Source organism: Pseudomonas sp. DW-iso3 (assembly GCF_058725305.1).
The window spans coordinates 115,344-230,388 of the sequence record NZ_JBZXDZ010000006.1; the positions used below are offsets into that span (position 1 = coordinate 115,344).

Sequence of the window (115,045 nt, forward strand, 5' to 3'; positions counted from 1 at the left end):
AGGGCCTTGTTCACGGCGTCGAGCAGTTCTGGCTCGCCTTTGCGCAGGGCAATACCGGCTTCCTGACGGGAGAAGGCGTCGCCGGTCACCGAGGTGTCCTTGGCTTTCTTGGCGTATTCCAGGGCGGCCAGGCGGTCGATCAGGATGGTGTCGATACGGCCGATACGCAGGTCCTGGAACTTGGTCGGGTCGTCGTTGTAAGTCTTGATGATGGCTTTAGGCTGATTGTCCTTGAGCCATTGCTCGTAGTTGGTACCCAGGCCCACACCGACTTTCTTGCCAGCCAGGTCGTCAGCGGTCTTGATGGTGCCGACGTTCTTGGTCAGGACCAGCGCCTGAATACCGGAGACGGTGTAAGGCTTGGAGAAATCGTACTTTTTCTTGCGCTCTTCAGAGATGGTCACTTGGTTGACGACCGCATCCAGACGCTTGGATTCCAGGGCGGCGAGGATGCCATCCCATGGGGTGGCCTGCAGCTTGACCTTCACGCCCAGCTCCTTGGCCAGCGCTTCGGACAGCTCCACTTCGAAACCGCTGAGTTTGCCGCTTTCATCGACGAAGCTGAACGGTGGGTAGGTGCCTTCCAGGCCGATCTTGATCTCGCCCGCTTTCTTGATGTTATCCAACTGCTCGCCAGCCACTGCCTGGCCCAGCAGGCCAGCCCCGAGTGCCAGGCCCAAAGTGCCAACCAACAACGTGCGACGGAATACAGAAATAGTCATGAAGAGCCCCTGTGTTTTTTATGTTGAGCGAAGCAGGTGACGCAGTGGTCGTATCCTGCCTTAAAGCGCGTAGCGCGTCTTCGCCTACGGCGCGACTATAAGGCCGGTTTTTAAGACTTGAAAATAATATAAAATAAATCAGTTATTCGCTTTAAGAATAACTGGGTCCGTTTTTTTTAGAATGCCGAGTCATAAGCGAACAACGCTGGCGCGCCACCGGTATGCAGGAAAATGATCGGCCCGTCTTCAAATCGCTGACGCCCGATGCCATCCAGCAAGCCGGCCATGGCCTTGCCAGTGTAGACCGGGTCCAGGAGCAGGCCTTCCTGGCTCGCCAGCAGCTTGATCGCTGCCAAGGTGCCGGCGTTCGGTTCACCGTAGCGCGGGCCGAAGTACTCGTCCCACAGAATCACCTTGAACGCCTCGGGAATCTCCACCCCCAGCAACTCGGCGGTGCGTTCGGCCAGGCCTGCTACTTTCGGGCGCTGGGCTTCGTCGGTGCGCGAGACGGTCACACCGATCACGGGCAGGTTCGGCAGCACTTCGCTCAAGGCCAACGCCAAGCCACTGTGCGTCCCCGCGCTGCCGGAGGCCAGGACGACCGCGGCGAACTCGATGCCGCTGTCTTCGATTTGCCCGGCCAGTTCCAGCCCGGCGCGTACATAACCCAATGCACCGAGGGCATTGGAGCCGCCGATCGGCACCAGGTATGGCTTCTTGCCGTTGTTGCGCAGGCGGTCGGCGAGGGCGTTGAGTTGGTCGTCGACGTTGTCGAGGTTCTCCACCAGTTCCACTTTGGCGTCGAACAGCTCCAGCAGCAGACGGTTGCCGTTGCCCAGGTAATTGGGGTCTTCGGTGCCGGTGGGGTTTTCCAGCAGGGCCACGCAGCCCAGGCCGAGTTTGGCGGCCAGCGCGGCGGTCTGGCGCACGTGGTTGGATTGGATAGCGCCAGCGGTTACAAGGGTGTCGGCGCCTTGGGCGAGGGCATCTGCGGCGAGGTATTCAAGTTTGCGCAGCTTGTTGCCGCCCATGGCCAGCGGTGTGGTGTCGTCGCGCTTGACGTAGATGTCCCTGCCCAACCAGGCCGACAGCCGCTCCAGTTTTTCCAGGGCAGTGGCGCCGCCCAGCAGTTCCAGGCGGTTAAAACGGTCGAGCTGTTGTTTGATCATGGCTACGCACGGTTGATAAGTATGGGGCGACTATAGGCAGGCACTTTTCATCGGGCAACCGTCAATCGCTTATTCCTGATGGTTCTTGATACCACACCATTGGTTCTTAAGGGCGGCCAGGGTGCATACCGTAAAGTGATGGCCATTTCCTCAGGAGTGAGTACCGTGAGTGAGCGTTCCAGTCATTGGCAATTACAGACCATCGTCAGCCAACTGCGCAGCGCCCGGGACCAGTGGCGAACGCGCAATGGGCGTTTGAGTGGCGAGCATGGCGGCCGCGAGTTGCCGTCCCGCGAGGCGGTCGCGCAGATTCTCGAGTCGTTGTGCGGTGCACTGTTTCCCATGCGCCTGGGGCCGGTGGACCTGCGTGAAGAGAGTGAAGATTTCTACGTCGGCCATACCCTCGATGTGGCGTTGAATGCCTTGCTCGGCCAGGCCCGTCTGGAACTGCGCTACGCCGCACGGCAGGGCGCCAAGGATGACAGCGAAGTCGATGTGCTCGCCATTCGCCTGATCCAGGATTTCGCCCTGGCCTTGCCGTCCCTGCGGAGCTTGTTGGACACCGACGTGCTAGCTGCCTACCACGGCGACCCGGCCGCGCGCAGTGTGGATGAAGTGCTGTTGTGCTACCCCGGCGTCCTGGCGGTGATTCACCACCGCCTGGCTCACCACCTGTACCGCGCCGGCTTGCCGCTGTTGGCGCGGATCAGCGCCGAGATCGCCCATTCGGCCACGGGGATCGATATCCATCCCGGCGCACAGATCGGCCCGAGCTTCTTTATCGACCACGGGACCGGCGTGGTGATCGGCGAGACCGCGATCATCGGCGAGCGTGTGCGCATCTACCAGGCCGTGACTTTGGGCGCCAAGCGCTTCCCGGCGGATGAGGACGGACAGCTGCAGAAAGGCCACCCACGTCACCCGATTGTCGAGGATGACGTGGTGATCTACGCCGGCGCGACGATTCTGGGGCGCATCACCATCGGCAAGGGGTCGACCATTGGCGGCAACGTGTGGCTGACCCGCAGCGTGCCGGCGGGGGCGAATATCACCCAGGCGAACCTGCAGCATGAGGATGGCGCGCAAAAGTAACGAACCCGCACAATCCTCTGTGGGAGCGCGTATTTGTGCCAGTAATCGCTGAACGATTTGCCTCCCGCACCCGTCATACCAGTCCTTGAGCTAGTGTAGGAATTATCTACCACTCGGCCCTGCGATTAGTCCCAGACCGCCTTCCTATGTTTAACTTGAATGCTCGTTCAAGTTAAACCCGGTGGTTCGCTGCCCGCTCACAACAGGAGGCTTACCTTTGCTGAGTCCGTTATTTACAGCCACATCTCATACCCTCGGGGTGCATCGTTCATGAGTGCATCGTCCACCCCTACCAGCGGCCAAGTGCGCATGAATGCGCCGGTTTTCTACTTTGCCGCGACGTTTATCCTGCTGTTCGGTATCACTGTCATCGCTATCCCGCAACAGGCCGGTGCCTGGCTGCTGGCGGCGCAAAACTGGGCGGCCAATACGGTCGGCTGGTACTACATGCTGGCGATGACCCTGTATCTGGTCTTCGTGGTGGTCACCGCGCTATCGGGCTACGGCAAGATAAAACTCGGTGCCGACCACGACGAGCCCGAATTCAGTTACCTGTCCTGGGCCGGCATGTTGTTCGCCGCCGGGATCAGCATCACGCTGTTTTTCTTCTGCGTGTCCGAGCCGCTGACACACCTGGTGCAACCGCCGCAAGGCGCACCGATGAACGCCGATGCCGCCCGCCAGGCCATGCAGATCCTGTTTCTGCACTGGGGCCTGCACGGTTGGGGGGTGTTCGCGTTTGTCGGCATGGCCCTGGCGTATTTCGCCTACCGGCATAACTTGCCGCTGGCGCTGCGTTCGGCGCTGTACCCGCTGATCGGCAAGCGCATCAACGGTCCGATCGGTTACGCGGTGGATGGCTTTGGCATCATCGCTACGGTGTTCGGGCTTGGCGCCGACATGGGCTTCGGCGTGTTGCACCTCAACTCCGGCCTCGACTACCTGTTTGGCATCGCCCATACCCAGTGGATCCAGGTCGGTTTGATCACGCTGATGATGGGCGCCGCGATCATCGTCGCCGTGGCCGGCGTCGACAAAGGCGTGCGGGTGATGTCCGACATCAACATGCTGCTGGCCTGTGCGCTGCTGCTGTTCGTGTTGTTCGCCGGGCCCACCCAGCATTTGCTCAACACCCTGATCCAGAACATCGGTGACTACCTGGGCGCCTTGCCGACCAAGAGTTTCGACGTGTACGCCTATGACAAGCCCAGCGACTGGCTCGGCGGTTGGACGGTGTTCTACTGGGCCTGGTGGATCGCATGGTCGCCGTTTGTGGGCCTGTTTATCGCGCGTATTTCCCGGGGGCGTACCATCCGCGAGTTCGTGTTCGGCGTGCTGCTGATCCCGCTGGGTTTCACCCTGGCGTGGATGTCGATTTTCGGCAACAGCGCCATCGACCAGGTGCTCAACCACGGGCTGGTCGCACTCGGCCAGTCGGCCATTGATGACCCGTCGATGAGTCTGTACCTGCTGCTGGAAACCTACCCGTGGAGCAAGACGGTTATCGCGGTCACGGTGTTCATCAGCTTCGTGTTCTTCGTAACCTCCGCCGACTCGGGCACCGTGGTGCTGTCTACCTTGTCGTCCAAAGGAGGCAACGCCGATGAAGACGGGCCGAAATGGCTGCGGGTGTTCTGGGGTGCGATGACCGCGCTGGTCACCAGTGCCTTGCTGTTTGCGGGCAGTATTGATTCGCTCAAGTCAGCGGTGGTGCTGACCTCGTTACCGTTTTCGATGATCCTGCTGCTGATGATGTGGGGGCTGCACAAGGCGTTCTACCTGGAGTCGCAGAAGCAGATCGCCCAGCTGCATTCGCTGGCACCGGTCTCTGCTGCACGCAAGGGACGTGGTGGCTGGCGTCAGCGCTTGAGCCAGGCGGTGCACTTCCCTTCGCGGGATGAGGTGTATCGCTTCCTTGAATCGACGGTTCGCCCGGCGATTGAAGAGGTGACGGCGGTGTTCGTCGAGAAAGGCCTGAACGTGGTCACTCAGCCTGACCCGTCCAACGACAGCGTCAGCCTGGAAATCGGCCATGGCGAGGAGCGTCCATTCGTCTACCAGGTGCAGATGCGCGGCTACTTCACGCCGTCATTTGCCCGTGGTGGCATGGGCTCCAAAGAGATCAACAACCGCCGCTACTACCGTGCGGAAGTGCACTTGGCCGAGGGCAGCCAGGACTATGACTTGGTGGGCTACACCAAGGAACAGATCATCAACGACATCCTCGACCAGTACGAGCGGCACCTGCAGTTCCTGCACTTGGTGCGCTGACGCTCAACTCCCCGCAAAGCCCCGTTCTACGGGGCTTTTTTAAACTTAATTTCATCCGTCAAGGCGCTGTTTTGACGCGGAACTGTCATCTGGCCACTGCGTAATTGTGTGAAGCGTTTGACGCTTTCATTTCAGCACAGTGACGGAGACCGGTAACAATGAAGACGTTGATAAGCCCTATGGTGGGTGCCGCCATGGCGAGCTTTATGCTGTCCGCCCACGCCGACTTTATCGATGACAGCCACGCTGATGTGACCTTGCTCAATCGCTACCTGAACCAGCAGGGGCGTGATGTGGTGAACAGCAACGCCAAGGCCCACAGCATTCGTGATTGGGGCCAGGGGTTCGAGTTCAACTTCAAGTCCGGCTACACCGATGGCCCGGTGGGTTTTGGCCTGGACCTGCAGGCGTTCTATGGATTGAAGCTGGACTCCGGTGGCGACCTCAACGACAAGGATCACCAGGGCCGCTACCCCGGCAGCATGTTTCCGCTGGACAACGGCAAGTCCGCTGACCAGTTCGGTGTGTTGAGCCCGACGTTCAAGATGCGTTTCGCCCAGGATGAACTGCGTGTCGGCACGCTCTACGGCAACAATCCGATACTCGCCAACACGGACGGGCGCCTGTACCAGCAGACCAACACCGGTGTGCAACTGGTGTCCAAGGACCTCAGCGACTTCACTTTCACCGGCGGCGATATCTTCAAGACCAAGATCCGCAACGAAACCGGCGACCAAGGCATGATCACCGCCGGGGGCACCCAACAGAGCGATCGCTTCCTGTTTGGCGGTGCGGATTACACCGGCATCCAGAACACCACGGTCAGCCTGTGGTACTCCAACCTTGAGGATTACTACCAGCAGTTCTTCCTGGGCGCCAAGCGGCATGACGCCTTGTCCGTGGGCGCGATCGACACCGATCTGCGTGTGTTCCGCAGTTTGAGTGTGGGCGGCAACGCGGCTGGCGACAATGACTACGCAGCCTCTGGCCTCTACGGGGACGGCGCGAGCAAGGGACGCATCAACCAGACCACCGCCAGCTTGCTTGAGAGCTACAGCCTGGACGGCCATACCGTCGGTCTGGGTATCCAGAAGAACAGCGGTGACAGCGACTTCCCGTACCTGGATTCCGGCCTGAACAGTGGCGACAACCGCCAGGGTCCAGGCTCAGGCGCCGACACCCCGGCACTCACCAACCTGCAATTGAACAAGTTCCAGCACGCCGGCGAGCGCACTTGGCTGGCGCAGTACAAATATGACTTCGGCAAACTCGGCCTCACCGGCCTGACGTTCTCAGCCGCCTACGCCCACGGCGATGACATCCGAACGGCGCAAGGCACCACCAGCGAATGGGAACGCAACGTCGCCGTGGCGTATCAAGTGCCCACCGGCTCCCTCAAGGGCCTGGGCGTTACCTGGAAAAACGCCCACGCCAGCCCGGACATCAGCGGCGCGACCGTGCAAGATGAAAACCGCTTCTATGTCAGCTATGTCGTTCCACTCTGGTAGGAAATTGCTGTAAAAAGGACGGGCAGACTTAAGCGATTCAGCTGGTTGAAAGGCCCGGGAATAGCCTTATTCCCAGGCCTTATTTGCCGACGTCCAAGAGAGGATTCGATGACTTACATTGCTGCCGAAAACCGCTATGAATCTATCCCGTACCGCCGCGTAGGTCGCAGTGGATTAGTGCTGCCGGCGCTGTCCCTGGGCCTGTGGCACAACTTTGGCGACAGCACCCCGATCGACACCCAGCGCGCCCTGCTGCGCACCGCGTTTGACCTGGGCATCAACCACTTCGACCTGGCCAACAACTACGGCCCGCCCTACGGCAGCGCCGAGATCAACTTCGGCCGTTTGCTGCGCGAAGACTTCAAGCATTACCGCGATGAACTGATCATCTCCAGCAAAGCCGGCTGGGACATGTGGCCCGGCCCCTACGGCCAGGGCGGTGGTTCGCGCAAATACGTGCTGGCCAGCCTCGACCAGAGCCTGCAACGCCTGGGTGTCGACTACGTGGATATTTTCTACTCCCACCGTTTTGACGCCGACACCCCTCTGGAAGAAACCGCCAGCGCCCTCGCCACCGCCGTGCAACAAGGCAAGGCGTTGTACATCGGCATCTCGTCCTACTCGGGTGTCAAAACCCGCGAAATCGCCGCGCTGCTGAAAGAGTGGAAAGTGCCGCTGTTGATTCACCAGCCAGCCTACAACTTGCTCAACCGCTGGGTGGAAAAAGACCTGCTGGACACCACCGAAGAACTCGGCGCTGGCGTGATCGCGTTCACGCCGTTGGCCCAGGGGCTGCTGACCGATAAGTACCTCAACGGCGTACCGGCGGATGCGCGGGTGAACCGTCCCGGCGGTGGTTCGCTGCAGGCCAAGCACCTGTCCGAAGCCAACATCGCCCACGTGCGGGCGCTGAATGAAATCGCCCAGCGTCGTGGCCAGAGCCTGGCGCAACTGGCGTTGGCCTGGACCCTGCGTGATCCACGGGTCACCAGTGCGCTGATTGGTGCGAGCCGGCCGGAGCAGATTATCGAGAACGTCGGTGCGTTGAAGAACCTGAGCTTCAGCGCGGAAGAACTGGCGGAGATTGATCGGTTTGCGCAGGAAGGTGGGATCAACTTGTGGGAAAAGCCATCTACTGCTGAATAACCTGGCGTAACACGGTCAATGTGGGAGCGGGCTTGCTCGCGAATGCAGTGGATCAGTCGCTGAATCTGTTGACTGACACTCTGCCTTCGCGAGCAAGCCCGCTCCTACCTTTTGATCGCTGGTTGTCTCTAGAAAGGTACATCCCCAAGAATGGTCGCGCGATGCATCACCCGCCGCTGCGGCCGGTAGTCGTCCACCGCGTAATGCTGCGTCACGCGGTTATCCCAGAACGCCACGTCATTTTCCTGCCAGCGCCAGCGGATGGTGAACTCCGGGCGTGTTGCGTGGGCAAACAACAGCTTCAGGATCGCCTCGCTTTCCGCCGGCTCCAGCTCATTGATCCTGGTGGTAAACCCATCACTCACAAACAGCGACTTGCGGCCGCTCACCGGATGCGTGCGCACCACCGGGTGTGACAGCGGCGGGTTCTTCTTGCGGGTTTCTTCCCAGCGCGCCAGGTCTTCGGCGGTGTTGCCAAAGCGCTCCAGTGGGAAGGACTTGGTAAAGTCATGGGTCGCCGTCAGCCCATCGAGCAACCGCTGCAACGGCTTGGACAACGCCTCATACGCCGCAATCCCGCTGGCCCACAGCGTATCGCCGCCAAATGCTGGCAGCTGCTTGGCGCTGAGGACCGCACCGAGTGCCGGAGTGGGCAGGAAGGTCACGTCGGTGTGCCATACGGCGTTGTCGCGCACGTCGGTGACGGCGGTATCGAGGATCAGTACTTCAGGCTGTTCCGGCACGTTGGGGTAGATCGGGTGGATGTGCAGGTCACCGAAATTCGCCGCGAACCGTGCCTGTTGTTGCGGGTTGATTTCCTGGCCGCGGAAGAACAGCACCGAGTGGGTGAGCAACGCCTGCTCGATGGCGTCGCGCTGTTCGAGGCTCAGCGGTCGGGTGATATCGACGCCACTGATCTGGGCGCCCAAGGCGGTGCTCAAGGGGGTAATGGTGAGGCTGCTCATACTGTTCTCATCACTCAATGTGCCTGGCCATGCCAGGGCACTAATTTACGCTGCAGGGCACGCAGGCCCATTTCCATGGCGAAGGCGATCAGGGCGATGACCAGGATGCCCAGCACCACCACATCGGTCACCAGGAACTGCGCCGCCGATTGCACCATGAAGCCCAGGCCGCTGGTGGCGGCGATCAACTCGGCGGCGACCAATGTCGACCAGCCCACCCCCAGGCCGATGCGGACGCCGGTGAGGATGTCGGGCAGGGCACTCGGCAGGATCACATGGCGAATCAACTGGGCACGGGTGGCGCCCAACGACTGCGCCGCGCGCAGCTTGGCCGGGTCGACAGTGCGCACACCGGTGGCGGTGGCGATGGCAATCGGCGCGAAGATCGCCAGGTAAATCAGCAACACCTTGGACAGCTCGCCAATGCCGCACCAGATCACGATCAGCGGCAGATAGGCCAGCGGCGGGATCGGTCGATAGAACTCGATCAGCGGGTCGAGGATGCCACGGGCGATACGGTTGGAGCCGATGGCGATCCCCACCGGCACGGCGGTCAGCACCGCAAACCCCAGGCCCAGGCCGATGCGGCTGAGGCTTGCATTCAAGTGTTGCCACAAGGTGGAGTCCATGTAGCCCGTGGTCGCCAGCAGCCAGCCTTTTTGCAGTACGGCGGACGGCGGCGGCAGGAACAGCGGTTCGATCACACCGGTAGCGGTCACGGCCCACCAAATGATCAGCAAGGCGACCAGGGTCAACAGGCTGATCCAGCGCGTGCTCAAGCTGCGACGCACTGGGATAGGCGCGTGCGCCGCCGGCTTGGCGGTCGTGACGGGAAGTTCGTAGCTGCTCATGCGGACACCTGCCGTTGGGAGAACACTTTGCCCAACACGTGTTCGCGGGTTTCGATAAAACGCGGGTCGGACTTGATCGCCCGTGCCGACTCTCCGGCAGCGTAGCGTTGGCCGAAGTCCAGGCTCAAACGCTCGACGATCTGGCCAGGATTGGGCGCCAGCAGGATCAGGTCAGTGGCGAGGAATACCGCCTCTTCGATGTCGTGGGTAATCAGGAACACCGGCTTGGCCGTGCGCCGCCAGACTTGCAGCAGCAGCTCCTGCATCTGTTCGCGAGTGAAGGCATCGAGGGCGCCGAAGGGTTCGTCCATCAGCAGTACGCGAGGATCGGCAGCCAGCGCGCGGGCCAGGCCGACGCGTTGCTTCTGCCCACCGGAGAGCTGCCAGATACGACGACTGTCGAAGCCGGCCAGGTCCACCAGGGCCAGCATTTCCCGAGCGCGCACTTCACGTTGTGCCTTGGACACGCCGGCCAGCTCCAGGCCGAAACCCACGTTGGCCAGCACGTCTTGCCAAGGCAGCAGGGCGTCATCCTGAAACACCACGCCGCGCTCGGCGCTCGGGCCTTTGACCGGCACGCCATCGAGGGTGATGCGCCCGGCAGACGGTTCGACAAAGCCGGCAATCAGGTTCAACAGCGAAGTCTTGCCACTGCCAGACGGGCCGAGGGCCACCAGCAATTGCTGGGGCCCCAGGTCGAGTGAGATGTCGGACAGTACCGGTTCTGTGGCGCCTGGGTACTGTGCGCTGATGCGCTCCAGTTGTAGCAAGGCCATCGCAATTAACTCCTGATCAGTGGGTAATGAACTTGGCGCTGATGTAAGGGGCGTAGTCCGGCAGCACGGCGTCGACTTTGCCTTGTTCCTTGAGGAACGCAGCGGTGTCGGTCACGGCCTGGGTAGTCGGTGCGCCCAGCAGGGTCACCTGGTCGGCGGCCAGCGGGTAGACGTTGCCTTGCAGCAGCAGCGGGATGTCGCTGGCCTTGGCGCCGGAGAGTTTCACCAGTTTGTCGACGTTGCCTTTGTCGGCGAGCCAGGCTTGCGGGTCTTTGCGGTAGGCGGCGTAGGTATCCAGGGTGACTTTGGCAAAAGCCGTGACGATTTGCGGGTGCTTCTCGGCAAAATCCTTACGCACGATCCAGGCATCGAAGGTCGGTGCGCCGAACTTGGCCAGTTCGCCGGAGGTGATCAGCACCTTGCCGTTTTCCTTGGCCACGCCCAGGGCGGGGTCCCACACGTAAGTCGCGTCGATATCACCGCGCTTCCAGGCGGCGATGATCGCCGGTGGTGCGAGGTTGAGGATGGTCACTTTGGACGGGTCGATGTTCCAGTGCTTCAGCGCGGCCAACAAGCTGTAGTGCCCGGTGGACACGAAGGGCACCGCGACCTTTTTACCGATCAGGTCCTGCGGGCCGTTGATCCCCGAGCCGTCGCGCGCCACCAAGGCTTCGGCACCACCGATCTGGGTGGCGACGAGGAAGGTTTCCACCGGCACTTTGCGGGTGATCGCCGCGGTCAGCGGGCTGGAACCGAGGTAGCCGATCTGCACGTCGCCGGACGCAATGGCGGCGATGATGTCGGCGCCGTTGTCGAATTTGCGCCAGTTGATCTTGGCATTGGTGGCTTTTTCGTAGGCGCCGTCGGCCTGGGCGACTTTGGCCGGGTCTACGGTGGTCTGGTAAGCAATGGTCACATCCGCCGCCTGGGCAAACAGGCTGGCACCGGCCAGGGACAATGCGGCCAAGAGGCGCAAAGGGGTAAGCAGTTTCAAGGGGAAGCTCCTCAATCAGGCGGCCGAGGGTCGGCATGCGAGGAGACTAAATGATCTAAGAATCCGAAAATAAATAACGTTTTCGAATTAGCTTATGAGCAGAAAAGTGGGACCCGGTCTTCAGGCTGAGGGGCAAATGTGGGCGCTGGCTTGCCTGCGATGCAGACAACTCGGTATTCCAGATAGACCGAGTTGATGCTATCGCAGGCAAGCCAGCTCCCACAGCGGACCGCGAAAGGATTTAGTTGCTGATCGCCAGAATGCTCGCTTGGTATGACCCGACAAACACATCAAAATCGCCCACTTCGTTCTGTTCCAGCTCCGCCTGCTGCACCAGCGACTGACGCGCCAGCTCTTCAAAGCGTGCCTGCTCTTCAGCCGGCAAGGGCTCCTTGCGGAAGTGCTCGGCATGCAGTTGGCTCTGGTGCAGGGAGAACTGCGCAAAACTCTCTTTGCGCTCGGCCATGGCCGCCAGCACCTGTGCCGATGGCGTCAGGGACGGGTCCTCGACCTTGGCCAACTGAGCGTCCAGCGCCTGGCTGTGTTCGGTGATGCCGTGGGCTTCATCGAGCAAAGCAGCCAACGGAGCAATCTGCTCCAGCAGCTCGGCGGCCCATTCCTTCATGTCCACTGCCTGGCCCTGACGCTGCAATTGCAGGCCGGGGCGGCGACCTTCCTTGACCACACTGAGGAAGTTGGAGGTCGCATTGCCGCACTCGTTGTTGGCGAACAGCGGGCTGTCGTTCAACGCGCAGTACAGCAGGAACGCGTCAAGGAAGCGCGATTCCGGCAGGTCGATGCCCATCGGCAGGAACGGGTTGATGTCCAGGCAACGCACTTCGATGTACTGAATGCCACGGGCCATCAGCGCCTGGATCGGCCGTTCGCCGGTGTAGGTCACGCGTTTGGGGCGAATGTTGGAGTAGTACTCGTTCTCGATCTGCAGGATGTTGGTGTTGAGCTGAACCCACTCACCGTCCTTATGCGTGCCGACTTCGACGTAAGGCGCGTAGGGCGTTGCCACCGCTTCACGCAGGCTGTCGGTGTAGCTGCTCAGATCGTTGTAGCACGGCGTCAGGCCCGCTTGGGCGTTGCTCTGGTAACCCAGGTCGCTCATGCGCAGGCTGGTGGCGTAGGGCAGGTACAGCGTATCGGCGTCCAACACCTCCAACTGGTGCGAGCGACCGCGCAGAAAACCGGCGTCCAGCGCAGGCGAAGCACCGAACAGGTACATCAGCAACCAGCTGTAGCGACGGAAATTGCGGATCAGCGCGATATAGGCATTGGACTGGTAATCGCGGTCAGTGCCGACAAATCCTTCAGTTTCCTTCAACAGCGGCCACAACTGTTCCGGCAGGGAAAAGTTGTAGTGGATGCCGGCGATGCACTGCATGGTCTTACCGTAACGCAGCGCCAGGCCCTTGCGGTACACGTACTTGAGCTGCCCGATGTTGGACGTGCCGTAGTAGGCAATCGGAATGTCTTCCTCGGCCGGCAACGGGCACGGCATCGAAGGGCTCCACAGGTATTCGCTGCCGAGCTTGGTGTAGGCAAAACGATGGATCTTGTCCAGGCTGCTCAGGGTATCGGCCGGGTTGGGCAGGGCAGGAGTGATGAACTCCAGCAGCGATTCCGAGTAGTCGGTGGTGATCTGTTCGTGGGTCAACGCGGCGCCCAGGGCTTCAGGGTGCGGCGTTTGCGCCAGTCGACCCTCACCGGTGACACGCAGGCATTCGCGCTCGATGCCGTGCAAGCACTGCTCTAGCAGGGAGAGGTGTTCGCGCTTGCCGAGCAGGGCCAGGCGGCGGTTGAGAAGTTCGCTCAAGTTGGATTCCTTCACGCGTCAGTCGCCCCAATATGGGGGTGGGCAGGACGGTCTACAAGGGTGAAGTTAAAACTGGCGTGATCGCCTGGTTTAGAGTCGATTTAACCCGCTCTGAAAATGCCGACTTCACTCCATGAATTTGGCTACAGCGCGGCGAGAAAATTCCGACGCCGTGATTGCAGCGCCGAAATTAACTCAAATCGGGGGTGGGGAGCTATAGGACAGCGAAGGTGCCCTGTGCTTTTGCGACAAGTCTTTCGTCCTGGTACACGTCCGCCTCGACCACCAATGTGCGACGACCGGCATGGATCACCCGACTGGTGCACAGCACGTCACCGTCAGACACGGCTCGGATATAGTTGATCTTGCACTCGATGGTCGCGCTTTGTTGGTCGAAACCATGGGCGCTGGAGCAGGCCAGCCCCATCGTAATGTCCACCAGGCTGAAAATCGCCCCGCCATGGAGCTTGCCCGCGCGGTTGCGCAGGTGCGGCTCCAGGGTCAGGGCCACCTCGGCAACGCCTTCCTCAAGGCGTTGCAGGCGGCAGCCGATCAGTTCGCTGAACGCGCTCTGGGTCAAACCGGCCGGGATTTCCATCAGCGTTTCTTCAACTGTTTAGCGTTGGCAAACAGCGAGGCCATGGCGTTGTTGCTTGGCGCGGTGGTGGCCGTTTCCTTGCGCGGCGCGTTGTTTTGCGACTGGCGCGGCGCCGAACCAGGACGTGCGCCGCGGGCACCGTCGATTTTCTCGCCAGGGGTGTCGCTCATGCGCATCGACAGGCCAACGCGTTTGCGCGGGATGTCGACTTCCATGACCTTGACCTTGACCACGTCACCGGCTTTTACCGCTTCACGCGGATCCTTGATGAACTTCTCCGAAAGCGCGGAGATATGCACCAAACCGTCCTGATGAACACCGATGTCCACAAAGGCGCCGAAGTTGGTCACGTTGGTGACCACGCCTTCGAGGATCATGCCCAGCTCCAGGTCCTTGAGGTCTTCGACGCCGTCCTGGAACTCGGCGGTCTTGAACTCGGGACGGGGGTCGCGGCCCGGCTTTTCCAGCTCTTGCAGGATGTCGGTGATGGTCGGTACACCGAAGGTTTCGTCGGTGTACTTCTTCGGATCCAGGCGCTTGAGAAACGCGGCGTCGCCGATCAGCGAACGGATATCGCGGTCGGTCTCGGCGGCGATGCGTTGCACCAGTGGGTACGCTTCCGGGTGAACCGCGGAGGAATCCAGCGGGTTGTCGCCGTTCATTACGCGTAGGAAACCGGCGGCCTGTTCGAAGGTTTTTTCACCCAGGCGTGCGACTTTTTTCAACGCTGCACGGGTTTTGAACGCGCCGTTTTCGTCGCGGTGGTTCACGATATTTTGCGCCAGGGTGGCGTTGAGACCGGAAATACGCGCCAACAAGGCGACAGAGGCGGTGTTCACATCCACGCCGACGGCGTTTACGCAGTCTTCCACCACTGCGTCCAGGCCACGTGCCAGTTTCAGCTGCGACACGTCGTGCTGGTACTGGCCGACGCCGATGGATTTAGGGTCGATCTTGACCAGTTCGGCCAGTGGATCTTGCAGGCGACGGGCGATGGACACCGCGCCACGGATCGACACGTCGAGGTCCGGGAATTCCTTGGAGGCCAGTTCCGACGCCGAGTACACCGAAGCGCCGGCCTCGGAGACCATGACTTTGGTCATCTTCATGGCGGGGTATTTCTTGATCAGTTCGGCGGCCAGTTTGTCGGTTTCACGGCTGGCGGTGCCGTTGCCGATGGCGATCAAGTCCACCGCGTGCTTGGCGCACAGGGCGGCCAGGATCGCGAGGGTCTGGTCCCATTTGTTGTGCGGTACATGCGGATACACCGTGGCGTGGTCCAGCAACTTGCCGGTGGAGTCGACCACGGCGACCTTGCAGCCGGTACGCAGGCCCGGGTCGAGGCCCAGGGTGGCGCGCGGGCCGGCCGGGGCGGCCAGCAGCAGGTCGTGCAGGTTGTGGGCGAACACGTTGATCGCCTCTGTCTCGGCGCCGTCGCGCAGCTCACCGAGCAGGTCGGTTTCCAGGTGGGTGTAGAGCTTGACCTTCCAGGTCCAGCGCACCACTTCACCGAGCCACTTGTCCGCAGGACGGTTCTGATTCTGGATGCCGAATTGTTGACCGATCATGCCTTCGCACGGGTGCATGGTGCCCGGCAATTCGTCGCCGACCTTCAGCGCGGAGCTGAGAATACCTTCGTTGCGGCCACGGAAAATGGCGAGCGCACGGTGGGACGGCATGCTTTTCAGCGGTTCGTCGTGTTCGAAGTAATCGCGGAACTTGGCGCCTTCCTCCTCTTTACCAGCGATGACGCGGGCGCTGAGGATGGCTTCTTGCTTCAAATAGTTACGCAGTTTTTCCAGCAAACTGGCGTCTTCGGCGAAGCGCTCCATGAGGATGTACTTGGCGCCTTCGAGGGCGGCCTTGACGTCGGCAACGCCTTTTTCGGCATCGATAAAGCGCGCGGCTTCGGTTTCCGGGGTCAGCGACGGGTCGTTGAACAGGCCGTCGGCGAGGTCGCCCAGGCCGGCTTCCAGGGCGATCTGGCCCTTGGTGCGACGCTTCTGCTTGTACGGCAGGTAGAGGTCTTCGAGGCGGGTCTTGGTGTCGGCGAGTTTGATATCGCGTTCCAACTGCGGGGTCAGCTTGCCTTGTTCCTCGATGCTGGCGAGGATGCTGATGCGCCGTTCGTCGAGTTCTCGCAGGTAGCGCAGGCGCTCTTCCAGGTGACGCAGTTGGGTGTCGTCGAGGCTGCCGGTCACTTCTTTACGGTAACGGGCGATGAAGGGCACGGTGGAGCCTTCATCCAGTAGAGCGACGGCCGCTTCGACCTGTTGTGGGCGTACACCGAGTTCCTCGGCGATGCGGCTGTTGATGCTGTCCATAAAACCACCTGAAATTCTGAAAAGCAGCTCGCAGGCCCGGAAAACAAGGCCCTGGGAGGCTGGTTGAGCGGCCCGACTGGCGCCGCTGCCTGGGTCAAGAGGCAGCCTATTGACCCTCGAAATCGAAAAAATCACACAAGCGGGGTGAAAAAAGCCTCGGCATCAAACGGTAACGATCGGACGTTGCCCTGCGCGACGGCGCCGCATTATAACCAGCGTTCTGCCCTTGGGGGGGATTGCGCCAACGGTTGTAGGGCGCGGGTTCGCTGGCAGTTGAGGAAAAATCTGCTAACAATGCACACGGTGCGTATAACGGCAGCTAGGCCATAATGCGCGCCGAGATAAGAGGAGCATCTAATGAGCAGCACTGCACAAACTGCTGAAGGCGAAAAAATTCTCATCGTTGACGACGATCCGGGGCTGAGCAGCCTGCTGGAGCGTTTCTTCAACTCCAAGGGCTATCGCGCCCGTGCGGTGCCGAACACCGAGCAGATGGACCGCCTGTTGGGGCGTGAAGTCTTCAACCTGGTCGTACTCGACCTGATGCTGCCCGGCGAAGACGGCCTGACCGCCTGCAAACGCCTGCGCGGCGCAAACAACCAGATTCCAATCATCATGCTCACCGCCAAGGGTGATGAGCTGAGTCGCATCAAGGGCCTCGAACTGGGCGCCGATGACTACCTGGCCAAGCCTTTCAACCCTGACGAGCTGATGGCGCGGGTGAAGGCCGTGTTGCGTCGCCAGGCAGCCCCGGTACCGGGCGCACCAGGCAGCGAAGACGAAAGCGTCACCTTTGGCGACTACGAACTGTCGCTGGCGACCCGTGAGCTAAAGCGTGGCGATGAAGTGCACATGCTGACCACCGGCGAATTCGCCGTGCTCAAGGCCCTGGTGATGAACGCTCGCCAGCCGCTGACTCGCGACAAGCTGATGAACCTCGCCCGTGGCCGGGAATGGGATGCGCTGGAGCGGTCCATCGACGTACAGATCTCCCGTCTGCGTCGGATGATCGAGCCGGACCCGTCCAAGCCGCGGTATATCCAGACGGTGTGGGGCGTCGGTTATGTGTTTGTTCCGGACGGCAATAAAACCAGTTGACCGGTGATTTGCAGGGACGGGCATCCTGGCGTTTGACTCCATGAGGGTCGACGGGATGCCCGGCGTCTGCAATTCTGCGAGCGCCGCTCGTTTCTGCAAGGTATCTAGCAGTCTTCTATGAAAACCCCGCTGTGGTTCCCCCAAAGTTTCTTCTCCCGCACCCTCTGGCTGGTGCTGATCGTCGTTCTGTTTTCCAAGGCACTCACACTGGTTTATCTGTTGATGAACGAGGACGTGCTGGTGGATCGACAATACAGCCACGGTGTCGCCCTGACGCTGCGCGCCTATTGGGCGGCAGACCCTGAGAACCGCGAGAAGATCGCCAAGGCCGCGACCCTGGTACGTGTCGCCGGTGCGGGAGTGCCGGAGGGCGAGCAGCATTGGCCCTACAGTGAAATCTACCAACGCCAGATGCAGGCCGAACTGGGTGAAGACACCGAGGTACGGCTGCGCATGCATGTGTCGCCGGCATTGTGGGTGCGTGCGCCAAGCCTGGGCGAGGACTGGCTGAAAGTGCCGCTGTACCCGCATCCGCTTCGGGGGCAGAAGATTTGGAACGTGTTGGGTTGGTTCCTGGCGATCGGCTTGCTGTCAACGGCGTCGGCGTGGATTTTCGTGCGCCAGCTCAACCAGCCGCTTAAACGCCTTGTGTTCGCCGCCCGTCAATTGGGCCAGGGGCGCAGCGTGCGCTTGCCGGTCAGCGACACGCCCAGCGAGATGACCGAGGTGTACGGCGCGTTCAACCAGATGGCGGAAGACGTCGAACAGGCCGGGCGCGAGCGCGAGTTGATGCTGGCGGGGGTGTCCCATGACTTGCGCACACCGTTGACGCGACTGCGCTTGTCTCTGGAGTTGATGGGCAACCATACGGACCTCACCGATGACATGGTCCGCGACATCGAGGACATGGATGCGATTCTCGACCAGTTCCTGGCGTTTATCCGGGATGGCCGTGATGAAGTGGTGGAAGAAGTCGACCTGACGGACTTGGTGCGTGAGGTGGTCGCGCCCTACAACCAGAATGGTGAGCAGGTGCGCATGCGCCTGGAGCCGATCCAGCCGTTTGCCTTGCGTCGGGTATCGATGAAGCGCCTGTTGAACAACCTGATCGGCAACGCCTTGCATCACGCCGGTTCCGATGTAGAAGTGGCGGCGTATGTGTCCGGCGACAGTGCTGCACCTTATGTGGTGCTGAGCGTGATGGACCGGGGCGCAGGCATCGACCCGGACGAGTTGGAAGGTATCTTCAACCCCTTCACCCGCGGCGACCGTGCACGAGGTGGCAAGGGAACCGGATTGGGGCTGGCGATTGTGCGGCGGATTGCATCGATGCATGGCGGCAATGTTGAGCTGCGCAATCGAGAAGAGGGTGGCCTGGAAGCGCGGGTACGCTTGCCGCTTGGCCTGATGCTACCCCGAGACGCGGTCTAAGCAACAACGCAGGCCATAGGTGGGAGCGGGGTTGTTCGCGAAAGCGGTGTATCAGTCACAGGTGGTCTGACTGACACTACGCCTTCGCGAGCAACCCCGCTTCCACATTGGTTTTGCGTTGTTTCAAACGCCGTTTCTTATCAGCCCTTGCCCTTGGTCCTGGTCATATTCGGCCCGCCATTCTTCTCCAGATGCTGAATGATGATCCCTGCCACGTCCTTGCCGGTGGTGGTTTCAATGCCTTCCAAGCCCGGTGACGAATTCACCTCCATCACCAATGGCCCGTGATTGGAGCGCAGGATATCCACGCCTGCCACGCTCAACCCCATCACCTTGGCTGCCCGCAGCGCGGTCATGCGTTCTTCCGGGGTGATCTTGATCAGGCTGGCGCTGCCGCCACGGTGCAGGTTGGAGCGGAACTCCCCCGGCTTGGCCTGGCGTTTCATCGCCGCAATCACCTTGTCGCCCACCACAAAGCAGCGGATATCCGCACCGCCGGCTTCCTTGATGTACTCCTGAACCATGATGTTCTGCTTGAGACCCATGAACGCCTCGATCACGGATTCGGCCGCCGTCGCGGTTTCACAGAGCACCACGCCGATACCCTGGGTGCCTTCCAGCACCTTGATCACCAGGGGGGCTCCGTTGACCATGTCGATCAGGTCGGGGATGTCATCGGGGGAGTGGGCAAAGCCAGTCACCGGCAGGCCGATACCTCGGCGCGACAACAACTGTAGCGAACGCAACTTGTCCCGTGAACGGGCTATGGCGACCGATTCATTAAGGGGAAACACCCCCATCATTTCAAACTGACGCAAGACCGCGCAGCCATAAAACGTTACTGAGGCACCAATGCGAGGGATCACGGCATCAAACCCCTCCAGCGGCTTGCCCCGGTAGTGGATCTGCGGCTTGTGGCTGGCAATGTTCATATAGGCACGCAACGTGTCGATCACCACCATTTCGTGGCCACGTTCGGTGCCGGCCTCAACCAGGCGGCGGGTGGAATACAGACGCGGGTTTCGCGACAGCACAGCAATCTTCATGCAGCACCTGGGACAGAAAGAGTAGAGACCGGGAACACCGGCTTGTCTTGAACGTACTTGATGCCGGGGTTGACCACCAGTTGGCCGTCAATCAAGGCTTTGGAGCCCAGCAACAGCCGGTAACGCATGGCTTTGCGGCAGGCCAGGGTGAACTCCACCCGCCACACCCGGTCACCCAGCGCCAGCGTGGTGCTGATGACATAACGCACCTGGGCGTGGCCGTTGGAGCTTTTGATGGTTTTCATCGTCACCAAGGGTGCTTCGCAGCGGCGGTGACGCAGTTGCACAACGCTGCCCAGGTGCGCGGTAAAACGCACCCACTTTTCACCGTCGCGCTCAAACGGCTCGATATCGGTAGCGTGCAGGCTTGAGGTGCTGGCGCCGGTGTCGATCTTCGCGCGCAGGCCTGCCACTCCCAAGTCGGGAAGTGCCACCCACTCACGCAGACCCACAACGGTCAAATGGTCAAATGTCTTCAATATGGGTAACCGGTTAATTCGCCCAGGCCTGAGGAGAAACCTCGGCCAACGCTTTGAATGCGGGCCTGGCGAACCAGTAGCCCTGCATCAGAAATATTCCGCAATCGAACAGGAAGTCGCGCTCGCCGGCACTTTCGATGCCTTCGGCGATGACAGTAACCCCCAACTGCTCACAGATTGTGACAATCCCCTGGACGATCACCTGGCGGACACGGTCCTGGTCGACATCGCGGATCAGCGCCATGTCGAGTTTGATCAAGTCAGGTTGGAAATCGGCCAGCAGATTCAGCCCCGAATAGCCCGCGCCGAAATCGTCGATGGCGGTCATGAAGCCGAATTCGCGGTATTCACGCAGAATATTCGTCAAATGGCGATAGTTATCTATGTGCTCGTGTTCCAGAGTCTCGAAAATCAAGCGGTCCAGCGGAAAGTTATGTGCCTGCGCCGCTTCCAGGGTGCTGCGAATACAGAGCTCAGGCCGATATACGGCATTGGGCATGAAGTTGATGGATAAGCGGGTTTGCATCCCCAATGCAGCAGCCCCGGCAATGGCCTGTGTACGGCAACGCTGGTCGAAGCGGTAACGGTTGTGTTCATTGACCTGTTCAAGTACCGACAACGCGCCTTCACCTTGCGTACCCCGCACCAAGGCTTCGTGGGCGAAAATAGAATGATCCCGAAGGTCTACGATAGGCTGGTAAGCGAAAGCGAAATCAAAGCCCAAGGGCTCGCTTTGCTGGCAGCCCACGCACCGCTGGTCGGGCGAGGTGAGTGAAATGGGAAAGTCGGTCACGGCGTATCCTCGCGAAAACAGGGTGTACCTGGCGTATCTTAGGTGAGCCTTGGGGTTTATGCGTCGAAGGGTTTCAACGGTAAAGTTGCGACATTTTTCAGAGCGAGGAATTCAAGTGGCTCAAAAGCAGGAAGAGGAAGAAAAGGTCCGATTGGACAAGTGGTTATGGGCGGCACGGTTCTATAAAACCCGCGCCCTGGCCAAAGCTGCTATCGAGAGTGGCAAGGTGCACCATCGCGGCGAGCGCTGCAAGCCAGGCAAGGAACCGCGCATCGGCGATGAATTCCAGATTCGTGTCGGGTTTGATGAAAAGACAGTCGTGGTTCAGGCGCTTTCCATCGTGCGCCGTGGCGCGCCTGAAGCGCAGGCGTTGTACACCGAGACCGAAGCCAGCATTGCCAAGCGTGAAAATGCGGCGGCAATGCGCAAGGCGGGCGCCACAGGCATGACCACGGATGGCAAGCCGAGCAAGAAGCAGCGTCGTGATCTGTTCAAGTTTCGCGGCAGTGGCAATGATGACTGACTGCGACAGTGAGGGAGCAAGCTCCCTCACCCTTGGCCATCATGCTGGGCGAACCACACTCAATCGACCAATCAGCGGCAGGTGTTGAAGCAGCCCAAACACCGGCGCCGTCACCCGCAACAACCCACTCGATACCTTCGCCGCAAACGGCGTGTAGTACCCCCACCCCAACGCCAACAGCGCCAGCAATACACCGCCAATGTAGTCATCCTGGCCCCAATGCGCGCCCGCCACCAGGCGCGGCATCATGAACAACAGTGCCAGGCCCCAGATCACCAGCACCTGGCCGATGCGCTTGGCGAACACCGTCATGAACATCCCCCAGATCAACAGCACCGAAGCGTGATCGCCTGGAAAACTCTGGCTCGAACGGTCCTTCAACTCCCAGGTTTTCTCCAGCCCCGGGAAGAAGTCGCTCATCTGGATCGCTCCGCTGATCACCATTGACGGGCTACTGTGTTGCCAGCCCATATGCGCAGCGAATTTGGAAAACAGCATGCGGATAAACAGCAAGAGCAGCAGAATGCCAATAAAACCTAGCAGTGCCTGGCGCACCTGCACGGCCTTGAATACCCAGTCGCCGCGAATCAACAGCGACAGCAGAATCACTCCAACCACCGCGTCGAACGGTCGCAAACTGGCGACAGCCCATACGTGCAGCCAGGTCGAGTTGCTTGCCAGCGGGTCATTGAGCAGATGAAACAGCCACTCGTCGAAAAGCACACACAGCATCTGCCCCGTGGGCCACAGCCAAAAACACAGCAGTCCGATAGCGAGTAGATTGCAAAAGGCCCATCGCCCGAGGTTCCACTTGGCTTGGAACAAACCCGGATTGTTCATAAACTGTCCCCCACGGCTCTAGAAAATCGCACCAAAATGGTGCTAAAGCGTTTAATTCTATAAACCTTGTAATCAATTTGTCATCAATTCAGATACCCAGACCTATGACTGATCTACCGGATACCGACTTCACCCAACGCTTCATCTTCGACGAGAACGACGCCCGCGGCGAACTGGTCTCGCTGGAGCGCAGCTACGCCGAAGTCCTCGCCAAGCACCCCTATCCGGAGCCGGTCGCGCAATTGCTCGGTGAGCTGATGGCGGCGGCGGCGCTGCTGGTGGGCACCATGAAATTCGATGGGTTGCTGATCCTGCAGGCGCGTTCCGAGGGTCCGGTGCCGATGCTGATGATCGAATGCTCAAGCGAGCGTGAAATCCGTGGTTTGGCCCGTTACGAAGCCGACCAGATTGCCCCGGACGCCACCTTGTCTGACCTGATGGCCAACGGCGTGTTGGCCATCACCGTCGATCCGACCGAGGGCCAGCGCTATCAAGGCATCGTCGACCTGGACGGCGAAACCCTGTCGGATTGCTTCACCAACTATTTCGTAATGTCCCAGCAAGTCGGCACCAAGTTCTGGCTTAACGCTGACGGCAAGCGTGCCCGTGGCCTGTTGCTGCAGCAGTTGCCGGCTGACCGCATCAAGGACGACGATGATCGTGCTGAAAGCTGGCGCCACATCATCGCACTGGCCGACACCCTGAAAGCTGAAGAACTGCTGGGCCTGGATAACGAAACCATTCTCCATCGCCTGTACCACGAAGAGGCCGTGCGGCTGTTCGACGAACAGGGCCTGCGTTTCCATTGCAGCTGCTCGCGCGAGCGCTCGGCCAACGCCTTGGTCAGCCTGGGCCTGGAAGATGCGCAGGATTTGGTAGTGGAGCACGGCGGGCATATCGAGATTGACTGCCAGTTCTGCAACCAGCGCTACCTGTTCGATGCCGCCGACGTCGCCCAATTGTTCGCCGGTGCAGGCATCGACACCCCTTCCGACACCCGCCACTAAAACGTTTAAGCACAGGTAAATCACCTGACAAACGCCGGATTAGCGCAGTTCTGACGGGAGGGCCCTACTCTTTTTGGGCTTTTCTGGCATAATCCGGCCCACTTTTTTCGCGGTAGTAGTGCGCAACTTTCTACTACAAAACGTTTGGAGCACTCGGCCATAGGCCGACGGGGAACCTCATGACGCAAGCCAACAACGCCGTATACACCGATCTGAGTGTTGACGATCTGGTTAAAGAAGCCCTGCAGCGTGGTGAAGGCGTGCTCGCCGATACTGGCGCGCTGGTCGTCGAAACCGGTCACCGTACTGGCCGTTCGCCGGTCGACCGTTTCATCGTTGAAGAGCCTACTACCCAGGACGCTATCGCCTGGGGCCCGATCAACCGCAAGTTCCCGGCCGACAAGTTCGATGCCCTGTGGGCTCGCGTCGAGGCGTTCAACAACGCGCAAGAGCACTTCGTTTCCCACGTTCACGTAGGGGCTTCCGAAGACCACTACCTGGCTGTGAAAATGACCACCCAGACTGCCTGGCAGAACCTGTTCGGTCGTTGCCTGTTCATCAATCCGGCCCAGTACAACCCGGCCGGTCGTGAAGAGTGGCAAGTGCTTAACGTGGCCAACTTCGAGTGCGTGCCTGAGCGTGACGGCACCAACTCCGACGGTTGCGTGATCCTCAACTTCGCCCAGAAGAAAGTGCTGATCGCCGGCATGCGTTACGCCGGTGAAATGAAAAAAGCCATGTTCTCGGTGCAGAACTTCCTGCTGCCGGCTTCCGACGTGCTGCCGATGCACTGCGCTGCCAACATTGGCGAAGCAGGCGACGTGACCCTGTTCTTCGGTCTGTCGGGCACCGGTAAAACCACCCTGTCCGCCGACGAAAGCCGTTACCTGATCGGTGACGACGAACACGGCTGGGGCGAAGGCGTGGTGTTCAACATCGAAGGCGGTTGCTATGCCAAGTGCATCGACCTGTCCGAGAAGAACGAGCCCGTCATCTGGAAAGCCATCAAGCACGGCGCCGTGCTGGAAAACGTGGTGATCGACGATGCCAAGCACGCCGACTACACCAACGTCAGCCTGACGCAGAACAGCCGTGCCGCCTACCCGCTGGAGCACGTTGCCAAGCGTTCCGAGAAGAACCTGGGCGGCGAGCCAAACGCAGTGATCTTCCTGACCTGCGACCTGACCGGCGTATTGCCACCTGTGTCCATCCTCAGCGAAGAACAAGCGGCCTACCATTTCCTCTCCGGCTACACCGCACTGGTGGGGTCGACCGAAATGGGTTCCGGCGGCGGCATCAAGTCGACCTTCTCCACCTGCTTCGGCGCACCGTTCTTCCCGCGCCCGGCTGGCGAATACGCTGAACTGCTGATCAAGCGCATCCGTGGCTTCGGCTCCAAGGTCTACCTGGTCAACACCGGCTGGACCGGCGGCGGCTACGGCGTCGGCAAGCGCTTCAACATCCCGACTACTCGCGGCGTCATCGCAGCGATCCAGAGCGGTGCGTTGATCGGTGCACAAACCGAACACCTCGACACCATCAACCTCGACGTGCCACTGGCTGTGCCAGGCGTTGAGACCAGCCTGTTGAACCCACGTAATACCTGGGCTGACAAGGCTGCGTATGACGAAGCGGCGAAGGCGCTGGCGGGTCTGTTCATCGAAAACTTCAAGAAGTTTGAAGTGAGCGATGCGATCAAGGCTGCGGGTCCTAAGTTGTAAGATTCGAGCGTTGTGAAAAAGCCGCCTCTTGAGGCGGCTTTTTTGTGCGCGAACACTTAGTCGACGATATGCAAAACCACCGCGCCGACCAGCACCAGCACAACGCCCAAGACCTGCACCGGCGACAACCGCTCCTTGAAAAACACAAACCCCAGAATCGCCGCGATCCCGCCCGACAATGTACTGATCACCGTCACCACCGACACCGAACCTGCCATCGCTCCCCACGAAAACGCCGAGAACCCACCCAGGTTCATCAAGCTCGCCCCGGTCAGCGTCGCGCAGTTTTTCAGCGGTGGAATTTTCAGGCCGTCTTTGATCTTCAGCACCATCATCACCAGCACGCACAGCCCCACCAGGTAGCCGAGCCAGAGCATGGTGATCGGCCCAAGCGCTGGCAGGGTGTAGCGGCCTTGCAGCCAGAAGCTGGTGCCATACAGCAAAGCGGCGAGCATGGCGTAGGCGATGGACAGGCGTGGGTTGTTGTGGGGAACACCGTTGTCCTTGTGCAGGCTGGAGAGGATCACGCCGATCACGCACAAGGCGATGCAACCCAGTTGCGTCAGGCTGATGTCCTCACCGCTGGCCCAGGACAGCAAGGTAGTCACCACGCCGTAGGACGTCACGAGCGGCGCGACAATGGCTGCTTTGCCGAGGGCGAAGGCCTTGGACAGCGCCAGGGCGCCGGAGACAGTGAGCAGGGCGGCGGCGATGCCCAGGAGCCAGACGCTCAGCGCAGCTTCCAGGGATTTGAACAGGAGGCTTGGGAGAATGACCAGTAACAGGGTCATGATCAGGAAACCCAGGGCTTGGCCGAAATACACCGCGCGTTTAACGCCCACGGCTCGGGCATTGAGACCCACGAGAAAATCGGTGCCGCCCCAGAGCAGGGCGGCCAGCAGGCCCATCGTGACGTCCATGTAAGGTCCTTGTGTTTCAGCTCAGGTTTTCCAGCGTCTGCGTGTCCCATCTGTGGGTCTGGATGGCCAGGTAGAGCATGCCGATGGTCAGCGGCACTTTTTCGCCGCGCCCCTTGGCGCGACGCTTGAGAAACACGTCGAACCCCGGCGGGTTGAAGTAACGATAAGTGTCGAAGTCGCCCAGGTCGAGCGCAAATTCCTGCTCCAGTGCATCCATCAGTTGCTTGGCCTCACTGCCGTCGCAGCCGAGGTCGAAGTTGATTGAGGTTTGCAGGCGGATCGTCTTGTGTTTCGGCAGGCCGATTTCTTCGTGCAGCAGCTGCAGGAGTTGTTGCATGACGGAGTCTTCGGGGAAGTTGGGGGCGAGGTTCATGGTGGGTGCGCGCAGGAGTGGATGAAGGGGCTGGTTGCGTTGGCGTCGGTATTTGTTTCGAGTGATGAAGAGAGCCAAGCCTATCAGGAATACAAAGACAGGCAGGAGGGGCATTCTGAGGATCACCGCTACATAGGGTAGTAGGAACGTCAAAATAAGGCCTGTTGTAAGACATGTGACTGCGAAGTGCTTTCTGAGTATTGGGTCTGTGATTTGGTGGTGCAGCACCAAATAGATAATGAGAAAGGAAGCGGATTGAAGGTAAAGGGCCATGTCACTAAGACTCGTCCGAGTAGACATGCATTGAGAGTGTTGACCGCCGAGGCCCTATGCCTCCTCTCACACTGGCATCCAGATCGATGATGATGTCTCCAGCGTGATATCTACGAAGCTTGCCGGGCCGATGTGTTGAGTCCTTTCGATGTTCACAGGTTTCTGCCGAGAAAGTTGAAACCGCGCTATTTTCATTCAGCTACGGGTAACTTCTGTAGAGGGGCAAGCGGGCGTTTGGAGCAGTTTGGGAAGGGGATGTCGCTTTTTTTGGAGGTTTCCTACAGGCGTTTCCGGCGTTTGTGGCTTGGCAGTGATTTAACAGGCAAGCGGGTCAGTTTTAGGCGCGAGCTTGCTCGCGAAAAACGTCAATGACGTCGCGTTTCTTTTGGCTTACCGCGTCATCGTTGGTGATGTGGGAGATGTCTTTGAGGTCCGAGTGTTCGAAGGTCAGGCAGGAGAAGGTTTCCAGTAAGTCAGTGGCAGCGCGGATGCGTTGGTGGGCGGCGGACTGTGCGCTCGGGCAATAAACAGATGGTTTAATCGTTCGTGGTTCGATCAGGCGCTGGCAGGCCTGCTGATACACCGCTCAAAAATCGCCTCCAAGCCCCGATAATCACACCCCACCGCGTCAATATTCGCCGGTATCCACGCGGCGTGTTTCACCAGCCACCAATTCACCGAAAACCCTGCATTCACGATGATCTGCTCGAACAAGATCCGCTGCGCCCGGCCGTTGCCTTCGCGGAAGGGGTGGATGACGTTGAGGTCGCCGTAGGCTTCGGCAATGCGCGTTACCAGCTCAGCCTGACTCACACCGACATACCAGTGCGCGTCTTGCATGCGCCGGATGACCTTCGCCGCTTCCGGTGGGATGCGTTCCGGGGTGCAGAACAGCGTGTCGCCCTTCTGGATGTTGACGCTGCGCAGTTCGCCGGCCCAGTCGTAGAGGTCGCCGAACAGGGTGCGGTGGATATGTTGCAGACGGTCGAGGTCGTAAGGTGGCGGGAAGAGAGGGAGGTTGCCTACGGCAATTTCGGATAATTCCCGCTCGGCTTGATGCAAGCGGGCTTCGTCGAGCAAATCGAGGCGGTTGCGCAGGACGCTGCTACCGGAATAGCAGTACGGATCCTGGCCCACCCCGTATTTGTCGAGCATCAGCGTGGGCTGTTGCGGTACTTGGCAAGAACGGCTTCGCGGGTCGGCAAGGGTTTGTCGACGTCGGCCGGTTGGGTGTCGAACCCTTCCAGGCGCAGGCTGGCCAGGTAATTGGAACGGCGGATCTTGTGATAGTGATCCTGTTTTTGCTCAAACGTCGGTTCGCTCATGGCAGCGTACTCCTGGTTAGCAAGGCTTGATTGTAGCGCAATGCTTCAGTGGGCAGGCGGGATAAAAACCACGTCACATTCTGTACAAAAAGTCTGCCAGTCGCCTGATTTCAGCGTATGTTTCACCGCAAAATCTTGTAGGGCGATTCCGCCCACTACTTAAAGGGAGTTAAGCATGGGTTTGCTGCGTGTCGCCTCGGCGATGTCATTGTGTGCGGTGGCGTTTTCGGTCCAGGCCGAGCAATTGCCGATTGAAGTACTCAGTGCGGTGGTCAAGGACCAGAAAATTGCCGACGCCGAAGTGTTGCTGCAACGTAACGGCGCGCAGAACGTGGTGGGCCGCACCAACGGCCAGGGTCAGGTCACGCTGAACAGCGAAGCCGCTGACGACGCCTCAAGCCTGCTGATCATCAAGAAGCCCGGCTATTCCAACCTCGTGGTGAAATGCCCGTGCAAAGGCATGACCTACGCTATCAGCCCGGTGATGGAGAACCTCGACGGCCTGCGTGTGGTGCTGACGTGGGGCAAGACGCCGAGTGACCTCGACTCCCACATGATCTTCCCCGGCAATAACATCTATTTCGAGAACCAGAAGGGTACCGACGCCGAGTTGGATGTGGATGACACCGACAGCTACGGACCGGAAACCATCACCCTGCAGAAAAAACACTACGGCGAAAGCTACGTCTATGCCGTGCACGACTACAGCAATGGCGGCAACCCAGGCTCGCGCCAGTTGTCCGACAGCGAAGCCAAGGTGTTCGTGTACATGGGGCAATCGCTGGTGCGTACCTACTACGTGCCTAAAAACCGCAGCGGCAACCTGTGGACGGTGTTCCGCATGACCGGCAGCGGCGACTTCCAGGACATCAACACCTTCAGTGGCGTGACAGTGAATGCCGCGAATGTTCTGAACGAAGTCAAACCGCTGCTGGATGACAGCGTGGCGGTCACCGCGGTCACCGTCAGCTCTTCCGTACAAACCGATGCGAAGCGCCTGAACCTGCAGGGTGAAGCGGCCTACCAGGCGGGCAAGTTGGACGAGGCGATCGACCTGTTCCGCCAGGCCATCGAACTGGACAATGGCTTTGGCAAAGCCTACGGCAACCTCGGCCTGGCGTATCAGAAAGCCGGCAACACTGCCGAGTCGATCTGGGCTAACCGCAAGGCTATCGCCCTCGCCACCGGCGCCAATGCTGCCACCGTGCGTGCAGGTGCTTATTACAACATTGCGCGGATCTACGAAGCGGCGGGGCAGTTCCCGGATGCGTTGCGTCACTACCAGTTGGCCAAGGAACAGAAGGCCAACCCGGTGTATGACACGGCGATTGAGCGGGTGCAGAATCGCTGATTCAGCTGTAGTGCAGTTCTGAAATGTGGGAGGGGGGTTGCTCCCGATAGCGTTGGATCAGTCAGATATGTGTGTCTGATCCATCGCAATCGGGGGCAAGCCCCCTCCCACATTTGGTTTGTGGTGTTCCTACAGCCACAGTCGAACTTGTCGAATTTGGCCCAAGGCCATTGCTGCACCCTGTGTATCATCCTGTCTCTTTTTTCCTTGCGACCTTTCTCGATTCGCTGAGATTCCCAGGCTATGTTTTTGAGCCTACTCAGCGGTCAATGGAGTGACAGCTTATGCACGACACCCTCCAGCAGGTCTTCGGTTTTTCACAGTTTCGTCTGGGCCAGGAAGAAACGGTCAGCGCCGTACTGGCCGGCCGTTCGGCTGCGGCCATTTTTCCTACGGGGTCAGGCAAGTCCCTGTGCTATCAGCTGTCGGCGGTGTTGCTGCCGCACCTGACGCTGGTGGTGTCGCCGCTGCTGGCGCTGATGCAGGACCAACTGGGTTTCTTGCAGCGCCACGGTATCTCGGCGGGCAGTATCGATTCGGCGCAAAGCCGCGAGGACGCCAATGATGTGATGGCCCGCGCGCGTTCGGGCGAGTTGAAGATCCTGATGATTTCCGTGGAGCGTTTGAAGAACGAGCGATTTCGTAACTTCCTGCAAAGCGTGCAGATCTCGCTGTTGGTGGTGGACGAGGCGCACTGTATTTCCGAGTGGGGCCACAACTTCCGTCCGGATTATTTGAAACTGCCGGACTACCAGCGTCAGTTCAATATCCCACAAGCGCTGTTGTTGACGGCTACAGCGACGCCCAAGGTGATTGCCGACATGCAGGCTAAGTTCGCCATTGCTCCGGGCGATGTGGTTACCACGGGCTTCTACCGGCCCAATCTCAACCTGTTGGTGGAGCCGGTCAGTGGTGCGGACAAGCGTCGTCGGCTGGTGCAGTGGATGAGCGAGCGTGCCGGCCAGCCGAGCATCGTCTACGTCACGTTGCAGAAAACCGCCGAGCAGATTGCCGAGCACCTGAACCGCAACGGCATCCAGGCCGAGGCCTATCACGCGGGTTTGCCTCACGATAAACGCGAGGGTATCCAGCAGCGCTTCATGAGTGGGCGCTCCCATTGCATCGTCGCCACCATCGCGTTCGGCATGGGCATCGACAAGAGTGACATCCGCAATGTGTTGCACTTCGACCTGCCCAAATCCATCGAGAACTACAGCCAGGAAATCGGCCGCGCGGGGCGTGATGGGCAACCTTCCGATTGCCTGGTGCTGGCCAACCGCGACAGCCTCAACGTGCTGGAAAACTTTGTGTATGGCGATACGCCGGAGCAGGAGGGCATTCGGCGGGTGCTGGAAGAGTTGCAGGCTGCTCGGGCCGATGGGCAGTGGGAGTTTTTGCTCCGATCCCTGTCGGACCACAGCAACATCCGCGAGCTGCCGTTGAAGACGCTGCTGGTGCAATTGGAACTCAAGGGCGTCATTGCGCCGCGCTACGCTTTTTATGCCGAGTACCGCTTCAAGTACTTGGTTGAACCTGAGGCTTTGCTCGCGCGCTTCTCCGGTGAGCGGCAGCAGTTTGTCGCGGCGATCATCGACGTGTGCAAGCGGGCGAAAACCTGGGCGACGGTGGATTTCGACGCGCTTTATCAACAGCACAATGCCGAGCGCGGTCGAGTGGTGAAGGCGCTGGATTACTTCCAGGAGCAAGGCCTGATCGAGCTTGAGAGCAAGCAGATGACTGAGGTTTACAGTCTGCTTGATGCCGATTTTGACGCTGATGTATTGAGCAAACAGTTATACACAGGCTTCAAGCAGCATGAGGTGGGCGAAGTCGCGCGGATTCACGCCATGCTGGATCTGTTCGCCACCGAACGCTGCCTGGGCCAACGCCTGGCACAGTATTTTGGCGATGAAAACGCGCCCCAACGTTGTGGGCATTGCTCGGTGTGCCACGGCCATGTTGCGCACCTTGCGCCACCACCCGGTTTGCCAGCGCTTGTGGATAAAAACTTCATGGGGCTGTGCGGTGATTTTATCCACAGGCATCATGAACACACCGGCCATTTGCCTGGGGCGGAACGCCTGACACGTTTCCTCGGCGGCATCAGTGTGCCGTTGTTTACCAAGTTGAAGGCGCGAGGCATTCCGGGTTTTGCTGCGCTGGAAGATTATCCGTATGCCGAGGTGCGCGAGTGGGCCCAGGCCCATTTGAATGACCTGTAACTCACTTTAGCGAGATGAACCGATGCCCGACTCAGTGCCTCAACGCGCCGATTACCTGCACTTCCAGCCGATCATTACGCGCTGGCACGACAACGATGTGTATGGTCATGTGAACAACGTGACCTACTACAGTTTCTTCGACACGGCGGTGAATACCTACCTGATCGAGCAAGGTGGTCTGGATATTCATGACGGTGAGGTGGTGGGATTCGTGGTGAGTTCGGCGTGTGATTATTTCGCGTCGATCGCCTTTCCCGAACGCATTGAAATCGGCTTGCGGGTGGGCAAACTGGGTAATAGTTCAGTGCAGTACGAATTGGCAGTGTTCAAGGCTGGCGAAGACGAGGCCTGTGCGGCGGGGCGCTTCGTGCATGTGTTTGTGGATCGGGGTTCGAACCAGCCGGTGACGATTCCGGGGATGTTGCGCGAGGCGTTGCAGCGGTTAGTGGTGTAGGCGCGAACGCCTACACCCTCAGCCCTTACCGGTGACGGTAGTGATGCTTGTTCTTGCGATGACCATAGGCATGGCCGCGGCCCGGATGGTCATCACGGTCGTAACGACGACCATCACGGCCACGCGAACGACGATCATCGTCATCGCTCTTGTTGCCCATGTAGTTACCCAGCGCGCCACCTGCACCACCGCCGGCCGCTGAACCGATCAGTGCACCGGTGCTGCCGCCGACACTGCGGCCTACCACGTTGCCGCCCGCCGCGCCCAGAGCGCCGCCAATGGCTGCTTCACCACGGCTGCGTTTGTCCGCACCCACCGCGCTGCCGCCTGCGCCGCCCAGGGCGGCGCCGATGGTCGAGCCGGTGTTGCCGCCGATCTGCTGGCCGACAACCGAGCCTAGAACCCCGCCCAATGCGCCGCCCACACCGGCTTCGGTGGTGCCACCGGCCATGGCTGCGCCACTGACCAGGCCAAGGGACAACAAGAGAATCGAGGAGAACTTCATTAGGGGAGACCTCAAGAGGATGACGGCGCGATCCTGAGGCTGTATCGAGAAGGTGACAATAGAAATCCGACCAGTAACACGAGTTGTACACAATTCTCTAAGTTACTGTTTTGGCTAGGGAACTTAAGTCGATTTAGTGAGTCTTTAACTACTTCGGAAAGGCCGCTTTTTATGCAAAAGCGGCCTTTTTTGTGCCCGGAGATTTATGCAGAGCGCGCCATGATCAGCCCATTGTCGCTCGCCGCTTCCAAGCGGATCGCCACGAACTTCGACGTCGGCGTATGGCTGCCATCCCCCGTGCTTTCCAGCGGCACCAGCGGGTTCACTTCCGGGTAGTAGGCTGCAGCCTGCCCAGCCGGAATATCAAACGCCAGCAAGGTAAAGCCCTTCACGCGGCGCTCGCGACCGTCTTCCCACAGCGACACGATGTCGGCCTTCTGCCCCGGCTTGAAACCTAGGCGGATGATGTCGGCTTCGTTGACGAACAGCACGTCACGCTGACCCTTGACCCCACGGTAGCGGTCGTCCAGGCCATAGATGGTGGTGTTGTACTGATCGTGGGAGCGCATCGATTGCATGATCAGGTCCGGCACCTTGCCCGTCGCGTGGGTGCGTTCGTGGATCAAGTCCTTGGGCAGGATGTTCGGGCGGAAGCTGGCGCGACCCGATGGCGTGTTCCAGCGGCGTGCACCGGCGGAGTTGCCCAGGTAGAAGCCGCCCGGATGCTTGATCTTCTCGTTGAAATCCTTGAAGCCGGGGATGGTGTCGGCGATCAGGTCGCGGATGCGGCTGTAGTCGGCCACCAGCCAGTTCCAATCCACTGGCTTAGTGCCCAGGGTGGCGGCAGCGATACCGGCCAGGATAGCCGGCTCGGATTTCATCAGCTTCGACAGCGGCTGCAACTGGCCGTTGGAACCGTGGACCATGCTGAACGAGTCTTCCACCGTCACCGCTTGCGGGCCTTCGGCCTGGATGTCGATGTCGGTACGGCCCAGGCACGGCAGGATCAGCGCGTCTTTGCCGTGCATCAGGTGGCTGCGGTTGAGTTTGGTGCTGATCTGCACCGTCAGGTCGCAATTGCGCAGTGCTTCGAAGGTGCGCGGGCTGTCCGGCGTGGCTTGGGCGAAGTTGCCGCCCAGGCCGATAAATACTTTAGCGCGGCCTTCGAGCATGGCGTGAATCGCTTCGACCACGTTGTGGCCGTTGACACGTGGCACCTGGAACTGGAAGCGGCGCTCCAGGGCGTCAAGAAACGCTACGGGCGGACGTTCGTTGATGCCCATGGTGCGGTCGCCCTGTACGTTGCTGTGGCCACGCACTGGGCACAAGCCGGCGCCTGGGCGGCCGATGTTGCCGCGCAGCAGCATCAGGTTGGCGATTTCCTGGATGGTCGGCACCGAGTGGCGGTGCTGGGTGATGCCCATCGCCCAGCACATGATCACGTTCTTGCCTTTGGCGTACATGCGCGCCGCTTGCTCGATCTCGACCAGGGTCAAACCGGACTGCTCGACGATTTCTTCCCAAGAGGTGTCGTCGATCTTGCCCAGGTAATCCAGCACGTTGGTGGTGTGTTCGTTGAGGAAGTCGTGATCGAACACGGCCTCTTTGCCTTCGGCCTGGGCCTGGCGTTCCCACAGCAGCAGGAACTTGGCCATGCCGCGCAGGATCGCCATGTCGCCACCCAGCGCCGGGCGGAAGTAGGCGGTGTTGGTCGGTTTGTCGCCGTTGGTGAGCATTTCCAGCGGGTGTTGCGGGTGCTGGAAGCGCTCCAGGCCGCGCTCTTTCAGCGGGTTGATGCACACCACCTGGGCGCCACGCTTGACCGCTTCACGCAACGGTTCGAGCATGCGCGGGTGGTTGGTGCCGGGGTTCTGGCCCCAGACGAAAATCGCATCGGCGTGTTCGAAGTCATCAAAGGTCACGGTGCCTTTGCCGACGCCCACGCTTTGCGCCAGGGCAACGCCGCTGGCTTCGTGGCACATGTTCGAGCAGTCCGGGAAGTTGTTGGTGCCGTAGGCGCGCACGAACAGCTGGTACAAGTACGCTGCTTCGTTGCTGGCACGGCCCGATGTGTAGAACTCGGCCATGTCCGGGCTGGGCAGGGCGTTGAGATGTTTGCCGACCAGGTCGAAGGCTGCCTCCCAACTGATGGGCTTGTAGCGGTCGGTTTCGGCGTCGTAGCGCATCGGCTCGGTCAGGCGGCCCTGATATTCCAGCCAGTAGTCGCTCTGCTCCAGCAAGGCGGTGACGCTGTGCTTGGCGAAGAATGCACCATCCACGCGGCGTTTGGTGGCTTCCCAGTTGACCGCCTTGGCGCCGTTTTCGCAGAACTTGACCATGCCGCTTTCCGGCGAGTCACCCCAGGCGCAGCCCGGGCAGTCAAAGCCGCCGTTCTGGTTGGTCTTGAGCATCATGCGCAGGTTTTTCAGCGCGTTGTCGCTGGTCAGCCAGGCCTGCGCCACGCTGATCAGTGCGCCCCAGCCGCCGGCCGGGCCCTTGTAGGGCTTGTAGCGCGGGGTCGGGGTTTGGTCGGCTTGGTGGTGCTGGCTCATGGCTGGTTCTCCATCGCAGGGCTGTAGACCCGCGGCGCACTTTTCTGCGGCAGGTGGATGAGATTGAGGTTATGCCGGCGGGCCCATTGCAGGGCCAGGCCGGTGGGCGACGACAGGCTGACCAGCGTCTGGATGCCAGCGCGCAGGACTTTCTGGATCAACTCCAGGCTGCAACGACTTGTCACAATCGCCAGGCCGCCTTCGGTCGGAATTTTTTGGCGGATCAACGCGCCGATCAACTTGTCCAGCGCGTTGTGTCGGCCGATGTCTTCGCGGCCCATCAGCAATTCGCCCTGGCCGTTCATGAACAGCGCCGCATGCACAGCGCCGCTGTATTGGCCCAGGGGTTGAAAGGCACTGATGCGTTGGCGCAGGCCATCGAGCCACTCGGCGGGCGGCAAGGGCGCACCGGGCAATACCTGAAGGTCTGGCAGGGCCTGCTCAACGGCTTCCACGCCGCACAAGCCACAGCCACTGGTGCCGGCTAACTGGCGGCGCTGCTGCTTGAGGTTCCAGAAGGCGCGGCTGGAGATTTGCACCTGAGCATATTGGGCAGAGCCCGAGCCGCTGAGTTTCAGGTCATAAATGTCGCTAACGTCGGCGATAATACCGCTACCGATGCTGAAGCCAACAATGAAGTCTTCCAAGTCCGTCGGCGTCACCAACATCACCGCTTGGCTGATGTCGTTGTAGGCGATCGCCAACGCCACTTCTTCCGCCAAGGCTGTGCTGGCAGATTCAGTGTGTTCGAGATTGCAATACTGGTAGCTGTGGCTGGCGACGGGCGCTGGCGTTTCGAGAGCGGGCGCCGCGCAGACAGGACGCTTGGCGTTCATGGGGCAGTACCACCGGCGGATTGATCAGTGGTTAGACTAGGCGCGACAAAGCGTCGCGTCTAATTGCCAGTATTGATCTACCGATAGATGACGTCGATCAAGATTGAGTTAGCGATTTCTGATACAGCGCGAAACACGCCTCCGCCAGTGCTGAGCGCGGGGCGCTGCGACGCATGATCAGCCCCAGGCGCGCGAGGGTATGGGCGTCTTCGATCGGTTGCAGGCGCAAGTGCTCGGTGAGTGCATCCAGGCCCCCATCCAGCGGCATTACCGCGCAACACAGTCCGCCGTGTACCGCTTGTAGCAACTGATGGACGGCATCGGTCTGTAACAACGGTTGCGGGATGAGCCCACGGCTGTGGAAGTTGTGATCGATGGACTGGCGAAAGTGCATGCCACTGGTGAGCATGCCCAGCGGCAGCTTGATCAACGCTTCCCAGCTCAACGGCGTGTCGCCGAAAGAGAAGAAGCGCTGGTCGTAGAGCAGGCCCATGCGGGTTTCGCCCAAGGCCAGTGAGTCGAAGCGTTCGTTATCCAGCCGTTCCAGGTAAGACACGCCCAGGTCCAGCCGGTTACTCGCCAGTTGTTCAAGGATCTGCTCCGAGCTGAGCGCCGAGAGCTCAAAGCGCAGGCTTGGGTGTTCTTTATGCAACTGCTGCATTAATGCCAAGGGATCGAAACTCGACAGCGGCACCACGCCCAGGCGCAACGTCCCCACCAGGTTGCCGCGACAAGCCGCGGCTTCGGCCTGCAGGCCGTCATACGCCGCCAGCACTGTGCGTGCCCACGCCAGCACCCGCTCACCGGGTGCGGTAAAGCCTTCGAAGCGCTGGCCGCGATTGACCAGTGGCAGATCAAGCTCCTCCTCAAGGTTACGCAAGCGCATCGACAGGGTCGGTTGGGTAATGTGGCAACGCGCCGCCGCCTGGCCGAAGTGACGGGTATCGTCGAGGGCGATGAGGAATTTCAGCTGTTTGATGTCCATCTTCGCTCCAGGTCTTATTCCAATGGCGGGGGGATTCTAGCGCGTTTGGATCTTTGGCCGGGTCGGAACCCAAATCCACAGGACTGGTCTAGTCTTGGGCATCTGGAAATCAAAAACCAAGGAGAGCGCACTATGAGTATTTTCAGCTTTATCAAGGAAGCCGGCGAAAAGATTGTCGACCTGTTGACGCCGGGTAATGCGAACGCCAGTGAGCAGTTGAAAGATCACGTGTCCAAGGTGGGTCTGGGTAATCCGAACGTGCAGACCACAGTGGATGGCGACAAGGTGACCGTGACCGGTGAAGTCGCCACTCAGGAGGAGAAAGAGAAGATTTTGCTGGCGCTGGGCAATATTGCCGGTGTGGCCAGTGTGGATGATCAGATCACTGTAACGGGGCCGGCTGTCGAGGCTGCGACTTTTGTCGTCGTGAAAAAGGGTGACACGCTGAGCGCTATTTCTCTCTCGGTGTACGGTAACGCTAATCTGTATAACAAGATTTTTGAGGCGAACAAGCCGCTTTTGTCCCATCCGGACAAGATCTATCCAGGCCAGACGCTGCGTATTCCCAAGTAATACGAAGGCGTCAATGTGGGCGCGGGTTTGTGTGGGAGCCGGGCTTGCCCGCGATAGCATCGCCTCGGTTTGAGCTAAACACCGCGGTGCCTGCATCGCGGGCAAGCCCGGCTCCCACAGAGATCTTCTCCCACTTGGCGTTCAGAGTCCGGCGATGAGTTCTCTGTAATCCCCGACTGCCGCGAATTCTGCGGTGTCTTTAGGCCCCTTCTTGCTATCCGGTTCTTTCACCGCCAGCAAATGCCCCACGCCAAATGCCTGGGCACTGCGCAGGATGGGCAGGGTATCGTCGATAAACAGGGTGCGGGCCGGGTCGAAGCGGAGGTCGGCTTGCAGGGCGTCCCAGAACTGCGGGTGTTCCTTGGCGAAACCGTAATCGTGGGAGCTGATCAACCGTTCGAAATGCGGCGCCAGTTCAATGCGTTCCAACTTCAATGACAGCGAATCACGATGAGCGTTGGTGATCAGAATCACACGCTTGCCGGCCTGTTTGATTGCCGCCAGGAAGGTGTCGGCATCCGGGCGCAGGGCGATGAGGTGGGCGGTTTCCAGTTTGAGTTCGCGCACCGGGATCTTCAGTTCTGCGCTCCAGAAATCCAGGCAATACCATTGCAACTGTCCGGCGTTACGCTCGAACAGCGGCTGCAGCTCCATCTCGGCCATCGCCCGGCTTACCCCGTGCAGTTCGGCGTATCGCTGGGGCAGGTGTTCCATCCAGAAGTGGTTGTCGTAATGCAGGTCGAGCAGGGTGCCGTCCATGTCCAGCAGGACAGTGTCGATGGCGTGCCAGGGCAAAGAGGGCATGGGGCGTTCTCATGTAAGTAAAGATATCCGACACAGACAATCGGAAAAGCCACGGTATAGTAACCCGATCACGCCAAGGAGCCGCTTATGCGCCAGAAACCCACCGTCCTCGCCCGCGAAATAGTCGCCAGTAGCCGTTTGTTCCGCGTGGAGGAAGTGCAACTGCGCTTTTCCAATGGCGTCGAGCGGACCTACGAGCGCCTGGTGGGTCGCGGTGCCGGTTACGGCGCAGTGATGATCGTAGCAATGATCGACGCAGACCATGCGTTGCTGGTGGAAGAGTACTGCGGCGGCACCGACGAATACGAATTGTCCTTGCCCAAGGGCTTGATCGAACCCGGCGAAGACGTATTGGCGGCGGCAGACCGGGAACTCAAGGAAGAGGCTGGTTACGGCGCACGTCAGTTGGAACACCTCACCGAACTGTCGCTGTCGCCTGGCTACATGAGCCAGAAAATCCAGGTGGTATTGGCCACCGATCTTTATGAAGAGCGCCTGGAAGGCGATGAACCTGAGCCGATGCGTGTGGACCGGGTCAATCTGCGCGAGCTGTCGATGCTCGCGCAGAACGAGCAATTCAGCGAAGGCCGTGCCCTGGCCGCGCTGTACCTGGTACGAGACCTGTTGACCCAGCGTGGAGCGTTTACCGCATGAGCGAGCTTTTTTTAGGCCACCCGTTTATTGCCCCTGTGATTGAACTGGCTCGTCAGGCTGGTGAAGTGATATTGCCGTTCTGGCGTGCCGACGTGGCCGTCACCTCCAAAGCCGATGATTCGCCGGTGACGGCAGCGGATTTGGCCGCCCATCACTTGATCCTGGCGGGCCTGACCGCACTGGACCCCAGCATTCCGGTGCTGTCCGAGGAAGACGCCGACATTGACCAGAACGTGCGCGCCGGCTGGCAGCGCTGGTGGCTGGTGGACCCGTTGGACGGTACCAAGGAGTTTATCTCCGGCAGCGAAGAATTTACCGTGAACATCGCGTTGATCGAACAAGGGCGCGTGGTGTTTGGCGTGGTGTCGATGCCCACCAATGGGCGTTGCTACTTCGGGGGTGCGGGCCTGGGCGCCTGGCGCTCCGATGTGAATGAAGCACCCAAGCAGATTCAAGTGCGCGAGGCGCCAGCAGCGGGCGAGTCGTTTACCGTGGTCGCGAGTCGCCGGCATACCAGCCCGGAGCAGGAGCGTCTGTTGGATGGCTTGAGTGAAGGCCTGGGCGCGTTGAAGTTGGCGAATATCGGCAGCTCGCTGAAGTTCTGCCTGTTGGCCGAGGGCAGTGCGGATTGCTATCCGCGCCTGGCGCCGACCTCGCAGTGGGACACGGCGGCGGCCCAGGGTGTGCTGGAAGGCGCAGGAGGGGAAGTGCTGGAATTGAGCGGTGAGCCGTTCAGCTACCCGGCGCGGGCATCGTTGTTGAACCCGTTCTTTTTAGCGTTGCCGGCCAAAGCCGCATGGCGCGAGCGATTGCTGACCCTCGCCCGTTCCTGACGCCTTGTGTAGGCGCGAGCTTGCTCGCGAAAATCGTCAACGATAACGCAGTGACCCTGGTTGATCGCGGCGCTCTCAGGTTTTTCGCGAGCAAGCTCGCTCCTACAGTGGGCGGTGCCGGAGCTTTTAGCGGTGCAGGACGTATTGGCCGGTGAAAACGACTGCTCGCGCTTCACTGCCCTCATTCACAACCCACGTCTCCAGCGTCAGCCTCGCGCGGCCATAGCGCTTGTACGTCGCCACAAACCGCTTCCACACCTTTTCCTCCGGCGACGGGCACACCACCGTCGCATCCCGCGTAACCGGCAACGGGTAACTGATCTGGCCTTCCTGGATCACGATATGCCCGTCTTCAATCCCTTCTTCACGCAACTGCAAGTGCAGCCAGCCCCAGCCCGCCAGTACCGCGCCGCAATACAGGCTGCCGCCGAACATGGTGCTCTTGTGATTGATGTTGGCTTGCAAGGGCAGATGCAGTTCCAACTGCCCCTGTGTCCAGTCGAGCACCTTTAGGCCCATGTCCCGTGTGAGAGGGATGTCGTGGTGAAGAATGGATTCCAGGTAACGGCTGTCGCGGCTCATGGGGGCCTCTTGGCGGGTGGGGGCTGTCATTCGTCGTCGCTGCTTTGGTTGGCGAAGTTCAGGCCATGCTTGCGTAGTTTGTCGTGCAGGGTCTTGCGCGGGACGCCTAGGGCTTCCGCGAGGCTGCGCATGGAGCTGTGGGGGCGGGTCAGCTCGGCGGCAATCAGGCTTTTTTCGAACTGCTCGACTTGCTCGCTCAAGCCACCGGGCGTAGAGGTCAGGGTGCCAGCTGATGGATTGTCCGGCGTGTTATCCAGCGCCAGTTCCAGGCCCAGGGCAAAGCGCTCTGCCGCGTTCTGCAATTCGCGCACATTGCCCGGCCAGCTATGGCGCAATAACAGCGCGCGCTGCCCCGGTTGCAGTTCATGCAGCGGCAGGCCGTGGCGGCTGCTGGCTTCGTCGGCGAAGTGCTGGAACAGCATCAACGCATCTTCGCCGCGCTCGCGCAGGGGTGGAATGCGCAGCGGCGCCACGTTGAGGCGGTAATACAGGTCGGCACGGAAACGGCCCTGGTCGGCGGACTGGCGCAGGTCTTCCTTGGTGGCGGCGATGATGCGGATATCCAGTGGGATCAGCTGATTGCCGCCCAGGCGTTCCACCACGCGCTCCTGCAACAGACGCAAGAGTTTGACCTGAACATCCAGGCTCATGCTTTCGATTTCATCGAGGAACAAGGTGCCGCCGTTGGCGAATTCGAACTTGCCGATACGGCGTTTCTGCGCGCCGGTAAAGGCGCCCGGCTCATGGCCGAACAGTTCGCTCTCCACGACCGACTCGGCCAATGCTCCGGCGTTGATTGCCACAAAAGGCCCGCTACGGCGGCTCGACAAATCGTGCAGCGCGCGGGCGACCACCTCTTTGCCGGCGCCGGTTTCGCCAAGGATCAGCACATCAGCCCGGGTCGCGGCCAGAGCGCCGATCTGCTCGCGCAGGCGCAGCATTTGCGGCGAGTGGCCCACCAGTCGCGTGCTCAACTGCTGACGGTCGCTAAGGGCCAGGCGCAGGCTGCGGTTGTCCAGCACCAGGCGGCGCAGGGCCAGGGCGCGGCGCACACTGTCGAGCAGGGCGTCGCTGGCGAAAGGTTTTTCCAGGAAGTCATAGGCCCCGGCACGCATGGCCTGCACCGCCAGCGGCACATCGCCGTGGCCGGTGATCAGCAGCACCGGCAACTCCGGGTCCTGGCCGTGCAGCTCGGCGAGCAGCTCCAGGCCGTCCATGCCGGGCATGCGGATGTCGCTGACCACCACGCCCGGCCAGTCCCGCGACAGGCGCGCAGTGAGGCCGGTGGCTTCGCCCAGGGTCAGGACGTTCAGCCCGGCCAGGTCCAGGGTCTGGCACAGCGCCTGACGCAGGTGTGGATCATCGTCGATCAACACCACCTGAATCTGGTTATCGATACTCATACACTGCGGTCCTCGGACGGTTGCAGACTGACGCCCGGCGCACCGGCACGCAATTTCAAGGTTAACAGCGCACCGCCTTCCTTGTGGTTGGCAAACAGCAGTTCGCCGCCAAAGGCACGCATCAGAGTGTCGCAGATCGCCAGCCCCAACCCCAGGCCCTGGGTGCGCGTCTTGGTGGTGTAGAACGGCTCGCTGGCGCGGCCCAGGGCTTCCATGCAAAAGCCCGGGCCGTTGTCGCGAATGTACAGGTTGACGCCCTGATCGGTGGTTTCGGCACTCAGCCACAGTTTGCGCGGCGGACCTTTTTCGGTGAGGGCGTCGAGGGCGTTGGCCAGCAGGTTGCCCAGAACCTGGCGCAAACGGGTTTCGCCCGCCTGTACCCAGAGGGTGGCTTCGGGCAAGTCACGGACCAGTTCCACCTCCATCGACCGCCGCCGCTTGGCCAGCAGCGCCAGGGCATCGTCCAGCGCCGGTTGCAGGGCGACGCTCTCGGGCGCATGGCGGTCGCGACGGGCAAAGGCGCGCAGGTGGGCGATGATCGAGGCCATGCGTCCGGTCAGTTCGCTGATCAGCTTGAGGTTGCCCCGCGCATCCGTGGTGCGCTCATGGTCGAGCAGGATTTCAGCGTTCTCTGCATAGCTGCGAATCGCCGCCAGGGGCTGGTTGAGTTCATGGCTGATGCTTGCCGACATGGTGCCCAGCGCCGACAATTTGCCCGCCTGCACCAGGTCATCCTGGGCACGCACCAGTTCCTGCTGCGCGTGTTCGCGCTCCAGCACTTCCTGCTTCAGGCGCCGGTTGAGGCCTTCGAGGTCACTGGTCCGCTCGACCACTCGCGCTTCCAGCTCGCGACGGGCCTTGGCTTCGAACGCAATGCGTTCCAGGTAATGGCGGCGACGTTGCATCATCAAGCCCAGCAGCAGCATCAACACCAGCAGCGTCGCGCCGCCGACTGCCACCACCGTGCGCACCGGACGGCTGATCAGCGAGCGTGGTGCGAGGATTTCCACGTTCCAGCCGGTCTCGGCGATGGCTGTGGATTGGCGCAACCAGGCGGTGTTGCTCAGGCTCAGTGGTTGCGGGTCGCGGGTCGGGTAGGGCTGGATGGCGATAATGGCCCGGCGTTCTTCGGCGGTCAGCGGTCGGGTGGCGCGGAATCGCCATTGTGGGCGCGACGTCAGGATCACCACACCGTTATGGTCGGTGACCAGCAGTTGCTCCGGGGTGTTACCCCACAGACTTTCGGTGTGGTCCAGGTCGACCTTGACCACCAGCACACCGATGATCGTATCGCCATCGCGCACGGCGGCGGCAAAGAAGTAACCGCGCTTGGCGGAGGTGGTGCCCAAGCCGAAGAACCGCCCCAGGCGCCCGGCCATGGCTTCGCTGAAATACGGCCGGAACGAGAAATTACGCCCGACGAAGCTGTCCTGTTTATCCCAGTTGGATGCAGCCAGTGTCTTGCCGGTGGTGTCCATCAGGTACATCACCTCCACCCCGGCCTGGGCGGCGACGTCCTTGAGCAGCAGGTTGGCGTTGACCAGGTTGGTGCTCACCCCAGGCGCATCCAGCGCGGTGCGCAAAGCCGGCAAGTCGCCAAGGATCTGCGGCAGCACCTCATAGCGGTGCAGGGTCCCGAGCAGGTTGGCCACGTACAGGTCGAGGGTCTGGCGGTTCTGCCCGGCCAACTCGCTGCGGTAATAGCGCTCGGCCAGGTGCTCCAGCGGCCACAGCAGCGGTGCCAGGCACAACGCCAACAAGGCGAGGCTGCGCCAGCGGGGTCTACGCGGAAGGGGTGGAGTCATGAGAGTCATGCGCCTGTGGGTACAGGCGCATTATGCCTAGTGCTGCAGTGCAAGACACTCGCGCAATGCGTCTTGCCAGTGTGGCTGGCTGACGTGCCATTGCTGCTGCAGGCGGCTGCAATCGAGGCGCGAGTTCAGCGGGCGCTTGGCGGGCGTCGGATAAGCGCTGGACGGGATGGGCTCCAGTTCGGCGCAGGCTTTGCCTTGCTGACGCAGGTGGTCGCCAATGGCTTCGGCAAAACCGAACCAGGAGGTTTCGCCTTGAGCACTCAGGTGATAAATGCCCCATTCCCCCGGTTCGCCTGCTTGCCAGCGTTCGATCAACGCGCGCGTGCTGTTGGCAATGCTGCCGGCCCAGGTCGGCGCGCCGATCTGGTCGGCGACGATGCGCATTTGCGGCTTCTCCTGCAGCAGCCGCTGCATGGTCAGCAGGAAGTTCTTGCCGTGGTTGGAGTAGACCCAACTGGTGCGCAGAATGAGGTATTCGCCGCCGACGGCCGCAATCGCCTGCTCGCCCGCCAGTTTGCTCTGGCCGTAGACGCCCAGCGGGTTCGGCGTGTCGGTTTCGCGGTAGGGGGCAGGTTTGCTGCCGTCGAACACGTAGTCGGTGGAATAGTGGATCAGCGGGATGCCCAGCGCCTTGGCCTCTTCGGCAAGGATGCCCGGGGCGATGGCATTGATGGCGAAGGCCGCGTCCGGCTCGCTCTCGGCCAGATCGACGGCCGTGTGGGCCGCTGCGTTGATGATCAGGTGAGGGCGATGGGCCCGCACCTGCTGGCGAATGTGCTCCGCTTCGGCCAGGTCAAGCTGGTCGCGTCCCAGGACGACGAGCTCGCCCAGGCCTTGGAGCCGCAGTTGCAGCTCGCGGGAGACTTGGCCATGTTGGCCGGTGATCAAGATTTTCATGGGAACACGTCAGCTTCCATCAAGGGTTTACCCGCCTGGTCCTTGGCGGACAGCTGTGGCGCCTCGCTCAGCTCCCAGTCGATTGCCAGTGTCGGGTCATTCCACAGGATGCAGCGTTCGGCACTGGGCTGGTAGTAGTCAGTGGTTTTGTACAGGAACTCGGCGTGTTCGCTCAGTACCACGAATCCATGCGCAAAACCTTCCGGCACCCATAGTTGGCGGTGATTCTGGGCCGATAAGCGTACACCCACCCACTGGCCGAAATTCGGCGAGCTGCGGCGGATATCGACGGCTACGTCCAATACTTCACCGGCGGTGACACGCACCAGTTTGCCTTGGGTGTGTTCGAGTTGGTAATGCAGGCCACGCAGCACGCCCTTCTGGGAGCGTGAGTGGTTGTCCTGAACAAACTGACGCTTGAGACCCGTTGCCTCTTCAAAAGCCCGGGCGTTGAAACTTTCGTAGAAGAAGCCACGTTCATCACCGAACACCTTGGGTTCGATGATCAGCACGTCGGGCAGCGAGGTTTCAATGACGTTCACTGATTCTCTCCAGCCAGCGAGTACAGGTATTGGCCATAGCCGGTCTTGCCGAAGTATTTGGCACGTTCCAGCAGGTGCTCGCGGTTGATCCAGCCGTTTTCATAGGCGACTTCTTCTAGGCAAGCTACTTTCAGGCCTTGGCGGTGCTCGATGGTCTGCACGTACTGCGAGGCCTCCAGCAAGCTGTCATGGGTGCCCGTATCCAGCCAGGCAAAACCACGGCCGAAACGCTCTACATGCAGGTCGCCGCGCTTGAGGTAGGCGTTGTTGACGTCGGTAATCTCATACTCGCCACGGGGCGAAGGCTTGACCGCCTTGGCGATCTTGATCACGTCGTTGTCGTAGAAGTACAGGCCGGTCACGGCATAGCTGGATTTTGGCTTCGCCGGCTTTTCTTCGATGGAGAGGGCACGGCCCTCGCTGTCGAAGTCGATCACGCCAAAGCGCTCCGGGTCCTTGACCCAGTAGCCGAAAACAGTAGCGCCAGACGCTCGCTTGGCCGCACCAAGCAGTTGTTCGCCGAAATGCTGACCATGGAAGATATTGTCGCCCAGGATCAGGCACACAGGATCATCGCCGATGAACTCTTCACCAATGATGAACGCCTGGGCCAGGCCATCCGGGGTTGGCTGCTCGGCGTAGCTGAAACGCACGCCAAACTGGCTGCCATCGCCCAGCAAGTTGCGGTATTGCGGCAAGTCCACGGGGGTGGAAATCACCAGGATGTCCTTGATACCCGCCAGCATCAGCACGGAGATCGGGTAGTAGATCATCGGCTTGTCGTACACCGGCAACAACTGCTTGGACACACCCAGGGTAATGGGGTGCAAACGTGTGCCGGACCCGCCGGCCAATACGATTCCCTTCATCATGCGATCAAATCCTTAAAGTCAGTGTTGCCTAAACGTTCGCCCTGATAGCTGCCATCCTGGACCCTGCGGCACCATTCCAGGTTATCGAGGTACCACTGCACGGTCTTGCGCAAACCGGATTCGAAGGTTTCTTCAGGAACCCAGCCTAGCTCGCGTTCAATCTTGCTGGCATCGATTGCATAACGCTGATCGTGGCCGGGGCGGTCTTTGACGAACGTGATCAGGTCGGCGAATTTTTCGACGCCGCTGGGGCGTTGGGGTGCCAACTCTTCCAGCAATTGGCAGATGCCACGCACGACATCGATGTTTTTTTGCTCATTGTGACCGCCGATATTATAGGTTTCGCCGACGATACCCTCGGTCACTACTTTCAGCAGCGCGCGGGCATGGTCCTCGACAAACAGCCAGTCACGTACTTGTAAGCCATTGCCATAGACCGGCAATGGTTTGCCCGCGAGTGCGTTGAGGATCACCAAGGGGATCAGCTTCTCGGGGAAGTGGAACGGCCCGTAGTTGTTCGAACAGTTCGTGAGCAGCACCGGCAGGCCATAGGTGCGTTGCCATGCGCGTACCAGGTGGTCGGACGCCGCCTTGCTCGCAGAGTACGGCGAGCTGGGCGCATAGGGCGTGGTTTCAGTGAACAGGTCATCCACGCCGTGCAGGTCACCGTACACTTCGTCAGTGGAAATGTGATGGAAACGGAAGTTACCCTTGGCGGGCTCGGCCAACGTCTGCCAATAGGCGCGGGCGGCCTCCAGCAGGCTGTAGGTGCCGACGATATTGGTTTGAATGAAATCCGATGGGCCATCAATCGAGCGGTCGACATGGGACTCTGCCGCCAAGTGCATGATCGCCTGGGGCTCGAAGCGCTCCAGTATGGCGCTGACAGTGGCCTGGTCGATGATATCGGCCTGGACGAACTCATAGCGGCTGTTGGACGCGATGCTGGCCAGCGACTCCAGATTGCCCGCATAGGTGAGTTTGTCCAGGTTGAGGACTTCGTGCTCGGTGTGTTGAATCAGGTGACGGATCAGGGCAGAGCCAATAAAACCGGCACCACCGGTGATGAGAATGCGCATGTCGGAGGGCCTTTTCCTTAGACGGACATTAAGCGAATGGAGCATAGCTTGAGTTGTGTGGCGAGGTGGCGCAAGCGCGGTGTGACTAGGGGTTGCCTTATCCACCAGAACAATGGCGATATAGACGCCTAAAAAAACCGAGGTCGTCACAATGCCGCTCGCCACCCTGATCCATCGCGCCAGTCTACCCTGCCCGCAAGTGGGCACCGATCAGGTGGCTCAACTGCTCGCGCAACATTACGGCCTAGCTGGCATCTTGCAATCATTGGGCAGTCAGCAAGACCTCAACTACAGAGTCGACAGCCCCCGCGGCCGGTTTGTTCTGAAAATCTGTCGGGGCGACTACGACGCTGTTGAACTGCACGCCCAGCACGCTGCGCTTGATAGGCTGCAGACGGTACGCGTACCCAAGGTCATCAAGTCTTTGACCGGGGAAGCGCTGTTGACCCTGAACCTCGAAGGTCAAGCCCTGCACGTGCGCGTGCTGGAGTACATCGATGGCCAGCCGTTGACCCATCTGCCCCACCTGGGGCGCGGGGTGATCGCAGGGTTTGGTGACCTGTGTGGGCGGATGAGCCAGGCGCTGGCGCGGTTCGAGCATCCGGGCCTGCAACGCACGCTGCAGTGGGACCCGCGCCATGCCCAGGCATTGATCAAGCATCTGTTGGCGACCTTGGAAAACCTGCCGCATCGCCTGGCACTGGAGCAAGTGGCCGAGCAGGTCGAAGCGCGTATCCGCCCCTTGGCCGATCACTTGCCGTGGCAGGCGGTGCACATGGACATCACCGACGACAACGTGGTGTGGCAGCGCGATGCGCAACGGCACTGGCAGATTCAGGGCGTGATCGATTTCGGCGACCTTGTGCACACCTGGCGCATTGCCGATCTGTCGGTGACTTGCGCGGCGTTGCTGCATCATGCTGACGGCGATCCCTTTGCGATCCTGCCGGCGATCCAGGCCTGCCACGCGGTCACGCCGTTGCAGCACGAAGAACTGCTGGCGCTGTGGCCGCTGATCGTCGCCCGTGCGGCGGTGCTGGTGCTGAGCAGCGAGCAGCAGCAACGCCTGGATCCGGATAACCGCTACCTGCTGAAAAACGCCGAGCATGAGTGGGAAATTTTCCATGTAGCCACGTCAGTGCCATTTGCATTGATGGAGGCGGCCATTCTGGGCTGCGTCGGTCAGGCGCCGGCACCCCTCGCCAGTCAAGGCTTTGCGCCGTTGCTGCCGGGGTTGGTTGGGCGTGAGTTTGCGTTGATCGACCTGGGCGTGCTCAGCCCGCATTTCGAGGCGGGTAACTGGGAACAACCGGGGGTCGATCAACGGCTGTTGCAGGAGGCGGCGGCGGTGCATGGCCTGGCGGCAAGTCGCTATGGGCAATACCGTTTGTCGCAGACCCAGCCTGACAGCGCGATTGAGCCAGAGACGTTCCCGTTGCATGTCGAACTGCACGTGCCTTTGGGTACATCGGTTGAAGCGCCGTTTGCAGGTGTTGTACGACCGGGCGCCAACGGTGGGCTTCAGGTGCACAGCAGTGAGGCAAGCGTGTGGCTATGGGGCATGAAAGCACTGTTGCAGCCAGGTGCCGCAGTGCTCAAGGGCCAGGTGATCGGTGAAGTCGAAGGCCCGCTCATTGTGCAACTGTGCCGTGCTGACGTGCCCGCACCGTTGTTTTGCACGCCGTCACGGGCACAGGCATGGCAATCGCTGTGCCCATCGCCGGCCGCGCTGTTGGGCCTGGCCTGCGACGCCGAACCCGAGTTGGACCCTGAGGCCTTGCTGGCCCGCCGCGACGCCAGTTTCGCCCGTTCGCAAAAGCACTATTACGCCGACCCGCCACGCATCGAACGTGGCTGGCGCAACCACCTGATTGACATGCAGGGCCGTTCCTACCTGGACATGCTCAACAACGTCGCCGTACTGGGCCATGGTCATCCGCGCATGGCGGCAGTGGCAGCGCGGCAGTGGTCGTTGCTCAATACCAACTCGCGTTTCCATTACGCGGCCGTTGCCGAATTTTCCGAGCGTTTGCTGGCGCTGGCGCCTGAGGGCATGGACCGGGTGTTCCTGGTCAACAGCGGCACCGAGGCCAATGATTTGGCGATCCGCCTGGCCTGGGCATACAGCGGCGGACGCGACATGCTCAGCGTGCTGGAGGCGTACCACGGCTGGTCGGTGGCGGCGGATGCGGTGTCCACGTCGATTGCCGACAACCCCCAGGCGTTGAGCAGCCGCCCGGACTGGGTGCACCCGGTGACCGCGCCCAATACGTATCGCGGTGAGTTCCGCGGGCAGGACAGTGCGCCGGATTACGTCCGAAGCGTGGAGCACAACCTGGCGAAAATTGCCGCGAGCCAACGCCAACTGGCGGGTTTCATCTGCGAGCCGGTGTATGGCAATGCAGGTGGCATCTCGTTGCCGCCGGGCTATTTGCAGCAGGTGTACGGACTCGTCCGCGCCCAGGGTGGCGTGTGCATCGCCGATGAAGTGCAGGTGGGTTACGGCCGTATGGGGCATTTCTTCTGGGGCTTTGAAGAGCAAGGCGTGGTGCCTGACATCATTACAATGGCCAAGGGTATGGGGAATGGCCAGCCGCTGGGCGCGGTCATTACTCGGCGGGAAATCGCCGAGGCGCTGGAAGCTGAGGGGTATTTCTTCTCGTCGTCGGGAGGCAGTCCGGTGAGTTGCCGGATCGGAATGGCCGTGCTGGATGTGATGGAAGAGGAAAAGTTGTGGGAAAACGCCCGGGTGGTTGGTGGGCATTTCAAGGCCCGGTTGGAAGAACTGATTGATCGTCATCCGTTAGTGGGGGCTGTCCACGGCTCAGGTTTTTATCTTGGACTGGAGTTGGTCCGCGATCGGCAAACCCTGGAACCCGCTACTGAAGAGACCACGTTGCTGTGTGATCGCCTGCGGGAATTGGGGATTTTCATGCAACCGACGGGGGATTATTTGAACATCCTCAAGATCAAGCCGCCGATGGTCACGTCTCGACACAGTGTGGATTTCTTCGTCGACATGCTGTCGAAAGTGCTGGATGAACAGTTATAGATAGTCGATTCTTATCGGCTAAATAATCTCATGGTTATCAGCCATGATGTTTTGTCGCTTCTAAAGCCGATTTTTATCCGTTATAAAGTCGGCTTTACCCCCATTCGGAGTCCTGATCGCCATGACCACCCTGCACAGCACCCCACGCGCCGATGGCTTCCGCATGCCTGCCGAATGGGCACCACAGACTCAGGTCTGGATGATCTGGCCTGAGCGCCCGGACAACTGGCGCCTGGGCGGCAAACCGGCGCAGGCGGCTCATGTGGCGGTGGCCAAGGCCATTGCACGTTTTGAACCGGTCACGGTGGCGGTTTCCGCCGGTCAATACGAAAACGCCCGCGCGCGCCTGGATGTGCCGAACATCCGCGTGGTGGAAATGTCCAGCGATGACGCCTGGGTACGGGACACTGGCCCGACCTTCGTGATCAACGACAGCGGTGAGGTGCGCGGCGTGAACTGGGACTTCAACGCCTGGGGCGGTTTCGACGGCGGCCTGTATTCGCCGTGGAACCGCGATTCGCAAGTCGGCGGCAAGATCCTCGAAATCGAACGCGCGCCACGCTATCGCACCGAAGGCTTTGTGCTGGAAGGTGGGTCGATCCATGTCGACGGCGAAGGCACCCTGATCACCACCGAAGAATGCCTGCTCAACCGCAATCGCAACCCGCACCTCGACCGTGCCGAGATCGAAGCGGTGCTGAGCGCCAATCTGGCTGTGGATAAGATCATCTGGTTGCCGGACGGCTTGTTCAACGACGAAACTGACGGCCATGTGGATAACTTCTGCTGCTACGTGCGCCCGGGCGAAGTGCTGCTGGCCTGGACTGACGACCCGCAAGACCCGAACTACGCGCGCTGCCACGCCGCCATGGACGTGCTGCAAAGCAGCACTGACGCCCAGGGCCGCTCGTTCACAGTGCATAAAATGCCGATTCCGGGCCCGCTGTACGCGACCGAGGAAGAATGTGAGGGTGTCGACCCGGTTGACGGCACCCAGGAACGTAATCCGACGGTGCGGTTGGCGGGTTCCTACGTCAACTTCCTGATCGTCAACGGTGGCATCATCGCGCCGAGCTTCGACGACCCGCTGGACAGCCAGGCCAAGGCTATCCTGCAGGACCTGTTCCCGCAGCATGAAGTGGTGATGGTGCCGGGTCGCGAACTGTTACTGGGTGGCGGCAATATCCACTGCCTGACCCAACAACAGCCAGCGCCGCACAAAAACTGAGTGCAGTTGTAACAGCCCCATGACGACGAACCGGCGCTGATCGGTTCAGGCGTCCACAACAAGCCCGCGACCCAGACAGGTCGCGGGCTTTTTTGTGGCCAAACGCCTATGAACACGAGACATTGGCATAGCTCTTGTATCGCCGGTGTGACAGTGGCTCAAGGCGATGACTGCGCAGTTCTGTCATAAACCTTGAGTAAGTTAGCCGCTCACGCAGTAGGAGAGAGCGCTGAAATGAATGCCGATATCAACCTGATGTACACGCGCACGTCCCACCCTTTGCGGGTCAACGGCGACGCGATCCATGTGCTGGCGCTCTGGTTGAGGGAAAACGGCCCGCGGCAGATCAGGCAACAGCCTGACTGGCGCAGCGTGATGAGTGAACGTTATCCGGCGGGGTTGTTCAGTGAGGATGAAGTGCACGTGTTGTGCGATTTGTTGAAGAGCCTGTAGGCGCCGGCTTGCCGGCTCCTACAGGGAGAGGCGCTGCATTAGAAGCTGTAAGTGCCCGTCACTACCACGCTACGCGGTTCTCCCGGCTGAATTTGCGCCACACTGGTCGCCGACGCGTAGTAGGTTTTATCCGCGATATTGTTCAGCGCCGCCCTGACGTCCCATTCCTTCTGGCGGAACCCAGCCAACGCATCCCAGCGACCATAGCCCGGCAGCACCACGGTGTTGAGGTTGTCGGCATAGCGATCGCCGACCAGGGTCAAGCCGGTTTCCGCGTACCAGCCCATCTCCGGTTTCCAGGTAATGAACAGGCTGGCATTGCGTTTGGCCACATCGCTGACGCGCTTGCCTTCAAAGCCGTTGTTATCCTTCTCGACCGTGGCCTCTTGCAGGCCGACACCACCACGCACGTACCAGTTGCCGACGATCTTGCCGGTGGCGGTCAGCTCCACGCCGCGTGAGCGCTGCAAACCGCTGAGCAGCGTGATTGTGCGATCCAGGGGGTCGCTGGTGCGGCGGTTGTAGAGTTCCAACTCGTACACCGCCAGGGTGGTGCTCAGGCGGTCGTCGAGCCAGTCGCTCTTGACCCCGATCTCTTTCTGCTTGGTCAGCTCGGGGCTCAGGTCGTTGACGCTGCCGGCAGCGTTGGGGGTGACACCGATCAAGCCACCGCCTGCGGGAGAAAACGTCTTGCTCCACGAAGCATAGAAGGTGTGATGTTCCAGTGGGGTCCAGACCAGGCCGAAGCGCGGGCTGGTGCTGTGGCTTTTGACGTCCTGCTGGGTATTGAGCAGTTTGTTTTGGGTGTCCACTTCGAACCGGTCGTAACGCAGACCGGCCAGGACTTGCCATTGGTCATTCAGGCGCAGTTGGTCCTGCACGTAAATGGCACGGCTTTCGACTTCGGTGTGGTTGTTGCTCGACACGCTCATACGGCCGGTGTGGCTGAGGTTGCGGTTGGGCTGGCTGAGGTCCAGGCTCGGCACCGCCTGGCCGCCTCGGTTGACGGCGGTGGCGGTGTACAGCTTCGGATCGCGGCGCTGACTGCCCAGTTCGAGGCCGGTGAGCACGCGATGTTCCAGGCCGTAGGTACTGAAGCCACCTTCCAGCTCGACGTTGTTGAAGACATTGAGGGTGGTGAGGTCTTGCTGCCAGCGTTGGCGTGTCACGCTGTGGGTCGCCGGCACATAGGCGGTTTGATAGGTATTGTCGAAATCGCTGTCGAGCTTGAACACGCCCAGGGTCTGGCGCAGTTGCCAGTTGTCATTGAGTTCATAAGCCAGCTTGGAGCGTAGCGACTGGGTTTTGTCGTCGATGTAATCGCGGTTATCAAAGTAGGTGGTGCTGCGACTGACATCCGCGGGTCGGCCGTTGACGCCGGGAATGCCACGGTCAGGCGTGCGGTTGTAACGGCTGTATTCGTATTGCACCAGCCAGTTCAGGTCCGGCGTGAGCTGCCAGCTCATGGACGGAGCGAACAACTGGCGATTGCCGCTGACGCCATCGCGGAAGCTGTTGTTGTCTTGATTACCCATGTTCAGGCGCAGGCTGATGTTATCCGTGGGGTCGGTGCTGAGGTCGGCGTACACACTGCGCAGATCGTCGCTGCCGCCCTGGGCTTCGATGCTTGATTTGTGCCCGGCCATAGGCAGTTTGCTCACGCGGTTGACGATTCCTCCCTGACCGCCTCGCCCGTAGAGTACGGCTGCCGGCCCCTTGAGCACTTCGATGCGCTCGATGTTGTGCAGGTCGCGCACATATTGGCTGTCGTCGCGAATGCCATCCAGATAGAAGTCATTGCTCGCGTCGAAACCCCGGATGCGCACGCTGTCGAAGCGCGTGTCGGCGCCGCTGCTGACGTTGGGGATGCCGCTCAATGCCTGGCCCAGGTCATTAGTGCCATAGGAACGCAGGCTTTCGGTCTTCACTGAGTCGATGGCCTGAGGCACATAACGCACGGGTGTGGCGGTGCGGGTGGCGGTGCTGGTTTCTTTGACGCGTGGGTCGTCTTCGTCAACTTCGGCGCTGATCGAGGTTTCAGGCAAGGTAGTGGCCGCACAAGCAAAACCGACAGACAGCAGAACGGAGAGCCCAAGGGTGATGGGCGTCAGGCGAAGGGCAGGCATGGAGAAATGTATCCGAATTGTTAGGGAGGCAAACTGCGTTAATGGTAATGCTTTGCATTTACGTGCGTTATCCATTCCCAAACGTATCGGCCTGAAATATGTTACTAGATGTGTTTCCTGCCTGTTTTGCTGCGGTTTTATGTCGCTTTCAGAACGGCTGTAGGCCCCTCCTTAGAATTATTTCGCCTAAATACAGACGATTCGCGAAATTGACACATAGTTCCGGGCGCGACTAGGATTGCGCCCAACGCCTGTGGCTAACCGCCATGACTCATCCAATAAAAAAAGGCCCGCGGCCTGTTAAGTCGTCCGCGGGCCTTCTTTTTTCCGGAATCAGTCGACACCAGAAAAAGCGACATGGAGCCTGGTGTCACAGCGCGTACTCAACCAGGAATAAGGAATATAAGAAAATGTTGAAGCAACGGATGAGTCTGATCGCTCTGGGGATTTTGAGCGCATCGACAGCCATGGCAAACGATCAGGACCAGTCGAAGGGTTTTATCGAAGACAGCCACCTGAACATCGCCGCACGTAACGCCTACATCAGCCGTGACTACAAGAACGGCAAGCAAGACAAAGCCGAGTGGGGCCAAGGCTTCATCGGCAAGCTCGAATCCGGCTTCACCCAAGGCACCGTTGGTGTGGGTGTGGACGTGATTGGCCAATACGCTATCCGTCTGGACGGTGGTAAAGGCCGTGCCGGCGCTGGCGGTATCGACTTCTTCAAACAGGGCAATGGCACCACCAACCCTGATGGCTCGAACAACCCTGGCTCGGCCCCACACGACCTGGCCAAGGGCGGCGCTGCCGTGAAGTTCCGCGTTTCCAACACCGTGCTCAAGTACGGTGATCAGTTCCCGGCCGTGCCTGTGCTGCAGTACGACAACTCCCGTCTGTTGTCGGAAACCTACACCGGTACGTCGATCGTTTCCAAAGAGATCGCCGGTCTGCAACTGGACGCAGGTCACTTCACCAAAGAAGCCCGCAAGAGCATGGAAGGCACCGACAGCGGTCGCCTGAAAAGCATCGACTACATCGGTGGTAGCTACAAATTCACCGAAAGCCTGTCGGCTGCCCTGTACGCCTCCGATATGCAGGACGTGCTGAAGAAGCAATACGTCAACGTCAACTACGTGCTGGCCCTGCCAGAAAAGCAGTCGCTGACGTTTGACTTCAACGGCTACAAAACCAAGCTGGACCGCAGCTTCGCCCTGGAAAACCAGAAAGACGCTGACGCCCGTGACAACAAGATCTGGAGCCTGGGCGCTACGTGGGCTGTCGGCCCGCACAGCTTCACCGTCGCTCACCAGCGCAGCACCGGCGACACCGGCTACCTCTACGGCGGCTACCGCAACGCTGGCGGCATCGGTGACGGTGGTAACACCATCTTGCTGGCGAACTCCTACTGGTCCGACTTCAACGGCAAGGACGAGCGTTCCTGGCAGCTTGGCTACGGCATCGACTTCGCCACCTTCGGCGTACCGGGCCTGACCTACAACGTTGCCTACGTGCGCGGTACCAACATTGACGACGGTACCAACCGTGGCGATGGCACCGAGCGTGAAATCTGGAACCAGTTCAAATACGTCGTACAGAGCGGTCCAGCCAAAGACCTGAGCCTGCGTGCGCGTGCGTCGTGGCTGCGCGTGTCCAATAACGCCGACCAGTACAACGTGGGCGGTAACGAAATCCGTCTGTTCGCCGACTACCCGATCAACGTTTTCTAATGATCCGGCGTCGTGCCTGATTCCAGGCGATAAAAAACCCCGACTGGTTCGGGGTTTTTTTATGCGCGCTAGTGCGCTGCGGTCTTGTTACACCGCAGTACGAATGAAGTACTCGGCCCCACCTTTATCCCTCCCCGACGCAAGCCTAAATTGACCTCACTGCCCGCCCATCACCCCGATGGCCGGCCACTGGAGTCCCTGCCATGCCCTTTGTCAGCCTGCGCATCACCCGTGACGGCGTTACCTCGGAGCAAAAAGCCCAGGTCATCGCCGAGTTCACCGAAACCCTCGAACGCGTCCTGCACAAACGCCCCGATCTGACCCACATCGTCATCGAAGAAGTCGACACCGACAACTGGGGCTATGCGGGTATCACCACCACCGAATACCGCAAATCCCAAGCCTGAATCCCTACTGGAGAATCCTCATGAAGAAAGTCGTCATCATCACCGGCGCATCCCAAGGTATCGGTGCTGCCGTGGTCCAGGCCTACCGTGCCCTCGACTACCGCGTGGTCGCTACTTCGCGCTCGATCCAGCCATCCACCGACCCGGACATCCTCACCGTCGCCGGCGACATTGCTGACCGGGCCACCGCCCAGCGCGTCATCCACGAAACCCTGGCCACCTTCGGGCGCATCGACAGCCTGATCAACAACGCCGGTATCTTCGTCGCCAAACCGTTCACGGCCTACACGCAAGAGGACTACGCCAACGTCCTCGCGGTGAACCTCAACGGCTTCTTTTACATCACCCAACTCGCCATTGCCGAAATGGAAAAAAACAACGCCGGCCACATCGTCAACGTCACCACCAGCCTGGCGGATCACGCGATTGACGGCGTGCCGTCGGTACTCGCGAACCTCACCAAGGGCGGACTGAATTCGGCCACCAAGTCCCTGGCGATCGAGTACGCCAAACGTGGCATCCGGGTGAACGCGGTGAGCCCGGGGATCATCAAGACGCCGATGCACGGCGCGGAAACCCACGCGGCGCTCGGGCAATTGCATCCGGTCGGGCACATGGGCGAGGTGAGTGACATCGCCCAGGCGATTGTCTACCTGGAGAACGCCGGGTTTGTGACCGGCGAAATTCTGCATGTAGACGGTGGGCAAAGCGCCGGTCACTAAACGTCAGGCTTTGGCCGGCACGAGTTTTTTGCAGTTCTCTTTACGTGCCGGATATTGCTCACACTTGCGCAGCACGGTTTGCACCTGCTGCGCATTTTGCACTTGCTGGTTAGCCAATAATTTCTCGGTAATGAACAGTTCTTCAGAGCCGAGGTGACGTTCCGCCTTGTCGATCATCGCCAGCGCCGACTGCCCATCTCCGCGTTTGAGGTGATAGCTGATCATCAGGTCGAAGGTGGAGGGGCCCGCCAGGCTCCAGTCCTTGATCGCTTGCAGCTCTTTCAGCGCTTCGCCGCTCCGGCCCTGGGCCAGCCGCACGGTGTAGGCGGTGCGGCGGATACCGGGTTGGTCTTTGACGGGAGAGGCCAAGGCTTTGCGGATGAACCCATCAGCGTCTGGGACTTTGTTTTTCTCCAGGGCGTCGTTGGCGAAGTAGGCATCCTTGTAACCTTGCATGGCTTTCGCCACTTGCGGCGTGCTCTTCATTTTCGCCCAGCTTTGCGTGTTGATCCGTGCACGGCGCTCCTGGCGATACTCGCGTTGCAGGTACTGGCGTAACTCGGTGTCGCGATCAGTTGCCGACATATGGGAGCGATTGAAGTACTGGGCGGTCGCGGTGATGCTGGTGGTCAGGCCGTCTTTGACCAGCACATCCAGTTCCTGGGTAAACCGGTTCAGGTTGAACTGCTGCAGCGAATCCTGCATGGCGTTTTTACGCGCGGTCAGAAAGCCCGTGAGCAACGGTTTTTGCTTGCCCTGAAAATCACTGAGGCGTTCAAGGCTGTGGGTGGCGGCACGCGGCGCATAACCGGCGCGGATCATCAAGTCAGTGCCAAGCAAGTCGGCCTGGTCTTCCTGGGTGCGGCCCCAGGCGGTGCTCCAGACATGGTCGGAAAACGTGTTGGCCAGCGCGGTATACAGCACGGTATTTCCGATGGTCTTCTGGGTGCCGGCGGGGTCTTTGCTGAACAATTTCATCGTGCCGGAACTGCGATCCACGCCCGTGTCGGCAGCCATGGTGGCCAACGCGACCGTGGAGGCGACCGTGGTGAACATCTCTTTCTGCTGCTGGAAGGCGGCCATGCGATCGTGGTGGTGCAGCAATACGTGGCTCATCTCATGACCGAGCATCGCCGCGATTTCGTCTTCGCTCCCTACGTTATCCAGCATGCCCAGGGGCACGAACACATTTCCGTAAGGGTCAGCCGAAGGGCCGAAGCTGTAACTGTCGGTGATTTTTACCTGCAAGGCCGGCAACTCGCCCGGCCAGCCCTTGGATAAGCGCGTGACAATACCCTGCAGATACACCTGCAGCATCGGAATATCCACCAGGTTCTGCTGGCGAGCCTCGGCTGCGGGTACTGTGCGTCCGTCATAGCTCAAGCGTTGTTGGCTCTGGCGTTGCGGGTCGAGTTTGTAATACGGGCGCACGTCTGTGTTATCCACATAATGGCCCTGCACCCGGGATTGGGTCGAAGGTCCCACCAGATTCATGAACGCCTGATCGGCGCCCTTCAACGTGGCGCAGCCACTGAGTAGCGTGCTTGCCAGCAGGCTGGCCGCCCATAGAGATCCTTTCACCGCAGCGCTCCTTTTTATTGATTGCAGCCGGCACCAAAACCAATGGTGGAGTTGTTGCGGCTGTCTTTGGTCTGGCTTTTGGTCAGGCCTTGGCAGGGTAGGTCCACCACGTTCAGCGGCGGCTCGATGCGCAGGTCCATCGTGTCCAACCAGACCTTCTGGCCGGCCAGTTCCACCTGCACCAAGTCCAGCGCCTTGTTGTACTGCAACACCGGCAAGGGCTGCGTAGGCGTTTCCTGCTTCGATAACTCGCGCTGTTGTTTACCTTGCTCATCGAGCACCGCTACCGGGTCGGCGAGGAATGCCTTGATGCTGTGGGTTTCCGCCCAGGCGCCCTGGGTAAAGAGGGTGGCAAGCAAGACAATGAGGCTTCTGTTCATCCTTGGGTTCCTTGAGTCAGACATCTGAGCGGCACACTCAGCGATCTCGGTCGAAGAAGGCTTCGATCCGCTCGCTGAACAGCACCAATGACAGCAATACGATGCCCAGCACGTTGACCGGGGTGATGTTGTTGACGCTCAACAACACACTCATCAGGGCAAGCACCGACATCACTAACAACCACGACGGGCACGGCGAAGAAAAAAACCGGATCTCGCGGCGGCGCCAACGGCTCCAGGGGCGGTGACCCGCCAGCCGTCGCGCATGCAGCGCCTTGAGCACGGCGATCAACGCCAAGAGGGCGAGCTCCAGCAGGTCCAGCCAATTGAAGGGCAGGCCGGGAAAGTTGGCGGGCTCATGGGCGTAGTCCATGCCTGCATTGATCAGGTTATCCAAGGCCATGGCGTGCAGGTACACGCCCGGTAGCTGGCCGTGAACCGGCGAGTCCACCAAGTCTCCCGTGGAGGTGATATTGGCGCCGACCAGGACCAGGCGATCGCGCAATAACTCGGTGAGCAATGCCTGGTCTTGCGGGTCGCTGACTTCCAAGTCGCTGGCTGACACCGTCAGGGTATAAGGGCACCGGGCCTGGGCCGAGTCGTCGAGTTTCCAGAACACCGCCTGGAAAAACTGTGCGAGTCCATCCAGGACAAAATGCCGCGCCGGCGCGCAGTGGCGCACATCAGCAATACGCGCTTGCTCTGGCGCCAGCTTCAGCCCCCACTGCACCGCGATCGGCTGCCGCTGTGCGGCGGTTTGGGCATCCACCGGCGGCGACTGGCACTTCTGCGTTCTGCAGAGTTCGCGGTAGAGCACCATGGCTGGTGTTTCCATAAGCCCTAGTGGCGTCTGAACTGCCAACGGGTACTGGTCGTCCACGCCTTCCCAGGCCACCAGGCCTGGGCGGCTGACCTCGGCGAAGGGTTGCAGTGTGTTGGCCTGGCCCGCCTCTCCTCGCACGACGCCGGTATTCGCCAGCCACAGCGGGATACCCTGGCGCTGATAACGCTCGAACACATTTGCCAGTAGCTGGCTGCCCCGCGCCGGGTCGCCAAAAGAATGGTCATGGCTGTACAGCAAGTCCACGAAAACAGCCTTGGGCTTGTACGCCAGCAAACGTTTGAACAATTTGCTCTGCTCGCCGTAGGGCATCGGCCAAGAGGTGCCGTTGCGCATCAGGTAGGCGTCATCGATCACCACCACCGCCACGCGTTGTTGACCTTCGTTGGAATAGTGACTGGCGAACATGCGGTTAAGCCACTGCGCTGACGCCTTGTCGCTGGAACTGGCCAGGCCGAAAGGGTCCAGGACCGCCAGTAGCACGATGATTGCCGCGAGCCAGTAGCGGCGGTGATTAAAAAGCGGTGGGGTCGACAAATCCATGTCTCGATTAGAAGCACAAGCAAGGCAGGGTTTTTAACGGAGCGGGGAGGGGGTGTCAATGAAAAAAGGTGGCTAAGTGCCATATAGGTGTCGCACGCGCGGGCTCTCAGCAATGTTCGTGCGTGGCGAGCGTCCAGCATGGGTTTACAGGCGCGACTGAACGCCGCCTCGGACGCATAGCCAATCGCGAAGACAACGTAATGATCAATAAGCGCCGTCAATTAAATGACTTATTTATGGCTGAGGCTGCCGTTTGGCGGCAAGTTAGACAATACGTTGACAGTCCCTTTCGGATCCAACATTATTCGCGACGATTTTGATGGCTCTAAGCCATTAAAATGACATTAGTGACGCGCATTCGTCCCAGGCTGTGGTTCTTCAAGATTCAGGGATAAGGCGGCTTGGACTCGGATGGCCAGGCGACGTTGGTCAGGGTAGCCCTTAAACACTGTCACCTTTAATTAGCGGGTTCGCTGCTGCGTGCCTGCGCTCGAGTCTTAGGAAGCAAACTTCATGGCTGTAGGACGAATTCTGGTTACCGGCGGTGCAGGTTTTATTGGGTCACATCTGGTAGAAGCTTTGCTGGGTAAAGGCTACAAGATTCGCGTACTGGACAACTTGTCGACCGGTAAGGTGGCTAACCTGCCCGTCGCACATCCTGACCTGGAGCTGATGATTGGCGATGTCGCAGACAGTGCCGTGGTCGAGCAGGCCATGGCTGACTGCAGCGCAGTCGTGCATCTGGCTGCGGTGGCGTCGGTGCAGGCTTCGGTAGACGACCCCGTCGCCACCCACCAGGCCAATTTCGTCGGCACGCTCAATGTGTGCCAAAGCATGCTCAAGGCCGGCGTGACGCGGGTAGTGTTTGCCTCCAGCGCAGCGACCTACGGCAACAACGGCGAAGGCACGGCCATCGCCGAAGACACCCCCAAGTCCCCACTGACGCCTTATGCCAGCGACAAACTGGCCAGTGAGTACTACCTGGACTTCTACCGTCGCGAGCACGGCCTGGAGCCGGTGATATTCCGCTTCTTCAATATCTTCGGCCCACGCCAGGATCCGTCTTCGCCGTACTCCGGCGTGATCAGCATCTTCACCGAGCGCGCGTTGGCGGGTCAGCCAATTACCGTCTTTGGTGACGGCGAGCAAACCCGCGATTTCGTCTACGTGCAGGATCTGGTGAGCATCCTCGTCCAGGCAGTCGAGACCCGCGAACCGGCACCTGAAGCAATCAACGTAGGGCTCAGCCGCTCGACCAGTCTCAATGACCTGATCGCTGAACTGGGCAATGCCACCGGCACCGCGTTGAACGTGACGTACCAGGCACCGCGCCAAGGCGACATCCGCCATTCGCGCGCCAATAACACCCGTCTGCTGGAGCGCTTTGCACTCCCGCAACCGACGTCGATTGGCCAGGGTTTGGCGCAGCTGTTGCGCAGTTTGTAGTTCGCCGGTCACTTCGCCCGACGTTTACGCAGTATTGGCTCAGTCATCTTCAAGAGTAAATTATGGAAATCGTTTTCCGCAGGACGCGTATCCGCGCGATCGCTGAGCGGCTATTCGCCGCTTTTGCCTTATTCGTCGGTGGGCCGGCTGTGCAGGCTGCTGCTTTATCTCAACCGAGCAGCGTGGCTTTCTGGTACGCCGAGCAACCTCCGCTGCCGGAACTGTCGCAGTTCGACTGGGCCGTGGTCGAGCCGGGCCACATGACGCCCGGCGATGTGAAGACCTTGCGGGCGCTGGGTAGCCAGCCGTTTGCGTACCTGTCCATCGGTGAGTTCGATGGCAACAAGGCGGAGGTCGAGAAAGCCGGGTTGAGCAAAGCGGTTTCCCCGGTGCGTAACGACGCCTGGGACAGTCAGGTGATGGACCTCACCTCGACGGCCTGGCGTGAGCATCTCTTCGGGCGCGCCAAAGCGCTTGAAGCGCAAGGCTATGCGGGCCTGTTCCTCGATACGCTCGACAGCTTCCAACTGATGCCCCAGGCCTCGCGCGAAAGCCAACGCGTCGGCCTGGCCAGCTTGCTGCGTGAACTGCACAAGCGTCAGCCGAACCTGAAGCTGTTTTTCAACCGTGGTTTCGAAGTGTTGCCTGAGCTGGACGGCGTTGCCGCCGCCGTGGCGGTCGAGTCGATTCATGCCGGTTGGGATGCTTCCGCCAAACGCTATCGCCCGGTGTCCGAGTCCGATCGCCAGTGGCTCGAAACCCATCTGCAACCGCTGCGCGCCAAGGGCGTGCCGCTGGTGGCCATCGACTACTTGCCACCGGAGCGCCGTGAAGAAGCGCGCAAGCTCGCCAAGCGTCTGCGCGATGAAGGTTTCATTCCCTACATCAGTACCCCGGACCTCAACACCTTGGGTATCAGCAGCATCGAGGTCCAGCCGCGCCGTATTGCGATGATCTTCGATCCGCGTGAAGGCGCGCTGGAAGATGCCGCCGGCCATAGCAACCTGGGTGGTTTGCTGGAGTATCTTGGCTACCGTGTCGATTATCTGCCTGCCGACAGTAACCTGCCGCTTTACGGTTTCAGTGGCTTGTACGCAGGCGTGGTCACCTGGATGACCAGCGGCCCGTCGCAGGATGCACCGGCGTTCAATCGCTTTATCAACGCACGCCTGGACGAACAGGTCCCGGTGGTGTTTTTCAGTGGCCTGCCGGTTGAGGACAAGCTGCTGCTCAAGCGCCTGGGCCTCAAGCGGGATGCGCCGCCCGCCACTCAAGTGTTGACCGTCACCCACCAGGACAAGACCCTGCTGGGCGCATTCGAGGCACCGGTGGTGCCTCGCTCCCGTGACCTGGCAGCGGTCTCGGTATTGCCCAACGGCCCCACCCCGGCGTTGTCCTTGAGCGGTGCCAATGGCGCCGTTTTCAACCCGGTGGTGGTTGGCAAATGGGGCGGCATTGCGCTCGCGCCTTACCTGCTTGAAAGCAACAACGAGCGCAGCCGCTGGATTCTCGATCCGTTTGCGTTCCTCCAGGCCAGCCTGCAGCTGCCGGCGCAACCGCGGCCGGACACCACCACCGAAAATGGCCGGCGCATTGCGACCGTGCACATCGATGGCGACGGTTTCCCCTCCCGTGCCGAAGTGCGGGGTACGCCCTACGCCGGCCGCCACACCCTGGACGACTACATCAAGCCCAACCCGTTCCTGACATCAGTGTCGATCATCGAAGGCGAGATCTCGCCGCGTGGCGCGTTCCCGTTCCTGGCGCGTGAGCTTGAGCCGATTGCCCGTGAGATCTTCGCCAACCCTAAGGTCGAAGTGGCCACGCACACCTTCAGCCACCCGTTTTTCATGCAGCCGGAAAAAGCCCAGAAGCGCGAGAATTTCAGCCCGGAATACGGCTTGAATATGAAAATCGCTGGCTACGATAAAATCGACTTTCGCCGCGAGATCTTTGGCTCGCGCGACTACATCAACCAGAACCTGACCACCCCGCAGAAGCCGGTGAAGATGGTGTTCTGGCCAGGTGATGCACTGCCGTCCTCGGACACCATCAAGCTGGCGTATGACGCTGGCCTGAAGAACGTCAACGGCGCTGAAACCATCATGACCAAGGCCAACCCGTCGCTGACCGGCCTCAACCCCTTGCTGCGCCCGACACCTGGCGGGTTGCAGTACTACGCGCCGATCATCAACGAGAACCTGTACACCAACCTGTGGAAAGGCCCGTACTACGGGTTCCGCGAGTTGATCGAGACCTTCGAGCTGACTGACAGCCCGCGCCGCCTGCGTGGCCTGCACCTCTACTACCACTTCTATTCCAGCACCAAGCAGGCCTCGATCAAGGCCATGCACGAGATCTACGGCTACATGCGCGAGCAGCAACCGATGTCGTTGTGGATGACTGACTACATCGATCGTCTGCACGGCCTGTATCAGTCAAGCCTGGCGCGTACTGCCGACGGCGCTTGGCAGATTCGCGGGATGGACGCACTGCGTACCGTGCGCCTTGACGCGCAAATGGGCTGGCCGGACTTGCTCAAATCACAAGGCATTGCTGGCGTACGCGACCTGCCGCAAGGGCGCTACGTGGCCTTGAGCAGCGACCGGGCGTTGCTGGCATTGCGTGCCGACAGAGACCCTCGACCTGCGCTGGAGGAAGCCAACGTGCCGTTACTCGATTGGCGTTACCTGGATGATCGTCGCGTGAGCTTTTCCTTTGCCGGTCAGTTCGACTTGACCTTCTCCGTGCGCTCGGCAACTGCCTGCCGCGTGGAAGTCGATGGGCAACGATTCGCGGGCAAGGCTTCGGCCGGCCTTTGGACTTTTCAACTTCCTATGAAGCAGGTGAGTAATGGTCAACTCCTCTGCAACTAAAAGCAGCCGCCTGCTCAACCCATGGGCACTGGCGGTGGTCGCGGTGGCCGTGGGTGGCCTGCTGTGGGCAACCTTCCAGCGTGAAGAAGTGTTCCAGCCCGACGGGCGTGAGCCCGACGCCGTGTCGGCCAACTATGCCGAGCTATTGCTGACGGCGCATCCGGACGACGACCACTTGCGTTTGCAGCTGGTCGACTTGCTGATTCGCCTCGGTGACTACACCAAGGCGCGCCAACACGTGGATGCCTGGCCCAAGCCGCAACCCGAACTCCAGGCCTACTATCGCCTGGAACTGGACGCGCTGATCGCGGCCGGTGGCAAGGACCTGATCGTGCAACAGGCGTTGGTCGAGCGTTTGCAAAGCTTCGATCATCGCAAGCTGCCGGTGGCCCAGCTGCAGAGCCTGGCGAAGCTGGCGCTGACCCTGCAGGCTCCGGCGTTTGCCGCCACGGTGTTCGAAGAGATCGCAGGGCGTGACCCGGCGCAACGTACCGATGCGCTTAAATCAGCCGCGCAGTGGTACCTGGCGGGGGAGCAACCTGCGCGCGCGGCAGACATCTATCTGCAACTTAAGCGTGACGCCCAGCAACCGGGTGAGCGACGGGAATACGCGCAACTCGCGTTCAACAGCCTGCTGTCGGCCGGCCGTGACGAGCAGGCCGCGCAAGTGCTGGCTGACGAGTTGCCCCAGCTGAAAAACCCGCAAACCGACGTGGCGTGGCTGGAGCAAGGCGTGGATGTCGCCGTTGCGACCAAGCAGTTCGAACTGGCCCAGCGTGTGCTCCAGCAGTGGCATGACCTGGAGCCTGACAATCGCAACATCCTGGTCAAAGAATTCCATGTACGCCTGTCTATCAATGATCTGGCAGGTGCGTGGGAAACCGGTCAGGAGCTGGTCATCGATTACCCGGATGACAGCGAGTTGCTGGAGCAAATGGCCAAGCTCGGTGAGTGGCGCGGCGATAACGAAGCCGCGCTGGACTACTGGATTCACCTGCTCAAACTCAAGGAAGATCCGAAAATCCGCGAGCACGCCTGGCGCCTCGCTAGCCTGCAATTCGACTTTGCCCGTTCGATCCCATTGCTTGCAGAGATCACGCAGCAGCGTCCGCTCACGGACATCGAACTGGATGCGTTGATCTACGGCCATGAGTCTCGCGGCACTCCCGCTGAGGCCGAGTCCTGGTTGCGTACTTACCTGCGCAAGTACCCGGGCCATCGCCTGGCCTGGACACGCTTGCTGCAGAACCTGGAAAACACCGGGCAGTTCGCGGCCAAAGGCAAGCTCTACAAGGACTATGCAAACCGCTACAAGCTGACCACCGCCGAATTGGTCGATTGGGCCAGCACGGAAATGAAGTTGTTCGACGAGCAAGCGGCCTGGGAAGTGGTGAAGTCGGACGATGCGTCCATCGATGATCCTGAATACTGGCACACCCGTGCGGCGCTCGCTTGGGGCCTGGAGCGCGACGAAGACTTACGCGTCTCCCTGGAAAAGCTGCTGTCCCTCAAAGGCAAGCTGACCAGTGGCGACGAGAGCCAGTTGATCACCCTGTATCGCACCAGCGATCCGCAGCGTGCCTTGAAGTTGATGGTCGACAGTTGGCACCGTGCCCAAGACCCGCAGCGGTTGGTCGAGGCACTGCAACTGGCCCAGGAGCTCCAGGAGTGGGATCAGGTCGTTGCCCTGTTGGAAGACGCCAAAAAATACCCGGAAGCCTACGAGCAAGCCCAGGTCCTGGCGGTACGCGGTGCCCTGGCAGCGGAGCAGGGCGATGCCACCGAGGCCGAGCGTCTCTATCTGTTGGGCTTGTCGCGCTACCCCGATGACAACCTGTTCCGCGAGCGCTTGACCTGGCTGTATGTCGACCAGGCCGACACGGCAAAACTCAAACCCTTGCTGACCAAATGGCGTGCAAATGCACGGCACGACCGTCTGCTCTGGCTGCCGTTCGCCAGTGCCAGCCAGCTATTGGGGCGCGATGCCGAAGCATTGGCCTGGTATCGCCTGTACCTCAAGCTCAGCCCGAATGACTGGCTGGTGCAGGCGGCGTATGCCGACGCACTGGAAACGTCTGGCTACCAGGACGCCGCCCAGCGCCTGCGCCTGAAGTTGCTGCGCAGCCCTGAGGCCGAGAACCTGCAACCGTCGTCCCAGCGCTACGCGATCTGGTTGCGTTTGATGTCGAGCAGCTATTCACCGCAAAAGGCCCAGCAAGCACTCCTGAAGTGGAAAGACGGTTCGCCGTCGATGAAACAGCTGTGGTTCGAGCGCCTGCTGGCTCGTCTGGATGCGACCAACCAGCAAGCGCAGAAAGACGACTGGCTGGCCTGGGCGCGCACCCAGGGCCTCAAGGTTGACCGTTACGAGCAGATCCAGGAAGCCTTGCGCAGCCGTAATAAAGCCCAGGTCGAAACCCTGTTGGCCAGCAGCGACCTGAACCCGGCGCAGCGCGCACAGGCGCTCAGCCGTTTGGGGCGCACCAACGAGGCACTGGAAACCAGCCTGTCTGCACTGGGCGACGACCAGCCGGATTCGGTGAACGAGCAACTGCGTCGCCAGGCGGTGGAGATCCACGAAGCCACTCCGCAAGGCGCATTGCTGTCGTATCAGAAACAGGATTTCGGTGGCTTGTCGTTTGACTCGCCGCGCCTGGAAATCGCCCACAACCTGGGTGATAACTGGTACGCCGATGTCGAGATGGAACACGGCAACTATAAAGGCGACGACGTCATCTCCTCGCGCATTGGCGACGAGAGCAACGCGGCCCTGACCTTGGTGCGCTCCGTGGAAAACGGCAGCTGGAAGTTGTTCGCCGACACCAGCCAGCGCAAGGACGACGACCGTAACGGCCTGGGCCTGTCGCGCATGTGGCAGTTGGGCGACAGCCACCAGATCGAGACCGGCCTGGACTGGCATCGCAAAAGCGACGACAGCGGCCTGATGCGTGCTTTCGGCCAGCAGGACCGCGCCTGGGTCGGCGGCCGTCACGGCCTGACCGCGCGGGACCAGTTGAGCTGGGAAGTGGCACAGCGCTCATTCTCGACACGTACCGACAAATCGTTGGGTAATGGTCATGCGCTGAAGCTGGAGCTGAATCACACACTGGAATTCGCCGGGCCTAACTGGACGGTGCGCAGCGGTGTGGATTACCAGAAGAACAACGTGAAGGATCGCAACCTGGATTACCTCTCCAGCGATTTCAATGGGCCGATTCGAGTGCCTGATGTCGCGCCGCCTGAGCCGGGTGATCCGATCGAGTTGCAGACCATTGCGTCGGGCGACCTGCTGCAAAGTCGCTACGGCCAACTCTACGTCGGCACGTCCTGGCGCCGCGGCATCCCTGGTGCCCTGGTGCGCAGCAAGCCGCAGTACACCTGGCTGGTGGACATGACGGCGGGGTGGCAATGGACCGACCAAACCTTCAACTACGGCATCAATACGGGCATTGGTTTCGAAGTCCTGGGTGACGACGAACTGGCCCTCACCTTCGGCTACCAATCTGCGCCACAGGGCGGGGATGGCAAGTCCGGCGGCACACTGGGTATGAGCTACGGCGTGCGTTTCGGGCGCTGATTACAGAATCTACGGGAGAAAAACCTATGCAAGCAATTCGTAACCTGAGCCTGGCTCTGACAGTACTGTTCGTCGCCGGCTGCTCCAGCTTCACCAGTGAAAGCAGCCCGAACCTGCCGCGCAATGCGCAGTGGGGCATCGTGCCGATGGTCAACTATTCGCAGACCCCGCAGGCGGGTGAGCGCAGCGAGCAGATCCTGCTCAGCGTGCTCAGCAGCCACGGCCTGCAACCTCGGGTCTACCCAACCAGCACCCAGGGCGAACAGGCGCTGATGGATGACAATGAGCGCCTCACCGGTGCCCTGGAATGGGCGCGTGAGCAGAAGCTCGATTACGTCGTCGCCGGCAGCGTCGAAGAGTGGCAGTACAAGAACGGCCTCGACGGCGAGCCAGCGGTGGGCATCAGCCTGCGCGTGCTGGAAGCCAACAGCGGTCGCGTGCTCTGGAGCAAAAGCGGCGCGCGCGCCGGTTGGTCCCGTGAAAGCCTGGCGGGCAATGCTCAGACGGTAATCGACAAATTGGTTGGCGCCCTTCGATTCGAGTGAACGCAATGAATTCTCCACACATGGATTACAGCCTGGCGCCTCGCGCCAGCGGGCCGGTGTCTTGGCTGGAAACGCTATTGGTGACGGGCTTGGCCATTGGCCTCGGCTTCTGGCTGACTCCCGAAGACCCGTTGCAAATGCACGGTGGTTTCCCCTGGCCAATCCTGGCGCCGCTGCTGTTGGGTGTGCGTTACGGTTTTGTGCGCGGCCTGTTCAGCGCCGTACTGCTGGTGGCGGCGCTGTTTGCCCTGCGCTACACCGGGCATGAAGGTTATACCCAGCTTGAGCCGTCGTTCATCGTCGGTGTGCTGGTTTGCGGGATGCTGGTGGGCGAGGTTCGCGACCTGTGGGTACGCCGTCTGGAGCGTCTGCAGATGGCCAACGAATACCGTCAGTACCGTCTCGACGAATTCACCCGTGCCCACCAGATCCTGCGGGTGTCCCATGACCTGCTGGAGCAGCGTGTGGCCGGCAGTGACCAGAGCCTGCGCAGCTCGTTGCTGGGCCTGCGTGAAAAACTGCGTGGCATGCCGGTTGAAGGCGACGCATTGAGCGAGTTGGCCGAGCCGATCGTGGCGATGCTCGGCCAATACGGTGCATTGCGCGTGGCGGGCCTGTACCGCGTCGACGAAAGCGAGAAAAACGTACTGCCCCAAGCCTTGGCAATGATCGGCGTGATGGGGCCGCTGGAAACCGATGACGGTTTGATCAAGCTCTGCCTGGAACGCGGCGAGCTGGTGAGTGTGCGTCAGGAACTGATTGATGCCGGTAACGCCGCGCAGTTTTCCTCGCTGCAGGCGTGCATTCCGTTGATCGATGCCGAAGGCCGCCTGCTGGCGATCCTGGCGGTTCGGCAGATGCCGTTCTTTGCGTTCCAGGATCGCACCTTGAGCCTCTTGTCGCTGCTGGCCGGCCACATTGCCGACCTGTTGCGCCGCGATTCGCAGGTGCTGCGCCTGCCCGATGCGGACGCCCAGCAATTTTCGTTGCAGCTCAAGCGGTCGCTGGTGGATGTTGAACAGCACACCTTGCCTGCCGGGTTATTCGCGTTCGAGATGACACGCGTCAACGACGAGCTGACACGCTTGATGGCGCGCAGCCAACGTGGCCTGGACCTGCACTTGCCAGTGCGCAACAACCGCGATCACGCACTGCTGCTGGTGCTGTTGCCGTTGACCAGCCCGGAAGGCACCCAAGGCTACCTCGCGCGTATCGGCCTGTTGCTGCACGAACACTTTGGCATCGACACGGATCTGGACAGCCTGGGTGTACGGGTCATGCCTTTCAATCTGGAGCCTGGCTGTGATCGCAACGGGCTGCGTAACTTCCTTTACAACGAGTGTGGCCTGAATGATCAGCAAGTGGCTGTTTAGCGGCGCCGTGTTGTTGGAGGCGGGCAGTTGGGCCAGTTTGTGGCTCGATGCGCCGCAGTTGCACCAACTGTTGGTGTTTATCGTCAGCCATGGCCTTGCCTGCCTGATGCTGTGCGGCGCCGTATGGTTGCTGTTGCCGGCACGCTACCGGGCACCTTTGCCGTGGAGCCCGTTGTTCATTTTCAGCCTGGCATTTTTTGTGCCGGTGATCGGCACCCTGGGCGTGGTGGCGTCGATCTTCCCGGCGCTGTACCTGCCGCGTAAACGCGACCAGCAAGCGTGGCAATCGGTCGGCATTCCTGGCCTGCCGTTCCGCGCGCAGGCCCAGACGCGCACGCCGATCTTCGCCGACGGTGGTTTGCAGGACGTGCTGCGTCACGCGCCCAACCCCGATCAGCGACTGGCCGCTCTATTGGCGACTCGCCGCATGCCGGGCAAGGACGCGGTTCCTATCCTCAAGCTGGCCTTGGGTGACCCCAGTGATGACGTCCGTCTCCTGGCGTACTCGATGCTCGACAAGCAGGAAAGCGACATCAACCTGCACATCCAGATGGCGTTGGAACAGTTGGCGGGCGTCAGTCCCCGAATGGCCGGCCCGGTGCACAGCATGTTGGCGCGCTGGTATTGGGAGTTGGCCTACCTCGGCCTGGCCCAAGGCAGTGTGCTTGAGCACGTGCTGAACCAGGCGAGTGAACATGCCGAGCAAGGTCTGGCGGCAGGTGAGGGCGGTGAGCTGTTTTTGCTGGCCGGCCGTATTGCCCTGGAGCGCGGTGAAAATGAGCGGGCTGAGGCCCTCTTGCACGAAGCTGAGAGAAACGGCCTGGGTGCGGCTCAGTTACTGCCTTTCCATGCCGAGCTGGCGTTCGAGACGGGTCGCTATCACGAAATCCCCGGGCTGCTTGCCAGCCTGCCGGAAAAAACCCGTCAGCGGCCACCCTTCGTTGAGTTGGTGAGGAGCTGGAATGAATCATAAGGAAGCCACCCCGACGGCCGACATCTGCCTGCTGCTGGAAGGCACCTGGCCGTACGTGCGCGGCGGTGTATCAAGCTGGATTCACCAGATGATTCTGGGCCTGCCGGAACTGACTTTTTCGGTGATGTTCATCGGTGGCCAGCGTTCGGCGTATACCTCGCGGCGTTATGAAGTGCCGGCGAACGTGGTGCACATCGAAGAAGTGTTCCTCGAAGACGCAACGCACCCCGCCGACACCCGTGGCAAGCCACGCGATGCCGACCCGCAGCAACTGGCTGACCTCTATCGCTTTTTGCATCACCCGGACCCGCCGGAGCGGGAACTGGGTGAGCGCATGCTCAATTGCATCGCCGAGGGCCATATGACCCTGGATGATGTACTGCGCAGCCGTGCCAGCTGGGAAAACCTCAGCGAAGGCTACCGTCAGCATTGCGCCGACCCCTCGTTCGTCAACTATTTCTGGACCCTGCGCTCGTTGCAGTCACCCTTGCTGATGCTCGCTGAAGCCTCGCGCAAGATGCCGCCTGCGCGGGTGCTGCATTCGATTTCCACCGGTTACGCCGGGCTGCTGGGCTGCATCCTCAAGCACCGCTGGAAATGCACTTACCTGCTGAGCGAACACGGTATCTACACCAAGGAGCGCAAGATCGATCTGGCCCAGGCCACGTGGATTGCCGAAAGCTCCGGGCAGGCGCTCAACCGCAGCCTCGACGGGGGCTCGGGGTATATCCGCACCCTGTGGGTACGCTACTTCGAACGGATCGGCCAACTGGCGTACAACAGCGCCGACAAGATCATTGCCTTGTACGACGGCAACCGTCAGCGCCAAATCAAGGACGGTGCCGATCCGAGCCGTACACAGTTGATCGCCAATGGCATCGACCTGTCGCAATGGTCCCGCGCCATGGAAACCCGCGAGCCGGGCATCGCCCCCGTGGTGGGGTTGATCGGCCGCGTGGTGCCGATCAAAGACGTGAAAACCTTCCTGCGTGCCATGCGTGGCGTGATCAGCGCCATGCCGAATGCCGAAGGCTGGATTGTCGGCCCCGAAGAGGAAGACCCGGAATACGTCAGTGAATGCCGCAGCTTGATGGCGAGCCTTGGGCTTGAAGGCAAGGTGCACTTCCTGGGCTTCCAGCGCATCCAGGACATCTTGCCCAAGCTGGGCCTGATGGTGCTGACCTCGATCAGCGAAGCGCAACCCTTGGTGATCCTCGAAGCCTGGGCCGCCGGTACGCCAGTGATCAGCAGCGACGTCGGCTCATGCCGCGAGCTGATCGAAGGTGGCAGCGCCGAAGACCGTGACCTGGGCATGGCGGGCAAGGTGGTGGCGATTGCCGATCCACAAGCCACGTCCGCCGCCATCCTGGAACTGCTGCGCAGCCCCGCGCGCTGGAAGGCTGCGCAGGCCGCCGGTTTGCTGCGGGTCAACCGTTACTACACCGAAGCCTTGATGCTGCAGCGCTACCGCGACCTGTACCAGGCAGCCATGGAGAACAGTTAAATGGCCGGTATTGGCTTCGAACTGCGCAAGATCCTCTCGCGCGACTCATACACCGCCACCTTGCACGCGTATGTGTATGCGGGCCTGATCAGCTCCGGCCCGTGGGTGCTGTCGATCATTAGCGTGATGCTGGTGGGGATCATCAGCCTGGGCCTGCTGTTGCCCAACTCGTTGGTGGGGCAGTTCCTGGTCACGGTGACCTACCTGATGGCCAGCTCGTTGATCCTCACGGGCGGCCTGCAGTTGTTCTTCACCCGCTTTGTGTCCGACCAGCTATTCGAGCACAACTACGAACAGATCCTGCCCAACCTGCTGGGCATCCTGTTGATGGTCACGGTCGGCGCCGGGGTGCTGGGGATTATCGTGCTGGCGGTGCTGTTCGATCAGCCGCTGATCTACCGCGTGCTGGTGCTGTCGAACTTCGTGGTGCTGTGCAACCTGTGGCTGGTGATCATCTTTCTCTCGGGGATGAAAAAGTACAACCGCATCCTGATGGTGATGGTGGTGGGTTACTCGCTGATGGTGGCGAGCGCCTACCTGCTGAGCTTCCTGAAAATGCCTGGCCTGTTGCTGGCGTTGTTGATCGGGCACGGCAGCCTGCTGTTCTTGTACCTGTACGACATCCTGCGCGAGTACCGCGCCGAGAAAATGATTGCGTTCGATTTCCTCAATCGTCGCAACGTTTTCCTCAGCCTGCTGGTGACGGGGTTCTTCTACAACTTTGGCATTTGGGTCGACAAGATCCTGTTCTGGTTCAACCCAGGCACCTCCAACTCGGTCATCGGCCCGCTGCGTGCCTCGATCCTGTACGACATGCCGATCTTCATCGCCTACCTGGCGATCATCCCCGGCATGGCGGTGTTCCTGGTGCGCATCGAAACCGACTTCGCCGAATGGTACGACCGTCTGTTCCGCGCGATCCGCGACGGCGAGACCTTGCAGCACATCGGCTCGCTGAAAACCGAAATGACCCTCTCCATCCGCCAGGGCCTGCTGGAAATCTGCAAAGTCCAGGGCCTGACCGTGGTGCTGCTGTTCCTCTTCGCACCCCGCCTACTGGAGTGGATCGGCATCTCCAGCTACTACCTGCCCCTGTTCTACATCGACTTGATCGGCGTGAGCATCCAGGTGGTGTTCATGGCGTTGCTCAACGTGTTCTTCTACCTCGACAAACGCCGCGTAGTGTTGGAGCTGTGCGTACTGTTCGCCGTGCTAAACGCCGCTTTGACGCTGCTGAGCATGCACCTGGGGCCTAGCTTCTTTGGGTATGGGTTCACGCTGTCGTTGCTGGTGTGTGTACTGCTGGGGCTGGCGCGGCTGTCGTCGGCGCTGGAAGATCTGGAGTATGAGACGTTTATGTTGGCGCGTTAATTGGGTTTGGTGATGTGAGAAAGGCACTTGGCGTTCGCGGCAAGTGCCTTTTTTGTTGTGGGAATGGTGGGGCGGTTTGGCGCTGAACTAGTAACTGAAAAATCAGTTACTTATGGCGTTCGGTGGAATCGAACTCGGGATTTTTTAGATGCCAGCACATTGTCGGTCTGCAAGTCATTCAGAGCCGCATACGGAAGGGTAAACCTCCCGAATTCGAACGTTGATGATCATCCCTTCCGTCGAGAATAGGCAGGAATCCGCCAAAAGCTGCCGTGGCGACAGCCAGCAGATGGTCAGAAGTGGACACCTGGATGCCCCCGACCTTTGCATCGCCTTGGAAGAGATCACATTGGCCAACCCAAAACGCACCTTGAGCAAACGCGGCTAGGCGCGTTCACGCCGTTATAGTCGACTCTATTGCCGACCGTACGTCCCGGAGCCTTTTCCCAGTGTCTGACATGCCGACCAACTTCGCTTACACAAAACGCTTCAACGCCGTACTCGCCTACATTGATGCCAATCTCGAAGGTGACCTGTCGGTGAAGACGTTGAGCCATGTGGCGAACTTTTCGGCGTTTCACTTCCATCGACAATTCACCGCGTTCGTAGGAGTGACTGTCTCGCGTTATGTGCAACTGATGCGGCTACGACGCGCGGCCCATCGCTTGGCCTCCCTCGCTGATCACTCGGTACTGGACGCCGCACTCGGTGCCGGCTTTGAAAGTCCCGAGGCATTTTGCAGGGCGTTCAGGCGGGCGTTCGGTATGACGCCGAGTGCGTTCGGGAAAGAACCGAACTGGCAGGTCTGGAGTACGGTATTCGCAATCCCTCACTTTTCCAGGACTATCATCATGCAAGTACGAATCGTGGAATTCCCTGAAGTCAGGGTAGCAACGCTTGAGCACTGCGGACCCGCCGGGCTCGTCAATGAGAGCGTACGCAAGTTCATCGAGTGGCGTATGCAGAGCGGACAGTCGCCGGTGGCGTCGAGTCGCACCTTTGGCATTCCCTATGGCAACCCCGATACGACACCTCCACAAGAATTCCGCTTCGCAATCTGCGGCGAGATTCACGAGGCCGTGGCGTCGAATGAGTTCGGTGTGCACGAGATCGTCATTCCTGGCGGTCGCTGCGTCGTGGTGCGACACACGGGGTCACCGGATCACATCGGCGAAACGATCTATCCGATTTACCGCGATTGGCTTCCGGCCAGTGGAGAGGAACTTCGTGACCAGCCGCTGTTCTTTCATTACCTGAGCGCCTATCCCGAGACACCGCAGGATCAATGGCAAACTGATGTGTATGTTCCGCTGCAATAGCGGAGCAAGCAGCTTTCGACCCTGGCGGACGTTGACGAATGTCCGCGCAGCAATGTGACAGGTTCTAGGGGGAGTTTCCAAACCCCAGAAACAACAAAGCCCTCGCATTTCTGCGAGGGCTTCGTTTTGTATGGTGCGGCACCAGGAGTCGAAAAAACAGAATTGTTCTATATATATCAACGTGTTAAGAATAAAAATATTTCATTTCTATCTCTAATCCTACCCTTTAACTAATTTTAATGGGGTGTGTGAGCTATATCATCCGCATGTACAAGTACGACGGCCCTCACTCTTAATTCTGCGTAATAACCAACATATGTCCGCATACTAAAACCTTGAGTCGGCTGGCATATGGCCAGTTTTGCGCTAAGCTTGAGCCCGTCAAAACAGAGGGGGCCTAGCCATTTCATAGCCTTATTTGCTTCTCACAGGTTCCGCTCAGAGTGTTTTGGGGACTTGGTATTGGAATGCGCTTATTTTAAATACCTAATTACTAGGCTTTTAGATGGGGGGTTAATGGAAAGCAATTGCGCTATAGTAGTGATCAATCTTTGATTATTAATCAGTTCGACCGTTTATTTAGGTTCGGGCGACTATTAACTTTATACGGATATAAGATAATCACGTGAAAATTACCAAAATATCGGCAGGGAATTTTAGAGCGTTGCAAGACGTAACTCTAGACTTGAGAGATAGCTTATCACTATTGATTGGTAGGAATAATAGCGGGAAAACATCGTTGCTTGTGTTGTTCGAGAAATTCTATGAGCCCGGGAGTGGCTTTAATTATAATGACTTTCCACTCGCTGCTCGTAAAGAAATAATTGCTATTGATCACGCGAGTGATGTCTTTTCTTTGTCAATCAATATGCGTTTGGAAATTGAGTATGGCGAAGGTGATAATCTTCGACATTTGTCAGAGTTTTTACTGGATCTTGATAGCAAAACCAATAAAGTCAAAATCCTCTTTGAGTGCGTTATAAATAAGGATTTTTTACTTCGGGATCTAGAGCAGTTCGATGGCGAGAAAGAAAGGTTCTTTCGTAAAAATTTAGAAAAATATTTGCAAACAAATGTGTACGCGTACCTCAACGATGACGACCTTCTAAAGGATAATAGGGGGAGGCTTGTAAAGAAAGATATTTCTTTAATTAGGGATCTAATAAATTTTCAAATAATCCATGCCAAGCGTGACGTCGCAAGCAGTGAAGGGGGCAAAAAAATGCTTTCCAAGCTTACGACGCAATACTTTAATAAGGCAAACAAAGACACTACTGATTTTGATCCAATTAATAATTTGCTTCTAAAAATAGATGAAAGTCTTGAGCAGAGTTATACAGAATTTTTTGAGCCGTTCTTGAAAACGTCCAAGGCGTTTTTGGGGATAGAGGATATTAAAATTGTTTCAAATCTAGAGTCTAATGAGATTTTAGAGAACAGTTCCCAGGTTGTATACGGTGAGCGCTCTCAGTTTCTACCAGAGACTTTCAATGGTCTTGGGCACATGAATATCCTATATTTGCTTTTGAGTGTAGAGATAAAGAAAGAGTCTTTCGCTAAAAGCGGAAAAAATATAAATTTGCTTTTTATTGAAGAGCCAGAAGCGCACACTCATCCACAAATGCAATATGTCTTTGCCAATCAAATAAAAAACATTTTAAAGGAGATAAATAACATACAGGCTGTGATCACAACCCATTCATCTCATATTGTCTCTCAGTGCGACTTTAAAGATATACGATATTTGCAGAATTCAGATGGGCGCACTCGCATAAAAAACTTTTACTCGGATCTTAAAGAAAAATACGGAGATGATAAGGCATCGTTTAAGTTTCTTGAGCAATTTTTAACCCTAAATTCATGTGAGTTGTTTTTTGCAAGTAAAGTAATTTTTATTGAGGGTGTCACGGAGCGTATGCTTTGGCCTTATTTTGTGGAGCTGTTTGATAAGTCCCCACAGCGTGATCAGAATCACATATCCCTATTTTCTCAAAATGTCACCATTCTGGAAGTCGGGGCAAATGCCAAAGCGTTTAAACATTTTCTTGAGTTTTTAGAGATAAAAACTTTGGTCATAACTGATATAGATACAACCAAAAAAGGGTATGACTCAACAAAGCCTGTCCCTAAAATTATCTATCCCGCCTCTAAGGTCGCGGAAGCAGATCATATAAGTAATGCGACGTTAAAATATTATTACGAGGCTCCTGAGTTCTCAGAGAGTGTAAAGTTTACTGAGTGGTTTGGTAAGTTGGTGAAGCATGAGTTGGCTCACTCCTACGACAATATGTTCATTGCATATCAGAAGTATGAAGTCGGTTACCATGCACGAAGCTTTGAGGATGCATTCGTACATTTAAATAAAGATATTATTATTAATAATTTGGATGAAATTAATGGCTTGAAAAACAGGGAGGCGTTTAAAGAAAATCTCGATGCTTATGATCTAATAGATAAGGTTTTGGATAAGAAGTCTGCCTTTGCTTCGTCCTTGTTGTACTTGGCGCTAACTGATGATCAAGTTACTTGGCGGATACCTGCTTACATTGAGGAGGGCTTGGTATGGATATCAAAATAACGCCTTTTGATCAGGTGCTATCATGCCTGGAAAGTGAGACGAGTTTTTTGCTTCAGGGGGGCGCGGGTAGCGGAAAAACCGAAACTTTAAAGAAGTTGCTTGATCATTTATCAAGAAGTATGCCAGACAAAAAGGTCGCCTGTATTACTCATACAAATCTGGCCGCAAATGAAATTAAGGCGCGTGCCGGCGACTTACATAGCATAAGTACCATTCATTCCTTTTTGAATGGAATTATCAAATCCTACAAGCTTGATATACATAAAATAATTCATGAGATTTTTCAGCTGGATGAATTTGTAGTTGGGGAGGCAATGGAGGATGAGAAAGAGTATAAAAAGTTAGAGCATGATCGATACAAAAAGAAATATGAAAAATACGCTGATAAGGCATATTTTATATTGGGATATAAAGAAGATAAGGTTTTGGGAAAGCGTGACTATGATAAGGAGTCATCGACCGCAAATGAAGCGCTAAATGAAAAAATTCGACATTTGAATGGAAAGATAAAAGACGCTATCAATCGTGTCCCAAGTCATAAAATAACTTATAATGAAACAGCATTTGATAGTTTGCGCGAATTGAGTTTTGGACACGATGGGCTAATAAAGGTTGCAGTTTCTCTTTTTAGGAAATATCCAAAATTAAGGAAAATTCTATCGGATAAATACGACTATATTTTTGTTGATGAGTATCAAGACACATCGCCTGATGTTGTTAAGGTTTTTCTTGATTATGTTGCAGCGGGTACCGAAGTCACATTTGGTTTTTTTGGGGACTCTATGCAGGGGATTTATGAAGATGGCATCGGAGATGTCGACGCGTATGTTCTTTCAGGGGCTCTTCATAAGATTAATAAGGAGGATAATTTTAGGTGTTCAGAACAGGTTATAAAATTTATAAATAAACTAAGGGATGATGGTCTAGAGCAGAAAGTTGCACTCAAAAAGATGGATGGGGGTGAAAGTGAAAGCTTGGAGTCACGCCAAGGACGAGTGAAGCTTTTTTGTGCAGTTCATACGGATAAGCCGCATAGTAGTAGTTCGTCTGAACAAAAGGAGGCATACCAGAATAAACTATACAGGTTGATTGAAAAGACTCAGGCTTCAGTCGATTATAAAATTTTAATGCTAACCAATAAAGCGATTGCTTCAAAGGCGGGCTTTGGGCGGCTTTATGAGATTTTTAACTCTAGGTTTGGTCAGTCAACTAATGAGAACTTAGAGAAAATTCTAAGCGCTTGCCATTTTTTGGATTTGTACAATTTGTACGAAGCTTTTACCTCTAATGAACATTGGAAAGTTATTGAGCAGGTTAAGAAGTCTGGTTTTTTGATAGATAGCGTAAATGATAAAGAGATTTTGTTAAGGTCATTGAGTAGTATCTTTGATTTGACAGTGCCGATCCATGATTTAATCCGTCGTGCCTTTGAGTTAAAATTGATTAAAAGGTCAGAGGCTTACGATCGATTCATTAAGAGAAAAGCCCTGTTCCTAGAACAACTTGAAGGCTCTCACCGGTACAGGGGGTTTAAAGAGGCGTTCATAGGAGGGCTGAATACTCACAGTAGGCTATCGAAGTCTGGATTTGAAATTGATGAGTATGAGTTCCGAGATCTAGAGCGTGATTGCAAACGGGAAATTTTCTATACCAATTACTTTGGTTTTGATCTGACTCTGAAGGATGTAATTTGCTACTACGATTATCTTGGTGAAAAAACAAATTATATTACGATGCATAAAACTAAAGGCTCTGGGATACAGAATGTGTTAGTGGTGATTGATGAGTTTTTTTGGAGGGATTACAATTTTAAGAACATATTTTCTTCCAAGGATGTATTGTCAGAAAATCGTAAAATCATATATGTCGCATGCTCTAGAGCCATTGAAAATCTAATATGTGTGAAACTGGTCGATGAGGTTGAATTATCAACGGTTAGTGATTTTTTTGAAGACGTTGAAGTGTTGGAGTTTGATTGATTTTTTGAGAAAGATTGGATTTTTTTTTGCAATTCCAGAGGGGGGCCTATTTTGGTCTCCCTCCATATATTTATAAATTTCAGCTGCCAGTGGGCATGAACCATTCTCGCTGTTCTGGTTGGTAATTGCGCCCATCCCACGAATCTCGATCAATCAACAAATCGCTTGTGGCTAATTTTTGGCAGGCAGCAAAAGATAGGCTTGGGATGAAGGAAAGTTGTTCGTCAAATTGATGCAAAATTTCCTTATTTTCTTCTTCATGCTGTACGACGAATGTTCGAATTATTCCCTTTGTTTTGAATTCCTTCTTGCACGCATTTTTCCATAGGTCGTGAACATAGTTTGCGTTTTCAATGTCGTCAAAATATGCAGCTGAGGCAGCGCTGTGAAGCTGCAAGCTGTTTAGCTGGTCTATATCTTTGGCATGTCGAACGTCAATGTTGCCATTTTTGTTTGGCTTCACTTTGTATACATTCCTGTCGTATAAGAAAATCGCAGTGCGAGGGCTAAGCGGAAAGAAAATAATTAGTCCAGGGTTTCTCATACCAAGAACACCTCTGGAGCAAATATTTTGCTGGAAAGGGTTGGAAAAAACTACTGGTGCATCGCCAAAAATAAAAGGTTTGTTTGTCCTGTTTTTAAGTATTGCACGCCCCAGGTCGAAGAGAAAATGAGCGTTGGAGACCGACTCGATTATCTCGATTTTCTGAAACTCCTTTGCGTCTGGGACTACTGTTGTTGATTCTCGAAGCTGCTGCTTAATCTCATCTGATAAGTCTTCGCAATTGTTTATGGCGATCTCGAGAAATAAGTTTGCTATGTGTTGGCTTTGATCGCGTCTGTCGAGTCGAGTCGCTAGTGTTCTTGAGCGTTGGAACATAATACTTTGGAGGATTAAAATCACCTCTGAGTCGTCTAGTGAGGCGAAGGATTTGCAATCTTTTAGCTTTTTTAGCGGAGCTAAGAAACAACTTTCTAGTTTTGTTATGCTGTCCTCTACTACCTTATCTCCATAGAAGTAGCTTTTAGATGCCTGACCTTTGATTGAAGCCGTAGTTACCAGTTTTCCCGTGGATTTGTTTATTAGAGATATGCTTTTGCCGTTGTTTGAAAAGAAACGGAAGTAATACTGTGGTACATAGTGTTGATTCTCTTTGTCTGCCATTTCTTGGGCTCTGGGGGGGCTGGGTTTAAGGTCAGGGAGTCGAGCCTATCGAAAATGTTGGCTTTTAACCATGACAGGTGTCTTTGGATCGTTCTCAGGCGCTGCCTCCTTTTACATACCATTGTCAAAGCGAACGCAAGCGATGAGCAATACCGGTGCAATCGCCTTTTATTTAGAGGCACCTCATCCGATACTTTGTATCAATCTCGGTCCCCGCCTATCGCTTTGAACCGCCAAGCCTTGCCTAAGCGAATAGTGAGCAACCGCACTGTCAGCAGATAGTAGTAGCGCGTTGACTCAGCGCGCTGGTTTAAGTGTTGATTTATAAACCAGGTGAGATGTTTTTGCTGCCAAGACCATGGATTGGCTCGTTGCCAGCGTTCATCTATAGCTGATTGGATAACCTTTGCCTGACGGATGTGGCGATGCCGCGTGGCTGGTGACCCGGTGAGTGCACCCTCTAGGAATAGTGCCATATCGAATGGCTTGCTCAAGTGCGACCACCGATGTAAGCCGATACCACGTCGATACGACCGTGCCCCAGCTCATAGCTGATTTGTGCTTGGGCCTCCTGATCGAGGTGCCGGTCGAGTTGGTAGCAGCTGCCACCGTTGATGGGTGCAGGATGCTGGGTGATTTGTTCATAGCGTTCGCACGCGTAGGCCGCGCGCAATTCGTGGAAGCCCTTGAGATTGTGCGTATGAAGAATCTCCCGTGCAGGACGAACGATTCCCCGTTGGAATTCGAGGTAGCTCTCGTTCGGTGCCAGCAGGTTGCGGCTGCCATGCGGTAAGACCTGCTTGGCATATCTGAGTGCTTCGCGAGTATGCTCGTCCACTATGATCCAGCGAGGTGCTGTCGCACCGCAGCGGCCACCTTTGGTGCCGTCCTGGATGTTGACCTTGCCGTAGTGTTCGGCTTCACGTTTGAGACGTGGCAGGTCGGCCAGTATGGCCTCGCGCAAGCGCATGCCGGTGGCGCGGGCCAAGAGGGCGATGGCGGCCGCACGGGGATGCTGTTCGCGAAGCGCTTCGACGATGCGCATAACTTGCTCATGATCTTGGCCTTGGGGAGCGGTTGTGCGAACGGTGGTCCGCTGCATTCCCAACGCGTCACTCGGGCTCGGCACTTTCACATACTGATCACCACGAAGCGCGGCCATGGTCCGATTCACACTGGACAATTGGTTTTGCGCAGTGGCGATGGCGAGTTCGCCCTGTTCAACTTGCTGACGCAAATGCACGGCGTAGTCCAGCAAGGTCTGCCGATCAATCTGCCGCGCATCGTTAAACCCCGGCCCTTCCTCCGAGCGACACCAGCGTACAAACGCCTGCCAGCGATCACTGTGCGCCTTGACCGTGCCGTAATGCCCGCCGCCAAACATGTCCCGCAATGCCTGCGGTCCGGCATAACTCAGCTGCCGACCATAGCCAAAATTGCGTCCATCTCGTTTACCGACCAACGCCATGATCAAACTCCTCTCGAAGCCACAATCTTTGAAACCTTCCCCACGTCATCCCGCCAAGAATGCTGAGTGTTATCAGGGATCAAGGCCCCTGCGACCTGTGAGGGTTGTCCACTAACGCGGGACTTGCGGCTCCTTACGACCGGGAGCTTGGGCATCTCATGATCTGACCTCCTGAGCACTTCCGAAGAAGTGGGCGGGTGGAGGCTGCACTGGCTGACGAGATCAGCGCCGCGAGATCCTGAGTCGGGTGAAGGCAGTGATGAGATGACCGGGGCATGCCTGACTGTCAGTCAGGTGCAACCCATTCCTTGGGCTGCGGCACCATCATCTGCATTGCTGTTGCTGGTGACCTCGGTGTTTGTCACGCCGATTGTCACAAGGGGGAATGCCGCAAAGCCTTGTACGAGTTGGGCTGCAGCAGCGGTAGGAGCGCCCGTCTCTTTCCGGGAGAAAGAGACGGGCGCAGGTTGGCGCAATGAAATGGCCAAGCGAATAGGTTGCTGCAGGGCAGCTATAAAAGGGTATGAGTTGCCGCAGTGGCACTCTGGTAGAAGTAGGCATCCATCACATCGCTGTGACCGTGCGAGCCGCCGGACGCTAATCGCACTTTGGGAGAACCACCACGGCGTGGCGTAGCCTTAAAGGTTCTGGCTACCTGGGTTGCTGTCAACGACAGCGCTTTGCCCGATCTTTTCTACGCCTGTGGATAATTCGGGTCAAGACTCGAATTTTCGGGAGTTCTGCGGCTGTGGATGAAATTATCCACCGGTGGAAATCCGTGGTTTTCCACAGACAGTTGCGTGGGCTTTAGATTTTTTAAGTGAGGTCCATCCAAACAGGGCGGCTTTGCAGCCCTGTTTGGATGGACCCGCGTGGACAAGCGGATCGCTGAGATATGAAGACCGAGCGCTTACTCGGTTGCGCCACGTTTTGCTTTTAGGCGAGTGACGTTCGCTCCTGTCTGGTTCGCGAATTCGTGTGGAGTGACATGTTCCTGCCGGTTGGCCTCCAGGTACCGGCTCCACCAGTTCATGATCAGCCTGCGCTCCTCGATGAACTCTGCCTTGTGAATGTAAGCGGCGCGGACGTTGTTCCGCTCTTTGTGGCTCATCTGCCTTTCAATGGCGGTCTCGGACCACAGTCCTGATTCAATCAGCGCGCTACAGGCCATCGAACGAAACCCATGCCCGCAGATTTCGGTTTTGGTGTCATAGCCCATTTTTCTGAGTGCGCTGTTCACCGTGTTTTCAGACATCGGCTTCCAGGGCTTGGCATCGCCTGCAAACACCAGGTCGAGTTCGCCGGTGAGGACGTGGATCTGTTCAAGCAGAGTCACGGCTTGCGGCGATAAGGGTACAAGGTGGATGTCCCCGGCCATCTTCGTACCTCTTGTTGAAAAGGGTACTCCGTCCAACGCGGGTCGAGTGTCCGGTATCTCCCAGGTGCCGCGCTTGAGGTCGAACTCGCTCCAGCGGGCGAAGCGCAGTTCGCTGGAGCGGACAAACACATGCAGCGAGAGCATGACTGTCAGCCGAGTCAGCGTTCGTCCTTTGTAGGTGTCGATGCGCTCCTGCAATTCAGGCAGACGCGATAAGGGTAAAGCTGGGCGGTGAACTACCCTCGGGGCTTTGATCAAACCTTCAAGGTCGGAGGCAGGGTTTGCCGCGATCTGTCGAGCACGTTTCGCCTCGCGCATGATGCTTTGCAGGTAGTTTTGTACCCTTAAGGCGACGTCAATCGTGCCACGCTTCTGGATTGCTTCCAGAGGTTGCATCAAGTCGTGAGTGTCTAGGTCGACAATAGCGCGATCACCGATCAGTGGAAAAACATGGGTTTTTAGACGGCTCAGGACCGTATTGGCATGGCCTGGAGCCCATTTGGCAGACATCGCTTTGTGCCAGTCCAAGGCTGCGCTCTCAAAGGTTCGGCCTCGGATTGTGGCTTGCGTCTTGGCTTGGTGTTTGGACTCAATGGGGTCGATGCCTTCCGCCAGCATCCGCTTGACCTCCAGGCGCTTCTTGCGCGCATCGGCGAGGCCGACCACGGGGTAGTTGCCGAACGAGGTCAGTCCTTCACGACCATCAGGTTTTACATACCTGAAACGCCAGCCTTTGCGGCCATTGGGTTGGACTAAAAGGTAGAGGCCGTCGCCGTCGAAAAGCTTGTAGGCGCGGTCGGTGGGCTTGGCTGAACGGCAAGCCGAATCAGAGAGTGGGGCAGTGGTGCGCGACATAAGGGTACTCTTCCCTTTATCGAATGACCTTACCCCTATCTTTATCCTTAAAACGGCTGGTATCCATAAGATTTTGGCGGAATCCGACGGAACGCCAAAACGAAAAAACCCGCCAGAAGGCGGGTTTTTCGGGGGTTCCAGAGATTTTTAAAGCCTTCTCTGGAACCTTGTATGGTGCCGGCACCAGGAGTCGAACCCGGGACCTACTGATTACAAGTCAGTTGCTCTACCAACTGAGCTATACCGGCGTGTTAGGGCGACGATTATAGCGATTGGCGAGGTTCTGTAAACCCCTGAATTCTGACTATTTTTGCAAACCTGCAGGTTTTTTCATCTTGTGCGGTTTACGGGGTGTGGCGGGGCTTCTTTCTTCAGCTTCCGTCGGCGCAGTTGTCGGCGAATTTGCTGTAGTTCAGTACGTGTTTTTGGCCGTGGGAGTCCAGGTAGGTCATGTGGGTATTGACCACGCCGCAGGAGGCGGCGTTGTCCTCCACGGTGGCGACGATGCGTTGGATGTCTGGCTTAGGCTTTGTGTCGGCGTGGGCGTTGAGGGTGAAGGCGAGCAGGCTGGTGGCGATGAAGATGTTCCAGTTGTTGGGGTTCATGGGGGCGTCCTCGGTGCAGATCAATAGTGGGTGTGGGTCCTATTGAATGCCGGGGAGGTATATGGGGTGTGTCGCAAAACTCGGGTTTTGTTTCGTTTTGTATGGGGCGTGTGCCTAATTACATGCGAATACGCGTCGGGCGAAATGATTGATAAGTTGATCAACAATTGCGCTAAATAAATCTAAGCATTTGATTATTATAAGAAAAAATATAAGTCATATAAATGGCGCCAAGCCGCTCATCTGAAACAAGTTAGCTGAAATCATCAAAATACTGACACTATCAAGGTGATATCACACAATGCGCGCCTTATTTTATTCAACCATTTAAAGGGGGGAGCAAAGGCAGTGAGTCGCGCAGATGACATTTCCAAACTATACGACGCACTGACTGGCACCCTCCGTGTTGATCAGCCCCAGGTCGATGAGCCAGTTTCGCCTGGCTTGAAAAGCTTGCTCGATCAGCTGAATCAGGGCGCAGCCCCGCATCTTTATCCGCTTGAACTGGGTGAGGGGACGCTGTGCGACGTGTATTCGGAGGCAGCGGCGCCCAAGGTTGTGGTGGTGGTCTCCGCCAAGGGTGGGGTTGGCCGCACCACGCTCACGGCGGCACTCGCCAGCAGCCTGCAGCGACAGGGCCATCCTGCGCTTGCGCTGGACCTGGACCCGCAAGACGGACTGCGCCATCACCTGGCGCCCGGTGTGAATATGGCGGGTGTTGGCGCGACCAGCCTGCTCAACAAAACCTGGGAAGCGTTACCGGTTCGTGGTTTTGCCGGGTGCCGGGTAGTGGCGTTCGGTGAAACCGACCCGGTGCAACAGCAAAGCTTGAATCGTTGGCTGGGCCAGGATCTGGAGTTTTTGGCCAAGCGTCTGGATGGGATGAAATTGAGTGGCCGGGACACGCTGATCATTGATGTGCCGGCAGGCAATACCGTATACCTGAGCCAGGCTATGTCGGTTGCCGACGTGGTGTTGGTGGTGGTGCAAGCGGATGTCGCATCATTTCGCAGCCTGACTCAAATGGACCGTGTGCTCGCCCCTTACCTGGACCACGCGAAGTCACCGTACCGCTTCTACGTGATCAACCAGGTTGACCCTGCTCATCGGTTCAGCCAGGACATGGTCGACGTATTCAAGCTTCGCCTGGGGGAGGCCGTGCTTGGAACCCTCCAGCGCGATCCCGCGTTTATCGAAGCTCAGGCTTACGGGCGCGACCCCCTCGATCCGGTAAGCAACAGTGCCGCGTGCCGGGATCTGAGTAGTCTATGTCGCGAATTGCTCAAGCGAATCAATTAAGCGCGTCGATGGTTGAAGCATTGCAGGCCATTAAATTGACGATTTGCCGCTTATCTAAAAAATGAGCAGGTTTATCATCAAAATAATGACACTTTGTCAGTGCTGTCACAGAATGCGACAACAGAGACGCCGATAATAAGACCTGCGGTGAGCCTTCTACTTGCCGACCCTTCACGTCTTTAAGCCGCGTCGTGGGGAGTTCGGGCCATGAGCCTTGCTAACGAGTTTTTCGTGTTGTTCGGTAAAAATGTCACGCGAGATGCCCAAGGGCTCAACGCACGGCTGCATTTTTTCGGCAGCATTCCCGTCGAGGATGGCAGCCCCGTTTCGAGCACCCGCGAAGACGTGCCGTCAATGAATGTCCGCGCGGCGCGGCCCACCGTGGTGGCTTTGGTCTCCGTCAATGGCGGCGTGGGTCGCAGCACTCTGGCTACGGCCTTGAGCAGCGGCTTGCAGCGCCAGGGCGAGTCGGTGGTGGCCTTGGACCTTGACCCGCAAAATGCCCTGCGTCATCACTTCGGGGTCAGCCCGGATGCAGAGGGACTCGGCCCTGCCAGCTTGCAGAACGCGCAATGGGCGGCGATCCAGCAGCCTGGTTTCGCTGGCTGCAAGGTGATCACCTTCGGTAGCACCAGTACCCGGCAGCAAGAAAGCCTGCAGCGCTGGCTCACCCATGAGCCGGATTGGCTCGCACGGCGCCTGGAAGACTTGAGCTTGGGCGCGCGCCATACGCTGATCATCGATACCCCGGCCGGTAACAACGTTTACTTCCAGCAGGCGCTGAGCGTGGCTGATGTAGTGCTGGTCGTCACCCAGGCGGATGCAGCGTCGCTGGCCACCCTGGATCAACTGGATGCGCTGTTGGCGCCCCATCTGAAGCGCGAGCGCCCGCCGCGTGTGCATTTTGTGGTCAATCAAGTGGACGAGTGCAATGCGTTCAGCCTGGACATGGTCGAAGCATTCAAGCAGCGTTTGGGCAGCACCCTGTACGAGGTTCACCGTGATGTGGTCATCAGCGAATCCCTGGCTTTCAGCACCGACCCACTGGACAGCCAGTCGATGCGCCTGGCCGCTGACGATATCAATGACCTGTGCCGGTTGTTGAGGGTGTCGAAAAAATACGTCTAGAGCGCGGTTTATACGCTTAACGCCAGATGCTTATGCACAATCGGTTGGATGGCGGTGTCACGAAAAAGCCATTTTGTGGAGCCGTTCTCATCACGCCGCAACTGCCTGTTTTGCGTGCGTTTTATTTTGTGAACAAAAAATGACCAGCGCCGTTTATGAGCTGTAGTGCAGATGGTTACAGGCCCCGTAAAGAAATCATCAACAGAGTTATCCACAGGCTGCCTGCGACAATTTCGCCCCTTAATCGCGCTCGGCAAGCACCATCAAGTTGCGCGGCGTCAGTGCGGGTTCGCAAAAGGTGCCTACTTGGACGTTGTAGCCGTTTTCGTCGAGAAACAATGCCCGATCCAGCACCAGCCACATTTCCAATGGGCGCCGAAACAGACCACGCACCAGTTCCAAATTCCTGACCTCGGCCAGGCGGCGCCAGCCGTACGCTTCCAGCGCCGCCCAATCCTGTTCAGCTGTGGATAACCCGTTGAGGCCTGCCAGCTCCCGGCAATAGTCGGCAAAGGGTTTGTCCAGCCAACTGGCAGGCAGGGAGGGCGTTGGCAGGTATTCGTCGACGCCACGAAGGTCGCGTTGCAGTTGATCGAACCCCAGGCGTCGCGCCATGGACGTGTCCCGTTGCAGGCGCACGCGTTTGCCTGCGGTGACGGTTTCGCTCAGCGGCAGGCCGAGGTCATCGATCGACAGTTGCAGGCGTGACGCCCGGCCTGCATTGGACAGTGGCTGGTAGGCGTCAGCATGGATGCGGTTATAGCAGCACGGCGCCAGCGCCAGCTGTTTGCAGCCGGCCGCGCTGGCCAGGTGCAGCAGGCGCACATGCAGGTCGCCACAGGCATGCAGGGCGACGGGCGTGTGTTCGGGGGTGATCGCCACATCGGCCATCACGTCTTGCAGGCGATGGGTCACCGGCAAGCCATGATGGTTGCTCAAGGCCTGGCCTGTAGCGATCAGCGCAGGGTCGTATTCCAGGCAGGTCAGTGCCTGCCCGGTTTGTAACAGACGACGACCGAGGTGGCCCTTGCCCGCGCACCAGTCCAGCCAGTGTGTGGGTGTCTGTGCAAACTGCAGTGCCGCGCCAAAGGCTTCAATCTGTTCCCACTTGCGACCCGGAACATCCACATTCAGGCGATGGCGAGCGGCTTGCAGCGGGTGCATCGGTAACTTATCCACAGCACTGAGCTGCAGGGCTTGCGCAGCAAGCTGTGGAAAAGGTGCAGGCGCGGCGAGGTCATGGGGATGGTTGTGACGGGCTTCGGCTTCGGCCAACGAGCGTTGGCGCAGCCACTGGGCGAGGTCGGGATGCTCGGCTTCCCAAGGTAACTGGCGATGCGTAAAGGGCCGTGGTTTCCACAGCCCTTGGTGCTCGATCAGGAACGCATCCAGCGCGTGGAAGCGGGCCTCAACGTCCTTGGCAAGCATCGACGCGCAGCCAGCGTTCCAGCAGCTTGAAGCCGCGTACCAGCACGTACGCCATCAACAGGTAGAACAGGCCGGCGGCGAAGAAGATCTCTACCGGCAGGTACGTACGGGCAATGATGGTCCGCGCCATGCCGGTCAATTCCAGCAGGGTGACGGTGCTGGCCAGGGCGCTGGCCTTGAGCATCAGGATCACTTCGTTGCTGTACGCCGGCAGGCCGATGCGCGAGGCGCGCGGCAGGATGATGTAGAACAGTGTCTTCGGCTTGGACATGCCCAGGGCGCGCGCGGCTTCAATCTCGCCCGGCGGGATGGCCTGGATCGCGCCGCGCAGGATCTCGGCGATGTAGGCGGCGGTGTGCAGGGTCATGGTGGCAGTGGCGCACCAGAACGGATCGCGCAGGTAGGGCCACATGAAGCTCTCGCGCACCGAGTCGAACTGCGCCAGGCCGTAGTAGACCAGGAACAACTGCACCAGCAACGGCGTGCCACGGAAGAAGAAAATGTAGGCATAGGGCAGGGCGCTGACATACCAGCGGCGCGAGGAGCGCGCGATACCCAGCGGAATTGCCAGCAACAGGCCGGCGATGACCGCAATGGCCACCAGCTCCAGGGTGAGGATGGCACCCTGGGCCAGCTTGGGCAGCCACTTGATGATCACGGCCCAGTTCAGGCCCAGGTCGAAATGCGCCAGCCAGCTGTAGTCGCCGCTCATTGGGTGCTCCTTGCAAAGCCGCGGGCGGCGCGTTTTTCCAGGAAGTGCATGCCGGTCATGGCCAGGACGGTCAGGCCCAGGTACATGAAGGCGGCGACCATGAAGAAAGTGAATGGCTGCTTGGTGACGGTCACGCCGATCTGCGCATGGCGCATGATTTCTTCCAGGCCGATCACCGATACCAGCGCGGTGTCTTTCATCAGGATCATGAACAGGTTGCCAAGGCCCGGCAGGGCGATGCGCCACATCTGCGGCATGATCAGCCGAGTGAAGATCCGGAACTTCGACAGTCCCAAGGCGATACCGGCTTCACGGTGGCCTTTGGGAATGGCGAGGATCGCGCCACGGAACACTTCCGTTGCGTAGGCACCAAAGCACAGGCCCAGGGCGATCACCCCGGCGGCAAAGGCACTGAGGGAAAGGTCGGGGTTGCCAAAGAACTCCCCGAGGGCACGCATCAGGTTGACCGTGCCGAAGTAAATCAGCAGCACCCACAACAGCTCTGGAATACCGCGAACAATGGTCGAGTAAGCGCCGCCAAGCCATTGCAGCGGCTTGTACGGCGAAGTCTTGGCCAAGGCGCCGGCAAGGCCTAGCACCAGCCCCAGGCACAAGGCCGTGAGCGCCAGTTTGACGGTCATCAGCGCGCCAGCGGCGAGCGCCGGGCCGAATCCGTAGAGATCGAAATTCATGGTGTTTTCATATCGCGGCAGGCATTGCAAAAAGCCGACGCGCTCAACTGAGCGCGCCGGGCATACCGTTCAGATCATTCGATGCTGAAAGGGAAGTACTTGTCGTTGATCTTCTTGTAGGTGCCGTCTGCCTTGATCTCTGCCAGGGCTTTGTTCAGGCGCTCGCGCAGTGGGTCGCCCTTGCGTACGGCGATACCGATCTTGTCGCTTTCTACCACCGGGTCGCCTTTGAACTCGTAGGCCGAACCGTCTTTGCTCTTGAGCCATTCGTACTGCACGTACTTGTCAGCCAGGATGCCGTCCAGGCGACCGGAGGTCAGGTCGAGGTAGGCGTTTTCCTGGGTGTCGTACAGCTTGGCTTCGGTATCCGGCAGCTTGTCTTCCAGGTAAGTACCGGCCAACGTGGCGCGTTGTGCACCGATCACTTTGCCTTTGAGGTAAGCGGCGTCGGTCTTGAAGTCGGCGGTGGCTTTAGGCGCGATGAACTGCAGCTTGTTGGAGTAGTACGGGTCGGTGAAGTCGACGGCCGCCTTGCGCTCCTCGGTGATCGACAGCGAGGACACCAGGAAGTCGAACTTCTTGGCGTTCAGGGCCGGGATGATGCCGTCCCAGTCGGACACATACACTTCGCACTTCTCGACTTTCATCTTGGCGCACAGGGCGTCGCCGATGTCTTTGTCGAAGCCCACGACGTTGCCGCTGGCGTCTTTATTATTGAACGGCGGGTAGGCCGCTTCGATCCCCATTTTCAAGGTTTCTGCCATGGCCGTGGCGCTGAACGCCATCGAGACGGCCGCAGCCAGAAGGAATTTTTTATAGTTCTGCATGCATGTTGCTCCGTTAGCGGTTGCTGGACATGAATTGTTTGCAGCGCGCCGAAAGCGGGTTTTCAAACACCTGCTGTGGCGATCCTTGCTCTTCGACCAGGCCCTGGTGCAGGAACACCACTTCACTGGACACCTGACGGGCGAAGCCCATTTCATGGGTGACCAGCAGCATGGTGCGGCCTTCTTCGGCCAGTGCGCGGATCACATTAAGTACTTCCTGAACCATTTCCGGGTCAAGCGCCGAAGTGGGCTCATCGAACAGGATGACTTTAGGCTGCATCGCCAGAGTGCGCGCAATGGCCGCCCGTTGCTGCTGGCCGCCGGACAGTTGCGCGGGGTACGCGTGGCGTTTGTCGGCAATGCCGACCTTGGCCAGCAGGGCTTCGGCGACTTCGATGGCTTCGGCTTTGCTTTGGCCGAGCACACGGCGAGGGGCCTCGATGATGTTGTCGAGGATGCTCATGTGCGGCCACAGGTTAAAGTTTTGAAACACAAAACCGATTTCGCTGCGCAGGCGGTTGATCTGCTTGCCGTCGGCGGCCATCAATTCGCCGTTTTTCGCGGCCTTGAGCTTGAGTTCTTCACCGGCCACCAGGATCTGGCCCTGGTGCGGGTTTTCCAGCAGGTTGATGCAGCGCAGGAAGGTGGACTTGCCGGAACCGGAGGAACCCAGGATCGAGATCACATCGCCGTCGCGAGCGGTCAGCGAGATACCTTTGAGTACCTCCAGCTCACCATAGCGTTTATGCAAGTTGCGGATTTCAAGCGCGGGCGTGGCCTCGGCCATGTGGGGTCCTCATTGTGTTCATTGCAATCCTGCTGTTGGGCCGCCTTCCTGGCGAGGCGCCAAGCTAGCATAGCGTCTTGATGGCAGCCAACAGCGTGGCCGGCGGTAAACAGGTGGTGTGCGGCAGGGTGTCGCATCGGCACAGCAGCGTGTCGCGCCATCAACAACCGAACATCCGTTTGAACCTGAAAAACTGCAGGCTTCGCGTAAAAAAGGGCGCGATGGTGCCAGCTTTGGTCGGGTGTTGGAAGGGTTAACCGGGCAAACGGTGCATATCAGCCCTTTTGTGGGGCGTCACGTACTTTTTGTGTGTGTTTATGGTGCGTTTATTCGTCTTGAATGTGAGTCGCACGGTAACGCTATAGCGGAATGCCATTGTTCTCAATGACTTGCGAGGCGTGTTGAAACTTCCTACAGCCCGCGTCAATCGCGGCGCTGTAACATTTTGGCGCAAATCTTGCGTAAAAAATAAAGAACGCCCTGTTGGTTTCTTTTCACGACAAAGATTCCGAGCCGGGCCGACCGTTTTCGCAATTCCTCGTAAAGGTGTGTCAATGAGTAGTACGCAAAGCTCCAATGACCTCGAACAGGGGCTCAAACCGCGTCACGTCACCATGCTGTCGATTGCCGGCGTTATCGGTGCCGGTTTGTTTGTCGGCTCCGGCCACGCGATTGCTGCCGCCGGCCCGGCCGTACTGTTGGCGTATGCCGCTGCGGGGACGCTGGTGGTGTTGGTGATGCGAATGCTGGCCGAAATGGCCGTGGCGTCGCCGGACACCGGTTCGTTCTCCACCTACGCTGACCGGGCGATCGGCCACTGGGCCGGTTTCACCATTGGCTGGTTGTACTGGTGGTTCTGGGTGTTGGTGATTCCGTTGGAAGCCAACGCTGCCGCGACCATCCTTCATGCCTGGTTCCCTGATATTGCGATCTGGGTCTTTACCCTGGTCATTACCCTGCTGCTGACAGCAACCAACCTGTTCAGCGTGAAGAACTACGGCGAGTTCGAGTTCTGGTTTGCGTTGATCAAGGTCGTGGCGATCGTGGGCTTCGTGATCCTCGGCCTGGCCGCTATTTTCGGGTTCCTGCCGACCAGCCAGGTCAGCGGTGTTTCCCACCTGTTCGACACCCAAGGCTTCATGCCCAACGGCATGGGCGCTGTGTTGGCTGCAATCCTGACCACCATGTTTTCGTTCATGGGCACTGAGATTGTCACCATCGCCGCCGCTGAGTCGAAGAACCCAGGCCAGCAAATTACCAAGGCAACCAACTCGGTGATCTGGCGGATTGGTTTGTTCTACCTGTTGTCGATCTTCATCGTGGTGTCCCTGGTGCCGTGGAACGATCCGACCCTGGCAGCCGTAGGTTCCTACCAGACCGTGCTGGAACGCATGGGCATCCCGAACGCCAAGCTGATCGTCGACCTGGTGGTATTGGTTGCCGTGACCAGCTGCTTGAACTCGGCGCTGTACACCGCTTCGCGCATGCTGTTCTCCCTGGGTCGTCGCGGTGATGCGCCAGCGGTGGCCAAGCGCACCAACAAGAGCGGCACGCCTTACTGGGCTGTGCTGTTGTCGACTGGCGCGGCATTCCTGGCGGTATTCGCCAACTACGTGGCCCCGGCGGCAGTGTTCGAATTCCTGCTGGCCAGCTCCGGCGCCATTGCGCTGCTGGTGTACCTGGTGATCGCCGTGTCGCAACTGCGCATGCGCCAGAAACGCACGGCGGCGGGCGAGAAGATTGTCTTCAAGATGTGGCTGTTCCCAGGCCTGACCTACGCGGTGATGGTGTTCATCGTGGGTACGCTGACCATCATGCTGTTCCAGGAAGCGCACCGTATCGAGATCATTGCGACTGGGGTGCTGAGCTTGCTGGTGGTGGCGGCGGGGCTGTTTGTGTCGAGCCGTCGCAAGACACAGAGAGCGGGTGCGGCAGTACTGAACTAAATATTGTGGGAGCCGGGCTTGCCCGCGATGACGGACTGACAATCGATATCTTCGTTGGCTGACACACCGTCATCGCGGGCAAGCCCGGCTCCCACATTTGGTTTTGTATCAGTCCTGGGAGTTGGTCAGCGCTTGGGACGCCGCGACGTAATCCGCCTGGAACTGCGGCGACTCGATCCACGCCAGGGCCGCGGCTTCATCATCGGTATCTGTAGCCCACTGCCGATACTCGATCAGCGCCGCCAGGATAAAATCGGTGGCTTCTTCTTCGCCTTCCTGTTCCAGCACCAGTGCCAGCAACGGGTGGGCCAAGAACACGGCGCACAAGGCCTGTTGGCTGGTTTCGCCAGCGGTGCGCATCTCTACGAACAGCTCGGTCAAATCCACTGACTCAAGGTCAATGCGACTGTCGTCGCCGGCAAACGCGTCCGGCTTGGTCGCTACGGCACGCTGGGTACGGTTCTGCTTGGCCTTGGCCTTTGCCCGGTGGGCACGTTTTTGTTGCTTGTTCGGCGAGGCCATGGGCTCAGCGTCCTAGGTTTCGGATCGGGATGGGGTATTGAAGCGCAGGTTGAGGGAAATCCCAAGGGTATCTGCAGCCAATTGGCCGGTTTGAAGCCACGCCAATGCAATCGGCCACAGCCGATCCTGATACTCGCTGCGAAAAAATGCGAAATGTCCGACTTCCTTTTCGCCTATGTCTTCAGGCGCGATCCGCAGATGAGTGCGCGCACTGCTGTCGAAGTAATCCAATAGTCGCTCGATGGCAGCTACCGTTCCGAAGGGGTCGTCGGTGATGCTGATAGCCAGTATCTGCGCCTTCACACGACTGAATGGCAACTTACCCAAGGCTCGTCCGCTGGGGCGTGTTTCGTACCTGGGCGTCGGGGTGCTCCAGTCCCGCACCACGCCCGCTGGAGTGTCTTCCAGCCAGCCCAGGCGCTTGCCGGGAAAGTGCCCGCACAGCTTGGTCAATAACGGCATCACCACATGCCACTTGGCGAACATTCGCCAGCGCACGTCCGCCGCGTAATCGCGCCAGTACGCAAACTGCGCGCCTACGGTCACCATTCGCCGAATGACCGCACCCGATGCCCCGAGCCCTGCCGCGCAGCCACCGAAGCTATGGCCGACGACATCAATCGGCTGTCCCGGAAACTCCCGTTGCGCGCGCTTCAGCATTGCCTCGAAATCCAGCGCGCCCCAATCCGACCATGAGGCCTTGAAGCCACGCAATGAGCCATTGCGGGATTCGCCGATGCCACGGTAGTCGTAGGTGATGACGTCAACGCCGTTGGCGAACAGGTAGTCGGCAAAGCGCGCGTAGTGGCGGCAGCGGACGGAGGTGGCGGCGTTGATGATGACGACCGGGCGCTCAAGGTCGGTGCGCGGGTGGTGCCAGGTGAAGCCGCCCAGGACGTAGCCGTCGGCGGCAGGTTCCTGGAAAGCTTCCGGAGTGGGGCGGGTTGGGCGGTTCATGGGACTGTCGGGTCCTTGCGCCTTGGGTAAGGGCATGCTGGCTCACGCGCTTTTTTATAAGACGCCGAACTTAACAAATTTCGGGCGTTGGGATTGCGAAGATTGTCGGGGTGCTCGACCTTTCCCCCTCCAGATGCTTAGGCTGACGGCCTTTCGATCAATCTGGGCCAGCCTTATGACTCGCGACGTCCTCGAACACAACCAAATTCCGGTCTACTTCGCAGCCGTTCTGCTGGCCGTCGGCTTCGGCCTGTTCGCGCCGTCATTCGCCCAGGGCCTCAGCGTGTTTGTCACCCCCGGCATCGCGGTGCTGATGTACGCAATGTTCCTGCAAATCCCCTTTCTGGACGTGCGCCAAAGCCTGAGCAACAAACGCTTCCTGTCGGCATTGCTGCTCGCCAACTTTATCCTCATTCCGTTACTGGTATGGGCATTGACTCAAAGCCTGGCAGGACGCCCGGCTCTGCTGGTTGGGGCGTTGCTGGTATTACTGACCCCGTGCATCGACTACGTGGTGGTGTTTACCCATATCGGCAAGGGCGACTCACGGCTGATGCTGGCGGCGACGCCGGTGTTGTTGTTGCTTCAGTTGGCGCTGTTGCCGATCTATTTGAGCGTGATGCTCGGGACACAGTCCGCGGTGGTGGTGGAGGTGGGGCCGTTTATCGAGGCTTTCTTCCTGCTGATCGTGGTGCCGATGGTTCTGGCCGTACTCACGACTTCTCTGGCACGGCAATCATCGCTCGTCAGTGCTTGGAACGTCGCCTGGGCGTGGATGCCGGTGCCGGCGATGGCGCTGGTGCTGTTTGTGGTGATCGGCTCGCAAATCATCTCGGTGGTGCGGGATATCAACCTGCTGCTGCCGGTGATCCCGGTGTACATCGGTTTCCTGTTGCTGGCGCCATTGATGGGGGCGCTGGCATCGCGGCTGTTTGCGCTGCCCGCGGTGACGGCCAGGGCGGTGACGTTCAGCGCGTCGACGCGCAATTCGCTGGTGGTGTTGCCCTTGGCGCTGGCGCTGCCGGAGGACGTGCGTGGGTTGGCAGCGACGGCCGTGATCCTGCAAACCTTGGTCGAATTGGTTGGCGAGTTGATTTATGTACGGCTGATTCCGAAATGGGTGTGGCCCGTGGGTCGGTAAAAACGGGAATGTTCAGGTCCGTTCAGGCGCTATTCAGCAGGGCCGTCGGCACCATAAGTCGGCGCCCCTTACCTGACAGGTCAACCGATGGATCACCGCAACCGTTTTCGCCTGGAGTCCCTAGTCATCTTCCTGTTTGCAATGCTGCTTTTTACCCTGGGTATCTGGGATCAGCAGCCCCAGGGATTTGACGGACGCTGGGCGCTGTTCCTGCAAGAAATGTTTCGCCATGGTGCGAGTCTTTTCCCGACCACCTACGGCCAGCCCTACGCGGATTACCCAGGCACCGCGACTTTCCTCAGCTTTGTGTTTGCCCGACTCTTTGGCGCGCCCAACCATCTGGCCAATGTGCTGCCCACCGCCCTGGCTTCCGCGGGCGTGGTTACCTTGATTTATCGGTTGCTGGTCCCGGCGAATCGCCAGTGGGCGCTGCTCACTGTGCTGTTGACCCTGCTTACCACTCAACTGCTCGAAAAATCCCGCTCGGTCTGCCTGGATCAGATGGTGGCGTTGTTGTGTGTAGGAAGTTTTTACCTGTTGCACAGTGGCGGGCGTTGGAGGCGGCTTGCGGTGTTTCCGTTGTTCATCCTGGGCTTTGCGATACGCGGGCCGCTGGGGTTGATCGAAGTCTGTGGCGTGGTCTGTGTGTACTGGGCGTTGGGCAAGCCTGGGGAGCGTGTGAAACAGGTGCTGATTCACGGCGCTGTTGGCCTAGTGCTGCTGGCAATCTGTTGGTGGTTGCTGATGAAGTTGGCGCGCATCAGTGGGGGCGACGCCTTTGCCGACGAGGTCTTCAGGATGCAGGTAGGCGGCCGTCTCGATGAAACCGGCGAGCCGTTCTATTTCTACTTCCAATTGAGCCTGTACCGCTATTTCCCGGTGGTGCCATTGGCGCTGGCCACAATGATTGCGCTGCGTCATCGCTGGTCCGAGCGGTTCGAAGGTGACCTGCAATGTGTGGCACGACTCGGCGCCTGCGGCTTGATGATCTTGCTCGGGCTGTCGGTGCCGCACTTCAAGCGTGCGTATTACGTCCTGCCCATGGTGCCGATGTTTGCGGCTGTCGCGGCCTATGGGTTGCTTCAGGCGCCAGGTTGGCTCTCGGGCGTGCGCCGATGCTACGAAGGGCTGATCGTGGCGCTGCCGGCGTTGTGCGTGGTTGTAGTCTTTGTCTGTCGGCATGGGTGGCAAAAGCAGGGTTACTGGCCCGACGTTTCGCTGCCGTTGCTGATTGGCGTGTTGGCGGTGTTGCAAGTCGCAGCGCTGATCGCCTGGCGGCGAGTGGGGCGGTTGGTGTGGCTCAGCCTGATCGCATTGATGGCGCAATGGTTGCTATTGGTAACGGTAGTGGAGCCGGCCAAGGACCTGCAATTCGATACCCGCAAGTTTGTGGGTCAGGTCGAAGCGATGCGTGCCACGGCGCCTGGGCCGCTGGTGTTTATCAACTTGGGGCGGGACACTTGGGCGGTGCGCTACATGATGAACCTGAATCACGATGAGCAGCCGGTATTTATCGGCAGGGCAGAGCTTGATCAGCTAGAGGGAGTGCCCCGGCCTGCGTGGGTGATTGTGGCGCGCAAGGAAACGGCATTGCTCAAAGGGACGGCGCTGGAGCATCAGCATGCGGTATTCAGTGGGCGGTTGAATGACAATCCATTGACGGTGTTTTTGCTCAACTGAAAGGCGGTGGGTTGCGTACTGCCACTTCATCTTCGGTCCCGATAAAGACAGTATTCAGTGATGCGTTCGGCTACTGTGACCTGCGCAAAATACACTGACGCACTTTTTCAAGGATTGAAATGAAAGCCCTATTGCTTGTGTTATCCACCGTCGCCCTGCTGTACGGCTGCACCACGCCGCTCACATCCGACATGTCTAGCCCGTCGATTGCCGACACCAAAACCGTGGTGTTCGGCGGTAAAACGTTCGTTCTCAAATTCCAGAAACCGGGCTTGTGGGAGTATTTCCCGGCAGAGGAAAGCATCGATGCCTGGAATGAAATGCTGGACTTCACCGTCGTGCCTCGGGAGATGAACCGCTTCAAACCCCTCGACCTCGCCAAGCGCGCCATCCAGCTTCACCAGCAAGAAAACCCGAACATGCCTGCGATCCTGCTGACTGACAATAAAACCGGAATCGATTATTCGATGATGTTTTATCCCACCTCATTGCGTAAAGACGGGCAATTCTCGGAAATCAGTTATTTCAAGTATTACAGGGATGGCACTACCGGGCAGACCATCATCTTTCACTTTGCCAGGAACATTCCAAGACCGAACGAGCCCTCGCAAAGCGCAATAGAAACGGGCCGGGAAATAGTGCCGCTGATAGAGGCGTTCCCGCTGTATCGGCCGTAATGCCGTTGAACGCACAGCACCGATCGATTCGCCGGCGGTGCTTGCCGGAAAAGCGTCTATAGGATTTGTATTTTGAAGGGTGGCGAGGGCCGTAAACGAAAAAACCCCTGAGACCTTTCGGAATCAGGGGTTTCGGTATTTTGGTGCCCAGAGACGGAATCGAACCGCCGACACGGGGATTTTCAATCCCCTGCTCTACCGACTGAGCTATCTGGGCAACGGGGCGCATTAAACGGGTTTTTCAGGGGGTCGTCAAGCAAGTTTTCAAAAAATATTTAATTATTACCGTCGCTTACGTGCAGACCCCGGTTTTTGATCAATTATTGAGCAGGTGGCACGTAGCCGTCGGCCTTGGCGTAATCCTCGCCGGAAAAGAACTTGTCCATTTCGCCCGCCAGGTATTTACGGTCTTCGGCGTTCATCATGTTCAGGCGCTTTTCGTTGATCAGCAGGGTCTGGTGTTTCAGCCAGTCGCCCCAGGCCTTGGCCGAGACGTGCTCGAAAATGTCCTGGCCTTTGGCGCCCGGGTAAGGAGGGCGTTCGAGGCCTGGCAGTTCTTCTTTGTACTTGCGGCACATGATGGTGCGGGTCATGACGAAACTCCTGCATTCAATACGTCGGCCGCGCGTTTCAGCAGTTTTTTTACCGGGGCGGCAAGGCCCAGGCGCGGCGGGGTGGCGAGGTTATACCAGAGCCAGTCGGCCTCGGCCACGTGATGGGCGGATTCCTCGACCTGGACCAGCCAGGGTTCGATGGCGAGCTGGAAGTGGCTGAAGGTGTGGATCAGCCCCGGCAGTTCCTGGTGCTTGCCCAGCGCCAGCGCGTGCTGGTTGGCCAGGTGTTCCAGGTCTTGCAGGTCATCCAGCTCCGGCAGACTCCAGAGACCGCCCCACAGGCCCGTCGAAGGGCGGCGGTAAAGCAGGATTGCGCCCTCGGCATTGGCCAGCAGCGGCATCAGCGTGCGCTTTTGCGGGATGGTCTTGCGTGGCTTGGGGATTGGATAACGTGTCTCCAGGCCGAGCATGTGGGCTTCGCAGCCTTTTTCCAGTGGGCACAGCAGGCAGCTGGGTTTACTGCGGGTGCAAAGCGTGGCGCCCATGTCCATCATCGCCTGGGTGTAGGCGTTGACACGGTCATGGGGCGTGAAGCGTTCTGCGGTGGCCCACAGCTGCTTGGCCACCTTGGGCTCGCCTGGGTAGCCCTCCTGCGCGGTAAAGCGCGCCAGCACGCGCTTGACGTTGCCGTCGAGGATCGGCGCGCGCAGGCCCATGCTCAGGCTGGCGATCGCGCCAGCGGTGGACAAGCCGATACCGGGCAACTCGGTGAGCTTCTCGACATCCTTGGGAAACTCGCCGCCGTACTCGGCCACGACAATCTTTGCGGTCTTCTGCAGGTTGCGCGCGCGGGTGTAGTAACCCAGGCCGGTCCACAAATGCAGTACTTCATCTTCCGGCGCCGCGGCCAGGGCCTCGACCGTAGGCAGCGAAGCCATGAAACGGTCGAAGTAATTGAGCACGGTGCTCACCTGGGTCTGTTGCAGCATGATCTCCGAGACCCACACCCGGTAAGGCGTGATGCCCTGTTGCCAGGGCAGGTCATGGCGACCGTGGCGGTCGTACCAGTCAAGCACCGCCGTTGAAAACTGCTCGTCTCTCATCGTTTGAACAGGCCTTTCAAAGCATCTTTGAGCTGCGGATTAACCTTGTCGAGCTTCTCTTCCAGCTTCTCGTTCAGGCGGTTGCCGGCGGCCTTGATGGCGACCTGGCCCAGGCCGTCCTTGTCCAGGCGGCAGGCCTTGGCGCCGAGTTCCAGCGGGCCACGGCAGCGCAACGGCACTTCGATGCCCTGGAAGTTCGAGCCCACCTGGCAGGCGGGATCCGGCGTTTCACGCTGGTCGCCTTCGACGATGATACCGACGCGGTAGTCCATGCCCAGCACGCGCAGGTCGACGTCGCCATTGCCGTTGACGGTCAGGCCCGGGATGCGCACTTTCAGGTCGGGGTTGCTGGCCACGCCGTTACGGAAGGTCAGGTTGCCCTTCAATTCCTGGAATGGCGTGTCCTTGCCTTGTGGTGTGCTGCTCAAGGTCTTGCGGTTGAGCAAGGCGATACCGGTGCACAGCTGCTGTTCAAGGTTGGCGTTGAGCAATACGCCGTTGTTGATCACAAAGCTGGCGGTGCCGTTGAGGCTGTCGATCAGGGCTTTCTGGCTATTGCCGCGGCCCGTGAGGTTGCTGTCGAGGGTGACTTGGCCCTTCACCGGCGGGTTTTGCCCCTGAGCTTGCAGGATGCGTTCGACCGGCACTTGCTTGATGTGGCTTTGCAGCGCGAGCACCGGGATGTCCTGGCGCACGTCGAGCGTGCCATTGGCCTGGAACGAACCGTTGTAGAGACCGCCGCTCAGGGTGTCGAGCTTGAGCTGGCCATCGACGCCGGACGCCTTGAGCACCGCATTCTGGATCGGCAGCTTGCTCAGGGTCAGTTGGCGGAAGGCCAGGTCGGCGTTCACATCCAGCGTGCGCAGGCGTGTCAGCGGCAACAGTTTGTCGGTGCTCCAGGCACCTTTGGTCGGCGCGTCGGGCAGTGGCGTGGTGCCGCCGGCAGCCATGGCACCGGCTTCGCTGTTCTGCACTTCGGCCTGGCGGGCTGCGGCTGCGCCTTTGGCGGATTCAGACTTGGCCGGCAGGTAATTGTCGGCGTTGAAGGTATCGCCTTTGAGTTGGACGCGCAGGGATTGCTTGGCAAAGTCTTCCACGGCGAGGCGACCGGTGAAGGTGCTGCCGTCGAGTTTCAGGTTCAGGTCTTCCAGGGCCAGGCTGGTCGGCGTGCCCTTGAGACGGCTGACCAGTTCGACTTTGCTCAGGCTGCCCTCGGCCATGGGCGGCAGCGGGTGGCCGACGCCGTCGAGGAATTTGGCCAGGTCAAACTGGGCGATGGACAGCGCGCCGCTCAACTGCGGAGTCTTGTCCAGGTCGTTGACCTTCAGCTCGCCCAAGGCGCGTAACTGGTTGGCCGAGAGCTTCACGTTGGTCCATTCGGCGATATTGGCCGCCTGATCCACCAGCAATTGGCCCTGGGTCGAGAACGTCACGGTTTTGCCTTGCAGCGGCTCGCCCGTGGCTTCGCCGGTGATCTTCATGTCTTCAAACTGATAGCGCTTGAGCGCACGCTGGATACGCAGGTTGCCGTTGAGCTCGGTCTTGACGCGCATCACCGGCTGGTTGCTGCCGAAGAAGGCAGTGAGTTTCACCGGGATGCTGGCGCCTTCGTGCACGGCACCGGCGCTCAGTTGGATGCTTTCGGCGCTGAACTGCTTGCCGGTCTGCTCGTCGTTGTATTCGACGCGGGCGTTGTTGATCGTCAGGCTGTCGATGTCCAGGCGGATGGGCTTCGAGGGCTTTTCCGGTTCGGTCTCGGCAGGCTGCTCAACCGAGCCTGGGCTGCCGACGGTCGCCTCGGTCACGTTCTTGCCGATGTCTTCCCAGTTGCCGTGGCCTTGTTTGTCACGGTTGAGGCGCAGGTTGAGGCCTTCGACGCGTACATCGCTCATCTGCACTTCGCGGCGCAGCAGCGGCAGCACGCGCACCGACAGGCCAAGCATCTGCAGGTCGGCGAACGGCTGGGTCGGCGCGGTCAGTGTCGCCACGCTGGCTTCGTGCAGTTCAAGCCCGAGCCAGGGGAATAGGCTCCAGCCGATATCGCCATTGAGCGTCAGCTCGATGTGGGCCTTGTCGCGGGCAATCTGGCGAATCTCGTCTTTATAGTCGTTGGGATCGAAGAGATGGGTCAGGGCAAAGCCTAGAGCCACAATGATCAGCAACAGCCCGAGAAGTACCAGACCCAGGATTTTGCCGAACGCTTTCATGGGCGAGTCCTTGTATGTCGATTTCAAAATTTAGCCGCAGAGTATAACGCCCGACGGCCTGCGTCAGTGCCACGATCGTTACATTGTATCCAGGGCCGGGGAAACGGGTTTTTGGCGTCAAACAAAACAGATTTCCTGAAAAAGGTGATATCAGTTTGGTTTTTCTGTCATCCACAGATGCTAATCTCTGCGAGTTCGTCCGCCTTCTGCGGCTTAACGTCGCGCCTAAAAGGGAGCTTCACTCAACAAAACGGCCACGCTTTGCGTGCAAGGCCGAGGGAGAGAGCGCCTGACGAACACATACTAACAACTGGGGGAAACACCAATGAGCACAAGCACTGCGGCAGGTTCAACTGCCGCACAGCCTGCGTTCCTGTCCAAGGAACGCATCATCGCCAAGCCCGGCTTCAACCGCTGGCTGGTTCCACCGGCCGCCCTGGCCATCCACCTGTGTATCGGCATGGCCTACGGCTTCTCGGTGTTCTGGCTGCCACTGTCCAAGGCGCTGGGTATCACCAAGCCGGTCGCCTGTGCGCCGGACATGAGTTTCATCGCCCAAGTCTTCTCGTCGCAATGCGACTGGCCCATCTCGATGCTGGGCTGGATCTATACCCTGTTCTTCATCTTCCTGGGCTGCTCGGCAGCGATCTGGGGCGGCTGGCTGGAACATGCCGGGCCACGTAAGGCCGGTGTTGTATCGGCATTGTGCTGGTGCGGTGGCCTGCTGATCTCGGCGTTGGGTATCTACACCCACCAGATCTGGCTGATGTGGATCGGCTCCGGGGTCATTGGTGGTATTGGCCTGGGCCTGGGCTATATCTCGCCCGTGTCGACCCTGATCAAGTGGTTCCCGGACAAGCGCGGCATGGCGACCGGCATGGCGATCATGGGCTTCGGTGGCGGTGCTATGGTGGGTGCTCCGCTGGCAGCAGCATTGATGGGCCACTTTGCAACGCCCGACAGTGTGGGCGTATGGCAGAGCTTCCTGGTAATGGCCGCGATCTACTTCGTGTTCATGATCGGCGGCGCCTTGTCCTACCGCGTTCCGCCGACCGGCTGGAAGCCTGAGGGCTGGACCGCGCCGGCGAAAAAAGCCAGCAACGCGATGATCACTCACCGTCATGTGCACGTGAACGTGGCGTGGAAGACCCCGCAATTCCGCCTGGTGTGGCTGGTACTGTGCCTGAACGTCTCCGCCGGTATCGGCATCCTCGGCATGGCTTCGCCACTGCTGCAGGAAGTGTTCGGCGGCAAGCTGCTGGGTGTGGATGTGCCGTTTGGCCAACTGGATGCCGGTCAATTGGCTTCCATCGCAGCGATCGCTGCAGGTTTCACCGGTCTGTTGAGCCTGTTCAACATCGGTGGCCGGTTCTTCTGGGCGTCGTTCTCCGACTACCTGGGCCGTAAAAATACCTACTTCGTGTTCTTCGCCCTGGGCTTTGCCCTGTACGCGTTGATCCCGAACCTGGGTCACCTGGGCAACGTGGCGCTGTTCGTCGCCGCGTTCTGCATCATCCTGTCGATGTACGGCGGTGGTTTTGCGACCGTTCCGGCCTACCTGGCCGACCTGTTCGGTACGCAAATGGTCGGCGCGATCCACGGTCGCCTGCTGACTGCGTGGGCGGCGGCTGGCGTGCTGGGCCCGGTGCTGGTGAACTACCTGCGTGAGTATCAGCTGAGCATCGGCGTTGAACGCGCCGCTGCCTACGACATCACGTTGTACATCCTGGCCGGCCTGCTGGTGCTGGGTTTCATCTGCAACCTGCTGGTACGCCCGGTGGCCGACAAGTACTTCATGACCGACGCCGAACTGGCCGCCGAACAGGCGCTGGGTCACGACAAAGGCGCGGATGCCACCACTTCGCTGGAGTGGAAAGCCGCCCCTGGCACTGTGCCGTTGGCGATTGCCGCCTGGCTGGTAGTGGGTATTCCGTTGGCGTGGGGTGTGTGGGTAACCCTGCAGAAAACCGCCGTACTGTTCCACTAACACCGCAATAACGGTGGGCCCGGTTCCTGTGGGAGCCGGGCTTGCCTGCTCCCGCACTTTATCTTCACCCGCCTGAAGCGATCGGGTCGGCGCACCATCCTGGAGCGCCTGCTTGTATGCACATGTCTATCGCTGACACTCCATCAGTCTTATCCCCTCCGATGTTTCTGTTTGGCGCCCGCGCCCCTATAATGGCTGCCTTTTTCGCCCAATGATTTTGCGGAGTTGGTGATGGCCGAACGTAAGGCGTCCGTCGAGCGCGACACTCTGGAAACCCAGATCAAAGCCTCGATCAACCTGGATGGCACCGGAAAGGCCCGATTTGATATCGGTGTCCCTTTTCTTGAGCACATGCTGGACCAGATCGCCCGTCACGGGCTGATCGACCTGGATATCGTCAGCAAAGGCGACCTGCATATCGATGACCACCACACGGTGGAAGACGTTGGCATCACCCTCGGCCAGGCGTTTGCCAAGGCTATTGGCGACAAAAAAGGCATCCGTCGCTACGGCCACGCCTACGTCCCGCTCGACGAAGCGCTGTCGCGCGTTGTCATCGACTTCTCTGGCCGCCCAGGCCTGCAGATGCACGTGCCCTACACCCGCGCCACTGTGGGCGGCTTTGACGTTGATCTGTTCCAGGAATTCTTCCAGGGTTTCGTCAACCACGCACTGGTCAGCCTGCACATCGACAACCTGCGCGGCACCAACACCCACCACCAGATCGAAACCGTGTTCAAGGCCTTCGGCCGCGCGCTGCGCATGGCCGTCGAGCTGGATGACCGCATGGCCGGGCAAATGCCATCGACCAAGGGCGTCTTGTAATGCAGACGGTCGCGGTTATCGATTACGGCATGGGTAACCTGCACTCGGTGGCCAAGGCCCTCGAACACGTAGGGGCCGGCAAGGTGCTGATCACCAGCGATGCCAACGTGATTCGCGAAGCCGACCGGGTGGTGTTTCCCGGCGTCGGTGCGATTCGCGACTGCATGGCCGAAATCCGCCGCCTGGGCTTTGACAGCCTGGTGCGCGAAGTCAGCCAGGATCGGCCGTTTCTCGGTATCTGCGTGGGCATGCAAGCCTTGCTCGACAGCAGTGAGGAGAACGACGGCGTCGACTGCATCGGCCTGTTCCCAGGCCAGGTGAAGTTCTTCGGCAAGGACCTGCACGAAGACGGCGAACACCTGAAAGTCCCGCACATGGGCTGGAACGAAGTCCGCCAGACCGTGGATCACCCGCTCTGGCACGACGTGCCGGACATGGCGCGTTTCTACTTCGTGCACAGCTACTACATCGCCGCCGGTAAACCGGGCCAGGTGGTGGGTGGCGGTCACTACGGCGTCGATTTCGCCGCCGCGCTGGCCGAGGGTTCGCGCTTTGCCGTGCAGTTCCACCCGGAGAAGAGCCATACCCACGGCCTGCAATTGCTGCAGAACTTCGCCGCCTGGGACGGGCGCTGGTAAATGGCCAGGAAGCCGAAGCAGCCGATCTTGAACCTCACGCCCGAACAGGAGAGTGAGGCTACCCTCAAGATCAAGCGCTTCATGGAGGACCGATTCGAGCTTAAATTGGGCTCGTTCGAGGTCGCCGAGATTCTTGAGCTGTTCACCACTGAAGTGGCTCCGCATTATTACAACAGGGCGATTTTCGACACGCAGACGCTCCTTAAAGAAAGGTTCGAAAGCATCGAAAGCGACCTGTGGTCGCTTGAGAAACCCTGATTTCCCAAGCATTGCTGAATATCGAATAAGGTTTGCCAGATGCTGATTATCCCCGCTATCGATCTCAAGGACGGCGCCTGCGTACGTCTGCGCCAAGGCCGCATGGAAGACTCCACTGTGTTCTCCGATGACCCGGTGAGCATGGCTGCCAAATGGGTAGAAGGGGGCTGCCGTCGTCTGCATCTGGTGGACTTGAACGGCGCCTTCGAAGGCCAGCCGGTCAACGGCGAAGTGGTTACCGCCATTGCCAAGCGCTATCCGAACCTGCCGATCCAGATCGGCGGCGGTATCCGCTCCCTGGAAACCATCGAGCATTACGTTAAAGCCGGCGTGAGCTACGTGATCATCGGCACCAAAGCCGTGAAAGACCCGGCGTTCGTCGCCGAAGCCTGCCGCGCGTTCCCCGGCAAAGTGATCGTGGGTCTGGATGCCAAAGACGGCTTCGTCGCCACCGACGGCTGGGCTGAAATCAGCACCGTGCAGGTGATCGACCTGGCCAAGCAGTTCGAAGCCGACGGCGTGTCCGCCATCGTTTATACCGACATCGCCAAAGACGGCATGATGCAGGGCTGCAACGTACCCTTCACCGCCGCGCTGGCGGCTGCGACCAAGATCCCGGTGATCGCTTCTGGCGGTATCCACAACCTGGGCGACATCAAGTCGCTGTTGGACGCCAAGGCGCCCGGCATCATCGGCGCCATCACCGGCCGTGCGATCTACGAAGGTACCCTGGACGTCGCCGAAGCCCAGGCTTACTGCGACGCCTACAACGGCTGAGGACTGACCATGGCGCTGGCCAAACGCATCATCCCTTGCCTGGACGTCGACAACGGTCGCGTGGTCAAGGGCGTCAAGTTCGAGAACATCCGCGACGCCGGCGACCCGGTGGAAATCGCTCGTCGCTACGATGAGCAAGGTGCCGACGAGATTACCTTTCTCGACATCACCGCCAGCGTCGATGGCCGCGACACCACGCTGCATACCGTCGAGCGCATGGCCAGCCAGGTCTTCATCCCCCTGACCGTGGGCGGCGGTGTGCGTACCGTGCAAGACATCCGCAACCTGCTCAATGCCGGCGCGGACAAGGTTTCGATCAACACCGCAGCCGTGTTCAACCCGGAGTTTGTCGGCGAAGCGGCGCAGCATTTCGGCTCGCAATGCATCGTCGTTGCCATCGACGCCAAGAAGGTTTCTGGCCCGGGTGAAACCCCGCGCTGGGAGATCTTCACCCATGGCGGGCGCAAGCCCACCGGCCTGGACGCGGTGGAGTGGGCAATGAAGATGGAAGGCCTGGGCGCCGGTGAAATCCTGCTGACCAGCATGGACCAGGACGGCATGAAAAACGGCTTCGACCTGGGCGTGACCCGCGCCATCAGCGATGCGCTGGGCATTCCGGTGATTGCTTCCGGCGGCGTCGGCAACCTGCAGCACCTGGCCGACGGTGTGACCGAAGGCCACGCCAGCGCGGTGCTGGCGGCGAGTATTTTTCACTTTGGCGAGTACACCGTTCCTGAGGCCAAGGCCTACATGGCGGCGCGCGGTATCGTCGTTCGCTGAATGCTGCTGGACACCATGGCAAGTGCGCGGCACTCTCTGCGCTTGCCATGGATTCCGGTAACTTACATGTTCAAGCACCTGCTGCTCGCCTTCGCCAGTACGTCCCTCCTGTTGGCAGGTTCGGCCCGCGCCGAAGAACCGTCCGACGCCTCCCTGGTGCTGCTGACGGAAAACTTCCCGCCCTACAACATGGCGAAAAACGGCAAGAACTTCGCCAAGGAAGAGAACATCGAAGGCATTGCCGTGGACATCGTGCGCGAGACCTTCAAGCGCGCCGGTATTGCCTACAACCTCACCCTGCGATTTCCTTGGGAACGCATCTACAAGCTCGCCCTGGAAAAACCTGGTTACGGTGTGTTCGTGATGGCCCGGCTGCCGGACCGTGAAGCGCTGTTCAAATGGGTCGGCCCCATTGGCCCCGACGATTGGGTGCTGCTGGCCAAGGCTGACAGCAAAATCCAACTGGCCCACCTTGAGCACGCCCGCCCCTACAGGATCGGTGCCTACAAGGGTGATGCGATTGCCGAGTCCCTGGAAAAACAGGGTTTAAAGCCGATAGTCGTGCTGCGGGACCAGGACAACGCGCAGAAACTGATGGATGGCCAGATCGATCTGTGGGCCACCGGCGATCCTGCCGGACGTTACCTGGCGCGCCAAGTCGGCGTGACGGGGCTCAAGACGGTCCTGCGCTTTAACAGCGCCCAGCTCTACCTTGCACTGAACAAGGACGTGCCGGATGAGCTGGTAGCCAAGCTTCAGGCCGCGCTGGACCAACTGCGAAAAGATGGCGTCGTCGACGAGATCATGGCGAACTATCTGTAACCGGACGAATTCCCTGTAGGCGCTGGCAAGTCGGCGCCTACAACGGATCGTCAGCGGTAAATGCCATCCTTGCCGTGCCCGGCCATGGCCTGGTTGCTGCGCACGCTAATCATCAACTTGATATTGATCCAGTCGACGCCCTGGGCCTTGAGCTTGGGCAATTCGCGCTCCAACACCGCCAGGGTTTGTGGGTAAGGGTGGCCGATCATCACCACTGAACCCTGCTTGTGCGCCAGCTTGATTGCCGTCTGCAATTGCGTGGTGATCGCCGCTTCGGTGCGCTCGTCATCCAGAAACACATCCCGCGACACATGGGCCAGGCCAATCTTCTGCGCCTCGGCGGCCGCCACGGTTTGCGCACTGGTCCGGCTGTCGACGAAGAACTTGTTGCGCCGTTGCAGTTCGGCCATCAGCCAGGCCATGGCGGCCGGCTGGGCAGTCATGCGGCTGCCCATGTGGTTGTTGATACCGGCGGTGTAGGGCACGGCCTGGAACGCGGCGTCCAGGCGCTTGCCGAGTTCTTCGATGGACAACTCGGGGTGCCAGGCAAACGGTCCGGTAGCCGGGTCCATGGGCATGTGCAGGATCACGATCTTGCCGGCCTTGTGCGCTTCGCGGGCGAATTCGGCGGCGTGGGGCGTGTCGGGCATGATCGCCGTGGTGACCGGCCCAGGCAGGGCCAGCACGCGACGATCGCGGGGCAGGTTTTGCCCGAGATCGTCGATGATGAGGGTCAGGTAGGCTTTGTGCGGCTCACCGGCAGGTGTCGCGTGGGCGACGCCTGCCAGGCTGCACAGCACAGCAATGATCAGGGCAAAACGCATATCAACGGCTGCGGGTGATGCTCAGGCCCTTGAGCAGGCTCAGCGCCTGGGCCAGCTGGTAATCGTCGTCCTGCGGCATCGGTTTGGCTTTCTTGCTGCTATCGGTTGGCTGGTCAGCGCCGCCGTTGCCATTGCCCAAGTGACCTTGCAGGTCAGCCTCTTTGTAGTACTCGCTGTCGATCTCGTTGGTGATCTTGGCCTTGCGCACCTCGATGTCCGGCACGATGCCCTGGGCCTGGATCGAGCGGCCATTCGGTGTGTAGTACAGCGCAGTGGTGATCTTCAGCGCCCGCTCGTTGTTCAGCGGCAATACGGTTTGCACCGAGCCTTTGCCGAAGCTGGTGGTGCCCATCAGCACGCCGCGCTTCTGGTCTTGCAGCGCGCCGGCGACGATCTCCGAGGCCGAGGCGCTGCCGCCGTTGATCAGCACGGCCAGTGGCACGTTTTCGCTGAGATCGTTGCCGGTGGCCGAGAAGCGCAGCTCGGAGTTGGCGATACGGCCCTTGGTGTAGACGATCAGGCCTTTGGTGATGAAGTGGTCGACCACTTCCACCGCCGACTGCAGCACGCCGCCTGGGTTATTACGCAGGTCGAGCACGATACCGTTGAGTTTTTTGCCGTTGTCCTTGCGCAGCTTCGCCAGGGCCTTGGCCACTTCGTCGCCGGTCTTGACCTGGAACTGGGTGATGCGGATGTAGCCGTAGCCCGACTCCAACAGCTGACTCTTCACGCTCTTGACCACAATGGTCGCGCGGGTCAGCGTCACGTCGAACGGGTTGCCGCCGTCGCGTACCAGGGTCAGGGTGATTTTCTGGCCGATCTTGCCGCGCATCTTGTCGACGGCTTCGGTCATGGTCTGGCCACGGGTCGGCTGACCATTGATCTTGACGATAAAGTCGCCAGCCTGGATGCCTGCCTTGGACGCCGGGGTGTCATCGATCGGCGAGACCACCTTGATGTTGCCGTCTTCGGAGCCGACTTCAATGCCCAGGCCGCCGAATTCACCGCTGGTGCTTTCCTGCAGCTCGGCGAAATCTTCCGGGCCCAGGTAGGCGGAGTGCGGATCGAGGTTGCTGAGCATGCCCTTGATGGCATTTTCCAGCAGGGTCTTGTCGTCTACGGGTTCGACATAGGCTGCCTTGATGCGGTCCATGACCTCGGCGAACGTGCGCAGCTCATCCAGCGGCAACGGCGCCTTGGTGGTCGCGGCCGTGGCGGCGGGTGCAGCCGGAGCGGCCTGGTCGGCGAAAGCCAGGGGCGCGCCGATCACCAGGGCGATCGTCAGGGCCAGCGAAGTGAGGCGGGACAAATGCAGCATGTCGAACGAACTCCTAATGTAGATGCAGCCCTATCCTTGGGAACGGCACCATTGTGCAGGGTCGCTCGGGCGGCCCTGCTGACGAATAGCGAAGTACAGCGCCGGGGTGTCCTGGCCACCACTGTTACCGACAGTGGAAATGGATTCACCGGCTTTTACAACATCACCTGCCGACTTGAGTAAAGTCTGATTGTGGCCGTAAAGACTCAAATAGCCATTACCGTGGTCAAGAATCACCAACAAACCGGCACCCCGCAGCCAATCGGCAAACACCACGCGCCCACCGTGGACGGCGTGCACCTGGCTGCCAGCGGAGGCGCTGATCATCACGCCATCCCACTTCGCGCGGGTGTCATCGCCACGGGTTTCACCGAAGCGTGCCAGTAATCGACCATCAACCGGCCATGGAAGTTTGCCGCGCGCTGAAGCAAAAGGGCCGCCGAAGGATTCGCCGGCGCTGGAAACCAGCGGGCCAGGCGCTGCACGCGCCGGTTTACGCGGTGCCGGGGCGTCCGAGGTGGCAGCCAGCTCGGCCTCACGCTGGCGCTTTTTTTCGGCTTCCTGCTGGGCGATCAGCGCTTTTTGCCGCGCTTCTTCGGCCTCACGTGCCTGGCGGGCCAGGGTTTCTTCAATCGTTTTGAGGACTTTGGCCAAGTCGGCCTGGTCCTGCTCGCGGGCTTGCAGCTTGGCGTCGCGGGCCTTCACGTCGTCATTCAGCTTGGCCAGGGCCAGCTGGCGCTCTTTGCGAACCTTGTCCAGCTCGTCGCGCTGAGCGTTGAGGCTGCTTTTCTGGTCCTCAAGCTGCGACTGCTGGTTAGCGATTTCCTGTTCGACGTTGACCAACTGGCGCAAGGTCTCGTTGAAGCTCTTTAATTGCTCCAGGCGGGCCTTGCTCAGGTAGTCGTAGTAGGTCAGGGTGCGCGCGAATTTTTCCGGGTTCTGCTGGTTGAGCAGCAGCTTGAGGTATTCCTGGCGGCCATTCTGATAGGCGGCACGCGCCTGGATCGCGATCAAGCGTTGCTGTTCAACGCGTGCGCTCTGGAGTTTTTTTTTCTCAGCGTCGAGTCGCTCCAGTTCCGACTCGCTCTTCTTTAGTTCTTTTTGTAACTCCTGGACCTGCTTCTCCAGCTTGCCCATCTCGGTTTCCGTGCCGCGCAGGTCTTTCTGCACGCCGGATTTTTCTTCCTGGAGCTTGCCGAGCAGTTTTTTCAGCTCGGTAATGTCCTGACGCGTAGCGTCCAACTGTTGTTGGGTTTGTGCGCGCTCATCGGCAAACGCCGGTTGGAGCAGGCAGACAAGAGCGAGGGTAATCAAGGCGCGAAGCATAGAGGCGGGCGACACCAGGGAAAGGGACGCTCTAGTATGCCCGCCAAGCGCGGCAAAAAAAACGCCCAATTCGGGCTGGGGGCAAGTTATGTGCCGAGTGGCGCTGGAATGGCGAAAAGATATCTACCAAACACAGAAGATCCAATGTGGGAGGGGGCTTGCCCCCGATAGCGGTGTATCAGCCACCTATGTTTCAGCCGATCTACCGTAATCGGGGGCAAGCCCCCCTCCCACATTATTTTTCGGTGAGGCTGGAATCAGACCAGAATCGAAGTCCCGGTCATCTCCACCGGCTTCTCCAGCCCCATCAGCATCAGCATGGTCGGCGCCACATCTGCCAGCACGCCGCCTTCGCGCACTTTCAAATCACGCTTGCCGACATAGATAAACGGCACTGGCTCAGTCGTGTGGGCTGTGTGGGCCTGGCCGGTGGATTCATCGGACATCTGTTCGCAGTTGCCGTGGTCAGCCGTGATCAGTGCTTCGCCGCCGACTTTCTCCAGGGCATCGACGATGCGACCGACGCAAAGGTCCAGGCATTCCACGGCCTTGGTCGCGGCTTCCAGGTTACCGCTATGGCCGACCATATCGCCGTTGGCGTAGTTGACCACGATCACGTCGTAACGCTGGTGTTCGATGGCGTCGACGATCTTGTCGGTGACTTCCGGCGCGCTCATTTCCGGCTGCAGGTCGTAGGTCGCAACCTTTGGCGATGGGATCAGGATGCGTTCTTCGCCTGGGAACGGCTCTTCACGACCGCCGGAGAAGAAGAAGGTCACGTGGGCGTATTTCTCGGTTTCGGCAATGCGCAGCTGGGTCTTGCCGTTTTTTGCCAGGTAGTCGCCCAGCACGTTGTCCAGGCTGCCCGGAGCAAAGGCCGCGGGGGCCGGGATGCTGGCGGCGTATTGGGTCAGGCCCACGTACTGCACTTTGGGCTGGCGGGCACGCTCGAATTCCTTGAAACCGTCTTCGACAAATACGCGGCTCAGCTCGCGGGCGCGGTCGGCACGGAAGTTCATGAACACCACCGCGTCGCCGTCTTCTACCTTCACCGGCTCGCCGATGGTGGTGGCCTTGACGAATTCGTCACTCTCGCCACGGGCGTAGGCGGCCTCCAGGCCTTCCTGGGCGGTGGCGGCGTGGAATTCGGCCTGGCCGTCGACGATCAGGTTGTAGGCCTGGGAGACGCGGTCCCAACGGTTGTCGCGGTCCATGGCGAAGTAACGGCCGACCAAACTGGCGATACGGCCTTTGCCGAGGGCGGCGAAGGTGGTGTCGAGCAGTTCGATGGAGGATTGCGCGCTTTTCGGCGGGGTGTCCCGGCCGTCGAGGAAAGCGTGCAGGTAAATCTTGTCGGCGCCGCGCTTAAAGGCCAGTTCGGCCATGGCGACCAGGTGGTCCTGGTGGCTGTGGACGCCGCCATCGGACAGCAGGCCCATGAAGTGCACGGCCTTGCCGGCAGCCACTGCTTTATCTACCGCGGCGCAGATGGTCGGGTTCTCGAAGAACTCACCATCGCGGATCGCTTTGGTCACACGGGTGAAGTCCTGGTATACCACTCGTCCGGCGCCGAGGTTCATGTGGCCGACTTCCGAGTTGCCCATCTGACCGTCCGGCAAGCCTACGTCCATACCTGAACCAGAGATGAGGCCGTTGGGTACGCTGGCGGTCAGGCGGTCGAGTACCGGCTTCTTGGCCGCGTATACCGCGTTGTCGTGGTGGCTTTCACTGTGTCCGAAGCCATCGAGAATTATCAGGACCAAAGGTTTAGGCGTAGTAGTCATAGATCCTCTCGCGGCGGTAATAAAGGAAGACAATTGAAAAGGGAGTGGCAGTTTAAAGCGAAGTTCCGACCACGTCACCGCTTTACGGGGGTTGGCCCCCCCTGACGGCTGTGTATACTTACCGCCATTTTAACGCCCTGGAACCTCCTTGATGGTTGATCACCTGATTGCATTTGCCACTGCCCACTACCTGCTCGTGGGTGCCTTCGTCATCCTGCTGGCGCTGCTGATCGCTCACGAATTGAGCCGCGGTGGCCGCAGCCTGAGCACGGCGGAGCTGACCGCACTGGTCAACAAGGATGAGGCCGTTGTCGTGGACATCCGCCCGGCCAAGGATTTTGCCACCGGCCACATCGTCGGTGCCCTGAACATTCCGCAGGACAAGCTGATCGCGCGCCTGGCCGAGTTGGAAAAGCACAAGGCCAAGACCATCATCCTGGTCGACGCCCAAGGCCAGCACGCCGGCACCCACGCCCGCGAAATGCTCAAGACCGGTTTCACCGCCGCCAAGCTGTCCGGTGGCATCAGCAGCTGGCGCGCCGATAACCTGCCGCTGGTGAAGTGATATGAGCCAGGTTGTCGTGTATTCCAGCGATTGGTGCCCTTACTGCATGCGGGCCAAGGCTCTGCTGGAGAAAAAGGGCGTTGCCTTCGAAGAAATCAAGGTCGACGGCAAACCCCAGGTGCGCGCCGAGATGGCCCAGAAGGCGGGGCGCACGTCCGTGCCGCAGATCTGGATCGGCGCCAAGCATATCGGTGGTTGCGATGACCTGTTTGCCCTGGAGCGCGCGGGTAAACTCGATGCGCTGCTGCTCGTCTGATGCCTAAACCCTAAAAGACCCCAAGATCACAAGGATCTGCGATGACTGACCAACAGAACACCGAAGCTGCAGAAGCCCAAGCGCCACAGTTTTCGCTGCAGCGCATCTACGTGCGTGACCTGTCG

101 protein-coding genes and 2 tRNA genes (2 of these 103 only partly in view) are annotated in these 115,045 nt (G+C 59.1%); 49 read left to right on the plus strand and 54 right to left on the minus strand.

Annotated features, from left to right (window positions below; genetic code table 11):
• Positions 1–722, minus strand: the 5' portion of a protein-coding gene (gene tcyJ, locus AC4PS7_RS18495; protein ID WP_010214111.1) for a cystine ABC transporter substrate-binding protein. 73 nt of this gene lie to the left of the window's left edge; the window shows 722 of its 795 coding nt (coding positions 1–722); the start codon lies at positions 720–722; the stop codon falls past the left edge of the window.
• A gap of 176 nt (positions 723–898) precedes the next feature.
• Entirely contained in the window at positions 899–1,891 is a 993-nt protein-coding gene (locus AC4PS7_RS18500) for a D-cysteine desulfhydrase (RefSeq protein WP_183703037.1), read from the minus strand.
• 165 nt (positions 1,892–2,056) lie between these two features.
• Here AC4PS7_RS18500 and epsC point away from each other — a divergent pair, with 165 nt between their 5' ends.
• The 4 genes from epsC (at position 2,057) to mgrA (ending at position 7,908) form a co-directional block, all read left to right on the plus strand.
• Positions 2,057–2,983, plus strand: coding sequence for a serine O-acetyltransferase EpsC (epsC, locus tag AC4PS7_RS18505; protein WP_010214109.1), 927 nt, complete (start codon positions 2,057–2,059; stop codon positions 2,981–2,983).
• 309 nt (positions 2,984–3,292) lie between these two features.
• Positions 3,293–5,254, plus strand: a complete 1,962-nt coding sequence (gene betT, locus AC4PS7_RS18510) for a choline BCCT transporter BetT (RefSeq protein ID WP_206759194.1) — start codon at positions 3,293–3,295, stop codon at positions 5,252–5,254.
• A 179-nt stretch (positions 5,255–5,433) separates the two neighbouring features.
• Complete coding sequence (locus AC4PS7_RS18515; protein WP_082054428.1) at positions 5,434–6,762, plus strand: OprD family outer membrane porin; 1,329 nt, start codon at positions 5,434–5,436, stop codon at positions 6,760–6,762.
• Between the two features lie 108 nt (positions 6,763–6,870).
• Entirely contained in the window at positions 6,871–7,908 is a 1,038-nt protein-coding gene (mgrA, locus tag AC4PS7_RS18520) for an L-glyceraldehyde 3-phosphate reductase (RefSeq protein ID WP_010214105.1), read from the plus strand.
• Positions 7,909–8,036: 128 nt separating this feature from the next.
• Here mgrA and tauD read toward each other — a convergent pair whose 3' ends face one another.
• The 7 genes from tauD to AC4PS7_RS18555 form a co-directional block, all read right to left on the minus strand.
• On the minus strand, positions 8,037–8,873 hold the full coding sequence (tauD, locus tag AC4PS7_RS18525; RefSeq protein ID WP_010214103.1) for a taurine dioxygenase: 837 nt from the start codon (positions 8,871–8,873) through the stop codon (positions 8,037–8,039).
• A 14-nt stretch (positions 8,874–8,887) separates the two neighbouring features.
• On the minus strand, positions 8,888–9,724 hold the full coding sequence (gene tauC / locus AC4PS7_RS18530) for a taurine ABC transporter permease TauC (protein ID WP_021491619.1): 837 nt from the start codon (positions 9,722–9,724) through the stop codon (positions 8,888–8,890).
• Positions 9,721–10,500, minus strand: a complete 780-nt coding sequence (tauB, locus tag AC4PS7_RS18535; protein ID WP_021491618.1) for a taurine ABC transporter ATP-binding subunit — start codon at positions 10,498–10,500, stop codon at positions 9,721–9,723. The genes tauC and tauB overlap by 4 nt, the downstream gene beginning before the upstream one ends.
• Before the next feature lie 16 nt (positions 10,501–10,516).
• Positions 10,517–11,494, minus strand: coding sequence for a taurine ABC transporter substrate-binding protein (tauA, locus tag AC4PS7_RS18540; protein WP_042571307.1), 978 nt, complete (start codon positions 11,492–11,494; stop codon positions 10,517–10,519).
• Positions 11,495–11,735: 241 nt separating this feature from the next.
• Positions 11,736–13,319, minus strand: a complete 1,584-nt coding sequence (gene gshA, locus AC4PS7_RS18545) for a glutamate--cysteine ligase (protein ID WP_010214098.1) — start codon at positions 13,317–13,319, stop codon at positions 11,736–11,738.
• 214 nt (positions 13,320–13,533) lie between these two features.
• Entirely contained in the window at positions 13,534–13,917 is a 384-nt protein-coding gene (locus AC4PS7_RS18550; RefSeq protein ID WP_021491616.1) for a PaaI family thioesterase, read from the minus strand.
• The gene (locus AC4PS7_RS18555) at positions 13,917–16,241 is read right to left on the minus strand and encodes a Tex family protein (RefSeq protein ID WP_042571308.1); all 2,325 of its coding nucleotides are present in this window, start codon (positions 16,239–16,241) and stop codon (positions 13,917–13,919) included. The genes AC4PS7_RS18550 and AC4PS7_RS18555 overlap by 1 nt, the downstream gene beginning before the upstream one ends.
• Before the next feature lie 357 nt (positions 16,242–16,598).
• Between AC4PS7_RS18555 and ompR the strand changes: the two genes are divergently transcribed.
• Both ompR and AC4PS7_RS18565 read left to right on the plus strand, forming a co-directional pair.
• The gene (ompR, locus tag AC4PS7_RS18560) at positions 16,599–17,339 is read left to right on the plus strand and encodes an osmolarity response regulator transcription factor OmpR (protein ID WP_010214095.1); all 741 of its coding nucleotides are present in this window, start codon (positions 16,599–16,601) and stop codon (positions 17,337–17,339) included.
• 117 nt (positions 17,340–17,456) lie between these two features.
• On the plus strand, positions 17,457–18,770 hold the full coding sequence (locus AC4PS7_RS18565; RefSeq protein ID WP_021491614.1) for an ATP-binding protein: 1,314 nt from the start codon (positions 17,457–17,459) through the stop codon (positions 18,768–18,770).
• Between the two features lie 140 nt (positions 18,771–18,910).
• Here AC4PS7_RS18565 and rimK read toward each other — a convergent pair whose 3' ends face one another.
• Genes rimK through rimA form a run of 3 tightly spaced genes read right to left on the minus strand, consistent with a single transcriptional unit; the run spans position 18,911 to position 21,088 of the window.
• Entirely contained in the window at positions 18,911–19,816 is a 906-nt protein-coding gene (gene rimK / locus AC4PS7_RS18570) for a 30S ribosomal protein S6--L-glutamate ligase (protein WP_010214091.1), read from the minus strand.
• Positions 19,813–20,295: a retropepsin-like aspartic endopeptidase RimB gene (gene rimB, locus AC4PS7_RS18575; protein WP_016979043.1), complete on the minus strand. Its 483-nt coding sequence runs from the start codon at positions 20,293–20,295 to the stop codon at positions 19,813–19,815. Before rimB ends, rimK begins: the two co-directional genes overlap by 4 nt.
• Before the next feature lie 13 nt (positions 20,296–20,308).
• Positions 20,309–21,088 carry a S6 modification regulatory phosphodiesterase RimA gene (rimA, locus tag AC4PS7_RS18580; protein ID WP_010214089.1) on the minus strand — a complete coding sequence of 260 codons (780 nt, stop codon included), beginning with the start codon at positions 21,086–21,088 and terminating at the stop codon, positions 20,309–20,311.
• 115 nt (positions 21,089–21,203) lie between these two features.
• On the opposite strand from rimA, the gene AC4PS7_RS18585 reads away from it, so the two are divergent.
• Positions 21,204–21,611, plus strand: a complete 408-nt coding sequence (locus tag AC4PS7_RS18585) for an RNA-binding S4 domain-containing protein (protein WP_010214088.1) — start codon at positions 21,204–21,206, stop codon at positions 21,609–21,611.
• A gap of 39 nt (positions 21,612–21,650) precedes the next feature.
• Here AC4PS7_RS18585 and AC4PS7_RS18590 read toward each other — a convergent pair whose 3' ends face one another.
• The gene (locus AC4PS7_RS18590; RefSeq protein WP_010214087.1) at positions 21,651–22,451 is read right to left on the minus strand and encodes a phosphatase PAP2 family protein; all 801 of its coding nucleotides are present in this window, start codon (positions 22,449–22,451) and stop codon (positions 21,651–21,653) included.
• Positions 22,452–22,555: 104 nt separating this feature from the next.
• On the opposite strand from AC4PS7_RS18590, the gene hslO reads away from it, so the two are divergent.
• The gene (gene hslO / locus AC4PS7_RS18595) at positions 22,556–23,458 is read left to right on the plus strand and encodes an Hsp33 family molecular chaperone HslO (RefSeq protein ID WP_010214086.1); all 903 of its coding nucleotides are present in this window, start codon (positions 22,556–22,558) and stop codon (positions 23,456–23,458) included.
• 179 nt (positions 23,459–23,637) lie between these two features.
• Positions 23,638–25,179, plus strand: coding sequence for a phosphoenolpyruvate carboxykinase (locus AC4PS7_RS18600; RefSeq protein WP_042571310.1), 1,542 nt, complete (start codon positions 23,638–23,640; stop codon positions 25,177–25,179).
• Positions 25,180–25,235: 56 nt separating this feature from the next.
• Here the strand turns inward: AC4PS7_RS18600 and AC4PS7_RS18605 are convergent, their stop codons facing one another.
• The 5 genes from AC4PS7_RS18605 to AC4PS7_RS18625 all read right to left on the minus strand — a co-directional run bounded on the left by AC4PS7_RS18605 (position 25,236) and on the right by AC4PS7_RS18625 (position 28,070).
• On the minus strand, positions 25,236–26,099 hold the full coding sequence (locus tag AC4PS7_RS18605; RefSeq protein ID WP_240521376.1) for an EamA family transporter: 864 nt from the start codon (positions 26,097–26,099) through the stop codon (positions 25,236–25,238).
• A 16-nt stretch (positions 26,100–26,115) separates the two neighbouring features.
• On the minus strand, positions 26,116–26,472 hold the full coding sequence (locus AC4PS7_RS18610) for a DUF1493 family protein (RefSeq protein WP_042571311.1): 357 nt from the start codon (positions 26,470–26,472) through the stop codon (positions 26,116–26,118).
• Between the two features lie 610 nt (positions 26,473–27,082).
• On the minus strand, positions 27,083–27,328 hold the full coding sequence (locus AC4PS7_RS18615; protein WP_021492349.1) for a hypothetical protein: 246 nt from the start codon (positions 27,326–27,328) through the stop codon (positions 27,083–27,085).
• Positions 27,301–27,900, minus strand: a complete 600-nt coding sequence (locus AC4PS7_RS18620; protein WP_492179678.1) for a putative adenosine monophosphate-protein transferase Fic — start codon at positions 27,898–27,900, stop codon at positions 27,301–27,303. The genes AC4PS7_RS18615 and AC4PS7_RS18620 overlap by 28 nt, the downstream gene beginning before the upstream one ends.
• Entirely contained in the window at positions 27,900–28,070 is a 171-nt protein-coding gene (locus AC4PS7_RS18625; RefSeq protein ID WP_010214072.1) for a YhfG family protein, read from the minus strand. Before AC4PS7_RS18625 ends, AC4PS7_RS18620 begins: the two co-directional genes overlap by 1 nt.
• Before the next feature lie 175 nt (positions 28,071–28,245).
• On the opposite strand from AC4PS7_RS18625, the gene AC4PS7_RS18630 reads away from it, so the two are divergent.
• From AC4PS7_RS18630 to AC4PS7_RS18640, 3 genes are all read left to right on the plus strand, one after another.
• Positions 28,246–29,421 carry a tetratricopeptide repeat protein gene (locus AC4PS7_RS18630; protein WP_010214071.1) on the plus strand — a complete coding sequence of 392 codons (1,176 nt, stop codon included), beginning with the start codon at positions 28,246–28,248 and terminating at the stop codon, positions 29,419–29,421.
• A gap of 284 nt (positions 29,422–29,705) precedes the next feature.
• Positions 29,706–31,643: a RecQ family ATP-dependent DNA helicase gene (locus tag AC4PS7_RS18635; protein ID WP_042571313.1), complete on the plus strand. Its 1,938-nt coding sequence runs from the start codon at positions 29,706–29,708 to the stop codon at positions 31,641–31,643.
• Positions 31,644–31,665: 22 nt separating this feature from the next.
• Entirely contained in the window at positions 31,666–32,097 is a 432-nt protein-coding gene (locus tag AC4PS7_RS18640) for an acyl-CoA thioesterase (protein WP_010214067.1), read from the plus strand.
• A gap of 25 nt (positions 32,098–32,122) precedes the next feature.
• On the opposite strand, the gene AC4PS7_RS18645 is transcribed toward AC4PS7_RS18640, so the two are convergent.
• The 4 genes from AC4PS7_RS18645 to AC4PS7_RS18660 all read right to left on the minus strand — a co-directional run bounded on the left by AC4PS7_RS18645 (position 32,123) and on the right by AC4PS7_RS18660 (position 36,975).
• The gene (locus tag AC4PS7_RS18645; protein WP_010214066.1) at positions 32,123–32,602 is read right to left on the minus strand and encodes a glycine zipper domain-containing protein; all 480 of its coding nucleotides are present in this window, start codon (positions 32,600–32,602) and stop codon (positions 32,123–32,125) included.
• A gap of 203 nt (positions 32,603–32,805) precedes the next feature.
• Entirely contained in the window at positions 32,806–35,154 is a 2,349-nt protein-coding gene (locus tag AC4PS7_RS18650; protein ID WP_021492346.1) for an FdhF/YdeP family oxidoreductase, read from the minus strand.
• Positions 35,151–35,990 (minus strand): formate dehydrogenase accessory sulfurtransferase FdhD, encoded by an 840-nt coding sequence (fdhD, locus tag AC4PS7_RS18655; protein ID WP_010214062.1) that lies wholly within the window; start codon positions 35,988–35,990, stop codon positions 35,151–35,153. Before fdhD ends, AC4PS7_RS18650 begins: the two co-directional genes overlap by 4 nt.
• A gap of 97 nt (positions 35,991–36,087) precedes the next feature.
• The gene (locus tag AC4PS7_RS18660) at positions 36,088–36,975 is read right to left on the minus strand and encodes a LysR family transcriptional regulator (protein WP_042571314.1); all 888 of its coding nucleotides are present in this window, start codon (positions 36,973–36,975) and stop codon (positions 36,088–36,090) included.
• Positions 36,976–37,107: 132 nt separating this feature from the next.
• On the opposite strand from AC4PS7_RS18660, the gene lysM reads away from it, so the two are divergent.
• Entirely contained in the window at positions 37,108–37,548 is a 441-nt protein-coding gene (gene lysM / locus AC4PS7_RS18665; RefSeq protein WP_010214059.1) for a peptidoglycan-binding protein LysM, read from the plus strand.
• Between the two features lie 141 nt (positions 37,549–37,689).
• On the opposite strand, the gene yrfG is transcribed toward lysM, so the two are convergent.
• On the minus strand, positions 37,690–38,352 hold the full coding sequence (yrfG, locus tag AC4PS7_RS18670; RefSeq protein WP_010214058.1) for a GMP/IMP nucleotidase: 663 nt from the start codon (positions 38,350–38,352) through the stop codon (positions 37,690–37,692).
• 87 nt (positions 38,353–38,439) lie between these two features.
• Here yrfG and nudE point away from each other — a divergent pair, with 87 nt between their 5' ends.
• Positions 38,440–39,006, plus strand: a complete 567-nt coding sequence (gene nudE / locus AC4PS7_RS18675; RefSeq protein ID WP_010214054.1) for an ADP compounds hydrolase NudE — start codon at positions 38,440–38,442, stop codon at positions 39,004–39,006.
• Positions 39,003–39,839, plus strand: a complete 837-nt coding sequence (gene cysQ / locus AC4PS7_RS18680; protein WP_010214052.1) for a 3'(2'),5'-bisphosphate nucleotidase CysQ — start codon at positions 39,003–39,005, stop codon at positions 39,837–39,839. The genes nudE and cysQ overlap by 4 nt, the downstream gene beginning before the upstream one ends.
• A 126-nt stretch (positions 39,840–39,965) precedes the next feature.
• Here cysQ and AC4PS7_RS18685 read toward each other — a convergent pair whose 3' ends face one another.
• The 7 genes from AC4PS7_RS18685 to rfbB are packed head-to-tail and all read right to left on the minus strand — an operon-like array spanning position 39,966 to position 47,028.
• Entirely contained in the window at positions 39,966–40,421 is a 456-nt protein-coding gene (locus tag AC4PS7_RS18685; protein WP_010214049.1) for a YiiD C-terminal domain-containing protein, read from the minus strand.
• Positions 40,422–40,447: 26 nt separating this feature from the next.
• Positions 40,448–41,824, minus strand: coding sequence for a sigma-54-dependent transcriptional regulator (locus tag AC4PS7_RS18690; RefSeq protein ID WP_010214047.1), 1,377 nt, complete (start codon positions 41,822–41,824; stop codon positions 40,448–40,450).
• Positions 41,821–43,629, minus strand: coding sequence for a sensor histidine kinase (locus AC4PS7_RS18695; RefSeq protein ID WP_021492341.1), 1,809 nt, complete (start codon positions 43,627–43,629; stop codon positions 41,821–41,823). The genes AC4PS7_RS18690 and AC4PS7_RS18695 overlap by 4 nt, the downstream gene beginning before the upstream one ends.
• A 36-nt stretch (positions 43,630–43,665) precedes the next feature.
• Positions 43,666–44,535: a dTDP-4-dehydrorhamnose reductase gene (rfbD, locus tag AC4PS7_RS18700; protein ID WP_137205710.1), complete on the minus strand. Its 870-nt coding sequence runs from the start codon at positions 44,533–44,535 to the stop codon at positions 43,666–43,668.
• On the minus strand, positions 44,532–45,077 hold the full coding sequence (gene rfbC / locus AC4PS7_RS18705) for a dTDP-4-dehydrorhamnose 3,5-epimerase (protein ID WP_010214044.1): 546 nt from the start codon (positions 45,075–45,077) through the stop codon (positions 44,532–44,534). The genes rfbD and rfbC overlap by 4 nt, the downstream gene beginning before the upstream one ends.
• A complete protein-coding gene (rfbA, locus tag AC4PS7_RS18710; protein ID WP_021492339.1) occupies positions 45,074–45,949 on the minus strand; it encodes a glucose-1-phosphate thymidylyltransferase RfbA in 876 nt (291 codons plus the stop codon). Before rfbA ends, rfbC begins: the two co-directional genes overlap by 4 nt.
• On the minus strand, positions 45,946–47,028 hold the full coding sequence (gene rfbB / locus AC4PS7_RS18715; protein WP_021492338.1) for a dTDP-glucose 4,6-dehydratase: 1,083 nt from the start codon (positions 47,026–47,028) through the stop codon (positions 45,946–45,948). Before rfbB ends, rfbA begins: the two co-directional genes overlap by 4 nt.
• A 151-nt stretch (positions 47,029–47,179) precedes the next feature.
• Between rfbB and AC4PS7_RS18720 the strand changes: the two genes are divergently transcribed.
• The 3 genes from AC4PS7_RS18720 (at position 47,180) to AC4PS7_RS18730 (ending at position 51,761) form a co-directional block, all read left to right on the plus strand.
• The gene (locus tag AC4PS7_RS18720; RefSeq protein ID WP_044286472.1) at positions 47,180–50,080 is read left to right on the plus strand and encodes an aminotransferase; all 2,901 of its coding nucleotides are present in this window, start codon (positions 47,180–47,182) and stop codon (positions 50,078–50,080) included.
• A 121-nt stretch (positions 50,081–50,201) separates the two neighbouring features.
• On the plus strand, positions 50,202–51,308 hold the full coding sequence (gene aguA / locus AC4PS7_RS18725) for an agmatine deiminase (RefSeq protein ID WP_021492336.1): 1,107 nt from the start codon (positions 50,202–50,204) through the stop codon (positions 51,306–51,308).
• A gap of 234 nt (positions 51,309–51,542) precedes the next feature.
• The gene (locus AC4PS7_RS18730; protein WP_010214036.1) at positions 51,543–51,761 is read left to right on the plus strand and encodes a hypothetical protein; all 219 of its coding nucleotides are present in this window, start codon (positions 51,543–51,545) and stop codon (positions 51,759–51,761) included.
• Between the two features lie 38 nt (positions 51,762–51,799).
• Here the strand turns inward: AC4PS7_RS18730 and AC4PS7_RS18735 are convergent, their stop codons facing one another.
• Entirely contained in the window at positions 51,800–53,887 is a 2,088-nt protein-coding gene (locus AC4PS7_RS18735; protein ID WP_492179679.1) for a TonB-dependent receptor, read from the minus strand.
• A gap of 410 nt (positions 53,888–54,297) precedes the next feature.
• Here AC4PS7_RS18735 and AC4PS7_RS18740 point away from each other — a divergent pair, with 410 nt between their 5' ends.
• From AC4PS7_RS18740 to AC4PS7_RS18750, 3 genes are all read left to right on the plus strand, one after another.
• Positions 54,298–55,614, plus strand: a complete 1,317-nt coding sequence (locus tag AC4PS7_RS18740; RefSeq protein WP_010214034.1) for an OprD family porin — start codon at positions 54,298–54,300, stop codon at positions 55,612–55,614.
• A gap of 203 nt (positions 55,615–55,817) precedes the next feature.
• Positions 55,818–56,021 (plus strand): tautomerase family protein, encoded by a 204-nt coding sequence (locus AC4PS7_RS18745; protein ID WP_010214033.1) that lies wholly within the window; start codon positions 55,818–55,820, stop codon positions 56,019–56,021.
• A gap of 20 nt (positions 56,022–56,041) precedes the next feature.
• Entirely contained in the window at positions 56,042–56,743 is a 702-nt protein-coding gene (locus AC4PS7_RS18750) for an SDR family NAD(P)-dependent oxidoreductase (RefSeq protein ID WP_010214032.1), read from the plus strand.
• Positions 56,744–56,746: 3 nt separating this feature from the next.
• Here the strand turns inward: AC4PS7_RS18750 and AC4PS7_RS18755 are convergent, their stop codons facing one another.
• Genes AC4PS7_RS18755 through AC4PS7_RS18765 form a run of 3 tightly spaced genes read right to left on the minus strand, consistent with a single transcriptional unit; the run spans position 56,747 to position 60,088 of the window.
• Complete coding sequence (locus AC4PS7_RS18755; RefSeq protein ID WP_010214031.1) at positions 56,747–58,324, minus strand: M48 family metallopeptidase; 1,578 nt, start codon at positions 58,322–58,324, stop codon at positions 56,747–56,749.
• A gap of 14 nt (positions 58,325–58,338) precedes the next feature.
• Positions 58,339–58,704, minus strand: a complete 366-nt coding sequence (locus AC4PS7_RS18760; RefSeq protein WP_010214029.1) for a hypothetical protein — start codon at positions 58,702–58,704, stop codon at positions 58,339–58,341.
• A gap of 37 nt (positions 58,705–58,741) precedes the next feature.
• Complete coding sequence (locus AC4PS7_RS18765) at positions 58,742–60,088, minus strand: CHASE2 domain-containing protein (protein WP_010214028.1); 1,347 nt, start codon at positions 60,086–60,088, stop codon at positions 58,742–58,744.
• A gap of 513 nt (positions 60,089–60,601) precedes the next feature.
• On the opposite strand from AC4PS7_RS18765, the gene AC4PS7_RS18770 reads away from it, so the two are divergent.
• The 12 genes from AC4PS7_RS18770 to AC4PS7_RS18825 all read left to right on the plus strand — a co-directional run bounded on the left by AC4PS7_RS18770 (position 60,602) and on the right by AC4PS7_RS18825 (position 79,629).
• The gene (locus AC4PS7_RS18770) at positions 60,602–61,534 is read left to right on the plus strand and encodes an NAD-dependent epimerase/dehydratase family protein (RefSeq protein WP_069672841.1); all 933 of its coding nucleotides are present in this window, start codon (positions 60,602–60,604) and stop codon (positions 61,532–61,534) included.
• Between the two features lie 62 nt (positions 61,535–61,596).
• Complete coding sequence (locus tag AC4PS7_RS18775; protein ID WP_042571320.1) at positions 61,597–64,410, plus strand: bifunctional glycoside hydrolase/polysaccharide deacetylase family protein; 2,814 nt, start codon at positions 61,597–61,599, stop codon at positions 64,408–64,410.
• Positions 64,388–67,987 carry a tetratricopeptide repeat protein gene (locus AC4PS7_RS18780; protein WP_492179680.1) on the plus strand — a complete coding sequence of 1,200 codons (3,600 nt, stop codon included), beginning with the start codon at positions 64,388–64,390 and terminating at the stop codon, positions 67,985–67,987. Before AC4PS7_RS18775 ends, AC4PS7_RS18780 begins: the two co-directional genes overlap by 23 nt.
• A 26-nt stretch (positions 67,988–68,013) precedes the next feature.
• The gene (locus AC4PS7_RS18785) at positions 68,014–68,532 is read left to right on the plus strand and encodes a hypothetical protein (RefSeq protein ID WP_010214021.1); all 519 of its coding nucleotides are present in this window, start codon (positions 68,014–68,016) and stop codon (positions 68,530–68,532) included.
• Between the two features lie 5 nt (positions 68,533–68,537).
• Positions 68,538–69,905, plus strand: a complete 1,368-nt coding sequence (locus AC4PS7_RS18790) for a PelD GGDEF domain-containing protein (RefSeq protein WP_021492207.1) — start codon at positions 68,538–68,540, stop codon at positions 69,903–69,905.
• A complete protein-coding gene (locus tag AC4PS7_RS18795) occupies positions 69,883–70,878 on the plus strand; it encodes a HEAT repeat domain-containing protein (protein ID WP_010214018.1) in 996 nt (331 codons plus the stop codon). Before AC4PS7_RS18790 ends, AC4PS7_RS18795 begins: the two co-directional genes overlap by 23 nt.
• Positions 70,868–72,382 carry a GT4 family glycosyltransferase PelF gene (gene pelF / locus AC4PS7_RS18800; protein WP_492179681.1) on the plus strand — a complete coding sequence of 505 codons (1,515 nt, stop codon included), beginning with the start codon at positions 70,868–70,870 and terminating at the stop codon, positions 72,380–72,382. Before AC4PS7_RS18795 ends, pelF begins: the two co-directional genes overlap by 11 nt.
• Complete coding sequence (gene pelG, locus AC4PS7_RS18805; protein WP_010214016.1) at positions 72,383–73,753, plus strand: exopolysaccharide Pel transporter PelG; 1,371 nt, start codon at positions 72,383–72,385, stop codon at positions 73,751–73,753.
• Between the two features lie 223 nt (positions 73,754–73,976).
• Positions 73,977–74,141 carry a hypothetical protein gene (locus tag AC4PS7_RS18810; protein WP_181195560.1) on the plus strand — a complete coding sequence of 55 codons (165 nt, stop codon included), beginning with the start codon at positions 73,977–73,979 and terminating at the stop codon, positions 74,139–74,141.
• A gap of 61 nt (positions 74,142–74,202) precedes the next feature.
• The gene (locus AC4PS7_RS18815; RefSeq protein WP_044286480.1) at positions 74,203–75,072 is read left to right on the plus strand and encodes an AraC family transcriptional regulator; all 870 of its coding nucleotides are present in this window, start codon (positions 74,203–74,205) and stop codon (positions 75,070–75,072) included.
• A gap of 625 nt (positions 75,073–75,697) precedes the next feature.
• Positions 75,698–77,650, plus strand: coding sequence for an AAA family ATPase (locus AC4PS7_RS18820; RefSeq protein WP_492179682.1), 1,953 nt, complete (start codon positions 75,698–75,700; stop codon positions 77,648–77,650).
• Positions 77,635–79,629: a UvrD-helicase domain-containing protein gene (locus AC4PS7_RS18825; RefSeq protein ID WP_492179683.1), complete on the plus strand. Its 1,995-nt coding sequence runs from the start codon at positions 77,635–77,637 to the stop codon at positions 79,627–79,629. The genes AC4PS7_RS18820 and AC4PS7_RS18825 overlap by 16 nt, the downstream gene beginning before the upstream one ends.
• A gap of 79 nt (positions 79,630–79,708) precedes the next feature.
• On the opposite strand, the gene AC4PS7_RS18830 is transcribed toward AC4PS7_RS18825, so the two are convergent.
• The 5 genes from AC4PS7_RS18830 to AC4PS7_RS18850 all read right to left on the minus strand — a co-directional run bounded on the left by AC4PS7_RS18830 (position 79,709) and on the right by AC4PS7_RS18850 (position 85,100).
• Positions 79,709–80,794, minus strand: coding sequence for a DUF4238 domain-containing protein (locus tag AC4PS7_RS18830; RefSeq protein WP_492179684.1), 1,086 nt, complete (start codon positions 80,792–80,794; stop codon positions 79,709–79,711).
• A gap of 490 nt (positions 80,795–81,284) precedes the next feature.
• Complete coding sequence (locus AC4PS7_RS18835) at positions 81,285–82,262, minus strand: integrase domain-containing protein (RefSeq protein WP_492179685.1); 978 nt, start codon at positions 82,260–82,262, stop codon at positions 81,285–81,287.
• Between the two features lie 910 nt (positions 82,263–83,172).
• Positions 83,173–84,495: a tyrosine-type recombinase/integrase gene (locus tag AC4PS7_RS18840; RefSeq protein ID WP_492179686.1), complete on the minus strand. Its 1,323-nt coding sequence runs from the start codon at positions 84,493–84,495 to the stop codon at positions 83,173–83,175.
• A gap of 172 nt (positions 84,496–84,667) precedes the next feature.
• Positions 84,668–84,743: transfer RNA gene (locus AC4PS7_RS18845), tRNA-Thr, on the minus strand.
• 123 nt (positions 84,744–84,866) lie between these two features.
• Positions 84,867–85,100, minus strand: a complete 234-nt coding sequence (locus AC4PS7_RS18850; protein ID WP_047544157.1) for a DUF2790 domain-containing protein — start codon at positions 85,098–85,100, stop codon at positions 84,867–84,869.
• 348 nt (positions 85,101–85,448) lie between these two features.
• On the opposite strand from AC4PS7_RS18850, the gene bcsQ (AC4PS7_RS18855) reads away from it, so the two are divergent.
• Both bcsQ (AC4PS7_RS18855) and bcsQ (AC4PS7_RS18860) read left to right on the plus strand, forming a co-directional pair.
• Complete coding sequence (bcsQ, locus tag AC4PS7_RS18855) at positions 85,449–86,399, plus strand: cellulose biosynthesis protein BcsQ (protein ID WP_198581298.1); 951 nt, start codon at positions 85,449–85,451, stop codon at positions 86,397–86,399.
• Between the two features lie 207 nt (positions 86,400–86,606).
• Positions 86,607–87,527 carry a cellulose biosynthesis protein BcsQ gene (bcsQ, locus tag AC4PS7_RS18860; RefSeq protein ID WP_021492201.1) on the plus strand — a complete coding sequence of 307 codons (921 nt, stop codon included), beginning with the start codon at positions 86,607–86,609 and terminating at the stop codon, positions 87,525–87,527.
• 240 nt (positions 87,528–87,767) lie between these two features.
• Here the strand turns inward: bcsQ (AC4PS7_RS18860) and AC4PS7_RS18865 are convergent, their stop codons facing one another.
• The 5 genes from AC4PS7_RS18865 to AC4PS7_RS18885 form a co-directional block, all read right to left on the minus strand.
• Positions 87,768–88,955, minus strand: coding sequence for a methyltransferase (locus tag AC4PS7_RS18865; protein ID WP_096143941.1), 1,188 nt, complete (start codon positions 88,953–88,955; stop codon positions 87,768–87,770).
• On the minus strand, positions 88,936–89,625 hold the full coding sequence (locus tag AC4PS7_RS18870; protein ID WP_029529264.1) for an ABC transporter permease: 690 nt from the start codon (positions 89,623–89,625) through the stop codon (positions 88,936–88,938). The genes AC4PS7_RS18865 and AC4PS7_RS18870 overlap by 20 nt, the downstream gene beginning before the upstream one ends.
• Positions 89,626–89,663: 38 nt before the next feature.
• Complete coding sequence (locus AC4PS7_RS18875; protein ID WP_010213911.1) at positions 89,664–90,359, minus strand: ABC transporter permease; 696 nt, start codon at positions 90,357–90,359, stop codon at positions 89,664–89,666.
• A 74-nt stretch (positions 90,360–90,433) separates the two neighbouring features.
• Positions 90,434–91,186 (minus strand): ABC transporter substrate-binding protein, encoded by a 753-nt coding sequence (locus AC4PS7_RS18880; RefSeq protein ID WP_010213907.1) that lies wholly within the window; start codon positions 91,184–91,186, stop codon positions 90,434–90,436.
• 13 nt (positions 91,187–91,199) lie between these two features.
• Positions 91,200–91,973: an ABC transporter ATP-binding protein gene (locus AC4PS7_RS18885; protein WP_010213906.1), complete on the minus strand. Its 774-nt coding sequence runs from the start codon at positions 91,971–91,973 to the stop codon at positions 91,200–91,202.
• Between the two features lie 554 nt (positions 91,974–92,527).
• On the opposite strand from AC4PS7_RS18885, the gene gabP reads away from it, so the two are divergent.
• Entirely contained in the window at positions 92,528–93,919 is a 1,392-nt protein-coding gene (gabP, locus tag AC4PS7_RS18890; protein ID WP_010213905.1) for a GABA permease, read from the plus strand.
• Positions 93,920–94,027: 108 nt separating this feature from the next.
• Here gabP and AC4PS7_RS18895 read toward each other — a convergent pair whose 3' ends face one another.
• The gene (locus AC4PS7_RS18895; protein WP_042571326.1) at positions 94,028–94,441 is read right to left on the minus strand and encodes a hypothetical protein; all 414 of its coding nucleotides are present in this window, start codon (positions 94,439–94,441) and stop codon (positions 94,028–94,030) included.
• Between the two features lie 12 nt (positions 94,442–94,453).
• Positions 94,454–95,398: an alpha/beta hydrolase family protein gene (locus AC4PS7_RS18900; RefSeq protein WP_021492197.1), complete on the minus strand. Its 945-nt coding sequence runs from the start codon at positions 95,396–95,398 to the stop codon at positions 94,454–94,456.
• Positions 95,399–95,573: 175 nt separating this feature from the next.
• On the opposite strand from AC4PS7_RS18900, the gene AC4PS7_RS18905 reads away from it, so the two are divergent.
• The 3 genes from AC4PS7_RS18905 to AC4PS7_RS18915 all read left to right on the plus strand — a co-directional run bounded on the left by AC4PS7_RS18905 (position 95,574) and on the right by AC4PS7_RS18915 (position 98,896).
• Positions 95,574–96,539 (plus strand): arsenic resistance protein, encoded by a 966-nt coding sequence (locus AC4PS7_RS18905; protein WP_010213899.1) that lies wholly within the window; start codon positions 95,574–95,576, stop codon positions 96,537–96,539.
• Between the two features lie 87 nt (positions 96,540–96,626).
• Positions 96,627–98,219, plus strand: a complete 1,593-nt coding sequence (locus AC4PS7_RS18910) for an ArnT family glycosyltransferase (RefSeq protein WP_492179687.1) — start codon at positions 96,627–96,629, stop codon at positions 98,217–98,219.
• A 119-nt stretch (positions 98,220–98,338) separates the two neighbouring features.
• Positions 98,339–98,896, plus strand: coding sequence for an HI_0983 family protein (locus AC4PS7_RS18915; RefSeq protein ID WP_021492195.1), 558 nt, complete (start codon positions 98,339–98,341; stop codon positions 98,894–98,896).
• A gap of 141 nt (positions 98,897–99,037) precedes the next feature.
• Here AC4PS7_RS18915 and AC4PS7_RS18920 read toward each other — a convergent pair.
• The 4 genes from AC4PS7_RS18920 to AC4PS7_RS18935 all read right to left on the minus strand — a co-directional run bounded on the left by AC4PS7_RS18920 (position 99,038) and on the right by AC4PS7_RS18935 (position 102,760).
• Positions 99,038–99,113, minus strand: a tRNA-Phe gene (locus tag AC4PS7_RS18920).
• 103 nt (positions 99,114–99,216) lie between these two features.
• Positions 99,217–99,489: an oxidative damage protection protein gene (locus tag AC4PS7_RS18925; protein ID WP_010213895.1), complete on the minus strand. Its 273-nt coding sequence runs from the start codon at positions 99,487–99,489 to the stop codon at positions 99,217–99,219.
• Positions 99,486–100,553, minus strand: coding sequence for an A/G-specific adenine glycosylase (gene mutY, locus AC4PS7_RS18930; RefSeq protein WP_010213893.1), 1,068 nt, complete (start codon positions 100,551–100,553; stop codon positions 99,486–99,488). Before mutY ends, AC4PS7_RS18925 begins: the two co-directional genes overlap by 4 nt.
• Positions 100,550–102,760 carry an AsmA family protein gene (locus AC4PS7_RS18935; protein WP_492179688.1) on the minus strand — a complete coding sequence of 737 codons (2,211 nt, stop codon included), beginning with the start codon at positions 102,758–102,760 and terminating at the stop codon, positions 100,550–100,552. Before AC4PS7_RS18935 ends, mutY begins: the two co-directional genes overlap by 4 nt.
• A gap of 325 nt (positions 102,761–103,085) precedes the next feature.
• On the opposite strand from AC4PS7_RS18935, the gene AC4PS7_RS18940 reads away from it, so the two are divergent.
• The 7 genes from AC4PS7_RS18940 (at position 103,086) to AC4PS7_RS18970 (ending at position 108,847) form a co-directional block, all read left to right on the plus strand.
• Positions 103,086–104,747, plus strand: coding sequence for an OFA family MFS transporter (locus AC4PS7_RS18940; RefSeq protein ID WP_021492193.1), 1,662 nt, complete (start codon positions 103,086–103,088; stop codon positions 104,745–104,747).
• A 231-nt stretch (positions 104,748–104,978) separates the two neighbouring features.
• Entirely contained in the window at positions 104,979–105,572 is a 594-nt protein-coding gene (hisB, locus tag AC4PS7_RS18945; RefSeq protein ID WP_003218037.1) for an imidazoleglycerol-phosphate dehydratase HisB, read from the plus strand.
• Positions 105,572–106,210 carry an imidazole glycerol phosphate synthase subunit HisH gene (gene hisH / locus AC4PS7_RS18950; RefSeq protein WP_010213889.1) on the plus strand — a complete coding sequence of 213 codons (639 nt, stop codon included), beginning with the start codon at positions 105,572–105,574 and terminating at the stop codon, positions 106,208–106,210. The genes hisB and hisH overlap by 1 nt, the downstream gene beginning before the upstream one ends.
• A complete protein-coding gene (locus tag AC4PS7_RS18955) occupies positions 106,211–106,468 on the plus strand; it encodes a DUF2164 domain-containing protein (protein ID WP_010213888.1) in 258 nt (85 codons plus the stop codon).
• A 39-nt stretch (positions 106,469–106,507) separates the two neighbouring features.
• Positions 106,508–107,245 carry a 1-(5-phosphoribosyl)-5-[(5-phosphoribosylamino)methylideneamino]imidazole-4-carboxamide isomerase gene (gene hisA, locus AC4PS7_RS18960; RefSeq protein ID WP_003187784.1) on the plus strand — a complete coding sequence of 246 codons (738 nt, stop codon included), beginning with the start codon at positions 106,508–106,510 and terminating at the stop codon, positions 107,243–107,245.
• Positions 107,246–107,254: 9 nt separating this feature from the next.
• On the plus strand, positions 107,255–108,025 hold the full coding sequence (gene hisF / locus AC4PS7_RS18965) for an imidazole glycerol phosphate synthase subunit HisF (protein ID WP_016972251.1): 771 nt from the start codon (positions 107,255–107,257) through the stop codon (positions 108,023–108,025).
• Between the two features lie 66 nt (positions 108,026–108,091).
• Complete coding sequence (locus tag AC4PS7_RS18970) at positions 108,092–108,847, plus strand: substrate-binding periplasmic protein (RefSeq protein WP_010213885.1); 756 nt, start codon at positions 108,092–108,094, stop codon at positions 108,845–108,847.
• Between the two features lie 50 nt (positions 108,848–108,897).
• On the opposite strand, the gene AC4PS7_RS18975 is transcribed toward AC4PS7_RS18970, so the two are convergent.
• The 4 genes from AC4PS7_RS18975 to gpmI all read right to left on the minus strand — a co-directional run bounded on the left by AC4PS7_RS18975 (position 108,898) and on the right by gpmI (position 114,099).
• On the minus strand, positions 108,898–109,671 hold the full coding sequence (locus AC4PS7_RS18975; RefSeq protein WP_010213884.1) for a divergent polysaccharide deacetylase family protein: 774 nt from the start codon (positions 109,669–109,671) through the stop codon (positions 108,898–108,900).
• A 1-nt stretch (position 109,672) separates the two neighbouring features.
• Entirely contained in the window at positions 109,673–110,989 is a 1,317-nt protein-coding gene (locus AC4PS7_RS18980) for a S41 family peptidase (RefSeq protein WP_021492191.1), read from the minus strand.
• Positions 110,990–111,019: 30 nt separating this feature from the next.
• Entirely contained in the window at positions 111,020–112,315 is a 1,296-nt protein-coding gene (locus AC4PS7_RS18985; protein WP_010213881.1) for a murein hydrolase activator EnvC family protein, read from the minus strand.
• A 257-nt stretch (positions 112,316–112,572) separates the two neighbouring features.
• The gene (gpmI, locus tag AC4PS7_RS18990) at positions 112,573–114,099 is read right to left on the minus strand and encodes a 2,3-bisphosphoglycerate-independent phosphoglycerate mutase (protein ID WP_010213878.1); all 1,527 of its coding nucleotides are present in this window, start codon (positions 114,097–114,099) and stop codon (positions 112,573–112,575) included.
• Positions 114,100–114,250: 151 nt separating this feature from the next.
• Between gpmI and AC4PS7_RS18995 the strand changes: the two genes are divergently transcribed.
• The 3 genes in view from AC4PS7_RS18995 to secB are tightly spaced (at most 41 nt apart) and all read left to right on the plus strand, a layout consistent with a single transcriptional unit that may run on beyond the window.
• Entirely contained in the window at positions 114,251–114,664 is a 414-nt protein-coding gene (locus tag AC4PS7_RS18995; protein ID WP_010213877.1) for a rhodanese-like domain-containing protein, read from the plus strand.
• 1 nt (position 114,665) lies between these two features.
• Positions 114,666–114,920 carry a glutaredoxin 3 gene (gene grxC / locus AC4PS7_RS19000; protein WP_010213876.1) on the plus strand — a complete coding sequence of 85 codons (255 nt, stop codon included), beginning with the start codon at positions 114,666–114,668 and terminating at the stop codon, positions 114,918–114,920.
• A 41-nt stretch (positions 114,921–114,961) separates the two neighbouring features.
• Positions 114,962–115,045, plus strand: partial view of a protein-export chaperone SecB gene (gene secB, locus AC4PS7_RS19005; protein ID WP_010213875.1) — the 5' end (the start) only. Its footprint extends 396 nt past the window's final position; only the first 84 of its 480 coding nucleotides appear in the window; it begins with the start codon at positions 114,962–114,964; its stop codon lies beyond the right edge, outside the window.

Coding starts and splice junctions, on each gene's coding strand:
- AC4PS7_RS18500 (WP_183703037.1), bottom strand. CDS start 1,891: ATGATCAAACAACAGCTCGACCGTTTTAACCGCCTGGAACTGCTGGGC.
- betT (WP_206759194.1), top strand. CDS start 3,293: ATGAATGCGCCGGTTTTCTACTTTGCCGCGACGTTTATCCTGCTGTTC.
- AC4PS7_RS18515 (WP_082054428.1), top strand. CDS start 5,434: ATGGTGGGTGCCGCCATGGCGAGCTTTATGCTGTCCGCCCACGCCGAC.
- mgrA (WP_010214105.1), top strand. CDS start 6,871: ATGACTTACATTGCTGCCGAAAACCGCTATGAATCTATCCCGTACCGC.
- tauD (WP_010214103.1), bottom strand. CDS start 8,873: ATGAGCAGCCTCACCATTACCCCCTTGAGCACCGCCTTGGGCGCCCAG.
- tauC (WP_021491619.1), bottom strand. CDS start 9,724: ATGAGCAGCTACGAACTTCCCGTCACGACCGCCAAGCCGGCGGCGCAC.
- tauB (WP_021491618.1), bottom strand. CDS start 10,500: ATGGCCTTGCTACAACTGGAGCGCATCAGCGCACAGTACCCAGGCGCC.
- AC4PS7_RS18550 (WP_021491616.1), bottom strand. CDS start 13,917: ATGGAAATCCCGGCCGGTTTGACCCAGAGCGCGTTCAGCGAACTGATC.
- AC4PS7_RS18555 (WP_042571308.1), bottom strand. CDS start 16,241: ATGGACAGCATCAACAGCCGCATCGCCGAGGAACTCGGTGTACGCCCA.
- ompR (WP_010214095.1), top strand. CDS start 16,599: ATGAGCAGCACTGCACAAACTGCTGAAGGCGAAAAAATTCTCATCGTT.
- AC4PS7_RS18565 (WP_021491614.1), top strand. CDS start 17,457: ATGAAAACCCCGCTGTGGTTCCCCCAAAGTTTCTTCTCCCGCACCCTC.
- rimK (WP_010214091.1), bottom strand. CDS start 19,816: ATGAAGATTGCTGTGCTGTCGCGAAACCCGCGTCTGTATTCCACCCGC.
- AC4PS7_RS18590 (WP_010214087.1), bottom strand. CDS start 22,451: ATGAACAATCCGGGTTTGTTCCAAGCCAAGTGGAACCTCGGGCGATGG.
- hslO (WP_010214086.1), top strand. CDS start 22,556: ATGACTGATCTACCGGATACCGACTTCACCCAACGCTTCATCTTCGAC.
- AC4PS7_RS18600 (WP_042571310.1), top strand. CDS start 23,638: ATGACGCAAGCCAACAACGCCGTATACACCGATCTGAGTGTTGACGAT.
- AC4PS7_RS18605 (WP_240521376.1), bottom strand. CDS start 26,099: ATGGACGTCACGATGGGCCTGCTGGCCGCCCTGCTCTGGGGCGGCACC.
- AC4PS7_RS18610 (WP_042571311.1), bottom strand. CDS start 26,472: ATGAACCTCGCCCCCAACTTCCCCGAAGACTCCGTCATGCAACAACTC.
- AC4PS7_RS18620 (WP_492179678.1), bottom strand. CDS start 27,900: ATGCTCGACAAATACGGGGTGGGCCAGGATCCGTACTGCTATTCCGGT.
- AC4PS7_RS18625 (WP_010214072.1), bottom strand. CDS start 28,070: ATGAGCGAACCGACGTTTGAGCAAAAACAGGATCACTATCACAAGATC.
- AC4PS7_RS18630 (WP_010214071.1), top strand. CDS start 28,246: ATGGGTTTGCTGCGTGTCGCCTCGGCGATGTCATTGTGTGCGGTGGCG.
- AC4PS7_RS18635 (WP_042571313.1), top strand. CDS start 29,706: ATGCACGACACCCTCCAGCAGGTCTTCGGTTTTTCACAGTTTCGTCTG.
- AC4PS7_RS18640 (WP_010214067.1), top strand. CDS start 31,666: ATGCCCGACTCAGTGCCTCAACGCGCCGATTACCTGCACTTCCAGCCG.
- AC4PS7_RS18645 (WP_010214066.1), bottom strand. CDS start 32,602: ATGAAGTTCTCCTCGATTCTCTTGTTGTCCCTTGGCCTGGTCAGTGGC.
- AC4PS7_RS18650 (WP_021492346.1), bottom strand. CDS start 35,154: ATGAGCCAGCACCACCAAGCCGACCAAACCCCGACCCCGCGCTACAAG.
- fdhD (WP_010214062.1), bottom strand. CDS start 35,990: ATGAACGCCAAGCGTCCTGTCTGCGCGGCGCCCGCTCTCGAAACGCCA.
- AC4PS7_RS18660 (WP_042571314.1), bottom strand. CDS start 36,975: ATGGACATCAAACAGCTGAAATTCCTCATCGCCCTCGACGATACCCGT.
- lysM (WP_010214059.1), top strand. CDS start 37,108: ATGAGTATTTTCAGCTTTATCAAGGAAGCCGGCGAAAAGATTGTCGAC.
- yrfG (WP_010214058.1), bottom strand. CDS start 38,352: ATGCCCTCTTTGCCCTGGCACGCCATCGACACTGTCCTGCTGGACATG.
- nudE (WP_010214054.1), top strand. CDS start 38,440: ATGCGCCAGAAACCCACCGTCCTCGCCCGCGAAATAGTCGCCAGTAGC.
- cysQ (WP_010214052.1), top strand. CDS start 39,003: ATGAGCGAGCTTTTTTTAGGCCACCCGTTTATTGCCCCTGTGATTGAA.
- AC4PS7_RS18685 (WP_010214049.1), bottom strand. CDS start 40,421: ATGAGCCGCGACAGCCGTTACCTGGAATCCATTCTTCACCACGACATC.
- AC4PS7_RS18690 (WP_010214047.1), bottom strand. CDS start 41,824: ATGAGTATCGATAACCAGATTCAGGTGGTGTTGATCGACGATGATCCA.
- AC4PS7_RS18695 (WP_021492341.1), bottom strand. CDS start 43,629: ATGACTCCACCCCTTCCGCGTAGACCCCGCTGGCGCAGCCTCGCCTTG.
- rfbD (WP_137205710.1), bottom strand. CDS start 44,535: ATGAAAATCTTGATCACCGGCCAACATGGCCAAGTCTCCCGCGAGCTG.
- rfbA (WP_021492339.1), bottom strand. CDS start 45,949: ATGATGAAGGGAATCGTATTGGCCGGCGGGTCCGGCACACGTTTGCAC.
- rfbB (WP_021492338.1), bottom strand. CDS start 47,028: ATGCGCATTCTCATCACCGGTGGTGCCGGTTTTATTGGCTCTGCCCTG.
- AC4PS7_RS18720 (WP_044286472.1), top strand. CDS start 47,180: ATGCCGCTCGCCACCCTGATCCATCGCGCCAGTCTACCCTGCCCGCAA.
- aguA (WP_021492336.1), top strand. CDS start 50,202: ATGACCACCCTGCACAGCACCCCACGCGCCGATGGCTTCCGCATGCCT.
- AC4PS7_RS18730 (WP_010214036.1), top strand. CDS start 51,543: ATGAATGCCGATATCAACCTGATGTACACGCGCACGTCCCACCCTTTG.
- AC4PS7_RS18735 (WP_492179679.1), bottom strand. CDS start 53,887: ATGCCTGCCCTTCGCCTGACGCCCATCACCCTTGGGCTCTCCGTTCTG.
- AC4PS7_RS18740 (WP_010214034.1), top strand. CDS start 54,298: ATGTTGAAGCAACGGATGAGTCTGATCGCTCTGGGGATTTTGAGCGCA.
- AC4PS7_RS18745 (WP_010214033.1), top strand. CDS start 55,818: ATGCCCTTTGTCAGCCTGCGCATCACCCGTGACGGCGTTACCTCGGAG.
- AC4PS7_RS18750 (WP_010214032.1), top strand. CDS start 56,042: ATGAAGAAAGTCGTCATCATCACCGGCGCATCCCAAGGTATCGGTGCT.
- AC4PS7_RS18760 (WP_010214029.1), bottom strand. CDS start 58,704: ATGAACAGAAGCCTCATTGTCTTGCTTGCCACCCTCTTTACCCAGGGC.
- AC4PS7_RS18765 (WP_010214028.1), bottom strand. CDS start 60,088: ATGGATTTGTCGACCCCACCGCTTTTTAATCACCGCCGCTACTGGCTC.
- AC4PS7_RS18770 (WP_069672841.1), top strand. CDS start 60,602: ATGGCTGTAGGACGAATTCTGGTTACCGGCGGTGCAGGTTTTATTGGG.
- AC4PS7_RS18775 (WP_042571320.1), top strand. CDS start 61,597: ATGGAAATCGTTTTCCGCAGGACGCGTATCCGCGCGATCGCTGAGCGG.
- AC4PS7_RS18780 (WP_492179680.1), top strand. CDS start 64,388: ATGGTCAACTCCTCTGCAACTAAAAGCAGCCGCCTGCTCAACCCATGG.
- AC4PS7_RS18785 (WP_010214021.1), top strand. CDS start 68,014: ATGCAAGCAATTCGTAACCTGAGCCTGGCTCTGACAGTACTGTTCGTC.
- AC4PS7_RS18790 (WP_021492207.1), top strand. CDS start 68,538: ATGAATTCTCCACACATGGATTACAGCCTGGCGCCTCGCGCCAGCGGG.
- AC4PS7_RS18795 (WP_010214018.1), top strand. CDS start 69,883: ATGATCAGCAAGTGGCTGTTTAGCGGCGCCGTGTTGTTGGAGGCGGGC.
- pelF (WP_492179681.1), top strand. CDS start 70,868: ATGAATCATAAGGAAGCCACCCCGACGGCCGACATCTGCCTGCTGCTG.
- pelG (WP_010214016.1), top strand. CDS start 72,383: ATGGCCGGTATTGGCTTCGAACTGCGCAAGATCCTCTCGCGCGACTCA.
- AC4PS7_RS18810 (WP_181195560.1), top strand. CDS start 73,977: ATGATCATCCCTTCCGTCGAGAATAGGCAGGAATCCGCCAAAAGCTGC.
- AC4PS7_RS18825 (WP_492179683.1), top strand. CDS start 77,635: ATGGATATCAAAATAACGCCTTTTGATCAGGTGCTATCATGCCTGGAA.
- AC4PS7_RS18830 (WP_492179684.1), bottom strand. CDS start 80,794: ATGGCAGACAAAGAGAATCAACACTATGTACCACAGTATTACTTCCGT.
- AC4PS7_RS18835 (WP_492179685.1), bottom strand. CDS start 82,262: ATGGCGTTGGTCGGTAAACGAGATGGACGCAATTTTGGCTATGGTCGG.
- AC4PS7_RS18840 (WP_492179686.1), bottom strand. CDS start 84,495: ATGTCGCGCACCACTGCCCCACTCTCTGATTCGGCTTGCCGTTCAGCC.
- AC4PS7_RS18850 (WP_047544157.1), bottom strand. CDS start 85,100: ATGAACCCCAACAACTGGAACATCTTCATCGCCACCAGCCTGCTCGCC.
- bcsQ (WP_021492201.1), top strand. CDS start 86,607: ATGAGCCTTGCTAACGAGTTTTTCGTGTTGTTCGGTAAAAATGTCACG.
- AC4PS7_RS18865 (WP_096143941.1), bottom strand. CDS start 88,955: ATGCTTGCCAAGGACGTTGAGGCCCGCTTCCACGCGCTGGATGCGTTC.
- AC4PS7_RS18875 (WP_010213911.1), bottom strand. CDS start 90,359: ATGAATTTCGATCTCTACGGATTCGGCCCGGCGCTCGCCGCTGGCGCG.
- AC4PS7_RS18880 (WP_010213907.1), bottom strand. CDS start 91,186: ATGCAGAACTATAAAAAATTCCTTCTGGCTGCGGCCGTCTCGATGGCG.
- AC4PS7_RS18885 (WP_010213906.1), bottom strand. CDS start 91,973: ATGGCCGAGGCCACGCCCGCGCTTGAAATCCGCAACTTGCATAAACGC.
- gabP (WP_010213905.1), top strand. CDS start 92,528: ATGAGTAGTACGCAAAGCTCCAATGACCTCGAACAGGGGCTCAAACCG.
- AC4PS7_RS18895 (WP_042571326.1), bottom strand. CDS start 94,441: ATGGCCTCGCCGAACAAGCAACAAAAACGTGCCCACCGGGCAAAGGCC.
- AC4PS7_RS18900 (WP_021492197.1), bottom strand. CDS start 95,398: ATGAACCGCCCAACCCGCCCCACTCCGGAAGCTTTCCAGGAACCTGCC.
- AC4PS7_RS18905 (WP_010213899.1), top strand. CDS start 95,574: ATGACTCGCGACGTCCTCGAACACAACCAAATTCCGGTCTACTTCGCA.
- AC4PS7_RS18910 (WP_492179687.1), top strand. CDS start 96,627: ATGGATCACCGCAACCGTTTTCGCCTGGAGTCCCTAGTCATCTTCCTG.
- AC4PS7_RS18915 (WP_021492195.1), top strand. CDS start 98,339: ATGAAAGCCCTATTGCTTGTGTTATCCACCGTCGCCCTGCTGTACGGC.
- AC4PS7_RS18925 (WP_010213895.1), bottom strand. CDS start 99,489: ATGACCCGCACCATCATGTGCCGCAAGTACAAAGAAGAACTGCCAGGC.
- mutY (WP_010213893.1), bottom strand. CDS start 100,553: ATGAGAGACGAGCAGTTTTCAACGGCGGTGCTTGACTGGTACGACCGC.
- AC4PS7_RS18935 (WP_492179688.1), bottom strand. CDS start 102,760: ATGAAAGCGTTCGGCAAAATCCTGGGTCTGGTACTTCTCGGGCTGTTG.
- AC4PS7_RS18940 (WP_021492193.1), top strand. CDS start 103,086: ATGAGCACAAGCACTGCGGCAGGTTCAACTGCCGCACAGCCTGCGTTC.
- hisB (WP_003218037.1), top strand. CDS start 104,979: ATGGCCGAACGTAAGGCGTCCGTCGAGCGCGACACTCTGGAAACCCAG.
- hisH (WP_010213889.1), top strand. CDS start 105,572: ATGCAGACGGTCGCGGTTATCGATTACGGCATGGGTAACCTGCACTCG.
- AC4PS7_RS18955 (WP_010213888.1), top strand. CDS start 106,211: ATGGCCAGGAAGCCGAAGCAGCCGATCTTGAACCTCACGCCCGAACAG.
- hisA (WP_003187784.1), top strand. CDS start 106,508: ATGCTGATTATCCCCGCTATCGATCTCAAGGACGGCGCCTGCGTACGT.
- hisF (WP_016972251.1), top strand. CDS start 107,255: ATGGCGCTGGCCAAACGCATCATCCCTTGCCTGGACGTCGACAACGGT.
- AC4PS7_RS18970 (WP_010213885.1), top strand. CDS start 108,092: ATGTTCAAGCACCTGCTGCTCGCCTTCGCCAGTACGTCCCTCCTGTTG.
- AC4PS7_RS18975 (WP_010213884.1), bottom strand. CDS start 109,671: ATGCGTTTTGCCCTGATCATTGCTGTGCTGTGCAGCCTGGCAGGCGTC.
- AC4PS7_RS18980 (WP_021492191.1), bottom strand. CDS start 110,989: ATGCTGCATTTGTCCCGCCTCACTTCGCTGGCCCTGACGATCGCCCTG.
- AC4PS7_RS18985 (WP_010213881.1), bottom strand. CDS start 112,315: ATGCTTCGCGCCTTGATTACCCTCGCTCTTGTCTGCCTGCTCCAACCG.
- gpmI (WP_010213878.1), bottom strand. CDS start 114,099: ATGACTACTACGCCTAAACCTTTGGTCCTGATAATTCTCGATGGCTTC.
- AC4PS7_RS18995 (WP_010213877.1), top strand. CDS start 114,251: ATGGTTGATCACCTGATTGCATTTGCCACTGCCCACTACCTGCTCGTG.
- grxC (WP_010213876.1), top strand. CDS start 114,666: ATGAGCCAGGTTGTCGTGTATTCCAGCGATTGGTGCCCTTACTGCATG.